The sequence below is a fragment of the Paenibacillus sp. FSL R7-0198 genome (assembly GCF_038000415.1).
Classification (GTDB): Bacteria; Bacillota; Bacilli; order Paenibacillales; family Paenibacillaceae; genus Paenibacillus.
This window is the reverse complement of sequence record NZ_JBBOCB010000001.1, coordinates 5,767,147-5,882,489: the sequence shown is the minus strand read 5'-3', so window position 1 is coordinate 5,882,489 and position 115,343 is coordinate 5,767,147. Positions and strand designations below refer to the sequence as shown.

The following is a 115,343-nucleotide window of genomic DNA, read 5'->3' as shown; positions in this document are numbered from 1 at the left end:
TAGAAACACAACAAAAATATATAGAAATTCCATAACGTCTCTTAAATCGCTCATGCAGAGTCCCCTTTATCTCAACGTAGTTTGAATGACAGATCAGATTTCGTAGTCCACTGCAATTGACTGTTCTCTGACTTCGTTCATGTACTTGATAACTTCCTGATGAAGCGGGTGTACCTGATACGCCTGGAGATCCTCCAGTGACGCAAACTCCGCCGTGAGTGAAATGTCGAACGATCTCTCCGAGCGAAGCACATCAATCCCGATTTCAAGTGAAACTAGGACATCAATTTTACCTTCCAGATTGCGAAGCACCTGGGCTGCAGCTTCAATACTTTCTGCTGAGCGATCTTTCATTTTGAACAGGACAATATGTTTTATCATCTGGGCAAGCACCTCATTTAATATAATAGTAGAAATGAATGAATTTTCATGTATCCAAAATATATCATAACGTTCTCTATTACGAAAGGATACTTGGAAACGTTCTCTTGATAAGAAAAACTAATCCGAACCGTTTCCTTTCGATTCGGATTTCTTTTGAGATCCATCCTCCGTCTGTTTTGCTGAGTCATCCTGCAAAGTTTGTCCTGTTTCAGCCTGCTGCTTAATGTTGTCTGGAGTTTGCTGCGGTTTGGCCCATTCACGATTCATCAGATACTCCTGATCTTCCTGTTTCTTCAATACTGCAATGGCCTGTCTGAGCTTTGCAGGCAATGGAAGACCGATTTTGGCATAATTCTCGGTAATTGAAATGAGTTCATTCACCAGATAGAAATAAATAGCTCCGCCTTTGATAAAATCGGTTCCCATGATCAGATCAATTCGATGAGCAAGCAAAACAACGGTCAGCATGAGCCCTTTGCGAGCAATCCCCCAAAATCCAATGTTGCTATTCAACCCGGTACCTGTTCTTACCGCCGCTGCCAAACCTGTTATATAATCCACAGCCATCGCGACCGCGAGCAGGCTAAGTAACTGATCCCATCCGCCAAAAGCAAACGTAACAAATGCTCCCGAGATGGCAGCAAAGGTATTCACAGATAGATTCACGTCCCTCACCTCTCCCTTACACTTGAGTATCATACAATATATGTAAAAGTAAGAGATTTGACAGGTCACATGTCATGCTGAACATGCGGATTTATCATTTCAGATTTGTGCACATCCTCTTCGCAACAGGAGAACGAAAATCACATGCTTTTGGGGAATTCAGGGAAATAAACCGCATCATATCAACAAAAAACAGATAAAAGTTCTTTAGACCTAATAATAAGTAATTAGAACTATATTATTTTTATTCCGGTTCAATTTCTCCCCTCATTTTTAGTGAAACATTGTAATCTAGGAATATACTAGGATGTGAATTGCGCATGGTCTAGTTCGTAGTTCCCTCTTTATCGTGAATTGACGCATTGACGCATTTGTAACCGGTAAACCCGGCACTTGAAAGTACCCCGTTGTTTATTGTAGTATTTGGTTAAAAAAAAATCGGAGGAAATATGCCTAATCAACCAGAACAACATTCCATCCAGGCGTGGTCTCTGATCAACCGTAAATACTTGGGAAAAGGCGTCCGTGTTAAACGATTCCGAAAACCGACACGCTGTCAAATCCGCAATCGGGTTCTTCTTGCCGTGCTGATGGCCAATGATATCAAATTGTCCCAGCTTGCTGAAGACCTCTCCATCTCTTCACGCAGTGTCAGTGCGTGGGTATATGAAGGACGGATACCCGGCAGTACCAATTTGGACAAGACTTGCCAATTACTCGGCTACCCGCGTCATATTCTCTTCAATGAAGAAGTTGTGCGTAATAGCCCTGTCATATGTCAACCCGAGTCATCTCGCTTCATGAAGCGTACGGTGACCCGTTCTCCGGTGAGTAACCGTATTTTGACAGGCTTGTGTATGGTCCATGATTTGTCGGTGACAGATGTCAGCCACTGGATCGGGGTTCATCCCGGCACTTTCCGCAAATGGCTGCATCAGGGAACACTGCCTTCTGCTGCGTTTCAGGAACAAGCGGAGCAATTTTTCCGTATTCCGAAAACTATTTTGTTCGCAGATGTCATCTTGAAAGATCGTCGCAACAACTAAATAAGCGAACAGCCAAAAGGCTCTGATCTCCCCATAGGGAGGCCAGAGCCTTTTTTAAAATAAAATGCATGCCTTCTCTCTCGGACTTGAAGCACTGTTCTGGCTATTCCATCAGAAATGTCAGATAACCTACCCTTTTTCGCCTTTTGTTCCCAAGGAGAGCCATCACAGCCCGCTACAAGCTAAGTTTATGCATTTCATCGAGACCATTCTCTCTAAAAGGTCATCCTAACCTTGTGTTTAACACTTCATTGATGTATCTCAACCCCGTATATCGAGGACGAAGTGTATGCGCTGTGTTGAATGCATGTTCCACCATCTCCGGGGTTACACCGAGTTGCTCAGTAGTCACAGGTCCACCTACTTGTTCCAACCATACGATGAGCTGAGAAGCCTCTGGCAATTGGTCATATATCCCAAACACCGGTTCACCCGATCTCTGTGCAAGTTCTTTATATTTCACCGTAAGCAATGCACAAGCTACGCCAACTTTGGCACCATGCAGAACCGGTCTTTCTCCCGCTTGCATCAGATCCATCTCCAGGATGTGGGACAGATGATGCTCACCTCCGGATGCCGGACGGGAATGGTCAATGATCAGCATGGAGATACCGGAAACAATTAATGCGTCCATTAATACAGCTACTCCCTCTGCTCGCCCCTCCGCAATCGCTTGTACATGATCTATGCAGGTATTCAGCGCTTCTTCTGTCATCCGATAAGCAACTGGACAGAACGGTTCTCCGCCCAGTTCACGGGAAACAATCCAGTCTGCAAGCGAAGTATATTTACCAAGCATATCTCCGAATCCGGCAGCCGTCATCACTTGCGGGGCTTGCTCCAGAATATCCAGATCGGCAAAGATAGCCTCCGGCGGAACAGCCTGAAATGTTTGTTTGACGCCGCTTACAATTAAGGGCGCACCCGCAGAGGTAAACCCATCCACTGAAGCCGCTGTAGGTATCGACAAAAAGGGCTTGTTCATTTTGGAACAAACAAATCTCACCAGATCATGAATGGTACCTGAACCCACCGCAATTACAGCCTGACTTTCGAGTCTCACACCCAACATAACCTGTACAATAGCTGCTTCGTCCGCAATGATATCACCCGTCAGATTCTCCGGTAGAGCGATCTCATCCGCATGCTTTCCCGCTTCGCGAATACTACTCAGCACATCAGATCCGGCCGCCTGAAACGTATGTCGATCATAAACAACCGTCACCTGACGATATCCTTGCTCAGACAAGTAACCCGGTAACCTCTGAATGGCCCCAGCTTCCAGATGAATCAGCATATCCACCACCCGGTGTTGATGACCGCAAGCACACTGCTGTGCTTCCTCATTCCATGCTGCAATTCGTTCGTTCATATTCATTCGCTCTTACCCTCCCATATGAGATATCATGCATAATTAACGGGTTAAAACCACAAGATAAAAAAGGAAATAAAATGTGATGATTTTCCTGATCACACTTTACTGCCTGTACCCAATATTTGCAAATCCATATCTCACATTTCCAAGTAGGTGAAACAATGAAATTAACGAAAGAATTAGGAATTTCGCTCGGATTTCTCGCTGGAACCACTTTCGGCAGTGGTATCGCTTTTTTGTTTCGTCTCCAGTCGGTTGAAGTGGTTGCCAGTGTTACGCTATTCGGTATTGCAGGAGCCATTGCCGGGATCATCACGGCAGTCATTCTGCGCCAGCGGCAACATTAGCATTAGCAAGCATGCCAGTAGCAAAATGTAGGCTCCACACAAATGATCCACAAAATAAAAAAAGGTTCGTGAATTGCCCTAGAGCAACTCACGAACCTTTTTTGTTAGATGCGGTCGAGAGGACTCGAACCTCCACGGGGGGTTAGCCCACACGGACCTGAACCGTGCGCGTCTGCCAATTCCGCCACGACCGCATAATATGTATCTCCTCATCCATCGATGAAAAGCGTTCCGGTGAAGCAATTCCTTGTTTTACCGTAATTCAGAGTATACATGCTCCAAAATAAAAATGCAACTTCTTTTTATTCATTTAAGAATAGGACATATGTCCTTTTTTCTCAACTTCAAACACCCTATCGTAGTATTAAACAAATATACCATCGAAACGAATGCAAAAATGAAGGAGAGATCCACTTTGAAAACAACCAATCTGTGCTTTATCGGTGCCGGGTTTCATGCATCCACGAATATTTACCCTTCTGTTATTGAAGCCGGAGCGCAGATCCAGGCCATTGCTACTCGCAGTATGAAACGCTCTGAAGCAGCTCTGCTGCGATTTGGCAGCAACGGAAAAGCGTATGATAACGCTGGACTTATGTTACAGCAGGAAACTTGTGACGGAGTCGTTGTGGTCGCCCAGCCTATAGATCAGACCGCTCTTGTTCTCGAATGTATTCGGGCTGGCAAGAATGTATACGTGGATAAGCCGCTCGGATGGAACGCAGCCGAAGCCGCCACAGTAGCAGAAGCTGCCGAGCAGGCTGGCGTCGTTGTCATGGTCGGTTTTATGAAACGTTATGCTCCGGTATATATGAAGCTCAAGGAACTCATTGATAGTAATTCGTTAGGTAAAGTGCGTTCATTCCAAATGAAATTCGCTGTAGACAGTACCCCATTTTGCAAGGATGAGGAACATTTCATGAAGCTCGCTGCCATTCATATGGTCGATCTGATGCGTTACTTATTCGGAGAAGCAATACGAGTTACAGGCACAGCCGTGAAAGATGGGGAACACATTAATCAAAGCATTTCCCTTGTATTTGAGAATAACGTAGTAGGCAGTGCTTATTTTACCGGCATGAGTGCTTGGTCACGGGAGAGTGAAAGTGTACTCGTCACCTTTGACAACGGATTTGCGTCAGCTGAAGAGATCAACACACTTACTGTTCATCAATCCCGAAGCTCGACCAGCCTTCCCTGGAAATCTCTCGAGGAACAAGATACCGTATATACACCTTCCGGCTCTCCCATGTCAGGAGCTTATCGCGACCTTTATCTACGCGGGTTTGTTGGTGAAATGTTGCACTTCATCAAGTGTTGCCAGAATCAGACCGTCCCATATTCCAGCGCCAAGGATAATATTGCAACGATGGCTCTATGTGACTCCATTCTATCGTCATTGAAGTAGCGTATATACGTTCATCATCATATTTTATACATCCAGAGAAGAGGAACTAATCTCATGTTGGACACAGGTCTACTTATCATTCGTCTCGTAATTGGTTTCATTATGATTGGACATGCATGTAAGAAACTGTTTGGCTGGTTTGGAGGCGAGGGTATATCAGGGACGGCTGAATTCTTCGGAGCGATTGGCCTGAAACCGGCTAGAGCCTTGGCAGTGTGTGCCGGACTTGCTGAACTGATCGGTGGATTCCTGTTTGGAGTCGGTCTATGGATTATCGTTGGTGCCGTTCTGCTCATTCTTCCGATGATTGTAGCCATAGCCAAGGTGCATGCCGATAAAGGTCTATGGAATCTGAACGGAGGATTCGAATATAACCTTGTGATGATCGGATCATTACTTGGTGTTGCTCTCGCTGGAGCCGGTGCATATTCCCTCGAAACCCTGATATAATGTACAAAATTCAATACATTGAGCCTCCATGTTTCGCAAGACGAAACCGGGGCTCTTTTTTTTCTTATAGACATCATCGCATCTGCCTGAGCCTAGAATTAGGGTTTATAATCTGCATAATAAGTGATATGCTCTTTCATGAACTATACGTACTTTATGTAATGTAACCACCCAAATAGATACTATAGAAATCACCGTAAAGTGGAGGTGCACTTATAATGAAAAAGGACGCAACCAAGCCATGTCCCACGCCATACGGCTGTTCCGTGGAAGTTACCCTAAGTGTAATCGGAGGCAAATGGAAAGGTGCCATTTTGTATCATTTATTCTCTGGTCCTTTGAGATTTAACGAGCTCCGAAAATTGTTTCCTGACATCACCCAGCGTATGCTCACACTGCAACTTCGAGAGTTGGAAGGCAGTGGAATTGTTCATCGTGAAATATACCCCCAGATCCCACCTAAAGTGGAGTATTCCCTCACACCTTTTGGTGAAACATTACGGCCGATCATCTTCAGCATGCGAGATTGGGGAGAAACGTATACAAATGAGGTTCTGGCCAGATCCTCACAAGAGGTATAAAACATAAAAGAAGCTGTCCCCTGTTTTTAGGGAACAGCTTCTTTGCTGCTTATTTAATAACCGTCTGGATCGTAACCGTACGGTTACGCCCCTCTTCTTTCGCTTGATACAATGCATTATCCGCCAAGTGAAACAGTTCTGTGGATGATGTGGAGTGCTTCGGATATTCAGCAATTCCAGCCGAGATGGTGACGGAACGTTCTATGGGCAATATACTTTCTTCGACCGTTATTCGGATACGTTCAGCAATCTCAAAAGCTACGTTAGACTCGGAATTTCTTAACAAGACTACAAATTCCTCTCCACCAAACCGGGCACAGACATCTTCTGGTCGAACAGACAATTGAATGATATTGGCAATGTGTTTCAGTACTTCATCCCCAGCATGATGCCCGAATGTATCATTAATGGATTTGAAGCGGTCAATATCCAGAACAATAATGGAGAATGGCACCTCATCCTGAATCCATTCCTGGATGACTTCTTCGAAGGTTCTGCGATTGTTCATGCCTGTTAAAACATCTGTTCTGGCATCATAGACAAGCTGGTTTGTCTGTTTCCTAAAGTTCGCCAATGCGCCAACAACCGCTCTTGTAAGAAGGTCTGCCTCTCTATTCCAGTGAGGCTTCATCACCGGCAGATCCACTTGACCCTTATCGACCTGATTCACCAGATCAGCCAACATAGCAAAAGGACTGGCCAGCTTGCGTGCAACCCGAACTACAATAAGGGTCAGGATCAGGAAAGGCACTGAGGTGTACAGCAACAACATACGGATATGATGATTCAACTGATCGTACACCGTTTGGGTTGGAGACACGATTACGATGCCCCAATCTGTTGATGGAACTTTGTAATATCCTGCAAGTGAATCCACACCTGCCAGGTTTTTGTATTGTTCTTTACCGTTCTCGTTTATTAGCAGCTTTTGCACCACTTCATTTTTACTGACATTTTCACCAATTCGGTTGGTGTTTGGGTGAAATAACAAAGTGCCCTTCTTATCCACAATAAAAAAGTAGGAACCATTACTTGTCTTGAGCTGACTGCCAAAAGACAGACTCAATATATTATTTTCCTGCAAAAAGATATTTCCACCGATTGTTCCTTGGTACTCCCCTGCCGAATCAAAGATCGGTTCACTGACAAATACAATTCTGCGTTTGGTTCTGGGTGTCTGGTACGCTTCGGAGATATACGAAGTCCTCAATTTAACCGCTTCTTTTGCTGCATTGGAACTAACATGGTGACCTACACTAGCCTGTGAGTAAGGTGAGGTAGACCTGATTACTCCCGCTTTATCTACCAAAGAAACGGAATTAAAAAAATTACTGCTATTGCGAACCAAATCCAATGTGGAATTCAACTCTTTTGTATTGGAGTGATCCATATCAGGGAAATATTTGGCTGCATATTTCAAGCTCTCCTGCATGGAATAAAAAAGCGAATCCAGCGTTTGGCTCATTTGCACAGCGCTTGCATAGTTTAGCGAAAGGGTGTTATCAATGAGTGACTGTTTCTGAGATGTATAAGATGAGATGACCATGAGGGTCAATGTCATTATAACTGAAATAGTGACCAACCCGCCGAGTAAAGCCGTGAGGCTGATCTTCTTGATGTTTTTTATTTTTCTTCGTAATCTAGATCTCTTGATCTGTGCAATCATCGTTTACTTCCCCCGGATTTTCATGAAAAGGCATATTCCTTCTATCTTATACGAAAGTTGTTAAGATCAAATAAAGAGTTTGAGAAATCTTAACAATTACATCGTAAGATTGACGATTTAATGACATTTTACTTTCCTGGAAGAATCACTGTTCAGGATCGCCCTAATCGACAATGATATATCCTTCTTCTGGCTCTTGTTCTACAAACCCTGCCATCTGACGAACCTGAAATACGATTGGGTGATGACTGCCCATTAAAATACGATTTTGAACTTCATCCGCTGTTTCTGTTGGCAATGCGAATGCACGTGTATAAGCAAACTGTGTCTGAAGTGTTGTGTAAATGGCATTTACAAGCCGGTCGTTGCCAGCACTCCCGAACACATTAAGGAGCACAGATCCATCCGAGTCCAGCTTGTCCTTGACCATGGCAAAAAAATCACTGGATATAAACTGCTCGGGTGTACCCGTTGCCGTAAAGGCATCAATAATAATATAATCATACGTCCCTGCAGGTTCCTGCCCTAATAATTCACGACCATCCCCAATGAGTACAGGACTTCCCTTATATCCAAAAAAGGTTTGGCTCAACTCCGCGACCTCTGCATCCAGTTCAGCCACCTTAACCTGACGATCAGACAAGTAGGTGGGCAATGTGCCAATACCATGTCCTACCACAAATACCTTATCAAATGCAGGATCATTCTGTTCCATTAGATGTACCATCGCTCTTGGATACTCCAACACCATCCGGGCAGGCTCATCCAGATCCATTGCGCCCTGCACAGCTGCGTTGGAGAACTCTAATACACGAAATCGCCCCTTCTCTCCATAAAGCTTTTTGGTATCATATACCGTCAGCTCATGCTGTTCACTTTTATTTCGATACAGAACTCTCACTAACCGTTCTCCCTTCGTGCTTTCACACCTATTCGACATATACCTTCATTCTATTACACGGGATGACAACATACCACCCTATACTTGAAAGATCGTAGTACAACAAAAAAACCGTTCCGATCATTCGGAAACGGCCTTTTGATGAACCATACAACACCACTAAGACCCTATAGCCTCATGCAGAGCCTGGACATATGCTACGCCCAGATTGGAGAGAGATGTACTCTTGTGGCTTATCCAGCCCACATTAATGGTTTCCTCACATTCCAGCGGTACAGGAATAATCTCGTTTCCGTTCAGATCAGCGCTAAGTACGCCCGTAGAGATCGTATAACCATTCAGACCAATCAACAGGTTAAACAATGTTGCACGGTCATTGACCTGTATGCTTTTGGGGTGAGATAACGTACTCAGGATCTCTTCGGAAAAATGAAAGGAATTGTACTCTCCCTGATCAAATGACAAGTATGGATAATCCTGCAGTTGCTCGATTGCAACCGACTCCTGCTTCGCCAGCGGGTTCTTCACACTGATAAAGATATGGGGCTTGGCTATGAACAAACTCGTGAAAACCAAACCTGCATCTTTTAACAATTTGTTAATTACCTTGGCATTGAACTCATTCAGATACAGGATGCCAATCTCACTGCGCAGGCTTTTCACGTCCTGAATAATCTCGTAGGTCTTTGTCTCCCGAAGCGCCAACTCGTATTCATCCTGACCATACTGCTGTACCAGACGAACAAAGGCATTCACCGCAAACGCATAATGCTGCGTCGATACGGAGAAGTGCTGCGGGGATGGCTTCGCGTTCAGATAACGATTCTCCAGCAGTTCAGCTTGCTCCACCACCTGACGTGCATAACTCAGAAACTCAACGCCTTCTTTAGACAGCGATATTCCCTTATTGGTACGTTCAAAAATGGTAATTCGCAACTCCTGCTCCAGATCCCGAATGGCATTCGAAAGGCTGGGTTGCGAGATAAACAACCTTTTGGCTGCTTCATTCATGGAACCGCGCGTGGCAACTTCGATCACATATTTTAGTTGTTGTAATGTCACTGCACTATTCCTCTTTTCGTATCAATTGAATCTATTATATACCAAAAGAGGATCCGAACTTAAGCCATGCTTGCTGTCGGTCTCACTACAATCTCATTTACGTCCACCTCTGTCGGCTGGCTAATGGCGAACAAGATACTTTGCGCAATCGCCGAGGCGGGAATGGATATGCGTCGATACTCTTTCATGAGATCACGTGCTTCTTCATCAGAGATCGTATCCGCGAGTTCTGATTCCGTCACGCCCGGTGATACAAGAGTTACACGGATATCTCCGCCTACTTCCTGTCGCAACCCCTCCGAGATGGCGCGGACCGCGTATTTGGTTGCACAATACACCGCTGCCGTTGGTGACACGGCATAGGCTCCAATAGAGGCGATATTAATAAACTGGCCGAAACCCTGCTTTTTCATGACGGGCAGTCCAGCCGCAATGCCATGCAGAACACCACGAATGTTAACATCGATCATGCGATTCCACTCATCTACTCTTAACGATTCAAGGGGAGATAGCGGCATGACTCCAGCGTTATTTAAAATAACATCGATACGTCCATAGCGAGTTTGAGCGAGGTCAACGATCGTTTGCATCTCTTCCAATCTGGTAACATCCAGCGAATGATACTCCACCGATCCGCCTTCCATACGAATCGAGGAGGCCAATGCCTCCAAACGTTCGATACGTCTAGCTCCAATAACTACATGTGCTCCATGCTGTGCAAGCAATCGAGCTGTTGACTCACCAATTCCACTACTCGCACCGGTAATGACAACCACTTTCCCTTTTACATTGGACATATTAAATCGCTCCTTATTTGGTTGTTATTGTACGTTTTCTCTATACAAAACCATGCCTGCATGATACAAAACGCCGCCCCTGAAGTCTCCATCCGCTGTAAATCCCGTATCATCCACGTATTCTATATGTTTCCCATGAACAACATAGCGACCCTGATATGCACTTTGCCGATCCCCTCTCGCTTCATCATATCTACCGCAAGGAAGAAGTTCGTGTCTGATATATCCATCCTTCGTGACCCACATCCCCACATACGGGTGTTTTGGTTCTTGTTGGTCGCCCATTGAATTACGTTCCATTGTTTCTCACTCCTCTCTGCTTCAAAAGATTCCGTTGCTTATCTCCATTATGTAGAGGATCAGTCGTTGTACGATAGAAAAATCCCACAGTATTCTTGCCTATTCCTCCAGAGCATTTTAAAATAATAGTAATAGTGGTTTACAAGGGGGGTTACCATTCATGCTTATCAAAACAAATGAAACGGATACGGGCATCACGGAGCAGCAGCAACAATTGGCTCAACTTATTGAGCATTTCACCCCAAATGATGGGATACATACAACAGAAATTCCATCGCTTTCCTTAATCCGTGCCTCCGAGATCTCACACCCCATACATTCCGTTCATCAGCCTGCCCTCTGCATTGTCGCCCAAGGTTCCAAATTAGTTATACTCGGCCGCGAGAGCTACACCTACGACTTGTCACAATACTTGGTAGCTTCCGTAAACTTGCCTATTTCAGGGCAGGTTGTAAAGGCTACAACCAAACATCCCTATCTATGTGTTCGACTGGATTTTGATTCAGGGCAGATTTTCGATCTGATTCAGGATACGCCTTCTGCACAACCCAAACCTGACCATTCAACACGAAGAGGACTGTTTGTTAGCTCAACCAAACCTTCCCTTCTTGAAGCTGTGATCCGATTGGTTCGGCTGCTGGATACACCTGAAGACATTCCCGTCCTTGCCCCTATGTTTATCCGCGAGATTCTATATCGTATTATTCAGGATGAACATGGACATTCCATCAAGCAGTTTGCGATTCAGGACAGTCATGCACAGCACATCGCCGAGGTGATCGAAGTCATCCAATCCGATTACGCCAAGCCACTTCGGATTGAGCAACTTGCTGCCATGATTAACATGAGTTCTTCCTCATTACATCATCATTTCAAAGCCATTACCGCCATGAGCCCTTTGCAATTCCAGAAACAAATTCGATTGCATGAAGCCCGGCGAATGCTGCTTGCAGGTTCAACCGATGCCGCCGACGCTGCGTTCCAGGTTGGCTATGAAAGTCCGTCTCAATTCAGCCGGGAGTATGCCCGCATGTATGGTCTACCTCCCAAAAGCGATATCAAACGACTTCGTCATACACTCGATATTAAAAACTAGAAACAACAAAAAGACCCGCGTCATCATGACGTGGGTTTTCAGATTTAAATAGGCAGCAGCGCCATCAAGAGAATATGTTGTGTTTTTCAAAAACAGACAACTGGTTCTCCCCGGTAATAGGACATTCATCAGGATACATACTTCGTTTCTCCAACTTCTCATCGATAAAATCAACGACTTGCTGTAGCGAAGCAATCTGTGCTTCAACTTTCTTTCGGTGATTCACCAGCATCTCCCGTTCATCCGGGAAATCTGCGAGATCGGAATCCATGGACATTTGTAAATAAGGCTTCATTTCCTCCAGAGACATTCCTGTTTTTTTCAGGCAAGTGATCAACTTCATCGTATGGATATCCTCCGAGCGATATACCCGATGGCGATTGGCTTTGCGTTCCGCTCGAGGAAGCAGCCCAATCTTCTCATAATAACGAATTGTATCTTCTGATAATCCGGCCTGTTCTGACGTTTCTTTAATGGAGAATACTTCTTTCTCGCTCATCATATGGGCCTCCTCCACATTCATTTCTCTACATATTACAACTTGGAGCTGACTCCAAGTCAAGCATGATCCATTCCATCCCAACACCTCTTGACTTGGAGTCGACTCCAAGTTATAGAATGAGCGCAGCATACAGATTCGTTCTGTAATCCCACTCTATCTGGAGGTATATATGAATATACAAAATCAGCTTCGCACCGCTCTCATCACAGGTTCAACGTCAGGCATTGGTCTTGAACTAACACGCAAGTTACTGGCTGAAGGATGGCAGGTAATCGGTCTCAACCGCTCTGCTTTCCCATCCGAGGATACCGATATTCAGAACGCATTACGTTCGGGTCAACTCCGTTGGGTTCAAGCTAACCTGACCAACTACGACAGTCTGAGAACTGCACTAGATCAGATTAAATCCGATACCGATTCGATCGATGTCTTGTTCAACAATGCCGGAGGCAGCGCTGCCGAACTTCGTTTCTCTGATCAGGGGCATGAACTACACTTTGAACTTCAGACGGTAGTCCCTTACATCATCTACATGGAATTAGTTGAGCTATTACTCAAAGGACAGATGAAAACAGTTATTAATACTTCCACCACCTCGTTCAATATGGTCAGACAATTTGATATGAACATCCTGGAACGTCCAGCCGAATTCAAAAAACTGTTTGGTCCTTATGCCACCTCGAAGCTCGGCTTATCTCTATGGACACGCGAGGTTGCCAAATCTGCCAGTGCGGATGGCATACAACTGCTAAGCGTAGATCCCGGTGGAAATAATACGCTAAGGGGCAACAAAACATCCGGCCTGCCCTTCTATATCAAACCCATTATGAAATGGTTCTTCCCTCATCCAAGTCACGGTGCTTCATTGCTCTACAGTGCGGCTTTATCACCCACCAGACATGAATCCGGTACATTTCTGGTGAAAAATAAAGCGGCAGTACTTCGTTTTACAGAGCAAGGCCCTGCCGTTTTAAAGCGGGTAAACGAGATTTATGAGCAGCGTTTTCGTACAACGCAGTCGGGAAAGCCTGCAACCAACCTATCTTAATCATGACGGATCGTGAGTAATAAAGATAACAAAAACACGCCAAAGCGGCGTGTTTTTAGGTTTATGGGCATTATGAGCTTTATTGGTATTTATGGGCATTTCTTCATTGTCACAAAGTCCACCTAACGTTTCTTTTCAGTTAGATAAATATACTCAACAATAACACCATGCCAAAGGCAGCAAATCCGAGAATGGTCTCCATGACCGTCCATGTTTTAAGTGTCTGCGGCACAGACAGATTCAAGTACTCTTTGACAATCCAGAACCCTGAATCATTCACATGGGACAAAATAATCGAACCCGCACCCGTTGCGAGTACCAGCAATTCAGGGCTTACCCCCGGCATCGTCATGGCGATTGGAGCCACAATACCCGCTGCTGTTGTCATCGCCACCGTAGCTGAGCCTACCGCTGCACGAATCAATCCGGCAATGACAAAGGCCAGTACGAGTGGCGACAGATGTGCACTTTGGGCAAATCCCGCTATCGCATCACCTACACCGCTGTCTGTCAGGATACGGTTGAATCCGCCGCCTGCACCGATCAGCAAGATGATGGAAGCAACTGGGCCCAGGCAATCATTCGTATATTTCAATATCTGCTGTTTGCTGAAACCACGTGCATATCCAAAAGAATAGAAGGAAAAGAGCAGGGCGAGCAGCAGGGCAATAATCGGACTACCGATGAAATCAACAACCTGACGGAACGCGTTCGTCTCTGGCAAAATCAGATCCACAATCGTAGCGAGCAACATCAGGATAACCGGAAGCAAAATCGTAAAGAGGGTGATACCGAAACCAGGCAGTTCCCGATCTTTGGTCTCGGTGAACTGTTCCATCAGTTCACTTGAGGTCTCAACTTTGATCCGCTTGGAAATCCATGTTCCATAGAGTGGACCTGCAATCGCTGCGGCTGGAAGGGATACAATCAGAGCCAGGAAGATCGTTTTACCAACATCGGCATTGAAGATTCCTACCGCGAGCATCGCCGCCGGATGAGGAGGAATCAGACTGTGCACCACAGCAAGACCTGCGACAAGTGAAAGTCCGATTTTGATCAGTGATGTCCCTGTATGCTTTGCAATAACAAATACCAGCGGGAACAGCAGTACGATCCCGACCTGGATAAATACCGGAATACCACAGATCAGCGCAACAACCATCATCGCCCAGTGTACGTTCTTCTCCCCGAAGACACGAACAAGTGTCTGGGCTATTCGTTCGGCCCCACCAGACTCGGCCATGAGTTTCCCGAGCATCGTTCCAAGTCCCAGAACAATCGCGATAAATCCGAGAACGCTTGCAACACCTTCCTGATAGGACTTCACGATATCCGTAAACGGCATACCCGAGATCAATCCCATAAAGATAGCGCCCACGATCAGGGCAACAAACGGGTTCATTTTAAATTTGGCAATCAACAGAATCAATCCAAGAATGGATATCAGTGCGTAGAGCAGCAGACTTGCATCATGACTAAGACCGAATACGGAATACATCCGAATAGCCTCCCCCAAGTTGTTATGTTGTGTCAGCACGCAGTATTACACTGGTCAAAAGACCTTAACACTGCGCGCCTTCGTAATAAGCTTAAGCTTCGATCTTCTCAACCGTTTCCAGAAGGGCTTTTTCCCCGCCAACATTTCCCGGAAACACGATATATGGGATACCATTGAATTTGGCTTCTTCCCCTGTCAACCATACCGGAATACCCGCAGCCACCTGACCAAGCACCCTTGCTTTGCGTATAGCCAGACCTTTTGTTGCCACATCACTGGATGTAATGCCACCTTTGGCAATAATGAACTTTGGCACGACTTCAAGGGATTGCACAATCTCGACCAAAGCTGACGATACCGTCTGACTGATCTTGAAATTACCCTCATGTCCTTCGACGGTGATGAGCTTACGGCTGCTGTATACAACAACATTGTTCCCCTGCGCAAGCTGCCTGTTCGCTTCCCCAATAACTCGTCCAATCTCCTCGGTATATCCATCCGGCGTTAATACACGCTCCACATCGATCTCCAGACTTATGATGCCTGGAAACGTAAGCAGTTGTTCCAGTTGACGTGTCGTCTTCTGTACATAGGAACCAACAACAACAATACCTCCATGCTGTTCCTGTCCGCTTGCGATCAGCTGTTCTTTTGGCAGAAATGCCTGATCCGAGATGCCTGCATACGATTTGACAAAGGAGGCCGCCGTCCGGAAAATAAAAGCTTTACCCTCATCCTCCGTTTGCAGCAAAGCCAGAGAAAGTACATCCATGTCTGCATAAGAGAGCGCATTCACAATGATCGGTACATTGCCTTCGGCTTTCAGCAAAATTGCTTTGACCATATCGACACCTTGACGAATCTCCTCCAGTGAAATGGTAAGGCAGCGACTAGCCTGAATACGGCCTGAAGTCTTCTCCTCGACCCATGATGGCAGATCTCCATGCTCATACCCGAATACTTTATCCTTGGCAAATTCCGTCTCATGAACTGGAATCAACTGTTCACCTTCGACCATATAATGCGTGTTGCCTATCGTAACCCGTCCTGCCTCAAAGAATGCTGGAATGATCAGTTGTCCGTCATATGCACGTCCGCTGACACGCGCCACTTCTTCGGCCAGTACATCCGTCTCCAGCGGATAATACCCACGCAGCATGGAGTCACTACGACTGACAAAGGTGAAGCTCGTTCCTTCCTCTGCTGCAACCTCTTGCACATTGCGGGCAATCTCCCGATTAATACGTTCCGCGGAATCTGCATCCAGCCCTCGTGTATTGGTCAAAATATAGAATAACGATTCAGAGGATCGAAATGCCTCCTGCAACAGTGGCTTGTCCCACTGCGTCAACACATCAATATCATGAACCGTCTGTACACCAGTTGGGTCATCATCCAGCACGATAATTTTGCGTGCCCTCGCATCCTGCAATTGTTTAATCTGTCCTCGCAATCCTTCAGAAGAGTTGTCCGTCCGAAGAGCTGCGGGGATATCCGATAACGTTTGATAGGTCATGTCTCTCCACCTCATATCTATATCTATTAAAATTATTTTTCTTTTTTAAATTTTTTATTGGGTGCGACTCACTTCTACACCTGCGAGTTTCTCAAAATATTGAACGATTCCGCCATGGTCATCTGCGGCTTTACCATCAATCTTCAGTGCATGGAAGATCTCCAGCAACTGACTGCTGAGCGGTAAAGGAACCCCGATATCATGTGCCGTTTCCATCACATTGGTCATGTCTTTGAGGTTAATATCAATCCGTCCTCCAGCGACAAAGTTACGATCCAGAATGAGTGGTACTTTTGCATCCAGTACCGCACTTCCAGCAAGCCCGCTGCGGATCGCCTGATACATCTTCTCCACATCGATACCAGCCTTCGCTGCAAATACAAGCGCTTCGGACATGGCGGCAATATTCAGGTTCACGATAATCTGATTCGCCAGCTTGGCGGTTGCACCGGAGCCATTATCCCCCACTCGTGTTACATCCTGTCCGACCACTTGCAGAACTTCTTTCACAGATTCAAAAATCATTTCATTACCACCCACCATGATGGCGAGTGTACCGTCTATTGCTTTGGGTTCTCCTCCACTTACAGGTGCATCCAACATATATAATCCCGATTGGGATACAAGCTGAGCCAGCTCTTTGGAAACAACCGGTGAGATGGAGCTCATATCGATAATGATACTTCCCTTATTGGCTCCTGCCAGCACACCTTGTTCACTTGTGATTACGCTGCGAACATGCTCTGAATTGGGCAGCATCGTGAAGATGACATCACTATGCTCAGCTACCTCTTTTGGAGATGCTGCGCCTCGCGCTCCCGCATCAGCCAATGACTTCACAGCCGTCTGATTAATATCGTATACGCTTACATCATATCCCGCCCGGATCAGGTTCAATGACATAGGACGTCCCATAATACCAAGTCCAATAAATCCAATTCGTTTCTTCATCTTGCAATCCCTCCAGCCTAAATTCTTCGCTTTTCACTCTTGTAATCGCTATCATTGCTGTTCACATTCGTTATTGTACACAACATTTTAATTTTTGTATACAATTTTATTATTTATGTATCCGAAATTTAAAATTTGGTTTTTTATCTTGTTGTTTATTGCCTTCATTTTCGCTAAAGTAAAGGTAGAGGTGAAATACAATGCAACCAAGTACGGACAAGTCCCGCCCAGCCTATCAGCAGGCCTATGAAGTGCTGCGGGACATGATTTTGCAAGGTACCCTTTCTCCGGGAACCAAACTTGTGGAAGAGAAGCTGGCGACCGATCTTAATGTCAGCCGGACTCCGATCCGAGAATCCATCCGCCGCCTGGAACAGGAAGGATTAGTCGTAAACAAACGGGTCGTCAAGCTAACCGAGACCGATCTGAGAAATACGTTTGAATTACGAAAATTACTGGAGGGACATGCGGCACAATGCGCTGCTGCCTTCTTATCTGCACAGGAAGTGACGGCTCTTGAGCATTGCGTGCACGTGGGACATACCGGAAGCAAAGAAGAGATTATGGAAGCCAATAAAGAGTTTCACGAAATCATTATGCGCGCGAGTAATAACGCATTGATGATTGATCTGTTCGACAAAATGCAATCCGTCATTTATCTATTCCGGCAGACGGTTGTATATTATCAGCGCCCCTTCCTCATTGAAGAGCATCATCAGATTTGCGAAGCGATCAAGGCACATGACGGCCAGACGGCTGAACGACTCATGAAAGAGCATTTACAATCCGATCTAGAATTCTGCCTTCATCTGATTCGATAACCGACCGGATTCAAGGATTGTTCGACTATCTCACATACGTATAAAGACGTGACCGCATGCGGTCGCGTCTTTTTTTGTCGTTTGTCCTTCATATTATCCAGGCCCTGATTCATAGGTGTAAACATAACGATACAATGTCGCGTGTGACATGTTACTGAATCTGGAGGGATTACTTAATGACCAAAGGACAACAACCAAACGAAAAACCAATGCTTATCCCGCAACCCATTCGTAGTGATGGCGCTGGAGGACCTGACCTGGGACCCAGAGACGTCATGAGAGATAGACAAAACCCCGATATGCTGGTACCTCCAGCAACCGATAATGGGCTATTGCCCAATCTGAGAATGTCTTTTTCCGATACACATATGCAATTGAACCATGGCGGTTGGTCACGTGAAATCACCGTACGGGATCTCCCTATTGCCACTACACTGGCTGGTGTAAACATGAGCCTGACACCCGGAGGTGTACGGGAATTGCACTGGCATCAACAATCCGAGTGGGCCTATATGATCTGGGGAACGGCAAGAATCACTTCGGTAGATCAGAACGGACGTAATTTTATTGCGGATGTCGGGCCTGGCGATCTCTGGTTTTTCCCCAAAGGTCTACCCCATTCCATTCAGGGGCTGGAGGATGGTTGTGAATTTCTGCTTGTGTTTGATGACGGGTCCTTCTCCGATCTGAATACGTTATCCATATCGGATTGGTTTGCCCATACCCCACCAGAGGTATTGTCTGTCAATTTCGGCGTGCCTGAATCCGCTTTTCAGTCAATGCCGAAGGAACAGGTGTACATTTTCCAAGATACTGTCCCGGGTTCCATCGAGAGCCAGGAAGTTCAGTCGCCATATGGCACCGTTCCTCTCACATTCAAACACCGATTGCTGGCCCAAGAACCGCTCATTACACCTGGCGGAAGTGTACGGATTGTCGACTCCACCAACTTCCCCATCTCAACTACCGTTGCAGCCGCCCTCGTTGAGATCCGACCTGGCGCCATGCGTGAACTGCACTGGCATCCTAATGCAGATGAATGGCAATACTATCTGACAGGACAAGGAAGAATGACCGTCTTTGGAGGCAATGGCATTGCTCGCACATTTGATTATCGGGCTGGAGATGTCGGATATGTTCCTGTCGCAATGGGACACTATATACAGAATACCGGTACAGACACTTTATGGTTTTTGGAGATATTCCGAAGTGATCGCTTTGAGGATGTCTCGCTGAATCAGTGGATGGCATTAACCCCTCGGGATTTGGTCCGTGACAATCTAAATGCACCGCCTGAGTTGCTCGATGCCTTGCGTAAAGTGAAATGGCCTGTCGTTTAATTTAGTATGTACCTATATCATTTGTGCTGAAATGGGGTAATTGTCAGAGAATCCCACTATATAAGGAGGAATATGAAGATGAGAGCTGTTACGTTTCAGGGAATCAAGGATATTCAAGTCAAAGAGGTTGAAGACCCCAAACTGCAACAGAAGGATGACATTATCGTTCGTATTACTTCCACGGCTATATGTGGATCAGATTTGCATATTTATCAGGGAGCTCTGCCAGCTGCCAAAGATTACGTTATCGGTCATGAACCGATGGGCATTGTAGAAGAAGTAGGTCCGGAAGTGACACGTGTGAAGAAGGGGGACCGCGTGGTCCTGCCTTTTAACATCGCTTGTGGTGAATGCTTCTATTGCAATCATGACATGGAGAGCCAGTGCGATAATTCCAATGGTAATCCGGATATTCATACAGGTGGTTATTTTGGGTTCACCGAACGCTACGGAAATCACCCCGGAGGTCAGGCAGAATTATTGCGTGTTCCCTACGGGAACTTTACTCCGTTTGTGATTCCGGAATCCTGTGAACTGGAAGATGAAGCCTTATTGTTCCTGTCCGATGTTCTTCCAACCGCATATTGGAGCGTGGAGAATGCCGGAGTTAAACCGGGAGATACAGTCACTGTACTCGGTAGTGGACCCATTGGGCTGATGACGCAGAAGTTCGCCTGGATGAAAGGTGCCAAACGCGTTATTGCTGTGGATCGCCTGCCCTATCGACTGGAAAGAGCCAAACGTTTGAATGATGCAGAGATCTTTAATTTCGAAGATTACGATGATATGGGTGAGCACATTCGTGAGATTACACAAGGCGGGACCGACGTTGTTATCGACTGTGTAGGTATGGATGGTAAAAAGAACATGCTGGAAGAAATCGGACAGAAACTGAAACTTCATGGCGGTTCACTAAGCGCGATCGAAATCGGCATGAAGGCCATTCGCAAATTCGGTACTCTTCAACTTACGGGTGTATATGGCTCTTCCTACAACATGTTCCCGTTAGGTAATCTGTTTGAACGCAATATCAATCTTAAAATGGGACAAGCTCCTGTTATACATTACATGCCTGAATTATTCCGCAAAATCACTGCTGGTGAATTTGATCCAACGGAGATCATCTCCCATCGGATTTCACTGGAGAATGCAAGCGATGCGTATCGCATTTTCAATGATCATGAAGACGAATGTACCAAAGTTATACTAAAACCCTGAACTGTCGCTCTGAATATAAATATGCAAAATAAAACAAGCAGATCTACCTGTTCAAGGTACTCTGCTTGTTTTATTTTATCGACACCTAATCAGGCATAAGTGGGTTTAATCGCTTGGATATACACACTTTCTCCTTCGAAGCTGTCGAGCTTCCCGTTCGTTGTCACTTCAAAATTAAAAAATTTCCGGATGATGGACGGTGCACTCAACATGCTTGCTTCAAGTTCCCCTCTCTCCCGTTCCGGCAGTGCTGCACGATTACACCATTCTTCAAATTTAAAACGCTTCTGGAAGGAAACCATCATTTCCATTCGGAAGCCCGCATACTCCAGCATATGAATCCATTCCGTCTTGCGCCATGCTCGAACATGGCTTGCATCCCGGCACTTCTCCACTTCATTGTAAAACTGGTCATTCTCATCACGTTCAGGTGCCACGTTGTCAATAAATAACAACCTTCCACCGGGCTTCATTACTCGTAATGCCTCATGAACAAACGAAGAAACGTCCGGAAAATGGTGAGCAGCGATTCGGCAGGTCACCAGGTCAAAGACATCATCATCGAATGGCAGCTTCTCTGCATCTCCCGCAACAAAATCTACATTATCGTGTCCATTCCCCTTAATAAATTGTTCAGCCACCTGAAGCATTTCTTCTGTTAGATCGAGAGCTGTCACCCGCTGAACAAGTGGAGCCAAAGCATTCGCAACATGCCCTCCCCCAGTGGCGATATCCAGCACGTTCATATCCGGAGTGGCTTGAGATGAAGCCACTAGCAACGCGAGATCCTCACCTTTGGCATGCCCCGCACTCGTCACGTATTTTCCTGCATTTTCCGCAAACTGCTTCTGCACCTGACTTTTGATTACATCAGACATTCCAATTCCTCCTGCACAAGTTTCATCAGACGAAACATAGTTTCAAAATATAATTATATTTATTTTACCACATATGAATGTAAAAGCTAAATAAGAATTTTACACAAATCCGGAGGCAACTTTCCACTACGCGACGAAAAAACTCAAATAAAAAAACATCCCCCGAGTGAATTTCACCCAGGAGATGTTACTTATATTTGTTACTTCACGAGCGTTGGTGACTTCTTCCACAGTCCCAGAATCAGACCGGAGATCACAGAACCAATCGCAACAGCGAGCAGGAACAATACTGCGTGGTTCGCCAGTGCTGCAACAAAGATCCCGCCATGCGGAGCTGGTACATTAATGTGCCACAGTTGTGTCAATCCGCCAGCAACAGCGGAACCCAGAATACAAGAAGTTAATACACGCAATGGATCAGCCGCAGCAAATGGAATTGCACCTTCTGTAATGAACGAGAATCCAAGTACATAGTTAGTCAGGCCTGATTTGCGTTCTTGCTCTGTAAATTTGGATTTGAAGAACGTTGTTGCAAGTGCAATCGCCAGAGGAGGCACCATACCACCTGCCATAACCGCTGCCATCCATGCACCGTCTGTGTTACCACTGGATGTGAATACGCCGATAGCGAACGTGTAAGCTGCTTTGTTGAACGGTCCACCCATATCGATGGACATCATACCGCCAAGCAGCAAGCCCAGCAATACCGCATTACCTGTTCCCAGATTACCAAGCGCATCTACAAGCCATGTGTTCAGGGAACCAAAGATTGGATCAAAGACATAGAAACTGATGGCACCCACGATCAGCAAACCAAATACCGGATACAGCAAGATTGGTTTCAAGCCATCAATTGCTTTTGGCAATCCTTTGAACAACTTACGAAGACCAATAACTACATAACCCGCCAGGAAACCGGCAGCCAAACCACCAAGGAAACCGGCGTTTGAGTTAACCGCCATCAATCCACCGACCATACCAGGCATCAGGGCTGGGCGATCACCAATACTCATCGCGATAAATCCGGCAAGTACGGGAATCAGGAAGTGGAATGCACCTGTTCCGCCACCAATCGTTTGAAGCAGCTGTACAATCGGATTTTCAGGACTAGCAATCTGCTCAAACAAGAAGGAGATTGCAAGCAGGATACCGCCACCTACAACAAATGGCAGCATATGTGAGATACCATTCATCAGATCTTTATAGATTTTGCTACCTACACTGATTTTACCAGCGCTTGCTCCCTCTTCCTTGGCATTTCCGCCTTGGCTGCGATAGATCGGTGCATCGCCGTTAACAGCTTTGCGAATCAGCTCTTCGGGTTTACGGATTCCATCACTCACCGGTCTTTGCAATACCGGTTTGCCATCGAAACGTGCCATCTCTACATTTTTGTCTGCGGCAACGATAACCCCTTTAGCACGAGCGATCTCATCAGCCGTCAGGACATTCTGTGCTCCTTCGGAACCGTTCGTCTCTACGCGAATATTGATGCCCATTTCCTGAGCTTTCTTTTTAAGTGCATCTTCAGCCATAAACGTATGCGCTATCCCTGTTGGACAGGCTGTCACCGCAACAACAAAATCTTCCGAATTGGCATTACCTACAATCACACCAGAAGTGTTTTGTTGCTGACCACTAGTAGAAGTGGATGCGGCATTTGCTTCTTTTTCAGCTTTTGCTTTTTCTTTCGCTGCTTCCTTCTCCGCTGCTTCCGCCTGTTTGGCATCAAACAATGCACTAACTTCCGCAGGTGTATCTGTACTCATCAATTGTGAGATGAAATCGCTATCAATCAACAACCTGGAAAGAGCTGCAAGCGTACGCAGATGGGTATTACCTGCGCCTTCTGGAGCCGCAATCATGAAGAACACATGAGCTGGCTGATCATCCAACGCTTCAAAATCAAGCCCTTTTCTACTCTTGGCAAATACAACCGTTGGTTCATTCACCGCTGTTGTTTTGGCATGCGGCATCGCAATTCCGCCACCGATACCCGTGCTGGATTCAGCTTCTCTTTTATAGATCATTTCCTTGAATAGGACCGGATCATTAATACGTCCGCTTCGGTTCAGGCTTGCAATTAGTTCATCAATAGCCTCATCTTTGGTTGTGGCTTGCAGGTCCATGATCATCGTTTCCTGGATCATCAAGTCTGTTATTCTCATCTTGGTACACTCCCTTAAGTTCAGTCGGCCTGCATGGGCAGGCCTCACTACATTACAATTACAATGAAAACCTTTTATATGACCGTTAGACTAGATCGTCGTAATGGTTACTTGATTGCGCAATTCGTCAATCAGTTCACGTGTTGCCAGGTCATCCGAGAACGCAGTCGCGCTTCCAGATGCAACCCCTGTGCGGAAAGCTTCCAGCAAATCTCCGCTCTGTACATAGGTACCTACGAATCCGCCAATCATGGAGTCACCGGCACCAACCGAGTTTTTCACAGTGCCTTTTGGCACATTTGCATGATGAACTTCCGCTTTGGTAATGAATAGTGCACCCTCTCCTGCCATGGAGATTAACACATGTTTAGCACCGGCTTCCAGCAACTTACGCCCGTATAACACCAGTTCCTCGCGAGTATCAATCGTTACACCGAACAGTTCAGCCAGTTCATGATGATTTGGCTTCACCAGCAATGGTGCATGTTCAAGAGCTTCCATTAACGCAGGGCCCGTTGTATCAATTACAAATTCGGCACCCGTATGCTTGCAGACTTTAATGAGACGATCATAAAAATCCGTTCCAAGTGAAGGCGGTACGCTTCCGGAGAGAATGACAATATCTCCTTTGTGCAATGAAGACAATTTGTGAAGCAGCTGTTCTGCCTCTTCTGCACTTATTGCAGGTCCAAGACCATTAATCTCTGTCTCTTCTCCATGCTTCAGCTTGATGTTAATGCGAGTATCGTCTGCAATCGTGACAAAGTCTGTCCGGATGTTATCTTCTTGCAACTTGTCATTAATGAAACGTCCTGTGAATCCACCAAGGAAACCAATGGCCGTGTTATCTGCTCCAAGTTGATTCAGTATGCGAGAGACATTAATGCCCTTGCCTCCAGGGAGCTTCAAATCCCGATTCATTCGATTCAATCCGCCAAGCTTCAGCTCATCCACTTCCACGATGTAATCAATGGACGGGTTAAGTGTTATCGTATATATCATCGTTATCCCTCAATTATTTTAGTTTTCTGGGCGATTCCAGGCCGCCAATGTTCTGGCATCTGCTCGGTAATCAAATCGGCCTCCTCCAAATCAAACAATTTGGCAAAAGTAATTTCCCCTATTTTGCTGGAATCAGCCAGCACATAAGATTTTCCCGACAATTGATGTGCACGCCTTTTAATCAAGGCTTCCTCCGGATCCGGTGTTGTATACCCCATTTCGGGATCAACTCCGTTGCTTCCAAGAAAACATTTATCAAAACGGAAATTATCCATGTTCTGTAATGCGATACTGCCAATGACTGCTTTCGTATGAATTTTCATCATACCTCCGAGCAAGTAACTGCGAATACGTTTGCTTACCAATGCCTCAACATGTGAAAGTCCGTTGGTAACCACCGTTACGTCTTTAGCTTCAATAAAAGGAATCATGGCTAACGTTGTCGTTCCTGCATCCAGATATATGCATTCGCCATTTTCGATCTCCTGTGCAGCCAAACGGGCAATCGTTATTTTCTGTTGAATGTTTTTGAACGTTTTTTCTTCCATGCCCGGTTCCAGCGTTTTTTCATTCACCAGGGCGGCACCGCCATGGATGCGTTTGAGCATCTGACGACTCTCCAGATCGATCAAGTCACGTCTAATCGTTGATTCAGAAGCACCTAACACATCAACAAGCTCTTGCAATTTCACAATTCCCTGTAAATGTAAGCGCTCTATAATTGCAGCATATCGTTCTTCAGTCAGCATCTTCATTCCTCCAACTGCTTCTATAGTATCATAAACTCCTCAAAAAACAACCACTTTCATTCAAAATAATTTAAAAACATTCAAAAACCCGCATCTTTCGACTTATTTCCTTGTCCAATCGTCCCTTTCTCTGACTCCTGAACACGCAACCTTTCGAATCTCCATTAAAAATCCTGCAGCCTCCAGCGCTTGATGCGCGGCGTTGCAGGATTTTGCTTTTCATGGGAATCTCATGACGTTTATGACTCTACAAGCATTACATCCGGTTTGGGTTTAAGCCATTTGCCATCCTCATTAATAAACGCCCCCTTGAAGCGGCCCATCTCCAATTGTTCAATCAGCCTCTCCTCATCCATGACCAGAATCTCAGCGAGCTGCCCAGAGGTGTAATAATGAGCGGGATTGTAATCGAGCAGCACAGGAACAGACGTATCATATAGTTCTTTGATCAGATTCTCAAAGGAATGCCGACCCAGGTTCTCCATGTCTCTATAAAACTGCAAATGTTGGGACACCATATTACGGAAAGATTTATTCTCCAGATGCATCCACAACGTATTGCAGGCCTGAACACTCATATGATTTTGTTCCACATCAAAATATTGCACTTCTTCAATCTTCATGTATTTCTCTTGAAATGCAACGATCTTAATCAAAGGTACATTTCGTTTACGTGACGCTTTCTTCAAATGGGCTCTAAATTGTTCATAGTTCATTTCATTCATCTATTATCCCTGCCTTTAACATGTTCCAACCGACATTTTACAACAAATTAAAGGCAAGTGTAACCTTCATCATGTGAAAAACAAAAAAACGTGCAGCATCAGATGCCACACGTTCACAATCTTATGGGGTGCGATTACTCCGCGAGGGCACCCGTTTTCACCCACGTAGCCGTAAATTCCTGTTCTTCATACGCATAGAATTGTTGTAAAATAACATCCCGATCATCGAGGAACAATTGATCCGCTATGGCAGTGACCAGTTTGGGCACCGCACTCTTGGTCCCAGATATGGCCGATGCCGACAGACCGCAGCTGGCAAGTGCAGAGTAGTTAAATACAAACAGTCCGTGCAACGATTTCTCACCCTGTTCACTTCTGCTGGTCATTGCAAACCCGGAACTCAGATACGGATGTGCATCCAGCAATGCATTGCGATGCTCTGGCGGAGCCTCATAACAGTCCTCCCAACGCGCGATGTATGGCTCAACGAGCCTCAGTTCAGGGCGGAGTGCCGGATCACTGAGAAGCCCTGTGCTAATAATTAGAAAATCAAACGTATATGCTCCCTGTGCCGTATGCACAATTGCGCCTTGGTCCGTCGCTTCTACACTCAGCCAAGGCGAGTTCAAATGCAGTTCGAATCCAGGCCAGGCTGCCGCACGATTAAACGTATCGTTGGTTGGCGGTTGATTGAATTTGAAGAAATGAGAGATCACTTCATATTTATCAGCAACCGGAAGAGCGTGGTATCGCTCGATCATACCGGATTGTTCCATCTGGCGAATAGGATTAACACTAGGCAGCTGTTCCCGCCGTACAAATACATGAGCTTCCGCCACACCAGTGGCAAGCGCATAACTGGCATTATCAAAAGCCGAAGCGCCGCCGCCAAGCACTGCAACCCGTTTACCTTTTAATTGATCAAAATCAATCGCTTCAGACGTATGGGCATACAGCTCCCGAGGTAATCTATCCGCAATCATGGAAGGTACATGCCACTCTCCACCACCTTGTATTCCCGTAGCAAACACTACTTTGCGAGCAAGTATCACATTCGTCTGAGCTCCTGCCTTATTCACATGAAGTCGATGTATACCGTCCTCTATTGGCTCAACCAGTGTCAATTTCACCTCATTAAGCACAGGTAGATTCAATACTTCCCGATACCAGCGTAAATAATTCATCCAGTCCCCACGCGGGATTTTATCTACCTCTTCCCAACCTTCGGGCCCAACCTGTGCTTCCCACCATGAGCGAAAGGTTAACGAGGGGATACCCAGATCGATGGAAGTCAGATGCTTGGGTGTACGCAGAGTAACCATACGCGCATAAGTCTCCCAAGGTCCTTCCAGCCCTGATGTATTCTCGTCAATGACGACAATATTGGAGATCCGTTCACGAAGAAGTCCAAATGCTGCCCCTAATCCACTTTGTCCCCCGCCCACAATGACTACATCATAGACATGACCATCTGCATGTTCTCTTGGACGTACCCAATTGGTGCCTCCAAATGACAAATAATCCAGATCATTTTTCACACGTTCATTCAAAGCTTCCAGGCTCATGATTCCTCAACCCTTTCGAGATACATATATGAACTAGTCTTTCTTTGATTATTTGATGTTATTTTGTTGTCAGTTATATTGAGAATAATGTACTTTTTCTTTGTGTTTTTGAAATATATTAGCGTTATTATATGAGTTATCGGGGATGTTTTGAAGTTCGCGGCAGCTTTATTGTCATCAAAACTAAAAATATCTGACATGCTTGTTAATTCGCACGAAATCCTAACTGGATTATTGATGCAGTTCCTGCTGAACGGATGATTTGCAGAAAATAAAAAAAAGACAGACCAAGATGTAACCTTGGTCTGTCTTCAAAAAGGGAATGCTATTGGCCGGTTTGTTCACGGCGCTGCAATTTTTCATTGGTTAATTTCTCAGGGGTCACATCATGACCCAGTGGGTCCACAACGGATACTGCCAGCATGGTAGTCAGCACCTGACCTCGAATAGCCTGCAAATATTGTTTTCTAAGCTCCTGCTGCTCGCTTTTTTCTGCTTTTGTCAAACCAACGCTGCTGCGTTGTTTTCGACTTAATTCGTTAATGCGTCCCAAAATAGGAATCATGAAATCCACCTCACTTGTTAGTCCACTTTCCAAAAGATATTTCGAATATCTTCAAACTAACTTATTACAACTTCACGAATTTGTCCATAGGCGCAATCCGTTAAGAATTTTTTAGGTGATCTCGTGCACAGACCACACGATGCCATTCGTAGCACCACTGCCCAGATTCAACGTAATCGTCAGCCCGTTTGCGGCATAGAACAGTCCAATTACATCTCCCGCATTCAATGCCACTTCTACCGCCAAAGTAACTGTACCGCTTCCCAGCACTGCCCGCAGTGTCAGTAGTGTAACGGCTATATTCAGTACGGGCAATAAACCACTAACCAGTGTTGTAACCGTAGGTGATGTCCTCTGGACAAGAAAAGCAGGGTTCACTCCAGCACCCAGTGATAAGGCGATCGCTGCGGTCGTTGCATAATTGATTGTGGCCACAATCGAATATCTTCCAGTTACCGGGACGGTATAGTTTCCTGTGGTTGCATTGAAGTTGGCATTACCGTAATAAGGAGCCGTGGTCGTCCAGTTGGTTAGCTGTGTGCTGGTTGCTGTCGAAAGTGTAGCTAGGAATGCCGAGAACCCTTGTGTTGCAAAATTGGGGCCGGTTGGTCCAGTGGCTCCGGTCAAGCCCGTGGCCCCGGTTGCACCTGTTGTTCCTGTGATTCCTGTTGCTCCAGTGGCTCCCGTAGCTCCGGTTGCACTCGTTACACCGGTTGCCCCAGTAGTTCCAGTAGCTCCGGTAACCCCAGTGACCCCAGTTGCACCTGTAGTTCCTGTGATTCCTGTTGCTCCCGTTATTCCTGTTTCTCCAGTTGCTCCAGTCGCGCCAGTTATACCTGTAACTCCTGCTGAACCAGTACTTCCGGTGGCTCCTGTTACACCTGTGAGCCCTGTAGCCCCAGCTGCTCCGGTCGCGCCAGTAATACCCGTGGTTCCTGTTGCTCCAGTCGTACCGGTTGTACCCGTAACGCCAGTTGTGCCGGTTATGCCAGTGGCACCAGTCGCGCCGGTTACGCCAGTAACTCCCGTCGTTCCCGTTGCTCCAGTAGCACCAGTGGGTCCCGTCACACCAGTCGTACCTGTGACCCCTGTTACACCCGTCTCTCCAGTTTGGCCAGTTGTGCCGGTGGCTCCTGTAATTCCAGTCACACCCGTAATGCCAGTTACCCCGGTCGTGCCGGTTATTCCTGTTTCACCAGTAATACCCGTTGGACCGGTTGCCCCAGTAATTCCAGTAGCACCAGTCGTACCTGTAACTCCGGTTATGCCAGTCGCACCAGTGGCTCCGGTTGTACCTGTCGTGCCGGTAACGCCTGTTGCACCCGTCTCTCCAGTCGAGCCGGTTACGCCAGTAACTCCCGTAGATCCGGTCGCGCCAGTCGTTCCTGCAACCCCTGTTATACCTGTTTCCCCTGTGGCTCCGGTCGCACCGGTTGGTCCTGCCGTGCCGGTTATGCCAGTGGCACCGGTTGGTCCCGTTACACCTGTCGTACCTGTGACCCCTGTTACACCCGTCTCTCCAGTTTGGCCAGTTATGCCGGTGGCTCCTGTAATTCCAGTAGCCCCAGTCACACCCGTAATGCCAGTTACCCCGGTCGTGCCGGTTATTCCTGTTTCACCAGTAATACCCGTTAGACCGGTTGCCCCAGTAATTCCAGTGGCACCAGTCGCACCTGTAATCCCGGTTAGACCCGTCTCCCCAGTTAATCCAGTAAGTCCAGTAACTCCGGTTGATCCTGTCACACCAGTTTGGCCAGTAATTCCAGTCGCACCAGTCGGCCCGGTTACGCCAGTTATTCCTGTGGACCCCGTACTCCCCGTTGCTCCTGTAACTCCAGTCGTACCTGTGACTCCGGTTATGCCAGTCGCACCAGTGGCTCCAGTTAATCCCGTAACACCAGTTGGACCAGTAATTCCTGTTAGACCTGTGATTCCAGTTGTGCCCGTTACACCAGTAGCTCCCGTAGTACCCGTACTTCCCGTTGCTCCAGTCGCACCGGTTGGTCCTGTTTCACCGGTGACCCCGGTTATGCCACTAACTCCGGTTGCACCTGTAACACCAGTTGTTCCCGTCGCACCCGTACTTCCAGTTATACCTGTTAATCCTGTCTCTCCTGTTGGGCCAGTCAAACCGGTAGATCCCGTTGCACCTGTAGCCCCGGTGGCACCAGTGACTCCTGTTAGCCCAGTTGCACCAGTTGTTCCGGTTGCGCCGGTTACTCCCGCGGCACCTGTACTTCCTGTTTCTCCAGTCGCACCAGTAGGACCTGTAATACCAATTGCACCAGTAGGACCTGTAATACCAATTGCACCAGTTGTGCCCGTCGGTCCTGTTTCACCAGTTGGGCCAGTCGAACCTGTAATTCCCGTTTCTCCAGTTGCACCGGTCGGTCCCGTCACACCAGTCGTACCTGTGACCCCTGTTGGACCTGTAGCTCCAGTAATTCCGGTTGCACCAGTAATTCCTGTGGCTCCTGTGCTCCCAGTTAGACCCGTCTCTCCAGTGACGCCTGTTGCTCCGGTCGCACCAATTGTGCCCGTAACACCAGTTAAGCCAGTCGTGCCGGTTGGCCCTGTTTCTCCGGTGACCCCGGTTATGCCCGTAGCTCCGGTAATACCAGTAATTCCTGTTGTGCCCGTACTTCCAGTTATACCTGTTAGTCCTATCTCTCCTGTTGGACCAGTCGAACCGGTAGAGCCTGTTACACCTGTGACTCCAGTTAGACCCGTCTCTCCAGTTATACCGGTTGCTCCAGTTACTCCCGTAATACCAGTTGTTCCCGTTATGCCAGTTAAACCAGTCGTGCCTGTTGGTCCTGTTTCACCAGTTGGGCCAATCGAACCGGTAGGGCCCGTTACACCTGTGTTCCCTGTTAGACCGGTCTCCCCAGTAACACCAGTGGCCCCGGTCGCTCCCGTCAGTCCTGTGAACCCTGTTTCTCCAGTCGTTCCGGTTACGCCAGTCACTCCCGAGATACCTGTAATTCCGGTTGCTCCTGTCGCCCCAGTCGGTCCCGTCGCGCCTGTGAATCCTGTTGGACCCGTTTCCCCAGTGACACCAGTCAGTCCCGTAGCTCCGGTCACGCCTGTGATACCCGTGGTTCCAGTAATTCCAGTTTCTCCAGTTGCACCGTTCAGTCCCGTCACACCAGTCGGACCTGTGACCCCGGTTAACCCCGTCTCTCCTGTAGGGCTAGTCGAACCGGTAGGGCCCGTTACACCTGTGGCCCCAGTGACTCCTGTTAGACCCGACTCTCCAGTGACACCTGTTGTTCCGGTTACTCCCGTGGCACCTGTACTTCCTGTTGCTCCAGTGGCACCTGTTGGGCCCGTTACACCAGCTGTACCCGTGGTTCCGGTAATACCAGTTAGTCCTGTCGCACCCGTAGCACCTGTAATACCAGTTGCACCTGTACCTCCTGTTAAACCCGTCTCTCCAGTGACACCTGTTGCTCCGGTTACTCCCGTAATACCAGTTGTGCCCGTCATGCCACTAGTGCCAGTAGTTCCGGTCACACCAGTAATTCCCGTTACGCCAGTTAAACCAGTCGTACCTGTGCCCCCTGTTGAACCTGTATCTCCAGTAGTTCCGATTGAGCCGGTTGCTCCAGTAGGTCCTGTGAACCCTGTTTCTCCAGTTACACCTGTCGTTCCGGTGTTTCCTGTAGCCCCCGTAGTTCCGGTTCCGGTAACTCCAGTATTTCCTGTTGCTCCGGTCACACCAATTGTACCCGTAACGCCAGTTAAGCCAGTCGTGCCGGTTGGTCCTGTTTCTCCGGTGACCCCCGTTATGCCCGTAGCTCCGGTATTACCAGTAGAACCAGAGAGTCCTGTCGCGCCTGTTACACCAGTAATTCCTGTTGTGCCACTACCTCCAGTTGCACCTGTAACACCAGTTGTTCCTATCGCGCCCGTACTTCCAGTAGTTCCAGTTATACCTGTTAGTCCTGTCTCTCCTGCTGGACCAGTCGAACCGGTAGAGCCTGTTACACCTGTGACTCCAGTTACACCGGTTGCTCCAGTTACTCCCATAATACCAGTTGTTCCCGTTATGCCAGTTAAACCAGTCGTGCCTGTTGGTCCTGTTTCACCAGTTGGGCCAATCGAACCGTTAGGGCCCGTTACACCTGTGTTCCCTGTTAGACCGGTCTCCCCAGTAACACCAGTGGTTCCGGTAATACCAGTTAGTCCAGTCGCACCTGTAATTCCCGTTGCCCCAGTTGCACCAGTTGATCCCGTCACACCAGTCGTACCTGTTACCCCTGTTGGACCTGTATCTCCAGTGGCACCCGTAGTGCCGGTAAATCCAGTAATTCCTGTTACACCAGTAGTGCCTGTCGGACCGGTTATTCCAGTCGTACCTGTGCTCCCAGTTAGACCCGTCTCTCCAGTGACGCCTGTTGCTCCGGTTGCACCAATTGTACCCGTAACGCCAGTTAAGCCAGTCGTGCCGGTTGCACCTGTAACACCAGTTGTTCCCGTCGCACCCGTACTTCCAGTAGCTCCAGTTAGACCCGTTTCCCCGGTGACACCTGTGACTCCTGTTAGCCCCGTCTCTCCAGTTGCACCAGTTGTTCCGGTTGCGCCGGTTACTCCAGTGGAACCTGTACTTCCTGTTTCTCCAGTCGCACCTGTTGGGCCAGTTACACCAGCTGTACCCGTGGTTCCTGTGATCCCAGTCGCACCATTGGCTCCCGTAATTCCCGTCGTTCCAGTTACGCCAGTCACTCCCGAGATACCTGTAATTCCGGTTGCTCCATTCGCCCCAGTCGGTCCCGTCGCTCCTGTCGTGCCTGTGAATCCTGTTAGTCCCGTTTCCCCAGTGACACCAGTCAGTCCGGTAGCTCCGGTCTCACCGGTGATTCCGGTTAACCCTGTTTCTCCAGTTACACCTGTCGTCCCCGTGTTTCCTGTAGCACCCGTAATTCCGGTAGCTCCGGTAATTCCTGTTGTGCCACTAACTCCGGTTGCACCTGAAATCCCCGTTTCTCCAGTTGCGCCAGTTGATCCCGTCACACCTGTCGTTCCTGTGACCCCTGTTTGACCTGTATCTCCAGTAATTCCTGTGGCTCCTGTTACACCAGTATTGCCGGTTATGCCTGTAACTCCCGTAGTACCGGTCGTACCTGTTATGCCAGTAACGCCGGTTGTACCTGTACTTCCCGTTGCCCCTATCGCCCCAGTAGATCCTGTAGCACCTGTAACTCCGGTGGTACCCGTTTCTCCAGTAGCCCCGGTCGGTCCTGTCACACCTGTCGTGCCGGTGTTCCCAGTTAGACCCGTCTCTCCAGTGGCACCAGTTGCTCCGGTAACACCAGTTACTCCTGTGGTACCGGTAGTTCCCGTTACTCCTGTATCCCCGGTGGGTCCTGACACACCAGTCGTACCTGTGACTCCAGTTGCTCCGATCGCACCTGTAATGCCTGTAAATCCAGTAATACCTGTTGCACCGGTTACTCCAGTCGTTCCTGTTGTGCCCGCAATTCCAGTAACGCCAGTTAATCCGGTTGTACCTGTTGGTCCTGTTTCACCAGTGACACCACTTATACCAGTGGCCCCAGTGAGTCCTGTCACACCAGTCGTACCTGTGATACCGGTAGTGCCAGTAGCACCAGTAATTCCCGTGAGGCCTGTAATTCCACTAGAACCGGTTACACCTGTGGTACCCGTAACGCCAGGTAATCCGGTCGTACCTGTAACTCCTGTTTCACCAGTATTACCTGTTATTCCAGTACTTCCTGTAGTTCCGGTTATTCCTGTTTCGCCAGTGACTCCGGTGGGCCCCGTTAGACCAGTCGTGCCTGTAACTCCTGTTAGCCCCGCCTCACCAGTACTTCCTGTCGCTCCGGTGAATCCTGTCAAACCAGTCGTGCCGGTTGCCCCCGTCACACCAGTTAATCCAGTTGCCCCCGTAGTTCCTGTTGTTCCAGAAGTACCAGTGCTTCCTGTAACTCCAGTCTCACCCGTAATACCTGTTAGACCCATCTCTCCAGTGACGCCAGTCGCTCCGGTCGTACCAGTACTTCCTGTCGTTCCTGTGTTGCCTGTTTCTCCACTAGTACCAGTTGCGCCAGTTAGTCCAGTCGTACCTGCTGTACCCGTAACGCCAGTAACTCCCGTAGACCCGATCCCCCCAGTGGGGCCTGTCGTACCAGTAAGTCCCGTTTCCCCAGTGGCACCAGTTGCGCCGATCGCACCTGTTATCCCTGTCGTGCCGGTTATGCCAGTATTTCCAGTTGGACCCGTACTTCCCGTTGCTCCTATTTCCCCAGTAAATCCTGTAGCGCCTGTAACTCCGGTGATACCTGTCTCACCAGTAGTTCCAGTCAAACCTGTCTCACCGGTTGAGCCGGTCGTACCTGTAATCCCAGTTTCTCCTGTAGTCCCTGTCGGTCCCGTTACACCAGTCGGTCCTGTTGAGCCCGTTGCTCCAGTAAATCCTGTTTCACCAGTAGATCCTGTTAGTCCCATCACACCAATTCCAGTTGAACCAGTTGCTCCAGTGAATCCGGTAGCCCCAGCTAATCCTGCAACTCCAGTTGGACCTGTAAAGCCGGTTATACCGGTATTTCCTGTAGCACCGGTCACGCCTGTAACACCAAATCCGGTAATTCCAGTTGCGCCAGTTGTTCCTGTAGCTCCTGTGCTTCCTGTAGATCCAGTTGCTCCCGCCTCACCCGTTGGACCGGTCGGACCTGTAAATCCTGTATTTCCAGTTACACCTGTGGTGCCCATCAGTCCGGTAGCTCCTGTTGCACCTGTGACTCCAGTAACTCCGGTACTTCCCGTGGTTCCAGTTACTCCGGTCCGTCCTGTTAAATAGGTTGCTCCCCATATGCCGGGATACCCAGGGTCTCCGGTTAACCCAGTCGCACCTGTTGCTCCAGTGAATCCTCTCATTCCCCGATAACCCCGTGGGCCGCGAAGGAAAGGAATCCTGTGGCTTTTCTTTTTTTTGCATTTACGTCTGCTTTTCTTACAAGACTTACTCTTCTTCTTTGGGATAGAGTGCTTTTTTAATTTTTTGGCTTTCCTTTTACCTGTACTGTTTGAGGAAATTTTGCGTTTCCTTTTGGACATACCGCTCACAAGAAAATCCCCCCTCCTTGTACACCACGTCAATCTCCGCATTTTACAATAGTACACTCTATGCCCGGGACTAGCTTTGTGCGCCCCCTATTCAATACACCTATGAAACCTTCATGGGTAGTTAGTGATCAATCAATTACTATTATCTAAAAAATATATTCCCTATCCCCCCCCTGCAACTCAACTCCTTAATCGTCAAAGCAATTCCTTCTTCAAAAGATGTTGCCACAACCGGGCCAATCCGTTCCTCATACTTCTGTCTACTCAAGATCAGGGGTTCCTCGGTCAGATATAACATTTCTACAATTTCTTTCATAACGGGTACACCTAGTCCAATCACCGACAATCCTACTTTTTCTAACGCCATCACAGGTTTGCTTCTTCCCGCAGCCTTCTGTGCCAATCGCACGATGTCATGACCCGAGATGATCCCCGATCCAGGAATGTTCCAGTTCTGTCCATACGTCGTCTCTCTGCTTGCCAGCTCCACTACCATGACTGCAGCATCCGGTAAATAGATGTACTCTCTCGGCACCTTCATATTTCCAATAAAAAAAGCCATCTTACCTTTTGCTATCGCTTCAAGGGTCGAACCCAGATAAGAAGCCTGATTAGCCGTTGGGCCATAATAATCTGGCAAGCGAACGATCATCACCTGAGCTCTGCTCCATCTTGTGCTGAATAACATTTGTTCATATGCAAGTCGTGTCTTGCCTTTGCGGGTATGCGGCTGCTTTGGATGTTCTTCTGTTACCTCGTTCATTTGTCTTCTGCCATAGGGGTATATTCCATCTATTACCACCACTATTTTCATCGTAGATCGACCTCTCTTAACCATTTAGTGATTGATCAATAACTAAAATTCAAGAAGGGACTTTACCTCCCTCTCTATCGTTCCTTCAGCTCCGGCATATCCAATGCATTAGATACATTACACAACATCCCGATTGCCAGAAAAATCATGGTTCTTTTCAGCGGTTCAGCAATTCCTGCAACGGTGAATGCTTCCAGTACCATACTTCGTACATCACTAATGCCTTTTTGCATCGCCTGACGAATGACTTCTTCCCGGATCGTTTGCGCCTGCATCTGAAGCAATATTTCGCTCTTGTGCGATTCCAGAATCGTATCATAGGCTTCAATTAGATCATTCTCCAACTGATCTGGCGTCGCCGTCTCCACCACAATTCGAAACGAATCAATCACCCGTGTCCAGGAGACCTCAATTGCAGTTAATAATAAAGCTTCCTTTGTTTTGAAAAAACGAAATATATACGGCTGTGAGATCTGTGCCCGTTCAGCCACCTGGGCTGTAGTCGCACGATAATAGCCAATTTCCGCGAATACGTCAATTGCTGCAGAGATAATATCATTTCGCCGGTTAACTGACGCTGCTGTTTCCTTAGCCATGATAATCCGTCCTCCAATAGTTAGTGATTAATTGATCAATAGCTTGAAGTATAACGAATACGATACCTCAATGCAAAGGTATTGTGACCCTGTGCAAAGCCAACAAACCCGCAGACGCTGACTCAAGCCGCTGCAGGTTGTGTAACTTGTCAATCATAGATTCTATCCACTGGAAACCGAAGAGAACATGGATTGTCTGAAACAGATTCATACCGTGCGGTACAAAAGTGTCTGTTCACTGCTGGAGAAGTTTGCGCAATCGGGATTCCGAATCCAGCTTCGGACAACTATTACAATATTCATGTGCGTGACTGCCGCTCCCAACCTGATATGCCAAACAACAATATCGGCGTATCAGGAACGGCGATCCCTGCCACCCGGAATGTTCGAAGCGCTGCAACTCATTGGCAAATGTACATGCATTATCGTTTTGTCGATCCAGCCAGAGGCTTTGATCTGCTTGAATCTTTGCAAGCCGTTCATCTGTCTTCCATATGCTCTGATCATTGATCATACGTGCATACAATTGTTGCACATTATGGGCAACCAGAGACCACATGACCTTATCGCTCGCGCCTGTAGCAACGGCTACCGCTCGCAGGACAGGTTCCAGATGTAGCAACACTCTCTTTTTGAGCAAGCCGCTCTCTGATCTGCGCTGAACAGGATCTCCACCCTCCAGAAAGGTTCTCTCCAGCAGAGTCTCATACCGCATGCCACCTGCTCCATTCAATTCAAACCGCACATCATCGTCTGCAATGCTAAGTATAGTATCATATAGACTGAATGCTGAGATTACGGACATAACGAACACTGAATAACGCTTAGCAAAAAGTGTACCAACGGCCACACTTCCTTTGCCACCCAGTTGAAGCCCTTGCTGCACAGCCTGTTCATGCAATATCGAGTTTCGTTTCTCATCATTCAGCAGATCCTTCACGCGGAAAGGATACTTGGAATCATCGCAGTCCACCCGGATCGTCGTCACAAAAAAATGCTGTAATGCTTCCGACATTTCTGAATAATCCTGTCTTGGATAACGTCCCATCTATTGAATCATATCTTCAACTTCGTTGATAATCTCGCTGCGCCCAATTGCTCCCCAGCCCTTAAACAACCAGAACGAGTCTGTCGTATAGACCTGATCTGCACCAACAGCCGGTACTCCCTTCCAGAGTGAGCTTGCATTGATATTGTTTAAATACTCATCGGCATTTGGGTCAATCTCCAGAACTACAAAATCAGCATCAACATCTGCAATTTTCTCCATGGACAGGTCCTCACGTTGTTCGGCAGGTGTCACAGTCGTTGGCACAAATCCAAGATCATGATACAAAAGTGTGTTGGTTGGATGTCCTTTTGCCGCGTATATTTGCAAGGTCTTCTCTCTTACACGCAGATAAGCCAACTTTTTTTGATCCAGTTGTTCGATCTTCGCTTTTAGTTGCTTCGCCTGCTGTTCTACCTCGGCTATCTTTTCTTTTGCCAGATCCACTTTGTTGTACATCCCGGCAATAGTCAACAGATCCTGTGTCCAATATGTTGAATCATCAACAAAATCCAGCCATTCAGTACCCAGTACAATCGTCGGAGCGATTTTCTCCAACTGATCATACGTACTCTCCGCAGTTCGACTCTCAATAACGATGACATCCGGATCAATCTGAAGGATAGCCTCCAGGTTAGGACTGTCTGCAGACCCTACCGTTGGAATGCCGAAAAGCTGATCTGCAAAGTAAGGCAAATAATCTCCTCCGTAACGAACTTCTACATTAACGCCTGCTGGTTTCTCACCAATCGTCAACATGTGATCGATGTAAGCAGCAGATAATACCACCATACGCTCTATCTTTTGCGGTACAACCGCTGTTCCTTTAAGATGTTTGATCGTTTGTGTACCACTCTCTTCCACAGTTGTATCCTGTTGCTGAGGTGCTGCTTCATTTACTTCCGCTGTCTTGCCACATGCCGCCAGTACGAGCACAAGCAGGGCCAACAGTATCATATTTGATGCTCTCTGTCTTACCATTTGTAGTGAATCCCCTCTACTATTTAATAATAATAATCATTATCACTATAGTAGGGAAAAGCATACAGGCTTACCATGGATTATTCCACTCTCTTCTCTTGCACAATATCACCGTAAGGTAACCCCAAGTTGCTCTGCCACATATCGCATGGCCCACATGCGTCCGGTGGGACCCAGCGTTTTGAAAAAAATATCTCCTGCATTATATACATGGCCTTCTTGAACAGCCTTTAATGCCAACCATTCACCGGATTGCTGTAATTGCCTCAGTTGAGCACGTGCCTCTTCTGTGGGATCGACCATTACAAACACATGATCCGCGTCGTATAACTGCAAATCGCAAACTTTACTCTCTACAGCCCACTGTTGTTCCGGAAAATCACGAGGCAAATAAAATCCCAGATCATCATACAACAGGGCCCCTGTCTGGTTGTTCAATCCATACATTCGGTAGAAATGAGAAGTCACCCGGATGAACATGGCACTCTGTTTCCCCCACCTCGTTTGAATGCGCCCTCGAAGAACCCGGCTCAGTTCAGCATGTTGTTCAATCCACTGTACAGCCTGTTCGGTGCGACCCATAATGTCCGCCATATACAGAAGCCTCTCGCCAAAATGGTTGGTGTGCTCCAGCATGGTGGTAGGCGCGATACGATTCAGGGAGTCATTTGGCTCCAAACGATCACTTGTAATGATGAGATCCGGTTGGACTCGCCTCAAATCATCATAGTTCTGATTGAAGCTATCCAGGATAAGTCCCTGATGACTGTGCGCTTGAAGCGCAGGTATGGCAACATGACGAGCTACCTTCTGACCATAGGATAAAGCGGATACTGGCCTCAAACCGAGCGTTATCACATAATCGTCCAACCCGTAATATAAGGTGGCAATGCGATTTACTTTATTTTTCATATACAACGTTGGGGCGATTCCTTCGTTTTTCTTGAAGACTCTGCTGAAATAGTGCTCGTCCTTATAACCCACTTGCTCCGCAATTTCCTTGATTTTATCTGAAGAAAATAACAGCTGCTTGGCCTTCGCCATACGTTGTTTCAGGATATATTCGATCGGGGTCATGTTTAATTGCCGTTTGAATGTTCTTATAAAATGATTCACACTAAGCCCTGCCATGCGGGCCATCTGATCAATTCGAATGTCTTCCATATATTGATGCGTCATATAATCAAGTGTCAAATCCATCCCCGCTACAGGGGGAGTTTCTTCTTTCACGTGCATCAATAACTGAATCAACAACTGATGCAAAAGATGTTTCCTGCGCGTCTTTTCCAGACTCGTAAACGAGTGTTTTCCACTCATCAGGGTATCCATCATCTCCTGAATATCACGTGTATTGGAAGGAACATTAAGTTTGCCCGTCACAGGGAGATCAAATGCCTCGGTATGCCAAGCATACTTACGCCGGGTAAGTGTAACACAGGAAAATAAAATGATCTGATATCGGACAGGTGCTTCCATATCCGTCTGAAACTCCACATGCATTCCTGGCTTCAACAAAAACCACTCGTCTTGAGATACCGTATGTACAATGTTATCCTTAGACAAAGATCCCTTGCCCGCGATGACCCTGCAAATGGCGAACCTTTTCCAGATCCGACGCTGTACAGCCCCCGGATTGCTAGAGTAATGGCAGACGTGGACAGCAGAGAAATGTAGTCGCTCCAGTTGTTTGATCCAATCCTTTTCCTCCATGCTCACGTTCCCTCCCTGTTCTGATCCGATTCTATGTGAACTGATTACACTCTATTTTTCAGCTCCCAATAGTAAATTCTTTATACTATCCAACTGCAATTCCAGTGAATAGGGATCTTCCATGACGAACTCATCCTCTGTACCATCCAAGGAACCGTAGGCGTAGACTTGTCCTTTCTGCACAGCAGGCAGACGTTTCCAAACCTCGCTGTTCAGGATCTCTTTGGCGTCCTCACTACCCGAACCATATAAGAAGATATGATCTCCCATATACTCAGGCAGTACTTCAAGGGAGATCGTCTCGAATCCATCCTTCATTTCGAGTGCTTGCTGCGTTGGAGGCAGTTTCAGCATCTCATAGATCGTGGAACTACCATAGTTCCCGCCTTCTGCACCAAGTACATACAACGCTTTGTACCCTATTTGTATGATGGATACGGTCTCGCCTTCTTTGATTACACCATCAATCTGCTTCTTAGTCTCTTCGATATTCTCTTCATATGTCGTGATCCATTGCTCTGCTTCCTTCTCTTTTCCAAAAACACCAGCAATCCGGCGCAGCTTTTCCAGTGGGCCGGAAGTTTTATCGCCTTCCCAATAAGGTAAAAAGACGGTCGTTGCAATTTTTTCGTAATCCTCAATATTTTTATCAATGGAACCGATGATGAGATCCGGCTCAAGTGACACTAACTTCTCCAGATTCATTGGGAACTCTCCTCCCAAATCCTCAATACCAGCTATAACATCAGCAGCAATGCCAGACTTTTCAATCCATCCTTCGTTCAGCATAAATGTTCTTACACCAACCGGTACAATGCCCAGTTTCAGCAGGTACCCCATATATTGATCTGAAGCAACACGCTGCGGATTGGCCGGGATTACCACATCTCCCCTCATTGTAGAGACGGTCCGCGTCTCCGGCTGTGCAGTCGATTTCCCTGCCTCCGTTGCCTGGTTACCGGATTGTGTAGTAGCTGCATTGGTCTCTGTTTGCGTACCACTTGCAGACGGTGCTGGACTGGAACAGGCCGTGAGCAATAGCGTGAAACACAACATCATGCTTAGTGCTGTCATTTTGAATTTTCCTTGCATTATTAATTCCCCTCCAACATTCTTTTGATATTGATAATCAATATCATTATATAGATGGGAATGTAGCGATTGAAGGGCATTTTCTTGCATTACACTGGGCAAATCTTGCTTGTTGTTCAATACCAATGGCTGTTTCGAGTTGTTTAACCGTTGGCTTACTCCTTTTTTGTAGCGAATTGGAGAAAGACCTTTTATTTTTTTGAAACTGCGGCTCAGTGAATGTGCATCCGGATAGCCGATCTGTTCTGCAATCTGTTGCAGCGTAGCACTGGTATGCACCAGAAGATGTGCGGCCCTCTCCATTCGAATCTGTCCAAGATACTGGATGGGACTGATGTTTAACTTTTGTTTGAACAGCCTCGACAAGTGCCCCACACTGCATTCCATTACTTCTGCCATTACATCAAGAGCTATGGGCTCATGGAGATGAGCATTCATATATTCAATAGCCTGTGTGACCGTATCCGGTTTATGTGGCTGAATGGATTGTTCGTGTAAGTCTGTCAATAAAAGATAAACCCATTGATGAAATAAGGTTTTGGCATGTAACTTTGCAAGCTTAGTAGACTGCTCCCACTCCTGCTTCAATTCCTCCATACACTGATACATGTGTAGCGGACGGGTTGGTATAAGTGCATATTGGTCCTGAAACGGACGTTCATGGTCCATCAGATACTGAATTTCCATCCCACAGGGCAAGGCTAGAATGGCTTTGTACAAAATCATATAATACGCCACGCCCGAATCCGTCTCCATGTTTAAATACGCCTGCTTGCCTCCATGAATGATGTGGAATCCCTCCACGATGTATCTGTGTTGATCCATTCGTATGCGTGCACTTCCGTCGGTGATATATAGATAGGTACTTGCTGGTAGTTGATAATTCTTCAACTTCTCCCCAGGATGCAAAGCGTTTTGGCGTACATCCAGTATTTTGACAAAAACATGATTCCACAACCTGATGTGATCATTCAAATTCATATCCGCTGTACTTTCCCTCCCGCCATATTACATCGACATACCTTCTTGCTCCTCTTATGAACTGCCTGTAATTTTCGCTCATTATGTATATTTCATTTCATTATAAATTAATTGATAACAATTCTCAATAAAATAAACAATCGATATAAACTCATACAGATGGACACCCTATACAGACTACGATGCTTATGTACCGGGATAATAACGCCAGCATCAGCAACATTTTCTAACCTGTTGCAAAATCATAAAAGGCATGATATATTAATTGAGCCATCAATGATTGACGCATCAAATATTGATACATCAATGATCGAGAGCATCCAAATAATCATTAGGCAATGGCATTGTATACTGCAACATTAATCATTGGTTAACATACGCCGTTGTTCATGATTCAGATTCACCCGGGAGGTCTAGTCATGACACGTATTGTTTCCAAAGAAGAACAAATCATCAATCTGTTGAACGTGTTGGGTAACAAACTCAGTCCCAAGTTCGAACGCTGTACAGGTATCAGTTCCTCTCGCTTTGAAATTCTGCATGAGCTGGATCAGGTAGATGAGATTAACCAATCCATGCTGCAGAAAATCATTAACATTGATAGTGCTGCGATTACACGCCACTTGAAACAGCTTGAGGCGGACCTGATGGTTACAAGACGTAAGAATCCTGATGATAATCGGGTAACTTTTGTTCGTTTGACGGACCATGGTCGGAAGCAGATTGAAGGCTACAAAGCTGAGAAGACCAATTTTATTAACCAGATTTTACAGGATTTCAGTGAAGACGAAGTTCAGTCACTCGCCGATTTTCTGGAACGTATGCAGAACAATTTCTAAACCCATATATAGAGGAGAGATCCATGCATGAGTACAATTCAAAGCAAATTCCAAAAAACCAATGATTTTAACGAGATTACCTACGGTCGCCGTTCTGTTAAACTTTACGATCCTGAAGTGAAAATCAGCCGTGAAGAAATGACTGAAATTCTGTCAGAAGCTTCCCGTGCACCATCTTCGATCAATTTGCAGCCTTGGCGTTTTCTGGTTGTTGATACGGCTGAAGGTAAAGAAAAGCTTGCTCCACTTGCAAGATTTAATCAAAACCAAGTGTTGACTTCCTCCGCAGTCATTGGCGTATTCATTGACATGAACAACGTTGAATACATGGACGAGATTTTTGGTAAAGCTGTAGAACTTGGTTACATGCCACAAGACATTAAGGATATGCAACTCAAAACCGTAATGCCTTATTACGAAAAGATGGCTACTTCCGATCTTCGCGACGTTAACCTGATCGATGCTGGCCTTGCTTCCATGCAATTGATGCTTGCTGCACGTGCTCATGGTTATGACACCAACCCGATTGGTGGTTATGAAAAAGATCAAATCGCAGAAGCATTTGGCATGGACAAAGAGCGTTATCAACCAGTTATGTTGATATCGATCGGTAAATCGGCCAAAGAAGGTCACCCTTCTTACCGTCTGCCTGTAGAAACAATCACAACTTGGGCATAATATCAGGGACGGTTTCCCTGTAAGTCACGATTATACTGGTCAATAAGCATACATTCTTAACACATTCCAAACAAACACAATATGGAGGTTTTACATTATGATTATCATTCACGCTCATCTGCAAGTTAAACCGGACCAAGAGCAAACATTCCTCGCAGCTGCGAAAGAACTGATTGCTGCTACACGTCAAGAAGAAGGTAACATCAGCTACGATTTGGCAAAAAGCACAGAACGCGAACAACAATACACGATGATCGAGCTTTGGAAAGATGAAGCTGCTACAGCTTCCCACAACACAAGCGCGCATTTCCAAGCTTTTGTTCAACAAGCAGCAGCATTCATGGCCGCTCCAATGAACGTTGAAGTATTTGCTGGAGAACAAGTTAAAGCTTAATAGCGCTTTAACTGCCATGCGTATTTAACATGTGAAGAAGCCGCTCTTGGTCATATGACCGAGGGCGGCTTTTTAGTTTTCTTTTGAAAATAAGTTCACTTCAACAAAAAACACGCCAATTAAGGCGTGTTTCTTCACTCATTGAAGAGGCATTGAACAAGTGAACATGGACTACACGATCCGAGCCGGCGTGATGCTTTGCGGATTGTTAAACACATTTTTCGGGTCATACTTGGCTTTGACTCTCCGCAGTCTGGCATAGTTGGCTCCATAGTACACTGGACCGGAATTCTTGATCCCTTGGTCTGGAACGTTGATATAGGAACCCACAATGTATGGTTGCAATTTCTTCCGAGTATTACGAGCGAGTGCGATATTTTTGGCGCCATGGGATGGTTTGAGCCACGTACTGGTCCATTCCACATAGAACTTCTCTTTACGCCAGAAGAAGGCGGTTGATCTAGGTGATTTGCGACTTACTGCTCCGCCCCAGTTGAGGAAATAGAAGCCGCCTGGCCCCTCTTCCAAGTTCTCCAAAAATGCGCGCATCGATTTGATGGCTTTGTCAGGGAATGGTTTCTGTCCAAAACCGGACGAGAACTGGTTGCTATACCGTTGAGTCTCGGTCGGATCAGGTTGTAATAAGAACTTCACAACTTCCGTGTAAGGTAACAAACGAACAACGGAGCTCGTCGGTTTGCCAACACTCGTAATTGGCTGTAATAAACGGAGAGCCTCTGTTTTAGAGCCTAAGAACAGCCCTTCCATTAGGACGTTGCCACCCTTTTTCGGTCCGATGGACAACTCGCTGCCCAATCTCGTATCAACTGAGGGAGCCCACCTCTGCCATACTTTAAGTACCTCTTCGAATTGAGACCATGGCCAGGTGATTTTAAATACAGTAGCCTTCGCTGGAGCACGGCGCACTTTGAATTTGTAACGAGTGTATACTCCGAAGTTACCACCGCCGCCTCCCCGCGAGGCCCAAAAGAGATCTGAATTACGATTTTTATTGGCCCGAATCACTTTTCCTTTGGCGTCCACCATCTCTACCTCAAGCAGGTTATCACTGATAAGACCGATGGTACGCTGGAGAGGCCCAATTCCCCCACCTAATGTAATTCCACCGATCCCGACAGTAGGGCTGTCACCAAAAGGAGCTATGAATCCTTGTTTCGCAAGGGTGTTTGCAATTCTTCCCACTCGGTTTCCTGTTCCAACAACAACCGTTCCATTTTTTTTATCAAGTTTGATGGAATTCAGATCACTCACATCAATCACGATACCGCCATTCACTTGGGAAAGATTCACTTCCAGCGCATGTCTGCCACTCCGCGGACGAATCGGAACATTATTCTCACGAGCCCATCGGATCGCGTTGGATACATCCTTCGTCCGTTGGGCAAAAACAAAAACTTTGGGAAATCTGTCCGTATGCGGGTCCCAGTTCTTACGCGCCGCTTCATATCCTGGATCACCTTTGTAAATAACCCGTCCGGTAAGCTTGGTTGATGATTTCACACATCCCACTCCCTGCTGAATAATTGTCCTACAGCCTCTGCTGCATCAAGCACTTTATACTGTATGACGGACATTCGCGGAGGGAATGGGCTGGTGCCTTAATTTCAAGGTTAGTGTCTCAGAGCAAGCAAAAAGGAATTTCCCTTTCAGGCCACAGACAGCCTTGAGGAAAATCCCTTTCATGTTGTTGAACTAGTCTTTGCTCAAATCAGAATCAATTCTGATTAACTTGCGCGCTTCCTGTTCTTTTTCACCATACCAGACGAGCACATCGGCAAACAAATCCATGATGCGAATAAAATTCTGCTTGTCCACATCCGAAATCTGATCTGCATACTTGAAAATCTCATCAAAGCAAAGCTCCCTTACAAATTCGGTGTACTTCGCATATACCTCTCGACCTTTTGCCGAAGGTTTGACGTATATGTCTTTGCGGTTGCCGCTTAAATGAAATTTTTCGAGCAGACCTTTTTCCGTTAGATTCTTCACATTTTTGGAAAATGTACTCCGGCTTACGCCCAGGCGTGCGGCCATTTCCGACATCTTCTCTTCCTTGTCCTCGGCTTCCAGAATGTATTCCAGGGTCTGAATCTGTGAAGCCGAGAACATCATATCTGTACCATAACTTCGCTGCAGCTTATAGGTGTTTGAGTACGCATTACCGTATTTGATAATTTTCTCAATCAGTGCCCGATGGTCGCCCATCCAATCTAATTTCATGCGTAATCCCTTTCATATTCAGATTCTCTCTCTTACTCTACTGAAATCAGATCCGTTTTTCAATCCATGTAATGGCTTCTTCAATCACATCATCACGAGTCGGTTCATTAAATATCTCATGCATCAGATGAGCATATATTTTGAGTGTTTTATCCGTTGAAGCGATATCCCCGTAAAAGTCACGAGAATCCTTTTCGCTGACCAGTCCATCATTGGCTCCATGCAGTACAAGCACGGGATCTGTAAACTGTCTGGCGTTCTCCTTGAGCCATGTTATGCCATTTCCCAGACTGTTAAATAAATCTACAGAGATCTGCTTTTCCACCAGTGGGTCATTTGCGTAAGCGGATACAACTTCAGGATCGCTGCATACACCGCTGCCCAGTTCATTCGGGAAATACGTGCCTGTAGGAAGATCCATCGGCAGTTCTCCGGCAACTTTTGTATTGTAACGAGTGAGCGCTCCGGATAGCACGATGCCTTTAACCTTGCCAGGATATTTCGTTCCAAAGGATGAGGTTGCAAACCCCCCCATACTATGCCCGATCACAAACAGTGGAAGATCACCGCTCTCTTGCAATGCCGCCTCAACAATGACATGAACATCTTCAATAAGATGATCAAATTCTTTATAGAACGTTCGCTGTCCTTCCGATCTGGCATGACCGCGATGGTCAAAGCGATATACGTTAAACCCGCGCTGGCTCAGCTTCTCTGTCACATAATCGTAGCGCCCTGCATGCTCAGCTAGTCCGTGTACAATAACAACAGCGGCTTTTGCATTTTCTACTGTATCCTTGCTGAAATAAAGCTGTGTACCGTCAAAGGATTGAATGCTTTTCTCAATTTTAGTCATCGTTTCCCCGTCCTTTTTGTGATGTCCAAGCTTAAGCACCGAGAGATCATATCCTCCGCCCTACCATGGACACGCTTATTATTATTTCAATCAAAAATAATATTGTTTCTTACAGAAACAATATATCATCCGACATGGCTGTTGTCCACAGTAAATTTAAAGCGTTCTCAAATAAATAAGTATCACTGCTATGAATCATAAAAAAACCACTAAACACTCGAGAATCCTTGTGTTTAGTGGGAGGCATTTAGCATTTAGTTCATCTCATCAACAGCAGTCTTACCAGCGATTCGCCCAAAAGTAAAGATATCCGTCAAGGCATTACCGCCTAAACGGTTGCCTGCATGTATACCTCCTGCAACTTCCCCAGCGGCATACAGATGTGCAATCGGCTGACCGTTTTCATCCAATACGCGAGTTTGGGTGTCGATCCGGATACCACCCATTGTATGATGAACCGCCGGTTTTCTAGGCGTAGCATAGAATGGAGACTTCTCGACTTTTAAGCTAAACGTATCCTTATGGAACTCCGGATCAAAGCCCGCATCCACATATGAGTTATACTTATCAATCGTATTTCTAAGAACTTCAGGTTCCATATTGATTTTCACTGCCAGTTCTTCTATGGTATCGGCTCTGAACAAGGTACCTGCTTCGACCTGACGGTCTATCTTTTCCTGGCTTGTATTCGCTGCGGTTTTCTTAATCTCGTCATCCGCAATCAGGTAAAATAAACTTCCCTGCTCGATAGCCGCTTTTGTTAAGACATCTCGTCCAGAGAATTCATTAACAAATCGTTCTCCCTTTTTGTTCACAATGACAAAGTTTTCAGGCGGTACTTGTAGTCCACTGAAGAGTTCGCCCGTTTCCGGATCGGCTACCGGCATCATTTGAGTGAAGCCCATGCCTGTCAGTGCTGCTCCTGCACTCTTACCAAGCGATATTCCATCACCCGTCATCGCATAGGAATTTGTTGTTTTGATATCATCGTCAATATGGCTCCAGTACGTGTTATATTCCTTGAGCATCTGTGTATTTGCACCAAAACCACCACTAGCAAGAACAACCGCTTTTGCATGAATGGTAATTTTCTGTCCGTTAACTCCGGTTGCGATGACACCTGTTATTTTTCCATCTTCGATGATCAGTTGTTTGACCGGGCTATCTGTAATAATTTTTCCTGAATGCTCTTCTACATATTTGCTAAGTGCAATGATAAAGGCAGAGCCATAACTTTTGACAGGTTTATGACCACGGCGCCAAAGGGCACCCACTGGAGCAAACACGATGCTCTTATCGTATTCAACACCGATATCCTCAAGCCATTGCACACTTTCCAAGGCATGGTCTGTAAGTACTTTAACCAGATCGTACTGTCCATAGATCGTGTTTCCATTCAGGTCCGTTCGTTTGCCCCCGAAATACGTTTGCATTCTGTGAAGCAGCGGGGAATCAAATAAATAAGCCTTTTCTGTACCGAACTGTTCCTGATACGCAGTAAACTCTTCTTTGAGTGCATGAAAATCATCGATATATTCCGGATGGATCAAGCTCTCATCGGTACTTAATAAATTCTCAATCGTCTGTCTTTCCCCTGGATTCTCAGTGAACTGTTGTTGCCATACAGGATCTGCAGCATTAACAGGACCACCTGAGCGGATCGTGTTTCCCCCAACAGCAGGATATTTCTCAAGCACAATCGCACTTGCTCCATACTGTAAAGCTGTAGCAGCCGCACTGAGTCCAGCGCCGCCTCCTCCTACAACGACTACATCACAAATATATTCCTCATCATTCTTCATCTGACTGCTGGCAGGTTTTGGACGTCTTTTCAGAATATCCGGGTTAACTCCGGCAAGTTTAACCGCTTTGGATACACCGTTAATCACAGCGTTACTCGTTTCAGAAGCACCGGAGAGAGCATCCACATTCAGCGTCTGTCCCTCGATAATTTTATTCGGGATTCTTACAAAAACAACATCCGCGATACCTTCGGTTTCTCCCGTGGAATCAATATCGATGCTTTCGATCCGATTTTCACTAAAGGATACCTTCATCGGCAGATTGCCACTATGACCTATGGCATTGACCTCATACACACCGGGATGATAAGTGAATTCTTCTTCTTCGTTCAACTGATTTGAAATTTTGGCAAACCGAAGGAACCGCAGGAAACATGTTTCCAGGAAATCGATCGTTCCTTCATTGTTCAGGTTACCTGATTCGTCAAATGCTTTATGTGCGCTGCCAAGCAAAAATTCATACCCTGGCATCACGTTAGCTTCGACACCTGGTGCATCCAGGATTTGACGAAGATGCAACTGTGCACGCGAGGAACCTTGTGTTCCCTGTGACGCACCAATGATCATCACGGGTTTGCCAGCTAGCGGATGGATTTCAAAGCTCAACCATTCCAGCAGGCTTTTAAGGGATGAAGGGATGGAATGGTTATATTCTGGAGTCGCAATAATGACACCATCACTTGCCATAATTTTTTCATTAAACGATTGTATAATTGCACTGTTTGTTTGGTTATCGGACTGATTAAACATCGGAACATCTGTAATATCGAGGATTTCAATGGCTGCTCTGGACTCAAAATGCTTTTGCATGAATTGAAGCAGCTTGCGATTATACGATTTCTTTGCATTTGTGCCAACGATCGCTATGATTTTCATTGTGATTAGCCCCCTACTCTTGCCAGGAAAATTTTTTCGTTTTTTTCTTCAACGTTCGTTTTGACAGCAGTTCCGTAGTGATCTCCGTAAACAAAACAAACTCCCTGAAGATTTCGTCAAGCTCCGCTACTTTGTCAGCGTCAATGAGATTACCACTACTATCAAATGCACTCTGTGATTTTCCCAAAAGAAACTCGCTGCTAGGCATCATTCTCGCACCAAGCTCAGGCGAATCCAGGATTTGTCTAAGGTGCGCTTGTGCCCTGGAAGAACCGAGTGCACCATGTGAAGCACCCACAATCAGAACCGGCTTGTCTTTCAAGGTTTGAGTGGTATAACTGATCCATTCCAGCGCACTTTTCAGAACGGCAGGAATCGCATGGTCATACTCAGGAGTAGCGATAATGACACCTTCCGCTTTAGAGATTTGATCTAATAAGTCTTGTACCTTCACAGGAATATCAACTTCAGCATCCTCTAATTCATCTTTTTCAATAAAAGCAGGCAAATCCTTAATTTCAAACAAGTCAATCTGGGCTTCACTAGCAAAATGCTTTTGCATAAATTGAAGTAGCGTCCGGTTGGTTGACACATCCGAATTTGTGCCCACGATAGCTAAATAGTTCATCATAATCCCCTCTCTGTCATTCGAGATGATGTTCGTAAATGTCAGACTCGTTCTTTCGGCATAACTCTAACATTCAAAGCTCAAATGATCTAATAGTTATTCATTGCAGTTTGATAACTAATTTGTTATAATCACCTCAAATTCAAAGTTTGTTACTTTTTTCACAAAGGGTGAGGAACATGTCTAAGTTAGAATCTCAAGATATCTTGTGTTACATTGACAGCCTATTGAAATACAGTAACTATAGCAGAGCTGCCCAATCCCTTTACATATCTCAGCCCTACCTCACTAAGGTTATCAAGAAAATCGAAAGTGAGTTGGGCTGTGAGCTAATCACTCGCAACAAACTTCCGTACCGATTAACCGAGCAGGGGAAAATATATTATCAATACCTAACGTCACTCGAACATAGCTACGCCAAGCTTATAAGGGAAATCTCATATGTATCGGATATTGACAATAAAGTGTTACGGATCGGCATTCTTCCGAGCCTCGGTGCGTACTTAACGCCCCTTTTTTTACCAGATTTTCTGGAGCTTCATCCTGCTTATAAAATTAATCTTGTCGAGGATTTACCTGAAAAAAATGAGAAACGTCTCCAAAATAATGAGTTGGACTTCTGGATTGGGCAAAATTCAAGTAGTATCTCCCCTAACTTGAACTCGTTTAACTGGGGCAGGCACAGTTACCAGGCCATCATTCCGCGTTGCTGCGAATTATATCAAGAGAATGTTGCAGTCATCCAGGAGGGCACGATTGAGATCAGCACCATTTTGAATCAACAGCTTATTCTAACGTCCAAGGGTTCGGCAATCCGAAAACAAATTGATCAATTGCTCAGTGTTTACAAGATACAGCCTAATATCGTGATGGAGAGCAAAGAAATCTATACGGTACTGAAGCTGGCAAAGCATAATTTAGGTCTGACCTTTGTGCCTGAAAGCATTCATATCAAGGAGTGCCCTTCGGAATACAACATCTATCCTATCCCTGTAGAGAAGATGAGTCTGGATTATTTTATAGCCCATCATGGAGAAAAAAAGTTGAATAGCGTGGATCATGACCTCATCCATACTTTTCTCAATCACGGACAACAATGTGCAATATAGGAGGCTATCATGAAAACTTTTACGAGAACGATACCGCTCATGGGAACGAACATATCTCTCTATATCGAGGGGACAGATGCTGAAGAGCTTGCCGAGGAAGCAGTGAATATGCTCATCCGTTATGAACAAGTATTTAGTGCCAACAGTGAGTACTCGCAGCTTGCCATGTTAAAAAAAGAAGCCGCATCACATCCGCTTAGAGTAGACAAGGAATTGTATGATCTTATAAAGATAGGCAAAGAACACAGCCTGAATAAAGATTCATTTTTAAATATTGCGATAGGGCCTTTGATCAAATTGTGGAGAATTGGTTTCCGCGAGGCACATGTGCCGGAGGATACAGAGATTAAAGCGGCGCTGGAGCTCTTGAATCCGGAGCATATACAGCTTGACGATGAGCAGCAAACGGTTCATTTATTCAAAAAGGGCATGGAAATCGACCTTGGAGCGATTGCTAAAGGTTATTTTGCCGATCAAGTTATGTCATTTTTCAAAAAAAACGGAGCTGCATCAGCTATGGTCGATATGGGCGGCAATGTTCTGGTTCATGGCGATTCTCCCACCGGGTCCAGTTACTGGAAGGTTGGAATCCAAAATCCCTTTTTACCTAGAGGAAATGCAGCAGCACTCGTTAGTATACGCGAGCAATCCGTTGTTACATCAGGAATATACGAGAGAGTTTTAGAAAAGGAAGGGAGTCAGTACCATCATATATTTAACAGCAGAACAGGTTATCCCATCGAAAGTAATATCGCTTCTTTAACAATTATTGCGGATCGATCGCTCGACTGTGATATATATACTACAGAATTATTTGGGTTAGATGCGGTCTCGATTATTCATCAAGTAAATCAAATGAAACATATCGAAGCTGCCGTAATTACGACGGATGGAAATCTGGCCTATACAGATAATCTTAGAGGGAGAATTGAGCCCGTATTAAGGTAAAGTGAACAGACCTATGACATAGTTGATAGCATTTTTCATCCCACTCACTGATTAAACAAATAATAAAGTGGACGGAAAAAGTTCTTCCGCCCAACTTTATTATCAGAGTGAATCAATAGCAACTGCCCTTTACTTCACGTGTCTACATCAAACCCAACATATTATAGATCATCACTGCTGCTTCTGCACGGCTAGCATTCTTCTTCGGTGCAAACTCATCGTTGCCTACACCGATTATTATGCCCGCACCCTGAATTGCCTCTACCGCTTGCTTCGCATAACTTGCGATGTTTGCTTCATCCTTGAAGGCTGTAGCTTCACCACTTGCTAACGCTAGTTGCTTCATTTGGATCGCCTTGTATACCATAACCGCCATATCTTCTCGTGTAATGTTCTCATGAACTCCGAATCGTCCATCTGGTTTCCCGTTCACAATCCCCAGCTTCTGCGCGGTTGCGATATGTCCATGGTACCATTCTCCTTGCTTCACATCATTAAAACTTGTCGTTGCGCTCTCATCCAATAGTTCAAACAACTTCATCAGCATGGTGATGAATTCTGCTCTTGTCACTTGACCATTCGGATTAAACTCGCCGTCGCCTACACCCTTCACTATACCTCTTGCTCCCAATGCTGAGATTGCATCCTTCGCCCAGTCTTGGGTCACATCCTTAAAGCTCGTTGCAACATATGCTACCGTATACTTGCTTAGATACGTTGGCTTGAACTCTACTTTTCCTGTCGCTGCATTGTATTTACCATTCGTCACGACTCTTAGCTCTCCGTTGTCCTTCACATCGTATACGACGACGTTGTTGGGATTTTCGGTAGCCTTTAATGTGTATGGCAATGCAATCACGAGATCATCTCTACCATCAAACTCCGTAAGTTTCTTACCATCCATCGTTAGCTCGATATCGTATACGACTTCACCGTTCAGCTGAGCTTGTGCGCCAGCTGGCAATTGATTAGCTGTTATTTTCTTAATCGACAATCCTAACGTTTTCCCGGCATTTGTTCCTGTTCCAAGCAGTTCGGTTGCCAAGGTTACAACTGCAGAGCCTGTGTTGATCTCGATGCGATCTACCGTAGAAGATCCACTTGTTAAACGCGGATCTACGGCTAGCTCAATCGTTAGCCCGTTCAAGCTTGCATCAGCTTCAACTCGCATGTGTAACTTACCGCCTGTCGTTTGATCAAGCGCACGCTTCATTGTATCCGTACTTAACTTCACTTCAGAAGTACCGCTCTCATTTACAACTGGTTTAATGTTTATTTGTCCGTTGTCCATGACCACTGGCTCATTTCCACCTGGAGCTGTTGGTACTGTAGGTGCAGGGATGTTACCGTCACCGCCACCATTTCCATTACCACTGCCTGGTGCTTGTGGTGTTCCATCAACCAATGGTGTTACCGTTACCGTAGCGCTGGATGATAAACCACCATCCACTGTAGTTACTGTAATGCTTGCTGTTCCTGGTGCCACTGCTGTTACTTGACCTGTCGCACTTACAGTAGCAACAGCTGTATTGCTTGAGCTCCATGTTACTGCTTTTTTCGTTGCATTAGCTGGTACTACCGTAGCTGTCAATTGCCCTGATTGACCTGCTACAATTGACAACGTCGTTTTGTCCAAGCTAATTCCGCTAACGGGTACGTTCTTCCCGTTGAGTGCATCATACTCACGTTGTGTAATTGGAATTACCGTTCCGTGTCGCGGACTAGCTGGTAAATTGTAGTTAGAAGATAATGTCCAGACACCTGATGCAAGATTGGTTGTCTCGAATGGAACATAACCTCTTCCACCAAACTCATCTACGAATAAATACCATTTTTCATCTGTATTCGATTTGAAGATCGTTGGACCCTCGACCCATTTGATGTTACCAACGCCTTGATTAATCATCTTGAAGGTTGGATCTAAGATCGAGTCACCCACCTCTTGGAAGATCATCTTACCAAATGGAGCAGAAGCTCCGTTGTCTTGCTCATCCTTCGTAAAGCGATACACTTTTCCTTCATGCTCAATCATCGTTGTGTCAATGATGGAATATCCATAATCCAAATATACTTGCGGTTCCGTAAACGTATAGAAATCTCTTGTCTTGCTATACATCATTTTTTGATAAGCACTGCCTGTATGGGATGCGTCATCAAACATTCTGGATGCCCAAAATACGATATATTCACCCGTTGTCTTGTCGTACATAATTTCTGGTGCCCATGTATTACCCGCTTCTTCCGGTGCAACCTCTACCATGCGTTGATCTGTCCAGTTGACTAGATCATTCGATTCCCACACCATAATGGAACGACTGCCCCATGTCTGTGCTCTGCCCCAGTTACCATTGCCGTTAATTTTCAGATCGGTAGCGATCATGTAGAACTTGTCACCTTCAGGCGAACGAATAATGAACGGATCACGTACCCCTTTCTCCCCTAATGTAGAGGTCAATACGGGTTTACCATCATTCAATTCTCGCCAGTTCAATGGATCATTGCCGTTACTTAGTGCAAAGTAAACTTGCTCGCCTGTTGCAGTACCTTCTCCAGTGAAATATGTGAAAAAGTATCCCGCATATTTTTCATCAGCAGGCAGTTCCTTCACCTTTGCAATGAATTCCTTCGTAGTGGATGCTGAATTCAACTTAATCGTAGCTGTAAGCTTCACGTCTACATTTCCACTACCGTGTGCCGGACGTTTTACTTCTCCAGTAACTGAAACGACGTTTGGTTGTGCAGAAGCCCAAGTAATTGTTGTTCCATATAGTCCAGATGCTGGTAGTGTTATATGACCTCTTACATCATTAATGTTATGAACGACTAGTGCTGCTTTTGCTTCATCTACAGAATTGACATCGTTTGGCAATGCCTTAACCGTCAACTGAAAAGTTTTGTTAACTGTCTCTGTACCATCTGTAAATACTGCTGTTAACGTTACAACTTGATCACCTTTTGCGTTAGCTGGTCTGGTTACGGCACCTGTAGTTGAGATGACATTCCCCTTATCTGAAGTCCAGCTTATTGTTGTGCCATAAGCGCCTGATGTTGGCAATGTGACATTGCTTGTAATCGTATCTTTTGATGCATTAGCAGCAAGAAGATCATGAATCGTTAATTTCTCCGTCGCAGCCGATACAAGCATACCCTCCATTAAAGCAATCTTCTGATCTGCATGAGCCTTAAGTGATGTAATATCTGCCGCAGTCATAGCACCATCATAGATTTGGAAGTCTGCAATCATACCACCGAAGTATGGATCAGCTGGATAAAATGACTTACCGATGGTTCCACTACTGCCTGAAGTATTTTTTATTTGTTCTAGTGTCAGTCCATTCGTTGAGCCTGATGCAACTGCAACACCATCAATATAAAGCGTAAGTGTACCATCCGTGCCTGAAACAACAGTCGTAACTACTTTCCATTCATTATTCTTTAAGCCCGTGGTAGAAGTTGATGACTCATTATTCCAAGCATTCGTCGCGATACCAAGGCGAGCTAGACCGTTAGCGTTATAACGTGGTGTGAAATACGTATAGTGCGTATTATTGTTTGGTCTTCCTAATGCATATAACCACTCCGCAGCGTTTTTACCGCTCCAGTTCACAATGGATGAAACGGTCATATCCGTTAATCCATCGAGAACTCCTTGTGGTAGTTCTACATAAGAGTTAGTTGTGCCACCAGTAAAGCTTAGTACACCAGCATCTTGTGTACGAATCCATTCTGCTTTTGACGGATTCATCCATTTTCCGTTGAAGTTTCCTGTTTGGTCAATAACCGTTGCACCATCGATATCATTCATATCGTAGTGAAGAATGAGCTCTGCCTCAGATGGCTGCTCTACTGGAGGAGTAACGTCTTCATCAGCTAATGTTGCAATCTCTTCAACGGATAATGCACGATTATAAATACGGAAATCATCAAATTTACCATCAAATAGACTATGAGAGCCGTTTCTCGATTTGCCAATATAATTCATCGTTGTTTCCAGTAACATTCTCGGCTCAACGTTAAATGTTGAGCTACGTTTAACCTCTTGACCATTCACATACAATACTGCATCAAATTCATCCATTGTAATGGCAACATGCTGCCAAGTCTTCGTTGGTAATAGTCCAGCATTTCTAACCGCATATTTATAATCTGATCCAAGTTTCGTGCTGTCACTGCTAAATTTCTCTGTAAAAGGTGTTACGACAGCAAACTCCAGACTACCTGTATCACCTTGTGTGCTCAAGTACATGGTATTGCGGTTAACCTGTCTGCCTGTCTCGGAAGCAAAATCAAATATTCTTTGATTTGCTTGATTTCTGTCCATTTGAACCCATGTAGAGAACGTAGCCTTCTCAAGATTCAAGGATTGAATCAAGTTATCTGGCAGCTTCACATATCCTGTTGATCCATTAAGCTCTAGTGCACCACCCGTTTTACCGATACGATCCTCTTCATTAATCGTTGCTCCACCTGCTAGTGTTGCGTGATGACCATTACCAGAAATGTCATTCAACGTTGTACCATTCACTGTATTTGCATCGAATGAGTAATGTACAACCGGGTCTGTTGCTGGTGCTGGACCTTTCCATGCATACTTCTCTTGCAAAGCATCATACTCTGCACGTGAGATTGGAATTACCGTTCCGTGTCGTGGTCCTGGCGGAAGTGCATATTGATCACTACTTAATACATTGTTCATATATTGCGTGCTACTATCCAGATCTGTTGTATACCGGACATGATATGGCCATGAATCAAGGAACAGATACCATTTGTCTTTATTATTATCCTTAAAAATCGTTTGCCCTTCGTTGTTTCCATTATTTCCGATCAAGCCAAGTTTATTGTCACGTGTACCAGGAACAGCGTCGTATTGAAGGCCGTTTGCTGCAATACCGTCCTTGTCATAGTAAAAAGTTGGTGCTTTCTCCACATACACTTTGGTATTCACTTCTGACTTGGTGAATCGGTACAACATATCATTATGCTCAATAAACGTCGTATCAATGGTTGGAAGTGACTCATCAATCATGACCTTTGGCTCAGAGAAGTTATAGAAGTCTCTTGTTGTTGCGTAATACATCACATTGTACTGACCTGCAGGTCTTCCGTTATAATCACCATATGTCTCTGTGTTTTTCATCGATGATGCCCAAAATACGATATACTCTCCAGTTACTGGATCATAGATTGCTTCTGGTGCCCAGGTATTCCCTCCAGTCTTAGGGGCAACTTCTATCATCCGCTGCTCGCTCCAGTTAACGAGATCCTCCGACTCCCATATCATCATGTAATGACTACCCGTAATTTGAGCTTGATCAAAATTTGTACTTTCACCCATCTTCAAATCGGTTGCCAGCATATAGAATTTATCACCTTCTGGTGACCGAATAACAAATGGATCACGAAGTCCTTTTTCACCCATATCAGATTGAAGGATCGACTTACCATTATTCAACCCTTTCCAGAACAATGGATCTTCAGCTGTAGCGAAGGATATCTCTTCACCACCCTCATATTCACCTGTAAAGTACGCAAAGAAGTAAGCATCAAGCTGAACTGGCGCAATTGCTTGTTTAATCGTAACGTTAAACGTGAGCTCTTTAGAAGCTGCACCATTCGTAATTGTAGCTATTAGCGTAACGGGCGTATCCGTAGCTTGACGGCTTACCCAACCTAGCTGTGTAGCGTTACCAGCCGCTTCAGCCGTTCCTTTCACAACTGCCGGTCTGCTAGATATCCATGTAATTGTGGAGCCTTGTTCACCTGTAGTGACAAGACGTAAGTTGCCTTTAACGTTGTCAGCATTGTAGATCTCTATTTGTTCAGCGTCCAGATCAACCTTCTGCTGATCATCGAATTGCTTCAAGATCGTGACAGGGAATACAGCTGTAGTTGATACTCCTTGATACGTTAAAGTGGCCGTAAGCTTTGCTTGAATATTACCTTCCTGAACAGCTGGACGTTGTACAGTGCCACTGTTAGAAATGACATCAGGATGACTAGAACTCCAAGTAATGCTCACGCCGTTTTTACCGCTTGTCGGTAATGTAACGTTTCTTGTTATCATATCAGCGCTCTTATCGCCTTCACCTAAGTAACGACTGATGTCAAGTTGATTCGCGGCATCATCAACAGTGAGCTGACGTATTTTTGAGATGTGAGTTGCTCCCTCTTGTTGATATAACTCGCCTACTTCTTGCTCCGTCAACGCGCGATCATATACTCGAAAATCAGCTACGCTACCTTGAAGATACGGATCGTTTGAGAAGATTGACTTACCGATAAAACCAGAGAACGGAGCATCCGAGTTAATAATTTCTGACAGCTTTAGTCCCTTCGCATTACCTGAAGCAACCTTAACTCCATCCACGAATAACGTTATCCTATTGCTAGCTTTGGACAAGGACACCGTTACATGCTTCCACTGCCCACCGATCAGGTTTGAGTTTGCGCTACCTGTAACTAATGCTTCGTTTGGCCAGCCATTTTTGGAGATACCTGTCGCAATCATATTACCTGATCCGCTACCGTGACGTGGTGTTACGAAGAAATATTTGTTCGTTTCTGGTGTTAATACAGTACCCAAACCGAAGATCCAGCGATTCGTCCCATCATTCGTCCAGTTCACGATTGAAGATACAGTAATCTCATTCAGACCGTGTAGTAGATCTAGTCCATTTGAGCCCTTAGGAATCTCAACATGCCCACTATTAGATGTAGAGCTTCCTCCATTGAAGGAAACAAAGCCAACCTCACTGTTTGAAATGAATTGTCCATTGTTTGGATTTCTAAATATTCCGTCAAATGTAACTGCCTTGTTGGCAACATCCTTCAGTACGAGTTGACCATCTACTTCTTCAGTCGTTTTCATGTTGTAATGAAGAATAAGATCATCTTTTAGCGAGCTTCCCTTAACGGTAACGGCTGATGTGGCTGTAAACTCTCCATCTTCAGTCTGTACCGTCATTGTGGCTGTACCTCCACTAACAGCTGTAACTTTACCCGTTGAATTGACAATCGCTACACTGGAGTCACTAGATGTCCAGATAACTCTTTTATTTGTTGCATTTGAAGGTGAAATCGAAGCCACTAATGTCTTGCTGTCCCCCACTGATAAAATAAATGTAGGTTCATTAAGCAAGACATTCTTAACGGCAATCTGCTCAACAGAGTCATCCTTAGGTAGTAAGGTAACAATGAACTCCTTCGTTGCCTGGCTTCCATCTAAAGAAATGGTTGCAGTTAACGTCACTTGTTGCTCCATTTCTCGTAAGAACACTTCACCAGTTGGACTAACCGCACTCTCATCACTAGAAGTCCATGAGATCATTGCGCCATTCTTATCTTCAGTAGGTAGTTCAAGAGATTCTGTAACTGCCGATATATCACCTAAAGTTAGCTCTATTTTGCCTTGTTGTACTTGCTTTTCATTAAACGATTGTTCATATACTACAGCGATATCTTCATTATTTAGTGCCTCTCCGTAAATTCTTAAATCTTGAAAGCTGCCCGCAAAAGTAGCATCCCCTAAATAATTGGAGCGACCGATGTAAGCATGCAAATCCATACCAAAACTTGCTGTTGTTTTCTCTTTGGCGGTCGTGCCTATACTTACGCCGTTAATGTAACCTGTAATAGAGCTTTCTGTAATAACCGTTGTATAGTGAACCCATTGACCTTTGTACTGTGACGTAGAAATGCCTGATACCCCTACCTCAGTCGTCCAAGGCTGGTCAACATTATTGTTATTCGTAAATACTGACTTAAAATCACCACTTGGATTCGATGGATTCAACATCCAGTAATTTGTTGGCAAGTTATTGCCAGCTGCTGGCGTACCGTAGAATAATGCGGAGTAGTTCCCACTCCCCGTGTTGCTCTTGATCCATACAGAAATCGTTGTATTTTCTTGATGATCAAACAAACCCGTAGGAAGCTGAACGTAGTTCGTATTACTATCTGTTCCCCCGGGTAGAGTGAGACCTTCGGTGTACGTAATGTTTCCTACGGCCGTTCCATGCTTTTCATTACCTGATATATCCTGTACATCCTCAAGCAATGGATAATGTGCCAACATCGTTGGAGTTATTGTGTCCGCTGAAGCTTGATTGGTAAATGGCAGAACAAGACTACAACAGCTACTAAAGGTCAAAAGAAAAGCTAACATTATGATTGATATTCGCTTCCGCATAGCATTCTCCCCTTCGGTTAATATTCAGAAGCATACAACCCCTTCTCACCTTTAAAACTAGACCACCTCGCTCAAGGAAATAGAGAAGCGCCTTAAAAAGAATGCGCTTACATTTCTTCTCATATTACGTATTCAAGACTTTCAATTCAATGTACTATCTTGTTAATAATGTGGATTTTTTTATTGCAATTTGAAATTGATGCAGACTGCAACACTATCTCCATACTTCGAAGTAATCGTTTTCATTTTTAAATATACGCTAGGTTTAAATTAAAGGATTGAAGCCCTGATAAACATAATATATATAGTTGGGCGCTTGTAAAACGCTTCCAAATATGGTGCAGGTGAAACCATGAGCGCACCGGATCAAAAAATAAGGAGGATTTTCATTTATGCCAAAACGATTTAGTAGAATGCTCGCGTTCCTCTGTTGCTTCATAATGGCAGCCTCGCTAATGCCTACGAGCTATGCTGCCGACAATGAAGACATCGAGATCGCAGCAGTAACGAATGAAACACCCACCGCCATTTTTGGAACTCCCGAACTCGGGTCAAACGACCCACTCTGGAGCCAAACAATGGAGCATCACATCAACAAAAGCACTGTGCCCACCGACCCAAGACCCCATGCCACGGGCACAGCCAGAATCCTTTGGGATCATGACTATCTGTATGCCCGCGTAGTTGTACAAGACAGTAATCTATATCAGGGAGCTGGTGGAGATCACCGATACGACAGTCTGGAGTTTTATGTTGGCACCGGAACCGGAGGCTCAAACCAATGGCGCGTCAGCGCGACGGGTGTGTTTTCAGGGCAGGCCGCTCCAGGCAGAGCTGCATGGACCCAGATCACGGAAACCGGATATATCGTGGAGATGAGAATACCCAAAAGAACCTTGACCTTGGAGGAAGGCAAGCTTACCTTTGAGGTTTACATTAATAACTCAACGGAAAAGGGCGGTGACCGCTATGAAGTCGTTTCCAGTTTCGGAGATCCGGACGCGGCTTATACCAGCTCTGTTTCATTTACAGACAGCCTACAGCTCACCTTAGCCAATGAAGTGGATAACAGATTATCAATCACCGCAACTGCAGGTCCGGGGGGCAGAATAACGTTGAACCCACCCGGCGATGTTCTGAGAATAGATCGAGGCTCTAACAAAGAAATTACGTTTACCCCCGATTACGGCAAAGTTGTGGATACTGTAACGGTAGACGGCGAGACCGTGACTCTCTCTGCTGGCACGTATACCTTTTCGAATATTGAGGCTAACCATACCATTCATGTGACATTCAAAAATGATCCGGACGCGGGGATACTTCCCTTTATCGTGTGGAATGACAACTTCGCCAGTGGCGAGTACACAACGGCTGTTATCATTGATTTAGGCGAGGGGAAGTCGGCGTTAGGCTCCGCGCTTAATCCGGACTTGTTTGCCTTATCGGCTAGGAACACGACCCTGAACGGCGAAGCAGTGACCTTTGAAGGACCACGCAAAATCACAAGGGTATACGCTAATGACGAGCCAAAGGTACGCGGCTATGTGGGGCAGGTTAGCAATTCACCAGATTATCAGGACGGACTGGCGAGTGGTCGTTACATCGTTGTTGAGTCCGAGTTTTATTCAGAGAGCGGCGGCAACACAACGCTGGATGGCAGCAGTAACTCGACAAAGCAGGTTTACACCATTGTCCAAAAAGGCGAAATCATACTGACAGAAGGAAATCCGCTTCACAACGTGGTTTTTGAACAGGAAAAGGTTGTTAATCCAATCCTCGATAAGTTCTCAACTTTCACGGACAATTCGGTCAATCGCTCGCTCTACCTTCACAAGGGTGAAGACGGTAACGTGATGAAAGGATTGCCGCTCTATGTTTATACTCACGGTATGTCACGCGGCGGCACAAACGCTGCGACAGACCAAAAAGCGGCCATGAAATCAGCCAACGGCTCAGTCGCTCTAATGAAAAAGATGGAGCAAAATCCCGATAAGTACGCCAGCCATGTACTGAATATTTCTTATAATGGCGTATCTGTTCCCTCAACAGAAAATGTTAAGAAGGTCATAGACGCCCTGATTGCCAGCGGTGAAGTAGATCCTAATCGTGTTTACGCGGCGGGCTTCTCATGGGGCGGCCAGTATACAAACAACTTAGTTAACAGCCATCCTGGCTTCTTCGCTGCCGCCGCACCTATGGCCCCAGTAAGCGGTTCACCGAACGCAAAGGACAATGACGCTCACAACAACCTGGCCTATTGGATGTTTTTAAATGCTCATAATGTTGGAGGCTACCAGACTAACCTCAATAACTTCATTAATAACAATATGCCGAAAATGATCAACGCAAGGGCTTCACGCTTTGAGAGTAATGAGGCTCTTACGTGGCCCTACAATCAATTTGATCAGCCGAATCTGAGGCCTAATCCTGCAAATACACCTGTTCTGGCTGATTATATAGCGCATGAAGTTGAAGCGGCGGTTCTTTATAACCAGATCACTATGGGAACTTGGAGTATAGCTCCTACGGCGCAGTCCTCTAACTTGCCGGCTTGGAACAATGACTACACAGATGTCTTTGATTGGATGTTCGCGCAGAGAAAACCGGTCGTACCCGGTGCTCCGAGCGGCTTCAAGGCGACAGCCGTTGACGGACAGGTCACATTGAGCTGGACCGCCCCTGCTGACAACGGTGGCAGTGCCATCTTGGGCTACAAGGTATGGTATGGCAACGTGACGCCGGTCACACTGGATGCGACGGAGACCCAATATACCTTTAAGAACCTGACAAACGGCCAAGACTACAACTTCACCATCATCGCAGTGAACGCGAAGGGCGACGGCGCGGAGATCAGTGTGACGGCCATGCCGACGAAGACGACGACTCCTACCGTACCTGGTTCTGGTGGTACTACGGGCAACAACGGTAATACAAGCAACAGTGGTAATACACACAACACCAACAATACGAACACCGGGACAGACGCTGGAATGTCGAAATCGACCTACACATTGAATACACCGAAGGATAAACCCGCTATCACAGACAAAAATGGCAACACCACCCTGCCCGGCGGCGGCACGATTACGACCAAGGGAGGGACGGAGATCAAGGTGCCCGAAGGCACATCGATAGACTCATACGGTAAGGTGATCATTCCGGCGGACAAGAGCGCCCAAGTGACCCTCCCTAGCAGCAACAGCACAGTGACCATTCCGGGCGGCTCGACCATCGCGAGCGACGGTACGATCACAGTAGGCGGCAAAGACGCGCATGTGAACCTGCCAAACGGCAACCAGGTGCATATCCACGGCGGATCGAAGATACGGAGCGGCGGAACGGTTGTGGTAGGATCAAGCGGCGCAAGAGTTGGCTTAGACAACGGCATGTCGCTGAACATCCGTGAGGCTACGGAGCTGGCGTTTGATGACGCCACCCCACTGGGCTTCCTTGTGATATCGGGCAATCCTTTCAGGGATGCCAATATGGACGACTGGTTCTACAACGATATAAATTTCGCCTACACATACGATCTTTTCAACGGCACGACGTCCACAACGTTCTCACCGGGCAACGCAATGACGCGTGCAATGTTCGTGCAGGTACTGGCCAATCTTGAGAACGTAAACCTCTCCAGCTACACGAGTTCCCGCTTTAGCGACGTGACGGACGGACAGTGGTACACGGCGGCAGCCGAGTGGGCAGCCGAAAAAGGCATAGTCAACGGTACAAACGCAGACCTGTTTGACCCCAATTCACCGATGACGCGCGAGCAGATGCTGGTGATACTTTACAACTACATGAAGTACAAAGGCTATGAGTTACCTGAAAGCCACTCTAAGTCCTTTGCAGACGAGAGTGAGATCAGCTCCTGGGCGTTGGAGGCCGTTCAGGCGCTGCGGGGCACCGGCATTGTATTAGGCAAGCCGGACAACTTTTTTGCTCCCAAAGCCACCGCCACCCGCGCCGAAGTAGCCACGATCTTTGTAAGGTTCGTTGAATATCCGGCTAAGTGAGAGCGTATACAGAAAAATACAGACCCTTCCGGTTGGACAGTATCCAGCCGGAAGGGTCTCCTGTTTTCAAACTGCACTGTTTTTGACATCTAGAATATTCGTCCCCAAGCTCGTCCCCAAGTCCAAAAATTCTAATTAATGCATGTTCTGATTTATATGACAATCATGACCACCCGTCCAACGGGTGGTTCGCTCTTGGGGTATAACCCCCTGTTGCCAAACTGTGCCTAAAGACGCTAGCCTGACAGCACGGCTGTTCAGACTCAGTGTTATTTGTCACTTTCACTTACCAGTTAAACTGGTCTTACTTCTTTTTGCTCCGATTACTGCTAAATGGATCTTAATATTCTTTTACACTCAGTTTATCTATCGCTTGATCGTGAGCTTCTTGTTCACGAATATACTTTCTTACCGTTGCTTCATTTAGACCCACTGTACTCACATAGTACCCTTCTTCCCAAAACTTTCGATTGCCGTATTTATACTTGAGCTAGGCATGCTGCTCGAATATCATTAGCGAACTCTTTCCCTTTAGATATCCCATAAACGTGGAGACAGCTATTTTCGGTGGAATCGCTACCAACATGTGAACATGATCGGGCATCATATGACCTTCTATAATTTCTACTCCCTTGTACTTACATAGACGTCTAAAAATTTCGATTAAGTATTTTCTCACTTGATTATAGATTTCTTTCCGTCTATACTTCGGGGTGAATACAATGTGGTATTTGCACATCCACTTTGTGTGAGCTAGGCTATAGCTCTTGTTTGCCATTGAAGACCATTCCTTTCACCCAGCCTGAACATCTCAATTTTATCGGGATGGTCTTGGTGGTCAGACCCTCAATTCCTCCACCCGCATAGCGGGCGGTTTTCGTATTATCAGGTAGTAAGGGACGTTGGCTGACGTCCCGCGCACTGCATAGCGATCCAAGCTGGCGTTTAGCGCCACCAACTCAGTACAGTACGTTTCATGGCGTGCGTCTTCTCCCCATTAGGCATTCCCGCGCTATTAGGTTCATCGAAGATGTTCAAGCTTGAGGTTGATATCGCTGCGTTCCTTTGTCCAAAGCATTATATCGAGCAAGAACTGCAGACCGTTTATCTGCGTTAACTCCGTGATAATTGTTTCTATAAGAATGCGGGTGTCCATATCTTCGACTTCGTTGGCGATAATCAGCCCGCCGGATTCTCCGTCAATATACAAGTGCTCCATGTGCGGGGCCTTATGTACCTGGCGCAACCAAAGATCGCCCGCGTCCATAATGAAAATGTGGCGTTCGTTCACTACATAGCCTTCGTAAAGCTCATACTGGTGCTCCTCATCAAATGGACCGAGAATCATGGAAGCAAGTTCGAGTTCAAATTTCGCGCTCATTATGCGATCACTTCCTTCACAATCACTACAAGCGCGTACACGAACTTGAGCATGCGGATGAAGTTACGTTTATATGAAGTGTTTGATTCCTGATTGTTACGCATAGTTGGCATATTGGTAGTTGCAATCATTGTTGTTTCCTCCTTCGATAATGAATCCGACTTCGGCGAGCTTAGCGGCTGTTAACGTAACTATTCCGGATACTGCACGGTTACTTACTCCGGTGATCCGACGAAATGCTCCCGGCAGGCAAACGATTTGCTGTCCGAACATGATGTGTGTAACGACGTAGTTACATCCGTGCCGTTCGCTCAATTCGTATGTAATCAGCGAAGATAGCGGTTCTGATAAGTCTGAGATGATGCTAAGTGCTTCGAGTTCGGCCACCGACGCTTCTAAGCTGGCTGTGCGGTTACGGCGGTTGATGCGCGGGAATACTGCGAGAAACAAGTTGTGAGGTACATGGCGTTCGATACCGTTGAGAGTGAAGATGAAGTTTGCGGCAATGCGGTCGCAAGTGTACGTAATTTCGTAAGTTGGAACGATTCTCATATTATTGCGCCTCCTTATGGGGGATAAGTTTTTGAGGTAGTTCAATCGCGCTCATATCGTGAATGTTACCGATGAAGCTGACGTCAGTTATCGGGAGGTCGAATACTACAGGCTTACTATCGTGACGTACTCGGCTCCGTCAAAGCTGACGCGTTCCATAACTGCGAGATTAAACTCGGTGTCAACGTAAATCGCGTGGTGTTCATCTATAAGCGTGCCGGCGTATTCGATGCGGAACGGTTCGTCGCCGTCTACGCCTTTGGTTACGATAGTAATTGACATAATTGCGTACCTCCTTGCGTGAGTGGTGCGGACTAGTACGATGTTGCTTGATAATGATGAAACGCTTTGTTACGATATACGTATAAGATGTTAACAGGTTATCTTGTCAACTAGTTTACTTGATTACAACTATACATCCACGTAGTTTTCTTGTCAACTAGTTTACTAATCTATTTTTGGAGGAATTTTCGTGGCTATCCGGTTCTCACTCGATAAGATAATGAAGGAACGCGGACTTGAACAGAAAGACGTTGTTCAAATTACCGGCATAAATCGCAATACTGTAAAGGCGCTCGCGTTGAATGCCAACGCGCGGATAGATTTCCCAACGCTTAATACCTTGTGCGAAAAGTTGGACGTGCTTCCTGGCGACTTAATTGAATACATACCTAAAGCTGAATAAAATACTGATTAAACGCAAAAACACCGCTATCCCTGCGTACAGGATAGCGGTGTTTTATTATTTCAACAATTTAAATTATGAGCCACGTATTAAAATAACTAATTCAGTATTATTTTATTGTAATAAGGTACATTTGGGGGTAAAATTGAATTACCACTGTAAATCATAATTTACAGAGGACAAGAGCGGTACATCTTCGGAGAAATAACCGCAGTCTTTGGTAGAGAGGGCGGTTATTTCTGCTTAGTACGTATAATTAACACTATTAATGTAGCGAACGAAATCATAAGGATAAGTGTCTCATAGGTGGACATGCTACCACCTCCCCTCATATGAAGGTAGGTAAAGCCCGCTCTTGTCCACTTTCCAGTATACACGCGTAATTAAAATTATGGAATATTAAATATCGAGACACCATCGGGTCGTTAACCATACGGCTCTTTTTCACGTGTATTTGCCGTAGATTCAGCGCGTTAGGGCTTCGGTGAGGGAAACGTACCTGGACGGGCTGGACGCGCTATATGTACGGGGATAACGAGAAAGAACCGCTAACCCTACGGACAGGCTGCGGTTCCCTCACAAGTCTGCTCGGGTTGATTTAGTCAAGGACACACGACTTAATAAAATTTTGACCCAACATAGTAAATGCCCAAGAGCACTTCTTTAGCGTAACTACTGAGGAGGGGTACTTTGGAAGAAGTTTCGCTTTATGATACATTACTATATCATCGAGAACGTCAAGAGAGTCATACATATCTTGTTTAATAAATTCTTCATTATAAAACTCTATCAATCCTAACCTGATAAGATTATCAATAGATGACAAATAGGCACTCATATTTACCGGATTTATATCACTGAACGGGAATAAGTACTTAGCTTGATTGTACCCATGCCCCTCGCCATAACTCATATGTAAAATAGCACACCCTACAGAAATTCGATTTTCCGCAAGAAAGTTAACACACATAGCATCAAAGGGCGATAATTGTTTAATAATCTCAACGAAAGATGGGTGCACTTCTCCGACTTTGTCCACATTTGAAGCTGAGGAGATTAATCTTACAAACAGAGTTCTTAAGTTATCATCCTCGATGTGATACTTACTACCTTCTATTGCAGGCCCTACGATGTTTAAAGCAGGCTCAACTAGTTTGTTTGTTGGGATAACACTAATACTATTTTCAAGCTCCGCTCTCATCTTCTTAACACTGTGCTCTACTTTAACTCTTGATTTCAAAATAGGACCAAAAATTACGTATATTAAGTTGCTAAGACCCTCACCGATTTCTTGAGACGGTTTACGAACAAGATCATTTTTAACATCTTCAGGCAGGTTTTTGACAATGTCTCCCGTTCCGCTTATGACTTCCGTCAAAAAATTAGGCTCACTCATACCTATCATCCTCTCATCCCGCATATTTAAACGTGCAGACTCCGCGCATATACATCTCGCCCTTCACCGCAACCTCGATCACACCGCTGCCAACGAGTTCCGGGACAATAAACATAACAATAGACGTTCGGTTCATCCGCGCGGTATAAAGTTGGATATCAGAAGTTAGCGGACGCATTAGGCGTTGTCCTTTCGTTGTGGGTTGCGTATATACTTCGACAAATTGGCGCAAATTCCCTGCTACTACTCGGCGTCAAAATCGAAGGAGTGAACGCGTGATCAGACGAATATTCGATAACCTGTACGTTCAGCACGTCTATTCGGACTCGTATTCGCGACGGTATTATGCGTGTGGTTTCCGTTTCCGCCTAACGCGTTTTGGATGATCGTAATAGCGTGGCCGCTTATCATAGCGTTATGGATTTACGCGTTCATCAACGGGACAATTCTCGGAATGAATTTGTAAGATAACGAGAGCATTCGAGCATAATACAAAGTTGGAATTTATTATCCATTTTCAATAAAACAGCACTTAAGTTAACATAACAAATCTTTCAGATACATTATGATAACTGATTCTACTAGTTATTTACTTTTTAGTTGTTGGTCATTTTTGCTAATTCGGAGAATATGGCGTTTTACCAAAATACGATAGTCCACTTATACTACGGAGGTGTCAACGAGATGACAACGAAAATAGGGCTCATAAATCTATGTGTGATTGAAAAAACATTTAAGAATATTTTAAAAATAAATCGAAAAAATTTCTATAATTATTTCATCCACAGAGTTTGTGAAGATGTATATTTGAGTAAGACAAGCCTATGGAGATAAATACCTTGCAGTCCGCTTTATCATAATATCGATTTCCTGTCAACAAAAATCACCCCCTTACTAAAAGTGATAGGAGATTATTGAATATGGAGTTAAACTTACATTTATGAGAAAGGTGGTGATGAAATGAGCACATATGAGGCACTAGACGTTATGCTTAACTTCGGTATTTTAATCTTCACAATGTTGGCCTTTATTACGTCAGTTATTTTCTTTATAAACGCAAAAAAGCGATAGCCTCCCCGCCAAGAGTAGCTACCGCAATCATCTTTATGTAACAATCATAAACCTTACCGCCAACACACGCAAGACCCGGGCGCAGTCTATTCCAAAGCTGCGTCTTTTCGTTGTCTACTCCGGAGATACCGTCACAAACGGCCGCCTTCCCTCATTCAGCCCCAGATACTTCCGCATAACTACGCTCGCGTCCGCAGCCATCATCGTCCACCTTATCCGCATTTGCGACTCGTATCCGCGGCATTTATAGCGCGCCGTTACTCCGTCATTATCCGAGACCTCTTCGTAGACCTTGATGCCGCGCTGACGGAATCCTTTGCGGATCTCGTATAGGTCTGCGGTGAGTTTGCGTTGGGCCTCCGCTATTACGTCGACATACGGGCCCGGCGTCTTTAATGTAGCGTTGATGAGCGCGATATCCCGTTCGAATGCGGTGAGGACGCGCGGCAGTATGACATGCGATTTGATTAGCGCGTGGTCTTCCGAGGTGATATCGATCATTTTCGTTTCAACTCCGTTCGGTAGCGTTAGGGAACATTTGTTCTTAGTATAGCGCGGGAGTGGCGGATTATACAAGCGGGAGAGACCAGAAGGGACGACGTCGTCCCGTAAACGACAAAAAGCCTGCGAACGGAAACGATATCCGCTGCAGGCGAGTGTGTAGTTTATGTATCTCATAGTCAAATTTGATTCTTACAGTGCTCGAGAAAGAACAACCACGCCTGCCAATTGAACTAGTACATCTCTATTTATTTTCCCGATAAATTCTCGATACTCATCATTATGAGACAAAATTATGGTCGCACTATAATAAGGAAATACAAGATCCCCTTTGATTCTCCACTCTCTCTCATGTGTCCAATCAACAATGTTATCATTACTATTTAAATTAAAATTAACAATTCTCCACCATTCTTCTGGAGGCAAAAACTTCTTAGCTACATCTTTTTGTTCATATATACAAGGACGCCCACCACATCGGTATATATCCAGTTTATTAAAACTCAATCCTGTTGGTGAGTATCTAACCTTCGAACCCAATTCATCTCTGTACACGCTCTCGTGATAAATATTTTGTGAAATACCATATAATGGCGTGTCTTGAAAACATACAACTGGTGTTTCTCCCACAATATACCCTTTCGTACTACCCTTAATACACATTTCGTTCAAAATTTTTATTAAGACATCTACAGCACTCATACTTCCTGACATTTTCGTTAAATGAGTGAGACTGTCTGTCATATCCGACCTATTATAAATACGCTTTCTCCATTGATTATGATCGTACCCCATAGATTACCTCGCTATGTATTATGATAACACGCCTTTTCCACATGAGTTAAAAATCTAACCACCACTTCCTCCTTTTATAAAAAATAGTACCACCGTTCAGTCTGATAATAAATAAAAATTTATTTATAGCGTTGCTTCAGAAAACGTAAGCGTTTAGTCAAGAGTACTAAATTAAATTGACCGTAGCCCTATGACTACGAATGATCTCAAGCTCTCATCCGACCTCCCCACGCTAACCGCCGAAATCAACGCATATAAGCGCGTGGCTGGTGAAGCGATATTCGAAATAGGGGTTCGTTTAAAAGAAGTACGGGATACGCCGCAACGTTACGGCCTGGAGGGGTACCGCGACTGGGAGCGTTGGTGCGAAGATGAGTGTGATATTACCCGGCAACACGCAAATCGGTTCATTAAAGTTGCGGATGAATTGGGAACCTCGGGGTTCCGAGATGCAGCGTTAGGAATCCGCGCACTCTACGAAATCGCAACGCTTACGCCCGAAGAACGAACGCGAGGCCATACGCTAAGCTCAGGCGCAACTAAAACGCCCGACGAAATGACCGTCCGAGAGCTGCGCGAAGTTAAATATGTATAATAGTGCAAAATAACATTACCAATTATGGCCGCCGCGCAATTAATTCATCACACCCTATTGACTTTTCCTCCGCCGTGTGTAAAATATAAGATCTTTTAAAGACTTTAAAGATTTAAGATCTTTTACTCAGTTATTCACTACGTTCATAACTTCGTACGCCCCGATAACAAGTGATCGTGACGGATAGATGGGCATCACACATAGAATTGCGCGGCAGAACTAAAGAAAAAGACAATACGTTACGCCTCGCCGCCCCTCACACCGAACCCTCCGAATCGCCGCCCTGAAATCTCCGTAAAATATCCGTTGATTTAGCCGTTCAAATAGCGCGTGAGGGTATTCGTTAGGGTCAACATTTAAATACGCTAATTTCACGTGAATTTTACGAGAAGTTCAAAGAGGCGCAAATTCTGACGCGTAGAGTAGCCGCTGGAAATAACGAAATATAAACGTATGTATAATAGTGCAAATACGAAGAAAAACCGGACGGCTACGGTGAGCTATCCGGTGAGTTTGCAATATCTTTGCATGAGAACTGCATTGCTGAGAGATGAGTTTAGGAGTTCGTATTATCGTTTTATTTTACGCGGCTTCTCCAACTTACCAATAACCGCGTTTAATGGAGAGAACTCATCATGATTCTTTTTCACGTTCTTGTCCGACAGGTGAGTATAGTGCGCAGTCATCCGGCCATCAGCGTGCCCGAGAATAACCTGCAGATGACGCTGTGACCCGCCCTCCTCCAGAAACAACGTCGCCCCAGAGTGCCTCAACAAATGTGGATATACACGCTTCTCAATTCCTGCCCGATCTGCATATTTCTTTAATTGGTGACGGAAGTGATTCGGAACCAACCGTTCCCCGTAATTATTAAGGAATATATATTCACTTCCAAACTCCGTTGATTCGCGGATTAACTCTTGCATCAGCTTAGCAGTTCGTTTTGTGATCGGCACAATTCGAGGCTTACGCGTCTTGGTCACTTCGCGTCGTAAAGTTGCACAGCATGCAGTGAAGTCTACGTCAGTCTTACGTAATGTTAACGCCTCATCTACGCGTAACATCCCATCTATCAAGAGATTTATTACAACGAAATCACGGAAATCACTGTACTTACGCTGGTTTGGCGCTTTGAGGAGGTCGCTCATCTCCTCCGCGGTAAGTACCTCAATATCCTTCCCAATATCCTGTACGTTCTTTAAGTACGTAAACGGGTCCGCCTCAATTACTTCCTCTTCTTTTAAAAACTTAAACATAGTCTTCATATTCTTAATGCGCGTGTTAATTGACTTTGGTAGTAGGCCGACCGTTCGGGCAGATTCCGGAACGTTACAGTTATCGCTGAACCTTCGTTTTTCATCACGTAACCAAATTATGTAATCACGCCCTACTTCAACGTTGATATTCCGGATGTCACGAATGATCTTACGCTCATCCAAAAATTCACAAAAGTAATTGTAATTCTGTACGTATGTCTTTAACGTATTCTCCGCGCGCCCTTCTGACTTCTTCGCCTGGTAGTAATAATCGAACAAATAGTCTAACGAATGTTGTAAGCGCGTCGATGTGCGCTCGCTCTTAATTGTTCTTCCTTTTCGTTTATCCATTCTATACCGTCTCCTTCGATAATAATTACGGTAAGAAAACGAGGGATTAGGCGCGTATATCTGCGATGCGTGGAGCGCATATCTGCGAGGTGTCCACGGTAACAGTCAACGTCTAGACAAACGAAAAAACCCGCTATATTAGCGGATTCTCTACGAGTATGGAGCCTAGGGGGATCGAACCCCTGACCTCATCGCTGCCAGCGATGCGCTCTCCCAGCTGAGCTAAGGCCCCAGGATATGAAATAGATAACTTGTCCAGCGCTGCTACGTTCCACAGGCGACTCCTATATCATATAAAATCCAGCTTTCGCTGTCAATCACTTTCTCAAGATCCAAAGTGATTGGAGAAGAACAACCGATTTCTCTGGTACACACGGACTGGAACTCCAGACTGCTCTTCTCCCTTTCCCCACTTCACTAATCCTCCAGATTGTCTTTGGACAACAGGGATTTCAGTTCTTTCATGAACATATTGATATCTTTGAACTGGCGGTATACCGACGCAAAACGGACATACGCCACTTCATCGACTGGAAACAACTGTTCCATCAATAACTCACCAATCTGGCGACTCTCCACTTCAGCATCAGCTGTATTACGCAGAGATTTCTCCACTTCAGATACCATCATCTCCAGGGTCTCTACGGAGACTGGACGTTTCTCACAGGCACGAATAAGCCCGCGGAGAATCTTGTCCCGGCTGAACTCTTCCCGGCTGCCATCTTTCTTAATAACAATCAGTGGAGTCTCTTCAATCATCTCAAACGTTGTAAATCTTCGGGCACACTGCTCACACTCACGGCGACGACGAATGGATTTTGCCTCGTTGGCCGGACGCGAATCAAGCACTTTGGTACCCATATAACCGCAATAAGGACACTTCAAAACAGATCACTTCCCACGTTTTACTTTTTACCACATATTCCCTGTACTGATTTTGTAATGAAAAACGCATTGCCGACACATAATACTTTTACCAACCCGCGAGGAGGTGAACAGCAATGGCACAAAGCAATGGTAACTCCAACAACCTGGTGGTAACTAAAGCTTCCGCAGCACTCGAGCAAATGAAATATGAAGTTGCTCAAGAACTCGGAATCAGCATCCCACAAGACGGATACCAAGGTAACATGACTTCTTACGAGAACGGTTCGATCGGTGGATACATCACGAAGCGTCTGGTAACAATTGCAGAACAGCAATTGGCAGGTCAATACCAATAATATCTGCATCGTAATACGCTACACAGAGGAGCATGGAGCGGCCGGTGAATAACCGGCCTGCTCTGTGCTTCTACTTATATACTTAGAACGTATTATAGATCTTTACATACTGATTATAATAGTAAATGACTCTTTGTACATAGTGACGCGTCTCACCAAACGGAATATCTTTCACTGTATCGAACGAGCCATCCCATACACCATCTCTAAGCCAACTGTTTACTTTGCCTGGTCCCGCATTATAGGCAGCGATCATAACTGCTTCATTGCCATCGAATTGATCGGACAGATTCCGCAGATACCATGTGCCTAACTGAATATTTCGTTCAGGCTCGTGCTTCAATTCCTCCAGCGAAGTGTCGGGAATTTTGGCTTGTTCCAGTATCCAGTTGGCCGTATCCGGCATCAGTTGCATGAGCCCAATGGCACCTCGTTTGGATTCCTTGCTTGTCTTGAAATTGGTCTCCACTTTGATAATGGAAGCAATCAGAAACGGATCAACCTCATAACTCTGAGATTGGGCACGAATCTCTTCCTTATAATGAATGGGATAGAACCATGCCATCCAGTTTGTATTCAGAAATAACACCAGTACAAAGGAAACAAACATCAACAGCAGTACACGTTTCTTACGCAATATTCTCATAACAAGCCCTTACGCTGTAGATATGAGTCAATTTGCTGCTCCGTCGCAGACCATAAGCCGCTGTTATCGATGACAATGTCTGCCAGCTGTTTTTTGCGCTCAATATCCATCTGTACATCCATTCGAGCCTCAGCCTGTGCTGCAGTCATTCCATCCCGACTCATCAAGCGATCTCGTTGCACCGATCTCGGGACATATACGACCATAACTTCCTCGAAACCGTCCTCCAGACCTGATTCGTAGAGCAAAGGAATATCAGACACCACAAGTTTATCCGGATGTTGCAATTCGTATGCAGCAGCCCGTTCGCGCATCTCTCTTCGGATCGCCGGATGTGTAATAGCCTCCAATGCCTTTCGTTCCTCAGGTTGTTGAAAAACAATGCTTCCGAGCTTTTTTCGATCCAGTGTTCCATCTTCGTTCAGTATGGCTTGTCCAAACCGCTTAACAGCGGCGGCCAACACGGGATGCCCGGGCATCATAACTTCCCGGGCAATAACGTCTGCATCGATGAGCAACGCTCCCTTACTGGCGAGATAGGCGGAAACACTGCTTTTGCCTGTCGCGATCCCGCCGGTTAAGCCTATATTCATCGTTTCACCTCATAACAACTTCATTATTCCCATAATCATTAACAATAGCGCTGGCAATACAGACAGTCTTCGCATCCAGCGCAGAGCTGAGAATCGTAGGCCAACCTTCATGCCGAGTGACAGAAACGCCCCACTAAACAGTGCAATAATGAGTGCTGTCCATAGTGTAGGGAATCCCAGAAGTGCCGCTCCCAATCCTGCTCCAAACGCATCCAGAGACAGGGCAATACCTAGCCACATCGCTTCTTGAGCAGATATACTCCCCGAGTTATCCATATCCGCCTTGGAGGGACTGCGAAGAATCTGAATGACAACGCCCAGCTTGCGCAGCTCCAGTGTAAATACCATTCGTTCCAGTGATCCATTTGAAGCCGACTGCTCCAAATCCAGTGCAAGCACCTGATTTCTGCCCTTTGAATCCGACAGTCTCTCTTGTGCTTCTCCCACTCCAGTTACCGTTGCTTCTGCTGCCTCACCCATTCCAGTGTCTGTTTCCAGCTGTTCTTTGCCTTGCTTTCGAATAAGTTGCAACAGTGACCATGCACCAATACCTATCAATATAACGGCTCCCACGATCGAAGCGATATCCGGTGACACCACATGGGACAACAGCACACCTACTTGCATCGACAAGGCAATAACCAATCCCGAACAGATCGAAATAACAGCGATAGATAACAGGGGAATCTTAGTCCTCCGTAACCCATATGTAATCCCGACTCCAAAACCATCTAAACTAAGCGCCAAAGCAAGCGCCAGCAATGAAATAAAATGATGCAGCACCCCGGACTCCTCCTCTGTGCGGTACTCGTGCCAACTGAAGATGCCAGTATGGGTATACGCCCGCTTATTTCTGCCATATCAGTATATGGAGGGAGGAATCCAAGGGTGCTATGATTTCATCATTTCGTTCATTCAGTTCATGTTACAGCAGCTGACAGTTCGGACAAAAATGCGTACCACGGCCACCAACCACCGTTTTTTCGATTAACGTACCACAAGTTGTACAAGGTTCTGATTTGCGTCCATAGATTTTCAGTTGATGCTGGAACATCCCCATCTCACCCTGTCCATTCACATAGGACTTGATGGAAGATCCACCTGCATTCACTGCATCTTGTAACGTAGCCACGATGGCTTCATGAAGCACCGTTAACTGAGCTTCGGTCAGTGTCTTGGCGATGGTCTCGGGATGGATACCTGCGCGAAATAGAGCCTCGTCCACATAAATATTCCCGATACCAACCACATATGCCTGATTTAAAAGTACAGCCTTGATTTTGGTTGTACGCTTGCCAACCGCCTCGCGGAATGCAGTTACCGTAAAGGCGGGATCAAGCGGCTCCAGTCCCAGCTTCAGCAAAGGTTTGGACACCAGTTCCTCACCTGCATTAAACAGATGCATCGTACCGAACTGACGCACATCCTTATAACGCAATTCCGTACCATCATTAAAATGGAAGATCACATGTGTATGTTTCTCCACATCTTCATGCTGCTCGTACACACCGTACCTTCCTTCCATCCGCAGATGGGAGACAAGCACCAGCCCGTCCAGCAAAATACGCAAAAACTTGCCTCGACGCTCCACGCCAATGACGGTATGTCCCGCGAGTTCCATTGCAAATGCATCTATGTCGTCCGGCCGCTGAATAATCCGCGGCAAGCTAACGGTAACATGATCAATCGTTTTGCCTACAATAAGTTGATTCAATGTTCTTCTGACTGTTTCGACTTCCGGTAATTCCGGCATGATGTTCTCACCTCCCCTATATTATAACGGAAGATGGCGCTCAGCGGGACCCTTTTCTTATATCTCAAACATGGAAAGGCCTTTTGTAAAATACCGGAAATACCGCGCGGCGCTTGATTTATTTCGCTTCGTACCAGTTATCACCAAAGCTGACTTCTGCTTTCAGCGGAACCGACAGTTCCAATGCTTTTTCCATAACTGAAGGGACTAACTCTTTCATCAGTTCCAATTCATCCGCAGGCACTTCGAATACAAGTTCATCGTGCACCTGAAGCAACATACGGCTCTTCAACTTGCGTTCCCGCAGCGCTTCATCCATCTGTACCATGGCCAGCTTGATGATATCAGCCGCAGTTCCCTGAATCGGTGTATTCATCGCGGTACGCTCTGCGAAGGAACGCAGATTGAAGTTACTGGCGTTAATCTCTGGCAGGTAGCGGCGTCGTTCCAACAGCGTTTTGACGTAACCATCCTGGCGAGCTTCCTTCACAATGTCATCCATATATCGGCGGACACCCTGGAATACTTCAAAATACTGGTCAATAAACTGCGCGGCCTCTTTACGCGTAATATGCAGGTTCTGGGACAAACCATAATCACTTATTCCATAAACGATACCAAAGTTAACTGCCTTGGCGGAACGACGCATATCTCCATCCACATCCTCAGGCTTCACGCCAAATACATCCGAAGCGGTCTTTGTATGAATATCCATATCGTTGACAAATGCTTCCTTCAAGCGCTCATCGTCCGAAATGTGGGCCAGTACACGCAGTTCAATCTGGGAATAGTCTGCTGCCAAAATGGACCATCCAGGTTCGGAAGGAACAAATACCTTCCGGATTTTGCGACCTTCTTCCATCCGAATCGGAATGTTCTGCAAGTTCGGGAATTGACTGCTAAGTCGTCCGGTAGCGGCGATGGTCTGACGATAATACGTATGTACCTTTCCATCCCGATTGGATATCTCTTTGAGCAATCCTTCCACATAAGTGGATTGCAGCTTGGCAAGCTGACGATATTGCAGAATATGCTTGACCACATCATTATAAGGAGCCAATTTCTCCAATACTTCAGCATCTGTGGAATAACCCGTTTTTGTTTTCTTCACCACTGGCAAGCCCAGTCTATCAAATAAAATCTCACCCAGTTGCTTCGGTGAATTCAGATTAAATTCCGTTCCTGACAGCTTGTAGATCTCAGCCATCAACTTGCTGATCTGTTCTTCAAACTCACTGCCCAAAGCCTGTAGATCGGCTGTATTGGCCTTGATGCCCTGTTTCTCCATGTCCGCCAATATACGTGACAACGGCATCTCCAGTTCATGGAACAGCGAATTCATCTCATCGGTTTCCAGCACCTGCTCCTGAAGTGGAATAATGGCTGCTACTGCCGCAGCCTTTCGACATAGGAAATCGCCCAAGATCTCCACTTCCGGCACCTTGTACTTGGCCCCTTTGCCCATAACCGTGTCATCCTCCACAAGTGACGGCAGACCATACTTGGTCGTGAGTCCACTAATCGTCTGATTGGATTCCGTTGGATCAAGCAAATAAGCTGCCAGTTGTACATCAAATGACGCACCAGCGAATTCAATGCCATGCGCATGCAGGGCCAGATCTACACGATGAAGATCATACCCGCGCTTGGGCTGCTCTGAATTACCAAGCCATGCCCGCACTGGAGCCGCAGCATCGGAATGAAGCAATTCGGGAGATATGAACGTATACGTTCCAGCGGAACCTAGAGCTAGTCCAACCAATTTCGCTTGGTGCGGGTTATCCCCATGTGTCTCCACGTGGAGGACATCAATGGAATCCAGTGAACTGAACAGCTCACTGATGTTGTCCTCTGTTGCAATGGAGGATTCAACTTCGGCAGCAGGGACCGCTTCCTGTTCAGAACCGATGCTGCCACTGAACGACAGGCGTTCGAGCAAGGATTTGAATTCCAGCTTCGCCAATGCAGGGCCAGCATGTTCTTCTTTTAATCCAGCGAATTGCATATCCTCCCAGGTCTGCTCCAGCGGAACTTCCCGGTGAATCGTCGCGAGTTGTTTGCTCATCCGGGCATCTTCGGCATGGGCCTCGATCTTTTCTTTCATCTTGCCTTTCAGCTCACCTGTGCCGTTCAGCACATCCTCTACCGATCCGAACTGGTGCAGCAGCTTTAACGCTGTCTTCTCTCCAACCCCGGGAATCCCTGGAATGTTATCGGACGCATCACCCATCAGACCCTTGAGATCAATGATTTGCAGCGGCGTCAGACCATAACGCTCCTTAATCTGAGCAGGATCATACAGTTCAATATCGGTTACCCCTTTGCGCGTCAGCCCGATATGTACATGTTCGGAGGCGAGCTGCAGCATATCTTTGTCACCCGATACAACGAGCACCTGTCTGCCCGCTTCATCCGCGCGTTTGGTTAACGTTCCGATGATGTCATCCGCTTCGAATCCAGCCAGCTCAAACTGAGCGATGCCAAGTCCTTTCAGCAGTTCTTTGAGCAACGGGAATTGCTCTGACAACTCTGGTGGTGTTTTCTCCCGTCCACCCTTGTATTCCTGATACCCTTCGTGGCGGAACGTGATTTTGCCTGCATCAAATGCAACCATGACATGTGTAGGCTTATGCTCTTCAAGCAGTCTCAGCAGCATCGTGGTGAAGCCATATACCGCATTGGTATGCAGACCTTTCGAGTTGGTCAGAGGCGGCATTGCAAAAAACGCCCTGTAAATAATGCTATTTCCATCTATGAGAATAAACTTGTCCATTCCAGCACCTCGCGTATTATATGGTCAACCTCTTCAAATTACATCTACTCTCATGATACCATACCCACCTGTCACATCAAAAAGAATAGCCTCTTTCACTTCACATTTAATCGCAAAAAAGAACCTTCTCCACAGACAGCTGTACACAGCCTACCTGAGAGAAAGTCCTTTTCCATTCATATGATTGCATTACTTAATCAGTACTGATTCCCCAATTCCAAATCAATACTCTTCTATTGATTCAGATCTGGACGTTTACCTGTCACCAGGTATACCGTGCTCTCACCAATGTTGGTTGCATGATCGCCAATCCGTTCAATGTAACGTCCAACCATCATTAACAGCATAGCCTGAGAAGCCTGATTCGGGTGCTCTGTCATTAACGTGTAGAGATCACTGATCATGTGGCTATACAGTTGATCGACCTGATCGTCAGTTTGAGCCATTTTATAGGCCAGATCTGTGTTTTCTTTCAGGAAAGATTCGATGGATTCATCGATCATGGATTTCACGATTTCTGCCATTTGCGGGATATCCACCAGAGGTTTAATCAGTTTCTGTCCATCCATCCGGAGTGTCACTTTCGCCACGTCGAGCGCAAGATCTCCCATACGCTCCAGATCACTGGAGATTTTGAATGCCACGATAATTCGTCTGAGATCCTTCGCCACCGGCTGTTGTGTGATGATCAGTTTGGAGCCAAGTTCCATAATTTTGTCTTCAAGGGCATTCAGATTCGCATCATTCTTGATGATGACCTGAGCTTTCTCCGCGTTCATCGTTTGTAAACTCTCAATAGCACCATCCAATGCTGCTCCTACATGTTCACCCATTTGTTTGAGCAAGGTACGCAGCTCTTCAAGCTCCTGATCAAATTCTTTTCTGCGAATCATAGATTTCATGTCCTCCTTATCCATCATCTCCGGGTATGCCGGGATCATTCCAACTCAGCTCGCTTAACCGAACCTTCCGGAGATATAATCCTCGGTTCGGGAATCTTGCGGTGTGGAGAATAACGTCTCCGTATCAGCTGCCTCCACCACTTCACCATTCAGGAAAAACACTGTACGTCCGGATACCCGTGCCGCCTGATGCATATTGTGGGTAACCATAACGATCGTGTACTTGTGATGCAATTCCTTCACTAACTCCTCAATCTTCAAAGTAGAGATCGGGTCGAGTGCGGACGTTGCTTCATCCATCAGCAGAACGTCAGGCTGTACAGCCAGCGCCCGCGCAATACAGAGACGCTGTTGTTGTCCGCCGGACAAACTAAGTGCCGACTTTTTCAATACATCCTTCACTTCATCCCACAGGGCAGCATGGACAAGACTTTGTTCCACCAACTGGTCCAGTTCAGCCTTTTGGGTTACCCCGTGCAAGCGCGGCCCATAAGCGACGTTATCGTATATGGATTTTGGAAAAGGATTCGGTTGTTGGAACACCATGCCCACTCGTTTGCGCAGTGTCTCCACTTCAATCTCATTACTGTAAATGTCAGAGCCATTCAGCATAACCTGTCCTTCCACACGAACACCCGGAATCATGTCATTCATCCGGTTTAACGTGCGAAGCAATGTCGATTTACCACAACCTGACGGCCCGATGAACGCAGTAACGGTTTTTTCCGGCAGATCCATCGATATATTTTTAAGCGCGTGATGCGTATCATAGTATAAATTAAGATTTTCAATGTGAATGAGGTCCTTCATGGATGTTCACTTCTCCTTCGCTGCAGGGACACGGAAACTCCCTTTACGTTGAGACCGATACTGATAATCTTTCATCGCTGCTCGGCCATCTTTAATATCCTACCCTTTCATTGTAAAAACAGTATCACTTTCATGTTAACGGAATGTAAAAAAGACATCCTTAACCTTCATGATCTGCTTGGTGGATCAATCTGATTCCTGATGTCTGCCTTATTGACTACTTTATATTACTCACTATTCGAAACCATCTCATCCAGCTTCGTACGAATGTGCTCTGCCACTTCTCCAGCTTTCCCGCCTTCCATGGCGATCTCCTCTGCTATACGAGACAAATCTCTCACCGCACTGTTCAGTTGTCGGAACGTTGCTCCCCCTGCGGTGACATGTACCGAACTGTCGTCAATCTCCGCTCCGCTTGCCTTAACCAGTTCAACAGTCTGAAGGGTCAACCCACCAATATTCTCTAGCAATGAAGACATGTTCCCCGCAACCTCACGGGTCTGTTTTGCGAGCGCTCGAATCTCGCCTGCAACAATCTGAAAACCTCGTCCATATTCACCGGCATGAGCTGCTTCGATGGAAGCATTCAGGGCGAGGAGACCACTTTGATCTGCCAGGGAGCGAATGGAATGTGCCATGCCTGAACCTGTTTTGATCGAATTCAGCATGTGATCCGCATGTTGTCCTTGACTCTCCATATGCTGATGTACCCGGTTATAGGAAGCATCAACGTGTTTCAAACTCTCTTCACCCTGCTTGGACAATGCCATGATCTCACGGGCCTCATGAACGGTCTGATTCGCTGCATGTACCAGCTTGGTGACTGCATCATTGATTCTTGATATCTCCTGTCTGCTCTCGGATACCGTACGAACCCGTTCTGCTGAAGAAGCCTGTTGCAATCTGCGAGAGAGGGACATCACATCACGCATCGTCAGCACACCAAGCAGTCTGCCTTGGTCCGTAACCAGCAGACAATCGTAAAAATGCTGTTCATTCCGTCCAAGTGCGATATCAATAATCGTTGAGGCTTCCATATGAATATCTGCTATAACGGGAGATGTATTCACTACTTGTATGACTGGCTTACGGTAGAATATATCTGCGGCAAAACGGCCATTTAACATGCGATATAACGTCTCTCGCATTAACAATCCAGTAGGTTTCATCTGCTCATCACACAGTACAATACATGGGTGCTCCTGATCTTGATTCATCATCGTCGCAGCTTCTCCACAGGTCGTATGGACCCCCGCGACAGGTACCTGACGATAATAGTCTTGCAAATGGATTACTGGTTCTTCAGCAACAACCGTTACTTCACTATGCTTCATTTCGGATGTTATTAATTCTTCACTATGTAAAACAACATGAGGCTGGTCAGGTTTCACTTCGAGCAACATGGGCATAAATGCGTAATCTCCTTTACGTATTAGCTCCGTCTTGAGATAGATTATGTAGGTATAAAGTATCACCCAGATAAGTCCATGCTACTCCCTCTACGTAAAGTAAAATCCTCCTTTATGTTAAACGAACGTAAAATAAAACTCCCCGATCATTGCTAACTTGAATGATGGGGAGTTTTTCTTTTGACAACCAATTTATAACCTACACCACGAATGGAATCAATGTGAACCGATTCCGGGTCCAGCTCCAGCTTTTTACGTAATGAGCTGACGTGTACGTCCACCGTTCGTTGACCTCCAATATAATCGAAGCCCCACACAGCGTTCATCAGATCATCCCTTGTTAGTACCACACCCGGCTTTTTGGCCAAATATAGAAGTACTTCGAACTCTTTTGGACGAAGGCTGATGGATTGTCCGCCCAGTGTCACTTCATATTTCAAAGGATAGATCTCCAGCTCTCCCAGAATAATTCGTGAGCCATCTTTGTCCTCAAGCTGTGGTAAATCTTCGCCATTGGAATAACGTCTTAATACCGCATCCACTCGGGCTAATAACTCAGATACACCAAATGGTTTGGTAATATAATCATCGGCACCCGATTTCAGTCCCTGTACAACCTCGGCTTCACCGTTCTTGGCCGTCAGAATGATAACCGGTGTACTGACACCCTGTATTCTTAACTTGTTCAGAATGTCCAGACCATTCATGCCCGGAAGCATCAAATCCAGCAAAATGAGATCAAATTCCTGGGACAAGGCCCGATCATATCCTGCAGATCCATGATCCTCTGCCGTAACGTCGTAACCTTCCTGTGTCAGGTTATACGTGAGTAATCTTGATAATGTAGGTTCATCTTCAATAACTAACAAACGCTGTGCCATGATACCCCTTCTCTCTTCATAGGTTGTCTGTTGCCACAACACTTTTTCTATCATAGCACTAATTTGTTAACGCGGTGTAAAACAATACACACTTTTTACATTTTGATACTAGACGCCTACATCTCTTCGTCTTGAATGAATGGAAGGATCACACGGAACGTTGTCCCCATGCCCAGCTCACTCTCTACAGATAATTTGCCATGATGCAGTTCCACCAGATGTTTAACGATGGAAAGTCCAAGACCTGTGCCCCCTGAATTACGGGATCTGCCTTTATCAACACGATAGAACCGTTCGAAGATTCGCGGCAAATCTTTTTTCGGTATGCCAATTCCGGTATCTGACACCGCAAAGACCACTTCATCATCGTTATCCATCGTCACCTGTAACTTCACTCGTCCACCATCCGGGGTATAGTTGATACCATTGGATAACAGATTGATGAATATCTGCTTCATCTTGTCCTCATCCGCTTCAATGTACAGTTCCTCCGGAACATGCATTTCCAGACGTATTTGCTTTTTCTCCGCCACCTTGGACAAGGTGCCCAGCACCATTTCAAAGAAAGAGTGTACATGAACAGGTGAGCATTGCAGCGGCGCGCGTTTCGATTCAATTTTGGATAACTCCAGAATATCCCCGATTAATCGGTTCAGTCGATCTCCTTCATCGTAGATGATTTTCAGGAATGATCGCTCTGTCTCCTTATCCTGTACCCCGCCACTGAGCAACGTTTCGGCAAAGCCTTTGACCGCAGCAACTGGTGTCTTGAGCTCATGAGAGACATTTGCAACAAACTCACTGCGCATTGACTCCAATCGGCGAATCGCCGTCACGTCCTGCAACAGGAACAACATGCCTCGATATCCACCATCATCTTCGGACATCGGTACTCCATCAAGACGGATCAGTTTTTCCTCCGGGTTAAACACACTCACTTCTTCGTGCATCCGTTCTTTCAGTGCAACACTCTCTTCAATGGTACGAGTTAATTCGTAGTGTCTTTTCAATTCAGTATAAGGCTTACTCGTAACCTTTCCTGCCTGAATACCAAGCATACGCTCCGCTTCGCGATTGACCAGTGCAATGGATTGCCCTGCGTCGATCATGACAATTCCTCCGGTCATGTTCGCGAGGACACTCTGTAACAACGCTTCATTGTCACGAATCGTCTTCAGTTGGGACTGCAAGCTGTCTGCCATTCCGTTTATCGCAAGCCCCAGCTGTCCGATCTCATCTCTTCGCGTTACATCAACTCTCGCATCGTATTCCAGCTTGGTGATCCGATGGGCAACTTTTGTAATATGCTCAATCGGGGAGGTTAATCCGCGTGCAACCCGATAACTGACAAATGCGACAATTAAGAACAATAGCCCAAGTGCAGCAAACATAATCATCCAACCACGTTGAAGACCCTGATCAACCGCATGCAGACTCATCGAAAGGCGAATGTAGCCATCAAATTTGCCGCTAGGTATTTCAATCATGTCACTTTGATCCGAATTCACAGGTAGTGCTACATACAGCATGTCCTGTCCCAATGTCTCACTGTAACGTATGGATTGCCCGTATCCATCACCGACGGCACCCTTAATCTCCTCACGGTTCAAGTGATTATCCATCGATGCCGGATCACTCTCGGAATCTCCAATGACCATGCCGTCTTTATTGATGAAGGTTACCCGGGAATCCGTCAGACGATCCAGTTCGAGCGCCCGATCGGAATAATACTTTCGTGTGGCTTCCGAAGTTGGATCACTTGCATCATGGAATGGAAAAGTTGCTTTGAGCAAATTAATCTCGCGCACCATGGTTTGCTCCAATGCGGCTATATGCGTAGTCTTAAACACTCTGCCCATCGTATATCCAGCCACAATGACGGATACGCCGATCAGCACCATCATAATGATGGCAAGGCGAATTCGGAACGGTCTCATCTATCTCTTCCTTTATGATCAGATTAATATTTAATGAATTGCTCTACTTTGAATCCAGTTCAATTCGGTCCCCACGGGTACCCGGATTGGAGATTACGAGAAACTCCACTTCTTCGTCGCTCCGATTCATCATCTGATGCGGCATTCCGGGTGCAATCTCTATTCCTTCATGAGTTTCCAGCACAAACGTCTCTCCATTAAGTTCCATACATGCTTCACCGCTGAGGATGAAAAAAAACTGACGGCTTACCGAATGATAATGTCGTATTTCAGCCGTTCCTGCGGGCATTCGCTCATGAATAATGCTGAGTGTTTCATTTTGAACGAGATGCCAACCGTCGCACTGTGCACCCCATATATAATGTGCTGCATTCTGTTTGCTCATTTTCATATGACTTGTCCCTCCGAGTATAATTGCTCGATCTATCATATCACAGATTAGGGAGTTTCCAGTCAGACATGGCTATTAATAAATTATCATAATTGTATCAACAGAGATGCCGACTTTTGTAAACAGGTGCTAACCGCATCTTTGACATACATATTCACCTGATATAAAAAAGACGCACCGCTCAGCCATGCTGAAAGCGATACGTCTCTCTATATAATCAATCTTATCCTGAATCTAAACGTTCTTAACGTATTATCCGTTCACCACTTCGCCACCATTCACATGCATCACCTGTCCGCTCACATACGAAGAGTCATCCGAAGCAAGGTATACGTAAGCGGGAGCCAGTTCATCCGGTTGTCCTGGCCGCTTCATTGGCTGCGTTGCGCCGAACTCACTTACTTTTTTCTCATCAAATGTGGATGGAATGAGTGGTGTCCAGATCGGCCCTGGTGCAACGGCATTAACACGAATTCCCTTCTCAATCACATTCATCGATAACGAACGAGTGAACGAAGTGATTGCTCCTTTGGTAGATGAATAGTCAAGCAGGGTTGGGCTTCCGCGATAGGCTGTGATGGAGGTTGTATTAATAATCGTACTGCCCTTCTTCAGATGTGGCAGGGCTGCCTGCGTCACATAGAACATACCAAAGATATTGGTACGGAATGTACGCTCCAGTTGTTCTGGCGTAATATCCTCCAGATTCTGCTGCGGATGCTGTTCTGCTGCGTTATTCACGACAATGTCCAGTTTGCCCAGTTCATCTACTGTCTGCTGAACCGATTTCTTCGCAAAGGCATCATCACCAATGTCACCTGCAATCAAGATGCACTTGCGTCCTTCTTGTTCGACCTGACGCTTCGTTTCCTTGGCATCTTCGTGCTCACTCAGGTATACAATCGCGACATCCGCGCCTTCCTTGGCATACGTAACAGCAACAGCACGTCCAATTCCGCTGTCACCCCCTGTAATAAGCGCCACCTTACCCGTCAGTTTACCTGCTGCCTTGTATTCAGGCTTCTCAAATTCCGGTCTGGGATGCATCTCCGATTCAATACCGGGGCGTTGATCCTGATGCTGTGCTGGCATTGTTTTTTGATTTTGTTGTGTATTGGTTGACATCTAACATTCTCCTCTCAAAATGTGAACATGTTTGGATTACAGAAGACATGGACTCTAACTGCAATCTTCCTTGTCTTTCGTTCTCTGAAAAAAGTCTCATTCTGTAGGATGGCATGAACAGTTCAGATTATTCTTCTGCGATGAACAGCAACTTAAGCCTCAGCGCGCCGTCTCTAATCGTTATTTACCACTCTCTTTGGATATCAAACAATCGATTTGCTTCAATGCCTGGTTTGCCAAAATTCGAAATTTATTCGAAATTAGACTGTTTCATGATACAAAGTGTATTCCTATGCTGCTTGGGCTGATGTACAATGTACAGTATACTGATGTGCTTTAACTCTCATTTTTATTGGTTTAATCATTCTAACCTAACATGGAGACCTGACAATGGAATCGCATATTAATACATATATAACACTCGTAGCTACTTCAGCCGTGCTGAATGTCTTTTTGTGTTTATATACCTATTTCAGAAGATCCGAGATCCCCAGTTCCAAAATATTCATTCTCTACACAGCTGCACTCTCCATATACACTTTTGGTTATGCGATTGAGCTGGCCAGCAACACGCTGGAACAGATGAAGTTTTGGACCACCGTGGAGTATATAGGCATGCCCTTCTCCGCATCTCTTGGCCTCATGTTGATGATAAAGTACACAGGAAAAACGTTATCCAAAAAGGTAACTGCCTCTTTGTTTGTAATCCCTTCCATTACACTAGGTATGGTTGCAACCAATGACTTTCATCATCTATTTTATAAAAAAGTATGGCTGAGAGAAGATAGTCCCGTTCCTCTGATGGATATCGCAGTGGGTCAATGGTATGTTGTACACGGTGCATTCACCTTCTCCTGTCTGTTATGTGCCTGCCTCATTCTGATTGGACAATGGAGACACACCAAGAAGATGTATCGTCGTCAATTACTTACTCTCATTACTTCACAGATTATTCCTATGGTCGCAGCTTTTCTGTATTTGCTTGGTTTGACTCCCGGCGGGATGGACCCCGTACCCGTACTCATGTGTATCACATCTGCCATGTATATCTGGGCGATTCTATCCTCACGTCTACTGACCATCGTCCCCATCGCCAAAGACAGTATTTTTGAGAGCATGCGTGAAGGTGTTATTGTACTGGATAGTTTCAATCGACTGGTCGATTACAACAGATCTCTGCGTGACATGTTGCCAGAGCTTAATACAACCATGATTGGCCAACCCTTGGATGATATCTGGCTTAATCTTGCTGGAAAGACGTTTCCCGTTGAATACGGAAGAGAAGGATTGCAAACCGATCTGTACTGGCAGTTAAATGGAGAGACCGTCTGTTATCAGGTCAGGACATCTTACGTGTATAATAAGGATGCACAGACTGTGGGCAGTCTAATTATGTTAATCGATATAACGGAACAACGCTTCTTGCAAGAACAGCTGAAACAACTGGCTTATTTCGATGGTCTGACCAAAATCTATAATCGCACTCAATTTTTGCATAGAGGACGGGAGATTTTGAGTGAAGCTCAGCTTAAAACGCAACCTGTATCATTTATTTTATTTGATATTGATCACTTTAAACGCATCAACGATACCTACGGGCATGATGTTGGCGATCAGGCCATCATTCATGTGGTCTCTGTTTGTAATCGATATTTAAGCCCTGAGATGTTGTTTGCTCGTTATGGAGGAGAAGAGTTTGTCATCGCTCTTCCGAATACCTCGCTTCAAGAAGCAGAGAAACTTGCCGAACAACTTAGAGTTGCCTTGTTGAATGACCCCCTGGATGTTAAGGGAGTACCTATTACGCTGACCTCAAGCTTTGGTATCGCCCAGTACAATGGAGGGTCGGATTCGCTGGAGTCCTTGTTACGCGACGCTGATACTGCCTTGTACGATTCCAAGCGCAATGGTCGAAATGCAGTGCGTGCATTTAGTGTGAGTACAACCTAATCAGTGTAGACCGTGTCTGATGGAATATGCATGATGATATGTATGGTAGTGATCCCTATACTTCCAGTTCAAATAACCCGAGGACTGTTGATTTCATCTCGGCAATAACAAAAATAGACAGCCAATGAGGCTGTCTATTTTTCATTTGTTTCAACGAAACACCATCTTACATATCATCCGGCTTGTCCTAATTCCGTCTGCAAACGCTTAACCAACGACTAACAATACATCTTCGTAAGGTGGATTAACCGTCCACAACGCACTTAGATCACCTGATTATTTACCATGAGGTACACCATGATTAGCAAGAATACAGCCAGAAGTGTACTGAACATACGGATCTTGCTTTGCTCAGGACCCACATCACGTTTGTTCTTCACACCTTCTGCAGCGAGTCGCAGCGGTTTACCCATAATTCCTCCAATAGCCGCAATAGCCAAGAGCAGAACAACAACGACAGCCATCCAGACATGAGAATACTCGCCTTTGGTCATCAGGTAACCACCAGTAAGAAGTTGGATTACAAGTCCATACTGCGCAACTTTGTTCAAAGAACGAAGCGATGCAAAGGCTCCCTCTTGTGCTGCAGCATTCAAGGTACGGATTTTACCGACCACGAATGGCAGAATCAAATAGAATCCCATCGCCAGTGCTCCAACAATATGGAGCAGATACATAATCATTGTCAAAATTTTCATCCTCCTCAACATTTTCGGTGTGCTATACATCACATCCCATTATACTGGGGAACTTATCCAAAGAAAAGAAAACCTCCGGGTTTACCGGAGGTTTTCTTTTAGCTTCTGTTCAAAAAGTTTTCAAACTTACAGGTTTACTACCGAAATGACGTTGCGAACCGAATCAGCAGATTTGTCCAATCCTGCTTTTTCTTCCGCAGTCAGGTCAAGTTCGAATATTTTCTCAATGCCGTTACCACCCAGAATGGTTGGTACACCGAGGAACAGATCATTATAGCCATATTCACCTTCAAGATAAGCGATCACTGGAATGATACGTTTCTTGTCCTTCAAAATCGCTTCGGTCATCTGAACAAGTGAAGCCGCCGGTGCGTAATATGCACTGCCGTTACCAAGCAGATTCACAATCTCACCACCGCCAACACGTGTACGCTGAACGATGGATTCGATCCGGTCAGCCGGAATCAGCGTATCGATCGGAATGCCTCCCACGCTCGAATAACGAACGAGGGGCACCATATCGTCTCCGTGACCACCAAGAACGAATCCACGAACATCTTCAACAGATACGTTCAACTCTTGCGCAATGAAGGTACAATAACGTGCTGTATCCAGAACACCTGACTGACCGATAACACGGTTTTTAGGAAAACCAAGGGTCTGATAAGCTGCATAAGTCATCGCATCAACCGGGTTGCTTAGAATAATGACGATGGAATCAGGGCAATATTTTTTCACATTTTCACAAACGGACTTCACGATACCCGCATTCGTATTGACCAGATCGTCGCGGCTCATACCCGGTTTACGGGCGATACCAGCGGTGATGATTACAATCTCAGAACCTGCAGTATCTTCGTAGTTGGAAGTACCGACGATATGACTGTCAAATCCTTGTACAGGACTTGCTTCCATCATATCGAGTGCTTTCCCCTTCGTCGGGTTCTCCAGTTGAGGAATATCAACCAGCACAACATCCCCGAGTTCTTTTTGGGCAAGCATTAATGCGGTCGTAGCACCGGTAAAACCAGCGCCGACTACTGTGATTTTTTTGCGCTGAATAGTCAAGATTCACATCTCCCCTTACAGGTTTTTAATGATTTGATCCGCGAATTCAGAACATTTCACTTCAGTAGCGCCGTCCATCAGACGTGCAAAGTCATACGTTACTGTTTTATTGTTAATGGATGTTTCCATACCTTTGTAGATCAGGTTAGCTGCTTCTTGCCATCCCAAGTGCTCAAGCAACATTACTCCGGACAGAATAACGGAACCAGGGTTCACGACATCTTTGTCCGCGTATTTAGGTGCAGTACCGTGAGTTGCTTCGAAGATGGCATGTCCTGTTACATAGTTGATGTTTGCTCCAGGAGCGATACCAATTCCGCCCACTTGCGCTGCAAGTGCATCGGACAGATAGTCACCGTTCAGGTTCAATGTTGCGATAACATCAAATTCGCCTGGACGAGTCAATACTTGTTGCAGAGCGATATCGGCAATTGCATCTTTTACGATGATTTTACCAGCATCTTCAGCGGCTTTTTGTGCTGCATTCGCTGCATCTGTACCTTCGTTATCTTTGATGATATCATATTGTGCCCAAGTGAATACTTTGTCAGCGAACTCTTCTTCAGCCACTTCGTATCCCCAGTTTTTGAAGGCACCTTCGGTAAATTTCATGATATTACCTTTGTGTACCAATGTAACACTCTTACGGTTATGATCAATTGCGTATTGAATTGCTGCACGTACCAAACGTTTCGAACCTTCGGAAGATACTGGTTTGATACCAATACCGGAAGTCTCAGGGAAACGGATTTTGTTAGCACCCATCTCCTGTTGCAGGAACTGGATCACTTTTTTCACTTCTTCAGAACCTTCAGCATACTCGATTCCTGCATAGATATCTTCCGTATTCTCACGGAAAATGACCATGTCTACCAACTCAGGACGTTTAACCGGAGAAGGTACACCGTCGAAATAACGAACAGGACGCAAGCAAGTGTACAGGTCAAGCTCTTGACGCAGGGCAACGTTCAGGGAACGGATACCGCCACCGATTGGCGTAGTCAATGGTCCTTTGATCGCTACGATATACTCACGAATGGCTTCCAGTGTATCATTCGGCAACCACTCACCGTATGTATCGAATGCTTTTTGTCCAGCAAACACTTCATACCATGCGATTTTTTTGTTGCCATCATAAGCTTTTTCAACAGCTGCATCCAATACACGTTTGGAAGCTTTCCAGATATCACGGCCTGTACCGTCACCTTCGATAAATGGAATGATCGGATTACTAGGTACTTGAAGTGTACCGTTATCAATTTGGATTTTTTCGCCTTCAGTTGGGTGAGCAAATTTTTCTAATTTCATAGTTAAAATTCCTCCTAGGTTTCGTATATGCAGTATTCATCATACCACTAGTCTTGTTGAGAGAAGGGTCCTGAGAGCTTAAGCCAGTAAAGCCTCTGCTTTCCAACCCTTCACCTCGTCCATATTATTATACTGTTTTTGCGGCTATTAGCGAAGTTCAATAGAAACGTATTTCTGTTCTGTAGGGCCAGTGTACTCCGCACGTGGACGAATGATGCGATTGTCCGCAAGCTGTTCCAAAATATGCGCTGTCCATCCAGACACCCGGCTGATGGCAAAGATCGGAGTGAACAATTCCTGTTCGATCTCCAGTTGGGTGTATACAGAAGCAGAATAGAAGTCTACGTTAGGCTTCAGTCCTTTTTGTCCTGTTACCAGTTCCTCGATCTTCACAGACATATCATACAAACGCGTATCATTGTTCATCTCGCCAAGTTCCTTGGACATCTTCTGTAGATGTTTGGCGCGTGGATCACCGTTTTTGTACACCCGATGTCCAAAGCCCATGATCTTTTCACGATTATTCAGTTTTTCCTGAATTGCCGCTTCAAGACGATCAGGCGTACCGATCTCATTCAACATTTTCATAACGGCTTCATTAGCACCGCCATGCAGTGGTCCCTTCAGTGCGCCAATGGCGGAAGTTACACCGGAATAGATATCTGACAGCGTAGCAACCGTTACACGGGCTGCAAATGTTGACGCGTTCAACTCATGATCCGCATGCAGGACAAGAGCTTGATCCAATGCTTTCACTGCGGTCTCGGATGGTTCTTCACCAGTCATCATATATAAAAAGTTCTCTGCGATGGAAGCGCCTTCTTTTGGAGCCACAGGTTCTTTGCCCTGACGGATACGGGCGATGGCTGCCACAATCGTTGGCAACTGTGCTTGCAACTTAACCGCTTTGTTCTCATTTGCTTCCGTTGTCATCTCATCAGCTTGCTCGTCGTACAGTGCAAGTGCAGAGACAGCGGAACGAAGTGCTGCCATGGTACTGACGTTTTTCGGATACAATTGGATTTGTGCAATCAACTCGCTCGGAATCGGCGCGTAATCGCTCAGGCTTTTACGAAGGGATTTCAGTTCATCCGTTGTTGGCAATTTACCAAACCACAACAAATAGGCAACTTCTTCAAAGCTGGCATGTTCAGCCAAATCGTCGATATCGTAACCACGGTATGTGAGCACACCGTCTACAATAGAACTGATCGAAGAGGTTGTCGCAACGATGCCTTCCAGACCTTTGGTAGCTGTCATATTACATCTCTCCTTTAATAAGCGAAATCAGGAACCATTCCAGAGTGTCATATAAGTGCCAAAATGCACCTATTCTCTTTTTGTAAACATTTTCATTTTAAAATTAACAAATATTTCAAACTACGGTTTTCCTATCTGTCAATCGGTATTTACTTATAACATCATACTGGATTTTGTCGTTTATGTGAACATGATGAGAGTTCATTCGCACATCAAACTTCTTTATCGGACCGATAAAGCATTTTTGAAAGCCTTTACAAAAACAAGGTTGACATTTAATGTTTTTTAACCAATCCTGTCGTATGAAGAACTTTCTATTGCTATATTCTGTAATACTAAGGCATACTCTAGGCAAAAGAAAGAATCCCCGTAGATCTTGTTCAAAAGTCCGCTCTTGAACAAGATCTGGTAACATCCCGGCGTTTCAAAACCTTGTAAATGCTCTATATTAATTAAGATAGCCATCTATTTCTAATACTGCTTCATGGATCATACATAGGTCGGCTTAATTGAACTAAGGAGAGTTGATGCTTGGATAGAATAATAATGAAACGCCTGCTCCGTGGCTTATGGGTTATCATTGCGGCCGTTCTGATCGCCGTTGCCATATACTTGCTGTTCCCGCTTTTGTACCCTTTTGCGATTGCCTGGATTATCGCCTATGCCATGAATCCATTAGTGAAACTGCTTCAGCATCGAGCACGATTCCCCCGCTGGCTGGCTGTGACTCTTTCATTGATCCTTTATTTTGGAGCCATTGCAGTGGTGTTGTCTGCGGCGATTACCCGCATGGTAAAAGAGGTCATTTCACTGACGACAAGTTTTGATCTTCATGTTGATGAGATCAAGGACACGTTTGTGCGCTGGACCCAGAATGACACCATTCAGAGTTTGACTGCGCAGATCAATGAATTTTACAAGGAGAATCCCAACTACCAGGAAACCATCAACAGCAATATCAGTAAAACGACCGAAACGGTGGGTACAGCCGTGACCGATCTGGTCACCGGATTTTTCAACATGATTCTGAGTCTGCTGACTTCCCTGCCGAACATGGGCGCGGTATTAATCGTTGTTCTGTTGTCTACATTCTTTATTAGCAAAAGCTGGACCAGGCACAACATCACCGTATCGGGATGGGTACCCTCTTCCATTCGCAAGCCGATCTCCGACATATGGACCGACCTTAAGAAGGCACTGTTTGGATACGCAAGAGCACAATTGATCATGATCTCGATTACAGCACTATTCGTCATGATTGGACTGCTTATATTGCAAGTCAATTCAGCCTTCACCATCGCTCTGATGATTGGTTTGGTCGATCTGCTTCCTTATCTGGGTGTTGGTCTGGTCATGGTGCCTTGGGCAGCATACCTCTTTATGAACGGAGATCTGTATTTAGGGATTGGGATTAGTGTTATTTATCTTATTTTGCTGATCGCCCGTCAGATTATTGAACCGAAGGTGCTCGCAAGCAGTGTAGGGCTCGACCCACTCGCCACGCTGGTTGGCATGTTTGTGGGTTTGAAGTTGTTCGGTGTGCTGGGCTTAATTATTGGCCCTGTAAGTCTCGTGATTCTCGATGCGTTCAATCGGGCTAACGTATTACGCGACCTTAGAACGTATATCATCAACGGACGTGTCCGATGAGGCATCGTCTTATGAGCACACAGGTAAAATAGAAAAAGGCTTCGTTCAACAGAAATCATCTGCTGAGCGGAGCCTTTTCCATTATGCATAACAACTGGTGTTTCATTTCGGACGGCGATAAAACGTAATTTTGCCACTTTTCATTTTTTTCTCCAGCCACCCCAGGAAGAACAGACGGTACACCGGACGTGTTAATGGAAATACCAGTGTAAACCCGATCAGATCCGTTACAAAACCTGGAATCAAAAGCAGGAAACCACCGACAAAAATAAAAAGACCATCGACCATTTTTCTTCCAGGTACCTTGCCACGCTCCATCTCGGATTTGGCATCCACAAGTACTTTTCGCCCTTCAAACTGCAACATTGCTATACCAATCAAGGACGTGAGAATCATGAGAAGCAATGTCTTTCCGGCTCCGATCCAGTCACTCATCAGAATAAAACCAAATAATTCAATCACCGGAATGATTAAGAGTAAAGCCCACATCCATTTTCGCATTGACGTATTACCCCTTTCCCGAAAGCCACACCTTTTCAAGCGCGCTGTATAACTCAGAGGCTGCCTTATCCAGCCGAACTGGTTTCCAGTCCCCATTCACCCATACATGCTGGGTAGAACCTGTAACTAGCCGTTCACCGGGGAGTGATTCATCAGTGGACCATACCCGTTCTCCAATCGCCATGTGCTCATCAGGTTCTTCAGACATGCGTCTTACGTCATACTCATAGTTCAGTCGCAGACCACTAAATGCAGCAATACGGGTGAAAATGATAATCTCATCATCATATCGGGCAGGCTTGTGATACTTCACATCCAGTCCGGTTACGGGAAGCAGTAACCCCTGTTCCTCCATTTTACGATATGTATACCCCATTTGGCGAATCATCTCAGTTCGACCGATTTCAAACCAATTCAAATAGTTCGCGTGGTAGACCACGCCCATCTGGTCACTTTCTTGATAGCGTACACGAAGACGTGCCGCATACCAGCTACCGTTGATCTGTTCTCGCACGTTATCGGCCTCCTTCGCTCTAACATTCATACGTGGCACATCGCTGTAAAGTGTCAATAAGATGGAAAAAAAGCAACGGGACAATAAAGCCCCATTGCTTCTTTCCTGTTGCTTCTCCATCCAAGACGCTATTAAGCGTTGTTTGGAATTTGGCTTACTTTAATCAGGTTGGTAGAACCGGAACGACCCAAAGGTACACCTGCTGTGATCACAACCAGGTCTCCTTCTTTAACAAGTCCGGATTTTACGCCGCCTTCAATTGCATTTTCGAACAAAGCATCCGTGGAATCAACCAGTCTTCCTTTGACAGGAGTTACACCCCAAGCCAGAGCCAAACGACGGGAAGTTCTGTCTTCCGTTGTCACAGCGATGATTGGAGATTCTGGACGATACTTGGAAATCATGCGTGCAGTATGTCCTGATTCAGTCGAAGTAATGATCGCTTTTGCGTTCAAATCTTGAGCTTGAAGAGCAACCGATTGGCTGATTGCTTCTGTAACTGTTGTTTGTTGAGCAACACGTTGTTTCAGGTACAATTCTTGGTAAGGCAGAGCAGATTCTGCTTTTTCAGCAATACGGGACATAGTCAGAACAGATTCAACTGGGTATTTACCCGCAGCTGTCTCACCGGACAACATGATTGCGTCCGTACCGTCGAAGATCGCATTCGCCACGTCACTTGCTTCTGCACGTGTTGGACGCGGGTTACGTTGCATGGAATCCAGCATTTGAGTAGCTGTGATAACCGGTTTACCTGCAACGTTACATTTTTGGATCATGCGTTTTTGTACCAATGGTACTTCTTCCGCAGGAATCTCAACACCCAGGTCTCCACGAGCAACCATCAGGCCGTCAGACACTTCAAGGATTTCGTCGAGGTTATCGACACCTTGTTGGTTTTCGATTTTGGAGATGATTTGAATATGTCCAGCATTGTGTTTTTCAAGCAATTCACGAATCTCAAGTACGTCACTTGCTTTACGTACAAAAGAAGCCGCGATGAAATCGACACCTTGTTCGATACCAAATACGATATCGTTAGCGTCTTTTTCGGTGATACCCGGCAGAGAAATGGCAACGCCCGGAACGTTAACACCTTTTTTGCTTTTGATCGATCCGCCGTTAACGATACGGCATTTGATCTCGGTGCCTTGCACTTCCACCACAGTCAGTCCGATCAGACCGTCGTCGATCAGAATTGTAGATCCCGGTTCAACATCATTCGGAAGATCTGTATACGTAATGGAAAGACGTTCTTTGGTGCCCAGAATTTCTTCTGTTGTCAAAGTGATGTACTCGTCTTGAACCAATTCGATCGGTTCAACTTCGAGTTTACCTGTCCGAATTTCCGGTCCTTTGGTGTCCAGCAGGATCGCTACTGTTTTGTTCAACTCTTCGCATGCTTGGCGAATCGCAATGATCCGTCCGCCGTGCTCATCGAAATCACCGTGGGAGAAGTTCAGACGGGCCACATTCATACCGGCCATAATCAATTTTTTGGTGTTCTCCAGAGATTCACTGGATGGACCAATGGTACATACAATTTTCGTTTTGCGCATTTTGGGTTTCCTCCGATTTTAAAGGTATTACTCTTTATCTATTTTTCTTTTTCCAACTATTAAATTTACTATACTTTTACTCATTTGTATAGGAAATTCGTCACATTATTCAGCATTTCCCGACAAATTACTCGCTACATCGACTTCTACAAGCTCTTGAGGAGCTTCAATGGATGCTTGAGGTTCAAACGTGACCGATCCAATTTTACGGAATTTCTCATAACGATCTTGCTTCAGCTGATCCCCGCTCCAACCCTTCATCTCGTCGAGATGACGGACCAAAGCTTCACTGATGAAAGCAGCAGACGCTTCATAATCCCGATGAGCACCGCCGCGTGGCTCAGGGACGATCTCTTCAATGACTTCCATCTCCAGCAGATCTTTGGCTGTTATTTTCATCGCTTCAGCCGCCTGATCTGCCTTGGATGCATCCTTCCAGAGAATCGAAGCAGCGCCGTTCGGAGAGATTGCCGAATAGATCGCATGTTCCAGCATCAACACACGATTACCCACAGCCATAGCGAGGGCACCGCCGCTTCCACCTTCGCCGATGACCACAACAATAACAGGAACCGATAGCTTCGCCATTTCCATCAGGTTGCGAGCAATCGCTTCCGATTGACCTCTCTCTTCTGCAGTATTACCCGGATACGCCCCTTTAGTATCAATAAACGTAATAATAGGACGGCCAAATTTGTTCGCTTGTTTCATCAGACGAAGTCCTTTTCGGAAACCTTCTGGATGAGCGCTGCCGAAAAAGCGGGCGATATTATCCTTCGTGTCTTTCCCCCGCTGTTGTCCGATTACCGTTACTGTCTTTCCATTCAACTTGGCAAGTCCCCCAACAACCGCAAGATCGTCTCCGAACATGCGGTCACCATGCAGCTCAATGAAGTCTGTAAAGATCAGCTGGATCAGGTCCAGCGCTGTTGGGCGCTGCTGATGACGCGCCAGATGCATCTTCTGAGCTGCTGTTATGCCAGTGTAGATCTCTTCTTCAAGTCTATGGTAACGTTCTTCCAGGCGGGCAATCTCGTCCGTGAAGTCGATGCCTTTTTCCTGTCCAAACTGTACGAGTTCATCAATCTTTTTGCGCATCTCAACCAGAGGCGCTTCATATGGCAACTCACCCGCCATTTAGACCCCTCCTTTTTCACTATGCATATCCAAAAGCTTGCCAAGAGTGGCCCGAAGTTCTTTCCGGTGCACAACCATGTCCAACTGACCATGCTGCATATTAAATTCAGCCGTCTGGAAATCATCAGGTAACTTCTGACGGATCGTCTGTTCGATAACGATTCTGCCGGCAAAACCAAATACAGCGCCAGGTTCGGCAATATTAATATCGCCCAGACTCGCAAAACTTGCCGAGACTCCACCTGTCGTTGGGTCCGTAATGACCGAAATGTACAGCCCGCCCTGTTCATCCAAACGGGATAAAGCTGCGCTTGTTTTGGCCATTTGCATGAGGCTGAGAATACTCTCCTGCATCCGGGCACCACCTGATGTGGAGAAAATAATCATTGGCAAGCGCTTCTCTGTTGCATGCTCAATGGCACGGGTAATTTTCTCCCCTACAACAGAACCCATGCTGCCTGTGAAGAAATCAAAGCTCATGACAGCCACAACTACAGGCAGGCCCTCAATGGTTCCTTCCCCTGTAATTACCGCTTCCTTAAGGCCCGATTTCAGACGTTGTTGCTCCAATTTGTTGCTATATCCAGGAAAGCCAAGTGGATCAACCGATATCATATCAGCGTCAAACTCAACAAATCCTTGATCATCAAGTACCATAGCAATGCGTTCCATAGCGTTAAGACGCATATGGTAACCGCAGGCAGGACATACTTTCAGATTTTTCTCCAATTCCTTGCTATATTGAATGGTGCCGCATTTGCTGCACTTGTTCATAAGCCCTTCAGGTATTTCACGTTTTGGGCGTTCTAGGACTTCCTGGCCTTCGCCGGGAAGTGCACGCTCGGAAGGTATGGTAGCGTACTTCCGTTTCTTCTGGAATATATCTTTGAACACAACTACACCTCTCCAGCCGTTGATTTGATGGCCGCAACCTGCAGAGCGCTGCTTGTGGCAGCTTCATCCGCGTGCTACGGTAAACCGCTTACGACCCACACGCTGCCATGGGCCTTGTCCAGCATTCACAACAAAAAAATCCGCCGGTACAGGGCAAGGATCAGCGGCTTCTGTCAGCACGATTGATGTTACCTGCAAAACCGAAAGATTGTTGCGCCGATGTTTGAATCTATCTTGGTAGGGTCTCCGGGAGCAACCAGATCGGTCCTTGTCCTAACAAAAAAAGAAGGAAGGACAGCAGCATACAATACATGCAAGTCGATTCCTCTCTCCGCTTACGCGATTAGTCCCTTATGTACCGATGGTACTTCTTCATCTGCCAAGGCACGTTGATGTCGAACGAATCAGGAATGCAGAATGGAATTCAGCACTTCCTGAACCTCTTCCAATTCCCCAGAAGGGACGCGAATCTCAAATTGCTGCTTGGATAAACTGATGGGACGGGTCTGTACCAGAAAACCTTCTTCCGAAAGCTTGGTCTTGATCTTGTCCGCAACCTTTGCTGTCGGCGCAATGTAAATCACCGTCCACATGCCTTGTCCGCCCCCTAAGCTAATGTTCAGAGCCCGTATATTGGACTAATGATAACATACCTCACTTTTTTTCTGCAAGAAAGGGTTCGGGACCTTTGGGGAGAATTCGGGATCATGAGGGACGTTTGTCCCCCACGAATAACTCATATGGTTGACGAAATCTTCTTGTTGATACCCATCGATAAGCAGCATCAAGCCTATCAGGGCAGCCTTGGCCGCCCTTGATGACTTCATACGAGCCATTGGAGTGACAACAGCATATAAGCATGGAAATACAGGGGGTTACAGGTCTGAGGGGTATTTTTTGGCTTTAATATTTTTGTGTGCAATCCGGGCAGATGCGGCAGCCGCCACCCCTGCGACCAGATCATCCAAAAAGACATGAATGGCTGTTGTGTGTTCGTTCAAATCATGAATTACACCTATTTTTTCTTTATCCAGATAACCAAAGCTGGTTAAACCGATCATACCATACACATGAGTAATGCCGAGGGCCAGAGTCTCGTCCACTCCATACAGGGATTCATCCGCTTCCATAATAGCCTGTAACGGTTGGGGCAAGAGTTTTTTCTCCGCAAGTTCGTCGAGAGCAATACCGGTATAGAGCGTATATTGCACCTCTCGTTTCTGTAGAACGGATTTCACGCTGGTTACACAGTCGTCCAAGGTCAGTTCGGGGTGGTACCCTTTTTGCAGACGGTATACAATTGCTGCGATTGCATCAATCCGTACACCCCGCCGGGCCAGCATGGCTTCTACGATTTCATATGACATATCTCGACCTCCCGCATCAATCCCCCGAGGACCGCTAGGTCCTTCGGTGTTCTCAAGTGTATGCAGCAACCTGTTAAAATGTTCATAAAATGTGCGGATGGTTGAGACCATTTCACACCATGGACATGTTGCAGGATTGTACATTCAGCGCTGAACTGTAGCTGGCCTATAACAAGTCTGCAATTCGTTTGTTTAAACCCTGTCGTCAGGAAACCGCGCTAAAATAATCACCAAAAAACCTGTTCAGCATTTAGCCAAACAGGTTTTATATTATGCATAAGAGCTATCACTTGCGGGACAGCCTCTTATTTAATTTTGACCGTGCCTTCACCCAGCATTTTCTCCATCTCGGAGAACAAGGTTGGTGATGGCTTAATCCGGTAGGTATCACTCAGCGCAAGCAACTTCTGCTGCTGCTCATAGAAGAGCACTGTCGCCACAGGTCCGGGATGCTCCTGAAGCAGCTGCTTCAGACGTGCCAGAAGCTCAGGCTTCTCCGCATGCGGGGCAATCTTCACGAACACCCGCTGCTCCACGGCCCGCGGTTCGCGGCTCTGCGCCGGGCTGCCAGCCGCCTCAGCGGCACCGCCAGGCCGGGAAGCCGCCGCCGTGGCTGCGCCCGTACCCGCCGCATCGCTGCGCGTCGCTGCCGAGCCTTGGCTCCCGCTGCTACGCGCACCGGAAGCATCCCCGCCTGCGCTGCTGCGCTGCGCTTCGGCTCCTGCGCCCGCTGGCCGCCGCGGCGAAGCCGCCGGCGCCGGGCGCGAAGAGCTGCCGCTGCCGGGCTTGCCGCGCCGGTCACGGCTGCGCAGCTGCTGCTCCAGTGCCGCCTGTGACAACGGCAGCACTTCCTCAGCCAGCAGCTTAAACCCTTCGTCCTGCTGCTGCACTTTGGCACGCACGACGAGCAGTTCACCTTTCCCGACATGCTGCTGGCTACGCCGCCATACCTCGGGAAAGAGAACCACTTCACAGCGTTCGATCTGGTCTTCCAGCTCCATGAACGCCATAGCCTTGCCCTGTTTCGTCGTAATCGACTTCACAGACACAACCATACCCGCGGCGACGGTCATCGTGTCGTCTGCCGCCTCGGTCAGCTCCATGATCCGGTCAGCCCCACTCGATTCCAGCACATCTTCATAGTCATCCAGCGGATGCCCGGAGAGATACAAGCCTAACAACTCACGCTCCAGCTCCAGTTGCTGCCCTGAGGAATAAGGAGGAATTTCCGGGTATTCAATCTCCCAGTTTGGCGTCTCAACAAAGTCGAACAATTGAATCTGCAGATCCTCACGTTCCTTGCGCCATTTCAACGCCGCCTCAACAGTTTCATCCAGCATCGCCAGCAATTGGGCCCGGTGACCAGGTAATGTATCAAAAGCTCCGGCCTGGATCAGCGATTCAATCACCCGTTTGTTGCATACACGCAGATCCACACGACGACAAAAATCGAGCAGACTGTCGAACGGTCTCTCCTGCCTTACGATCATAATGCTTTCCATTGCCTGGGTACCGACATTTTTCACAGCGGCCAGACCAAATCGTATTGCACCCGTTAATTTTTCCTCATCCGGACTATCATTAGACACTGCAACGTTCTTCTCCGCAGAGGACTGTTCACCTTGCTCCACGCGCGAGGAAGACGCCTCTTGTCCTTCAAATTTTCCATTTTCCATTGAAGAAGCCATCACCAATCCCGGTTCCTTCCGGTTGTCAGATGCCTCAGGCATCGATGTCGCTGCTTGCCACTCATATCCGCCATTGTCCTCTTCCGGTTCAGGACCAGGATCATCCGGCAGAGGTGCTTCACCATATTCAGCTTGTCCCGAATCCCCATCTTGCTCATGAACGCGATCTTCCCTGAAGGAACTCCCGTTACCGTTCGCGGCATGTTCTTCGGCCGGGCTTCCGGCGTCACTCTCTGCATCTGCTCCCGCATTCTGCTGCGATACCTTGCTCTGATCCCCAGTTCCTGCGCGGCCGGACGGCACAAATACAGGTGTAAACAGAATACCGCTCTCATTCACATCCGGAGGAAGCACCTCCATATCCATACGCCGACATTCCACCACGTACTCTGCCACTTTACGATGACTACCCATTACGGCTGTTAACATGGATGCCATAAAATGAACTGGATAATGTGCCTTCAGATACGCCGTCTGGAACGCAAGCACACCATATGCCGCGGCATGAGCACGCGGGAAGCCATAGTTGGCAAACTTGACGATCATATCATAGACCAGGTCTGCCTCTTCCTCGCTATACCCTTGTTTCAGACTGCCTTGTACAAAGTGTCCACGCTCCAGATCCAGCACTTCCCGTTTCTTCTTGGAGACCGCTCTGCGGAGCAAATCTGCCTCACCCAGCGAGAAACCCGCCATCCGGGAGGCAATCTGCATGATTTGTTCCTGATACACGATGATCCCGTACGTATCTTTCAGGATAGGCTCCAGATCCACATGGGGGTAATCCACTTCAATCTGTCCATGCTTGCCCTGAATGTATTTGGATATGAACTCCATCGGACCCGGACGGTACAAGGCAAGTACCGAGATTACATCTTCAAAACTACTTGGCTTCATCTCTTTCAGCACACGGCGTACCCCGGCAGATTCCAGTTGGAATATGCCCATCGTGTCCCCTTTCCCAAGCATCTCGTACGTTAACGGATCATCATCGGGAATAAGGCGGAAATCCGGAATTTCTCCATGTTCCCCAATCCAGCGTACACACCGCTCAATAATTGAGAGGGTACGCAAACCAAGAAAGTCCATCTTAAGCAGCCCAATAGACTCCAGGTTTTCCATGGAATACTGGGTTAACGCTGTTCCTTCACTGCCCTCCTGAAGTGGCACCGCATCAGTCAGCGGGTCACGGGAGATGACCACTCCCGCCGCATGTGTTGAAGCATGACGTGGCATACCTTCGACCTTCATCGCCATATCCAGCAGTTCACGCGTTTTGGGTTTGGTTTCATACAGCGCCTTCAGCTCAGGTGTAGCTTCCATGGCTCGCTCGATGTTAATGCCGAGCTGTGCCGGAATCAGCTTTGCAGCCTTGTCCACTTCGCCATAAGGCACATTCAGTGCCCGTCCAACATCACGCACGGCTGCACGGGCAGCCATCGTTCCAAACGTAATAATCTGGGCAACATGGGCTTTGCCATATTTATGCGCGACATAATCAATGACCTCATCCCGCCGCTCATCGCTGAAGTCAATATCTATATCCGGCATGGAGATCCGCTCGGGATTCAGGAATCGTTCGAAGAGCAGATTATATTTCATCGGGTCAACATCGGTAATGTGCAACGTGTACGCTACCAGACTACCTGCCGAGGAGCCCCGGCCCGGTCCAGTAACAATGCCTTGTTTATGCGCATAGGCGATAAAATCCCAAACAATCAGGAAATAATCCGAGAACCCCATGCTGTCGATTACACCGAGTTCATACGCCAGTCGTTGTTCAAGTTCAGCTCGAAGCTCCGCGTCTGTCCAACGTGTGGACTGCGCGTAACGCTCCTCCATTCCTTCTTCGCACAGCTGACGCAGATACGTCGAAGGACTGAGTCCATCGGGAAGCGGTCTGTATTCCGGCAAAATCGATTTGCCGAATTCCAGCTTCAACTCACAGGAATCCGCAATGCGGACGGTGTTCGCCAGAGCTTCCGGTACATGCGGAAACAAACGAGCCATCTCTTCTTCACTTTTCAGATAGAGCTGATTCGTTCCAATTCGGAGCCGATTCTCATCATCCACGGTCTTGCCCGTTCCGATACAGATCAATACATCCTGAAGCTCCGCGTCCTCTTCCGACAGGTAATGCGCATCATTGGTCGCTACAAGCGGAATCTCAAGCTCAGCCGCCAGTTTGATCAACTGCGGATTCACCCTTTTTTGCTCGGAAAGCCCATGATCCTGAAGTTCCAGATAGAAGTCGGCACCAAAGATATGTTTGTAGCGTAACGCCGCACGTCTTGCCTCTTCTTCTCTCCCATGCAGCAGATGCTGTGGTACTTCACCACCCAGACACGCACTTAGACAGATAATGCCCTCGTGATGGGCAGCCAGACTTTCCATATCTACACGGGGTTTGTAATGAAAGCCCTCGAGATGTCCAATCGAGCACAATTTCATCAGATTACGGTAACCCGTCATGTTTTTGGCCAGCAAAATCAAATGATGAATCGGTTGATCCTTGCGGCTTCCCCGCTCTTTGCGGGACCCTGCTGTCATGTATGCCTCGCAACCTATAATCGGCTTGATGCCTCGCTCCATACATGCTTTATAAAAAGGAATTGCACCATACATCACGCCATGGTCGGTCAGCGCAAGTGTCGTCATTCCGAGATCTGCAGCCTTATTCACGAGATCCGGAATACGCGCAGCGCCGTCCAGCAAACTGTATTCGCTGTGAACGTGCAAATGCACAAAAGAACTCATGTTTTTTTCTTCCTTTCGCCGCAGATAGTCGCAGCATCGATCTTCTGATCCCACTGCTAGCCTATCTATCTCATATATATGAATTAAATAAATAAAAAATGGAATCCCCATATTAGAATTTGTAACAACCTCTTAAAAGGAGACTTTATTATTCTATTTTATCATAACGTTCGGGGGCACGCCCATACAATAGAAGTACAAGCCGCTCCCCCTGTGACAGACCGAAGACAGGAGGTGTGCTGCTAGGTCTGAAAGGGGTGTTGCCAGTGAGCACATTTTTGTCCAAAGCCATTCTTGATTTCTTTATTGCGTTTGGAATCGTGCTGGGCGGCGCGATGATCGGAGGTATTGGAGCCGTGATCTCTCTTCAGCCTCCGACACAGACGATGCTCGATATTTCTGGGAAAATAAAGATATGGGCACTCGCAGCCGCTGTCGGCGGCACAATAGACCCCATGCGTGTCATCGAGAGCAATTTCTTAGATGGTAACTTGTCTCCGGCGGTCAAACAAATCCTGTATTTGATCTCTGCTTTTATGGGCGCGCATATGGGAACCGAGCTGGTGAAATGGGTGTGCGGCGGAGGCCGGAGCTAATATGAGACAGGAACAGCGTTCATGAGAGTTCCGCCATTTTCTCGTTACCGCCCGCTGATGCGAATGACCGCTGTGTTTGTTCTGGGAATGATCGCTGGATGTGTCGTCTACAACGGCGTATTTCACCTGAGTTACAATGCGTTGTGGCTGAACAATCAGGAGCTGCAGCTTCAGCTGCATCAGAATGAGGAGGATATCAAAACGCTGAAAAAATACAGTAAACGCCAAACCGTTATCAAGGAAATCAAGGTCCGTGCAGAAGAATCGGATAAGGGGCCAGACGAGGCTTCTCTGAAAGTGATGTTACAGAAGCTCGGAGACGAACTTGAGGTACTTCGGGGCAGAGATGTATTCAACATCGATGAGTATAGCAAAATGACGCGAATCATGCTGAATCAGAAAGTGTACTCGGTCAGGGAAAAGGAGTACACCGTTCAGGTCAAAACGATGCTGGTTATGGAAGGCGTACTGCAAGTTTGGGTACAGATTCGCATGCACGTTCCTGCGTAACACAAGGATAATAGCAAAAAACTGCCCTTGTCTGCATCTCTGCATGGTACAATAAGGGCAGTAAATGCTTTCCAGAAAAGGAGCTGCGTCTTTGTGTTCATTGATGTACTCAAATATGCTCTAATCGCCATCTTTGCTGTTGCCATGGTTTTTGCAGCGTTGAACAGTATTCGTTCACACAGAAGCTCGGATGCTGCCAGCGCCGGTCTGTACCGTTCGTGGACAAATATCTGGATGGGTGGCATGCTTGTTGTTCTTGCCCTGATCCTGATGTTTGTATTCACGGGTTCCACTTTATCTGTAATTGTGGAAGCGCTATTTCTAATTATGGGTGCGTATAATGTATTTGCCGGAATACGTAATCGCAGTTATTATGCACGGCTTCAACAACGGTCCAATAATGGATCAGGTAAAACCTCTGGACAATCTGCATAATTCGTTGAAGTGTTATTGTTGTGTCTGCAAAAAGAGAGTACTTCCCTTCATTAAGCGAAGCCAGAACCGCGCGACAGCGCAACCCGGCAGAGCTTCTCGATCAGGGAGTACTCTCTTTGTATATGCCCGAGGCAACGTACCCTATTAGGCATGGTCAATCGACTGCAATGTCATTACCGCTTTGCATACCACACTGCCTTCACGGGTAACCACAATGTCCATTTTGCACGTTCGACGGCTGGTTTCCAGAATTAACGGTCGAACCAGGATCTGATCCTCAATCTGTACCGGTCGAACAAAATAAGTCGTTACATTATCCAGCACATGGTCGTTCCCTGTAACATCCCACGCTGCCCGCCGGCCAGCCTGGGTCATCACATTCAACAGAACACCTTCGGAAATCGTACCCAGATCCGTTGCCATCTGGGGTATGATGAATCCGTGAAATAACAATTCGTTCTGTTCACCACGCTCCTCGGCAAACCCGTTCCAGATCAGATGATCAAACGTCTCTCCCAGTTGTGGCTGCTTCTGTGCATCCCGCATCGCCTGAAGCACTTCCTTGCGTGTGACGGACGCAATCAGTTTGCGATTCCGATCCACAATGGGCAGAAAATCGATGCCTTCCCAGGTCATAATCTGGGCAGCAGAAGCAAGAGATGTCTGCAATGAGGCCGTAATCGGGCGGCGTATCACGCATTTCTCAATACTTTGATCTTCTTTCAGCTCACTGACATCCTTCAGACTCACAATCCCGATGACCCGGTTCCATTCATCCACCACCGGGAAGCGATGTTCGCCCGTCTCCGATACCAACATATGAAAATCTGCAGCTGAACTGGTGACTTTCAACACCTGCAAACGAGGTTTCTGACCAATGATATCCTCAACAAGCATAATTTTTTTCTTAATCAGCCGGTCGAAGATCGCACGGTTAATCATCGAAGCCACCGTGAATGTATCATGTCTGGATGAAATAATCGGTAGCCCAAGCTCGTCAGCCATAATTCTTACTTCACGACTTGTCCCAAAACCACCCGTAATCAACACGCCCGCTCCCTGTTCGAGGGCAAGCGAGTGAGCATCTTCACGGTTACCCACAATCAGCAGACTCCCAGCGTCAATATAACGGGCCATTGCCTGTTCTTTCATCGCGCCAATCACATACTTATGCAGCGGTTTGGCAAGACCTTCGTTACCCCCCAGCACATGACCCTCCACAATGGTCACAACATCAGCAAAGGTCAACTGTTCCGACATGCCCCGAGGTCTCTTCTCGATCCGCACCGTTCCAATTCGTTCCTTGGTCACGACCAGCCCGAAGTTCTCCGCCTCTTTCACCGCACGATACGCTGTCCCTTCACTTACACCCAGCTCCCGCGCAAGTCCACGTACTGATATTTTGCTGCCAACCTTCAGTTGTTCAATATGTTGAAGTAACTGTTCATGCTTCGTTACGTTCTCTTCCTGTCCGTCCAACTGTACCACCCCCGAAGATGCATCTGTACTATACTGTATCTATTATAACACGGCTTTAGGAAAATAACCCCACCCCTACCCCATTCTCATTGGCAAGTTCGCCATCTGAATTTAATCATCCGATTAACCTCTAATTCGGTATGAACCAAAAAAGACCGGGCCCCTTGTGTCAAGGGATTCCGGTCTTCCATGTTGGATCTCATACTGTACCTTATACAGATTCGCTCCGCTCCTGCTTGTCCAGCAGTTTCATCTCCCACTGCCGCAGCTTCGCCCGGCGAACGGCTTCCAGCGCACGCTTCTTCTCTTCATCCACACCGAGAATAAAATGCAGATGTGCACCAACGATTAATAAGGAGAACAGCACCCATACGATGCCAAAAATATTAACCCAGTCCATTCCTCCAGCAAAGGAAATCCGCGGCAGTGCAATGACCAGCATCGACAACGCAATAAGCAGATAGATCACATGTTTTGCTTTTTTCAACCTTTTCACCATTCACAGCTCCTTCGTTCTTGATCGACTCTATATGTCTAGTCTATGAACGATAAGGAGCTAATATGAAAGGTTCAGGTAAAAAAACAAGACAAGCGTTTACGCTTCAGCGCCACCGTACAGATGACCCAGGCTATCAGCAATAATTTTATTCACGTCTTCAATGATGACACTGAGGCGACGCTCCGCATCAAACAAACGACGGATGTTCAGATTCAAACTCAGTACTTCAAACAGTTTCTCCATTTTCTCCATCTCATCCGGAGCTGGCATATCCCCGCTCATCATACGTTGTTGCAATTCCATTTGTTGATCACGGAAGTTATCCAGCATTGCTTTTGCATCCGGATCAGCTTCAATCAGCTTCATCGCGGAAGTAATCTCTTCCACCTCGCTGCTTTCTCTCAGTGCTTTGGCCAAATCATTGGCTTTGTCATAAATGTTCACTATTATTCCTCCTCAGATTGGTTTGTTCATCCGTGTTAATACACGCTTTTCTCTCCTGCCAAACAAGGGCGATCTGAAACAGGCCATCAATAACCTGCCTCGAAATCAAATGCATTTAATCCATATGGGTCAATCACCAAGGGTTATATGTCCTCATATGATGAAGCACATGCCATGTTCAGATGCCGTTCAACTTCGAGATCAGACATCAAGTTGCCGCCCGGAAGGAGATCCGTGATGTCCACTAAAAAAGTAACGATTCAGGTTACCGGCTCGGGCATCCTGCAGGACGACGTCATCATGCTGGGCGAAGGGGTGCTTAAGGCGCTTAAAATCCCTTCAGGAAGGCCGCTTCAGCTGCAATTTGGCTCTTTCCGCCGCGAAGTCACTGTTATTCCGGTACCAAGGTATGACGGGCTGCGCATCAATCAGACAGTTGCCAGCAAGACCGGTCTCGTTCCACGTTCGGTCCTGAGGGTATCCTATCGTTCAGCCAGCCGTACGCTTCGCCTTGGACCCTACATCAGTGTACTGGTTAGCCAGGATTATCCCGATCAGCCCGATCGGCCCTTTGGCTCCATCACGATGTTCTGTCAAGAACTGGTGAACGCCTGCCGTAAGCAAGGCGCCTATGTATCCTTTTTCACACCGGAGGATATTGGAGCGGTAACGGGTTATATGAAAGGCTGGGTGTATGATGACGGCTGGAAAAAGACTGTTCTGCCTGTAGCAGACGTCGTCAATAACCGGCTAACGTCCCGCAAGCTTGAGAACAAACCTAGCGTACAGCATTTTATGAAAGAAGTAAAATCGCTCTACGGCACGCAAACCTTCAATGAAAAGTTTCTGGACAAAAACGAAGTGTTTGACGCACTCAAGTCCATTTCAACGCTTAAACGAGTTCTTCCCGAGTCTCATTTGCTCAAGACGTCCGCCATGCTCAAGACGATGTGCAACCGACATCCGGTTGTATTTCTGAAGCCCGTACGCGGTTCTTTGGGTAAAGGGATCATCCGGGTCTCACGTCAGACTGACGGAAGCTTCCTGACTCTGGCGACTGGCGTCGGGGGTACCCGGAAACAAACGTATACTTCTCTGGATAAACTGTATGCCAGTATGTCTGGGAAAATGAAAACAACGCGTTATCAGATCCAACAAGGGCTGACTCTCATTGACAACAGTGGCAGACCCGTGGATTTCCGTGCGCTCGTGCAAAAAAACCGTACAGGTAAATGGAGTGTAACCTCCATCGTCGCCCGGATTGCGGGCGGGAGTCACTACGTATCCAATCTGGCACGGGGTGGAAGTCTCAGCACCGTCAAGGATGCTGTTGCCAAAACACAGTTGTCTGGATCAGCCAAAGCTTCCGCGTATGCAGGATTGCACACCGCAGCACTGGATATCGCAAAAGGGATCGAGAGTGCCATCCCTGCTCATTTTGGTGAACTTGGTATTGATCTGGCTCTGGACACCACTGGGCGCGTATGGCTGCTGGAAGTCAACTCCAAACCATCCAAGAATGATAATACACCACTGAGTGAGAGCAAGATCCGCCCTTCCGTCAAAGCCATGCTTGAATACTCTACGTACCTGGCGGGTTTTTGAAAAGTTATTTCATAGAGGAGAGGTGCAGCGTAATGTTTCCATCATCTCAGACCAAGACACTGGCCATTCTGGTACGTGCAACCGAAGGCTCACCTCCCTTTACAGATGAACTTTTCTGCCGTCGTCTCAGTTTGGGGAGCATGCGATACGCCCTTCAGATTATTGTGATCCCGATATCGAATGATGCAGTCCATCTCCCTCTTCAATGGGGATATGCCTATCATCAAGGGAAGTGGAATTCGGCACCTGTTCCTGCAGTCGATCTCATTATGGATCGTTGTCTTCGCCCTATCTCCAGGTACGTCAGACAACAGCTTAAGGAATGGATACCAACCAACGGCACAGATCAACACCGTTATTGGTCTGCTTCCCTTCCAGGAAAATGGGAGGTACATCGTGTGTTGTCCCGAAATCCTGAATTGAGGTCACAACTTGCTCCCACAACCCGGATAGGATCGCATATTCCTTGGGAAACATGGCTGGACCGTTGGCCCAGAGGACTGTTCTTCAAACCGGTATCCGGGACTCATGGCAAAAATACCTTTCGCCTGTCTCAGGGAGCGACTCCATCAACATGGGTCGTGGAGGGGCGTAACGAGGACAATGAACCCTTTCTTCTTACACTCAACCATACCCAGGCTGTATCTTCCTGGCTAGCATTACATCAGGCTGAGCGTAAGATGATCGTGCAGCCATATCTGGAGCTTAGCCATCATGGAAGAGCATTCGACATACGGGCTCTAATGCAAAAGAATGGGCAAGGTCGCTGGACGCTTACCGGATGTATGGTACGGGAAGGACCCGAAGGTTCACTCACGTCCAATCTTCACGGTGGGGGTAAAGCATATCCTGCCCACGCATATCTGCTCCAGCGATATGGAACAATCCGCACGGAAACTCTGCTGAAGAGCATCCGGCAGACTGCTGCTCTTATCCCCACCCTGCTGGAAAGCCGTTTCGGCAGGTTAGCCGAATTGGGGCTTGATTTCGGAGCAGATGCAGAGGGCCAACTCTGGCTAATTGAAGTCAACTCCAAACCAGGCCGCACCTCATTCGCAGAAGCGGGCGACCGACGCATGCATACCCTGACTTATACCCGGCCGCTTGCCTATGCCCGTTATCTGTTGCAACAACATGTTCTCACGGACGTCTTTCGTCCAATGAAATTGCCGAATACATCCAGCAAAGCTGGCCTGAAACCCATCCCGATTCACGGCGGCTGAGGCCCGCAGCGCCCGCTTGCCATGGAGCCCAAGGATCTTTTCAGGATAGGAGGATAAATCATGAGTTTGACCTTTTGCAATCTGCATTTCACCAAGCAACCGGATAAAGTGGTTTATGTATCCAACGCTTTAATGAAGAGCCTCAACCTGTCCGGCAAAAAAACGGTGCACCTTCGCTTCGGGCGTGACCGGGTACCTGCAACGATCAAACCAATCAAAAAAGCAGGTAAACATCTGTATCTCGCTTCAGGTATCCGTAATATGATGAACGTTCCCAAACGGGGCAGCATTTATCTCCGGAATTTGCAAAATGATGAGGTCCAGTTAGGTCCACTGATCGGCGTACTCTCTGATGGGCCTGCGACGAGCACGAATCCATTCGGTTCCCGTACTGGTTTCATCAAACAGTTACTCCGTGAAGGCAGCCGAAAATCTTATATTTATGCCTTTACTCCCCGGGATATCAATTGGCAGAATGAGACGGTATCCGGTTTTTTTCTGAATGAAAACGGAAGCTTCACCCGTAGAACGGTACCTCTGCCCGATGTCGTCTACAACCGGTTACCCAGCCGTCGTTCAGATTTCTCACCAGCCATCAACCAACTGCGGGAACGATTTGTTCGCAGAAAAATTCCGTTCTTCAACTGGAGCTTCTTCAACAAATCGGATATCTATACGTTGCTGGAGAACGAGCCGGCAGCAGGACGGTATATCCCGGAATCCATTACCAATCCGTCCGTTGAACAGATGAAGGAAATGTTGGAACGCCATCAGTTCGTCTACTATAAGCCTACTGCAGGAAGTCTGGGGAACGGGATCTACCGCCTGACTTATTCGCCGAAACGCGGATATTTCGCACGTTATCGCAAAAAAGGCGGTAATGCACTCCTGCGTTTTGGTTCCTTCAACAGTCTGATGCGCATGCTTCAGGGTAGACATGGCAAACAGCTACGAGGATATGTAGTTCAGCAGGGAATACGTCTAATTGAGATTGATGAATGTCCAATTGATTTCCGTTTTCACATGCACAAAAACGGTAACAATCAATGGGTTGTTGTCGGGATTGGAGCCAAAAAGGCAGGACGTGGCAGCGTCACAACACACATCAAAAATGGCGGCTCCCTAATGACTCCTGAGCAGGCGCTCAGTCGCAACTTCGGCGATCGTGCGGGAGAAGTTCTTCAGCAGGCCAAATCCGTCGCTATTACACTGGCCCAGGCGATTGAAACCCAGCACCAGCATCTGATTGGTGAGATTGGCTTTGATCTGGGCATTGATCAGGAGGAACATGTATGGATGTTCGAAGCGAACGCCAAACCCGGGCGCTCCATTTTCCGTCACCCTTCACTCCGGGTGGAGGGCAAATCGTCGGTGGAGCACATCTTGGAACACTGCCTGTATTTGAGCAAGTTCCGGAAGAAGGAAGAGATTTGATGACCCTCCATGATGATTTTAAACCTGTCATTGCTGTTTTGACCATGCATGATAAACAGCGCATGTTCAGGGGAAATCATCAAAATTTTCAGGATATCTTACAGACAGGCGAGAGCATGGGATACGTGGTGTACATTGTAACTGTACGGGATCTGAACGTGAGTGGTCCCACCGTGAAAGGATACACGTACAACAAGGGGAGTGGAAAGTGGGTTTCACAACCTTTC

Annotated in this window: 97 protein-coding genes, 2 tRNA genes and 3 pseudogenes (1 of these 102 running past the window's edge); 29 read left to right on the top strand and 73 right to left on the bottom strand. The window is 46.4% G+C overall.

All coding sequences use genetic code 11. The annotated features are described in order from the left end of the window. Window positions 1-93: 93 nt before the first annotated feature. Both MKY87_RS25810 and MKY87_RS25805 read right to left on the bottom strand, forming a co-directional pair. A complete protein-coding gene (locus MKY87_RS25810) occupies window positions 94-381 on the bottom strand; it encodes a Dabb family protein (protein ID WP_017689429.1) in 288 nt (95 codons plus the stop codon). A gap of 285 nt (window positions 382-666) precedes the next feature. Continuing rightward, window positions 667-1,083 (bottom strand): annotated as a pseudogene (locus tag MKY87_RS25805) (phage holin family protein); the annotation flags it as partial. Between the two features lie 416 nt (window positions 1,084-1,499). On the opposite strand from MKY87_RS25805, the gene MKY87_RS25800 reads away from it, so the two are divergent. Continuing rightward, window positions 1,500-2,096: a helix-turn-helix domain-containing protein gene (locus MKY87_RS25800; RefSeq protein WP_017689431.1), complete on the top strand. Its 597-nt coding sequence runs from the start codon at window positions 1,500-1,502 to the stop codon at window positions 2,094-2,096. A gap of 223 nt (window positions 2,097-2,319) precedes the next feature. Here the strand turns inward: MKY87_RS25800 and MKY87_RS25795 are convergent, their stop codons facing one another. Further along, window positions 2,320-3,474: a sn-glycerol-1-phosphate dehydrogenase gene (locus MKY87_RS25795; RefSeq protein ID WP_340966778.1), complete on the bottom strand. Its 1,155-nt coding sequence runs from the start codon at window positions 3,472-3,474 to the stop codon at window positions 2,320-2,322. A gap of 158 nt (window positions 3,475-3,632) precedes the next feature. On the opposite strand from MKY87_RS25795, the gene MKY87_RS25790 reads away from it, so the two are divergent. Beyond that, a complete protein-coding gene (locus MKY87_RS25790) occupies window positions 3,633-3,818 on the top strand; it encodes a hypothetical protein (protein WP_036609735.1) in 186 nt (61 codons plus the stop codon). A gap of 109 nt (window positions 3,819-3,927) precedes the next feature. Here the strand turns inward: MKY87_RS25790 and MKY87_RS25785 are convergent. Next, a tRNA-Leu gene (locus MKY87_RS25785) sits at window positions 3,928-4,012 on the bottom strand. 221 nt (window positions 4,013-4,233) lie between these two features. On the opposite strand from MKY87_RS25785, the gene MKY87_RS25780 reads away from it, so the two are divergent. The 3 genes from MKY87_RS25780 (at window position 4,234) to MKY87_RS25770 (ending at window position 6,257) form a co-directional block, all read left to right on the top strand. Then, window positions 4,234-5,226, top strand: a complete 993-nt coding sequence (locus MKY87_RS25780) for a Gfo/Idh/MocA family protein (protein WP_340966777.1) — start codon at window positions 4,234-4,236, stop codon at window positions 5,224-5,226. Between the two features lie 54 nt (window positions 5,227-5,280). Next, on the top strand, window positions 5,281-5,676 hold the full coding sequence (locus MKY87_RS25775; protein WP_340966774.1) for a DoxX family protein: 396 nt from the start codon (window positions 5,281-5,283) through the stop codon (window positions 5,674-5,676). Window positions 5,677-5,894: 218 nt separating this feature from the next. Then, the gene (locus tag MKY87_RS25770; RefSeq protein ID WP_339784780.1) at window positions 5,895-6,257 is read left to right on the top strand and encodes a winged helix-turn-helix transcriptional regulator; all 363 of its coding nucleotides are present in this window, start codon (window positions 5,895-5,897) and stop codon (window positions 6,255-6,257) included. A 49-nt stretch (window positions 6,258-6,306) separates the two neighbouring features. Here MKY87_RS25770 and MKY87_RS25765 read toward each other — a convergent pair whose 3' ends face one another. The 5 genes from MKY87_RS25765 to MKY87_RS25745 all read right to left on the bottom strand — a co-directional run bounded on the left by MKY87_RS25765 (window position 6,307) and on the right by MKY87_RS25745 (window position 10,983). Next, window positions 6,307-7,818 carry a sensor domain-containing diguanylate cyclase gene (locus MKY87_RS25765; RefSeq protein WP_339784782.1) on the bottom strand — a complete coding sequence of 504 codons (1,512 nt, stop codon included), beginning with the start codon at window positions 7,816-7,818 and terminating at the stop codon, window positions 6,307-6,309. Between the two features lie 268 nt (window positions 7,819-8,086). Further along, a complete protein-coding gene (locus tag MKY87_RS25760) occupies window positions 8,087-8,824 on the bottom strand; it encodes a spermidine synthase (RefSeq protein ID WP_340966773.1) in 738 nt (245 codons plus the stop codon). 159 nt (window positions 8,825-8,983) lie between these two features. Further along, window positions 8,984-9,886: a LysR family transcriptional regulator gene (locus MKY87_RS25755; protein WP_074094418.1), complete on the bottom strand. Its 903-nt coding sequence runs from the start codon at window positions 9,884-9,886 to the stop codon at window positions 8,984-8,986. A 59-nt stretch (window positions 9,887-9,945) separates the two neighbouring features. Next, window positions 9,946-10,683: an SDR family oxidoreductase gene (locus MKY87_RS25750; RefSeq protein WP_340966771.1), complete on the bottom strand. Its 738-nt coding sequence runs from the start codon at window positions 10,681-10,683 to the stop codon at window positions 9,946-9,948. A 24-nt stretch (window positions 10,684-10,707) separates the two neighbouring features. Beyond that, a complete protein-coding gene (locus MKY87_RS25745) occupies window positions 10,708-10,983 on the bottom strand; it encodes an Atu4866 domain-containing protein (RefSeq protein WP_340966769.1) in 276 nt (91 codons plus the stop codon). Between the two features lie 160 nt (window positions 10,984-11,143). Between MKY87_RS25745 and MKY87_RS25740 the strand changes: the two genes are divergently transcribed. Then, window positions 11,144-12,079, top strand: a complete 936-nt coding sequence (locus MKY87_RS25740) for an AraC family transcriptional regulator (protein WP_340966768.1) — start codon at window positions 11,144-11,146, stop codon at window positions 12,077-12,079. A 64-nt stretch (window positions 12,080-12,143) separates the two neighbouring features. Here MKY87_RS25740 and MKY87_RS25735 read toward each other — a convergent pair whose 3' ends face one another. Then, window positions 12,144-12,581, bottom strand: a complete 438-nt coding sequence (locus tag MKY87_RS25735) for a MerR family transcriptional regulator (RefSeq protein ID WP_445669436.1) — start codon at window positions 12,579-12,581, stop codon at window positions 12,144-12,146. Window positions 12,582-12,750: 169 nt separating this feature from the next. On the opposite strand from MKY87_RS25735, the gene MKY87_RS25730 reads away from it, so the two are divergent. Continuing rightward, window positions 12,751-13,629: an SDR family NAD(P)-dependent oxidoreductase gene (locus tag MKY87_RS25730; RefSeq protein WP_340966767.1), complete on the top strand. Its 879-nt coding sequence runs from the start codon at window positions 12,751-12,753 to the stop codon at window positions 13,627-13,629. Window positions 13,630-13,768: 139 nt separating this feature from the next. On the opposite strand, the gene MKY87_RS25725 is transcribed toward MKY87_RS25730, so the two are convergent. The 3 genes from MKY87_RS25725 to garR all read right to left on the bottom strand — a co-directional run bounded on the left by MKY87_RS25725 (window position 13,769) and on the right by garR (window position 17,594). After that, window positions 13,769-15,127: a GntP family permease gene (locus MKY87_RS25725; RefSeq protein WP_340966765.1), complete on the bottom strand. Its 1,359-nt coding sequence runs from the start codon at window positions 15,125-15,127 to the stop codon at window positions 13,769-13,771. A 91-nt stretch (window positions 15,128-15,218) separates the two neighbouring features. Further along, the gene (locus MKY87_RS25720; RefSeq protein ID WP_340966763.1) at window positions 15,219-16,643 is read right to left on the bottom strand and encodes a four-carbon acid sugar kinase family protein; all 1,425 of its coding nucleotides are present in this window, start codon (window positions 16,641-16,643) and stop codon (window positions 15,219-15,221) included. Window positions 16,644-16,697: 54 nt separating this feature from the next. Next, the gene (garR, locus tag MKY87_RS25715; protein ID WP_338593454.1) at window positions 16,698-17,594 is read right to left on the bottom strand and encodes a 2-hydroxy-3-oxopropionate reductase; all 897 of its coding nucleotides are present in this window, start codon (window positions 17,592-17,594) and stop codon (window positions 16,698-16,700) included. A gap of 200 nt (window positions 17,595-17,794) precedes the next feature. On the opposite strand from garR, the gene MKY87_RS25710 reads away from it, so the two are divergent. The 3 genes from MKY87_RS25710 to MKY87_RS25700 all read left to right on the top strand — a co-directional run bounded on the left by MKY87_RS25710 (window position 17,795) and on the right by MKY87_RS25700 (window position 20,973). Next, window positions 17,795-18,415 (top strand): GntR family transcriptional regulator, encoded by a 621-nt coding sequence (locus tag MKY87_RS25710; protein ID WP_338593451.1) that lies wholly within the window; start codon window positions 17,795-17,797, stop codon window positions 18,413-18,415. A 176-nt stretch (window positions 18,416-18,591) separates the two neighbouring features. Continuing rightward, window positions 18,592-19,755: an oxalate decarboxylase family bicupin gene (locus MKY87_RS25705; RefSeq protein WP_091032333.1), complete on the top strand. Its 1,164-nt coding sequence runs from the start codon at window positions 18,592-18,594 to the stop codon at window positions 19,753-19,755. Window positions 19,756-19,833: 78 nt separating this feature from the next. After that, a complete protein-coding gene (locus MKY87_RS25700) occupies window positions 19,834-20,973 on the top strand; it encodes a zinc-dependent alcohol dehydrogenase (protein WP_340966758.1) in 1,140 nt (379 codons plus the stop codon). Between the two features lie 89 nt (window positions 20,974-21,062). Here the strand turns inward: MKY87_RS25700 and MKY87_RS25695 are convergent, their stop codons facing one another. The 14 genes and pseudogenes from MKY87_RS25695 to MKY87_RS25630 all read right to left on the bottom strand — a co-directional run bounded on the left by MKY87_RS25695 (window position 21,063) and on the right by MKY87_RS25630 (window position 42,936). Next, the gene (locus MKY87_RS25695; RefSeq protein WP_340966756.1) at window positions 21,063-21,851 is read right to left on the bottom strand and encodes a class I SAM-dependent methyltransferase; all 789 of its coding nucleotides are present in this window, start codon (window positions 21,849-21,851) and stop codon (window positions 21,063-21,065) included. A gap of 200 nt (window positions 21,852-22,051) precedes the next feature. Then, a complete protein-coding gene (locus MKY87_RS25690; protein WP_074094412.1) occupies window positions 22,052-24,019 on the bottom strand; it encodes a PTS fructose transporter subunit IIABC in 1,968 nt (655 codons plus the stop codon). Window positions 24,020-24,109: 90 nt separating this feature from the next. Next, window positions 24,110-25,021 (bottom strand): 1-phosphofructokinase, encoded by a 912-nt coding sequence (gene pfkB, locus MKY87_RS25685; protein WP_074094411.1) that lies wholly within the window; start codon window positions 25,019-25,021, stop codon window positions 24,110-24,112. A 2-nt stretch (window positions 25,022-25,023) separates the two neighbouring features. Further along, a complete protein-coding gene (locus tag MKY87_RS25680; protein ID WP_145319465.1) occupies window positions 25,024-25,770 on the bottom strand; it encodes a DeoR/GlpR family DNA-binding transcription regulator in 747 nt (248 codons plus the stop codon). Between the two features lie 239 nt (window positions 25,771-26,009). Continuing rightward, window positions 26,010-26,486: a hypothetical protein gene (locus tag MKY87_RS25675; RefSeq protein WP_340966754.1), complete on the bottom strand. Its 477-nt coding sequence runs from the start codon at window positions 26,484-26,486 to the stop codon at window positions 26,010-26,012. A 143-nt stretch (window positions 26,487-26,629) separates the two neighbouring features. Next, the gene (locus tag MKY87_RS25670; RefSeq protein ID WP_340966752.1) at window positions 26,630-28,060 is read right to left on the bottom strand and encodes an NAD(P)-binding domain-containing protein; all 1,431 of its coding nucleotides are present in this window, start codon (window positions 28,058-28,060) and stop codon (window positions 26,630-26,632) included. Window positions 28,061-28,385: 325 nt separating this feature from the next. Further along, the gene (locus MKY87_RS25665; protein WP_338593434.1) at window positions 28,386-28,625 is read right to left on the bottom strand and encodes a DUF896 domain-containing protein; all 240 of its coding nucleotides are present in this window, start codon (window positions 28,623-28,625) and stop codon (window positions 28,386-28,388) included. A gap of 111 nt (window positions 28,626-28,736) precedes the next feature. Then, complete coding sequence (locus MKY87_RS25660) at window positions 28,737-35,525, bottom strand: beta strand repeat-containing protein (protein ID WP_340966750.1); 6,789 nt, start codon at window positions 35,523-35,525, stop codon at window positions 28,737-28,739. A gap of 331 nt (window positions 35,526-35,856) precedes the next feature. Then, a pseudogene (locus MKY87_RS25655) lies at window positions 35,857-36,519 on the bottom strand (NAD-dependent epimerase/dehydratase family protein); the annotation flags it as partial. Window positions 36,520-36,602: 83 nt separating this feature from the next. After that, on the bottom strand, window positions 36,603-37,124 hold the full coding sequence (locus MKY87_RS25650) for a TetR/AcrR family transcriptional regulator (RefSeq protein ID WP_339784810.1): 522 nt from the start codon (window positions 37,122-37,124) through the stop codon (window positions 36,603-36,605). Window positions 37,125-37,359: 235 nt separating this feature from the next. Then, a complete protein-coding gene (locus MKY87_RS25645) occupies window positions 37,360-38,139 on the bottom strand; it encodes a hypothetical protein (RefSeq protein ID WP_339784812.1) in 780 nt (259 codons plus the stop codon). Between the two features lie 33 nt (window positions 38,140-38,172). Next, entirely contained in the window at window positions 38,173-39,153 is a 981-nt protein-coding gene (locus MKY87_RS25640) for an ABC transporter substrate-binding protein (protein WP_339784813.1), read from the bottom strand. A gap of 108 nt (window positions 39,154-39,261) precedes the next feature. After that, window positions 39,262-40,863, bottom strand: coding sequence for an AraC family transcriptional regulator (locus tag MKY87_RS25635; protein WP_340966747.1), 1,602 nt, complete (start codon window positions 40,861-40,863; stop codon window positions 39,262-39,264). A gap of 51 nt (window positions 40,864-40,914) precedes the next feature. After that, window positions 40,915-42,936 (bottom strand): AraC family transcriptional regulator, encoded by a 2,022-nt coding sequence (locus MKY87_RS25630; protein ID WP_340966745.1) that lies wholly within the window; start codon window positions 42,934-42,936, stop codon window positions 40,915-40,917. A 419-nt stretch (window positions 42,937-43,355) separates the two neighbouring features. Between MKY87_RS25630 and MKY87_RS25625 the strand changes: the two genes are divergently transcribed. From MKY87_RS25625 to MKY87_RS25615, 3 genes are all read left to right on the top strand, one after another. Beyond that, complete coding sequence (locus MKY87_RS25625; protein ID WP_036609779.1) at window positions 43,356-43,775, top strand: MarR family winged helix-turn-helix transcriptional regulator; 420 nt, start codon at window positions 43,356-43,358, stop codon at window positions 43,773-43,775. Window positions 43,776-43,802: 27 nt separating this feature from the next. Continuing rightward, window positions 43,803-44,453 (top strand): nitroreductase family protein, encoded by a 651-nt coding sequence (locus MKY87_RS25620; protein ID WP_339784818.1) that lies wholly within the window; start codon window positions 43,803-43,805, stop codon window positions 44,451-44,453. 97 nt (window positions 44,454-44,550) lie between these two features. Continuing rightward, window positions 44,551-44,847 (top strand): putative quinol monooxygenase, encoded by a 297-nt coding sequence (locus MKY87_RS25615; protein WP_074094400.1) that lies wholly within the window; start codon window positions 44,551-44,553, stop codon window positions 44,845-44,847. Between the two features lie 171 nt (window positions 44,848-45,018). Here the strand turns inward: MKY87_RS25615 and MKY87_RS25610 are convergent, their stop codons facing one another. From MKY87_RS25610 to MKY87_RS25590, 5 genes are all read right to left on the bottom strand, one after another. After that, a complete protein-coding gene (locus MKY87_RS25610) occupies window positions 45,019-46,368 on the bottom strand; it encodes an FAD-binding oxidoreductase (protein WP_340966741.1) in 1,350 nt (449 codons plus the stop codon). A gap of 192 nt (window positions 46,369-46,560) precedes the next feature. Further along, a complete protein-coding gene (locus tag MKY87_RS25605; RefSeq protein WP_340966739.1) occupies window positions 46,561-47,088 on the bottom strand; it encodes a MarR family winged helix-turn-helix transcriptional regulator in 528 nt (175 codons plus the stop codon). Between the two features lie 46 nt (window positions 47,089-47,134). After that, the gene (locus MKY87_RS25600) at window positions 47,135-47,944 is read right to left on the bottom strand and encodes an alpha/beta hydrolase (RefSeq protein WP_339784824.1); all 810 of its coding nucleotides are present in this window, start codon (window positions 47,942-47,944) and stop codon (window positions 47,135-47,137) included. Window positions 47,945-48,198: 254 nt separating this feature from the next. Then, the gene (locus MKY87_RS25595) at window positions 48,199-50,622 is read right to left on the bottom strand and encodes a flavocytochrome c (protein ID WP_340966738.1); all 2,424 of its coding nucleotides are present in this window, start codon (window positions 50,620-50,622) and stop codon (window positions 48,199-48,201) included. 13 nt (window positions 50,623-50,635) lie between these two features. After that, a complete protein-coding gene (locus tag MKY87_RS25590; protein ID WP_340966736.1) occupies window positions 50,636-51,253 on the bottom strand; it encodes an NADPH-dependent FMN reductase in 618 nt (205 codons plus the stop codon). Window positions 51,254-51,429: 176 nt separating this feature from the next. Here MKY87_RS25590 and MKY87_RS25585 point away from each other — a divergent pair, with 176 nt between their 5' ends. Next, window positions 51,430-52,359 (top strand): LysR family transcriptional regulator, encoded by a 930-nt coding sequence (locus tag MKY87_RS25585; RefSeq protein WP_340966735.1) that lies wholly within the window; start codon window positions 51,430-51,432, stop codon window positions 52,357-52,359. Between the two features lie 9 nt (window positions 52,360-52,368). Next, window positions 52,369-53,307, top strand: coding sequence for an FAD:protein FMN transferase (locus MKY87_RS25580; protein ID WP_340966733.1), 939 nt, complete (start codon window positions 52,369-52,371; stop codon window positions 53,305-53,307). Between the two features lie 142 nt (window positions 53,308-53,449). On the opposite strand, the gene MKY87_RS25575 is transcribed toward MKY87_RS25580, so the two are convergent. Next, on the bottom strand, window positions 53,450-61,474 hold the full coding sequence (locus MKY87_RS25575; protein WP_340966732.1) for an immunoglobulin-like domain-containing protein: 8,025 nt from the start codon (window positions 61,472-61,474) through the stop codon (window positions 53,450-53,452). 416 nt (window positions 61,475-61,890) lie between these two features. On the opposite strand from MKY87_RS25575, the gene MKY87_RS25570 reads away from it, so the two are divergent. Beyond that, entirely contained in the window at window positions 61,891-65,514 is a 3,624-nt protein-coding gene (locus tag MKY87_RS25570; protein ID WP_340966731.1) for an S-layer homology domain-containing protein, read from the top strand. Between the two features lie 340 nt (window positions 65,515-65,854). Here MKY87_RS25570 and tnpA read toward each other — a convergent pair. The 4 genes and pseudogenes from tnpA to MKY87_RS25550 form a co-directional block, all read right to left on the bottom strand. Beyond that, window positions 65,855-66,292 (bottom strand): annotated as a pseudogene (tnpA, locus tag MKY87_RS25565) (IS200/IS605 family transposase). A 243-nt stretch (window positions 66,293-66,535) separates the two neighbouring features. Next, window positions 66,536-66,895 carry a hypothetical protein gene (locus MKY87_RS25560; protein ID WP_340966729.1) on the bottom strand — a complete coding sequence of 120 codons (360 nt, stop codon included), beginning with the start codon at window positions 66,893-66,895 and terminating at the stop codon, window positions 66,536-66,538. A gap of 96 nt (window positions 66,896-66,991) precedes the next feature. Beyond that, window positions 66,992-67,447 (bottom strand): hypothetical protein, encoded by a 456-nt coding sequence (locus MKY87_RS25555; protein WP_340966727.1) that lies wholly within the window; start codon window positions 67,445-67,447, stop codon window positions 66,992-66,994. 105 nt (window positions 67,448-67,552) lie between these two features. After that, window positions 67,553-67,729 (bottom strand): hypothetical protein, encoded by a 177-nt coding sequence (locus MKY87_RS25550; protein ID WP_340966725.1) that lies wholly within the window; start codon window positions 67,727-67,729, stop codon window positions 67,553-67,555. Between the two features lie 190 nt (window positions 67,730-67,919). Here MKY87_RS25550 and MKY87_RS25545 point away from each other — a divergent pair, with 190 nt between their 5' ends. Continuing rightward, window positions 67,920-68,132, top strand: coding sequence for a helix-turn-helix domain-containing protein (locus MKY87_RS25545; RefSeq protein WP_340966723.1), 213 nt, complete (start codon window positions 67,920-67,922; stop codon window positions 68,130-68,132). Window positions 68,133-68,365: 233 nt separating this feature from the next. Here MKY87_RS25545 and MKY87_RS30790 read toward each other — a convergent pair whose 3' ends face one another. The 3 genes from MKY87_RS30790 to MKY87_RS25535 form a co-directional block, all read right to left on the bottom strand. After that, window positions 68,366-68,446 carry a putative holin-like toxin gene (locus tag MKY87_RS30790; protein WP_415841443.1) on the bottom strand — a complete coding sequence of 27 codons (81 nt, stop codon included), beginning with the start codon at window positions 68,444-68,446 and terminating at the stop codon, window positions 68,366-68,368. A gap of 284 nt (window positions 68,447-68,730) precedes the next feature. Beyond that, the gene (locus MKY87_RS25540) at window positions 68,731-69,528 is read right to left on the bottom strand and encodes a DUF4393 domain-containing protein (protein WP_340966722.1); all 798 of its coding nucleotides are present in this window, start codon (window positions 69,526-69,528) and stop codon (window positions 68,731-68,733) included. Window positions 69,529-69,541: 13 nt separating this feature from the next. After that, entirely contained in the window at window positions 69,542-69,706 is a 165-nt protein-coding gene (locus MKY87_RS25535) for a hypothetical protein (RefSeq protein WP_340966721.1), read from the bottom strand. Window positions 69,707-70,488: 782 nt separating this feature from the next. Here MKY87_RS25535 and MKY87_RS30785 point away from each other — a divergent pair. After that, window positions 70,489-70,599, top strand: a complete 111-nt coding sequence (locus MKY87_RS30785) for a putative holin-like toxin (protein WP_445669435.1) — start codon at window positions 70,489-70,491, stop codon at window positions 70,597-70,599. Between the two features lie 114 nt (window positions 70,600-70,713). Here MKY87_RS30785 and MKY87_RS25530 read toward each other — a convergent pair whose 3' ends face one another. Together MKY87_RS25530 and MKY87_RS25525 are read right to left on the bottom strand one after the other, a co-directional pair. Next, window positions 70,714-71,100 (bottom strand): hypothetical protein, encoded by a 387-nt coding sequence (locus MKY87_RS25530; RefSeq protein ID WP_340966720.1) that lies wholly within the window; start codon window positions 71,098-71,100, stop codon window positions 70,714-70,716. Between the two features lie 192 nt (window positions 71,101-71,292). Continuing rightward, window positions 71,293-71,814: a DUF2971 domain-containing protein gene (locus MKY87_RS25525; RefSeq protein WP_340966719.1), complete on the bottom strand. Its 522-nt coding sequence runs from the start codon at window positions 71,812-71,814 to the stop codon at window positions 71,293-71,295. A 271-nt stretch (window positions 71,815-72,085) separates the two neighbouring features. Here MKY87_RS25525 and MKY87_RS25520 point away from each other — a divergent pair, with 271 nt between their 5' ends. After that, window positions 72,086-72,490, top strand: a complete 405-nt coding sequence (locus MKY87_RS25520; RefSeq protein ID WP_340966718.1) for a DUF3102 domain-containing protein — start codon at window positions 72,086-72,088, stop codon at window positions 72,488-72,490. A gap of 569 nt (window positions 72,491-73,059) precedes the next feature. Here the strand turns inward: MKY87_RS25520 and MKY87_RS25515 are convergent. The 3 genes from MKY87_RS25515 to nrdR form a co-directional block, all read right to left on the bottom strand. Continuing rightward, window positions 73,060-74,097, bottom strand: coding sequence for a tyrosine-type recombinase/integrase (locus MKY87_RS25515; RefSeq protein ID WP_340966716.1), 1,038 nt, complete (start codon window positions 74,095-74,097; stop codon window positions 73,060-73,062). Window positions 74,098-74,256: 159 nt separating this feature from the next. Further along, a tRNA-Ala gene (locus MKY87_RS25510) sits at window positions 74,257-74,329 on the bottom strand. Window positions 74,330-74,514: 185 nt separating this feature from the next. Then, complete coding sequence (gene nrdR, locus MKY87_RS25505) at window positions 74,515-74,982, bottom strand: transcriptional regulator NrdR (RefSeq protein ID WP_026081166.1); 468 nt, start codon at window positions 74,980-74,982, stop codon at window positions 74,515-74,517. A 116-nt stretch (window positions 74,983-75,098) separates the two neighbouring features. Between nrdR and MKY87_RS25500 the strand changes: the two genes are divergently transcribed. Beyond that, window positions 75,099-75,320, top strand: coding sequence for an alpha/beta-type small acid-soluble spore protein (locus tag MKY87_RS25500; RefSeq protein ID WP_017689472.1), 222 nt, complete (start codon window positions 75,099-75,101; stop codon window positions 75,318-75,320). Between the two features lie 82 nt (window positions 75,321-75,402). On the opposite strand, the gene MKY87_RS25495 is transcribed toward MKY87_RS25500, so the two are convergent. From MKY87_RS25495 to MKY87_RS25440, 12 genes are all read right to left on the bottom strand, one after another. Further along, a complete protein-coding gene (locus MKY87_RS25495) occupies window positions 75,403-75,966 on the bottom strand; it encodes a lytic transglycosylase domain-containing protein (protein ID WP_036609809.1) in 564 nt (187 codons plus the stop codon). Beyond that, the gene (coaE, locus tag MKY87_RS25490) at window positions 75,963-76,559 is read right to left on the bottom strand and encodes a dephospho-CoA kinase (RefSeq protein WP_036670004.1); all 597 of its coding nucleotides are present in this window, start codon (window positions 76,557-76,559) and stop codon (window positions 75,963-75,965) included. The genes MKY87_RS25495 and coaE overlap by 4 nt, the downstream gene beginning before the upstream one ends. Before the next feature lie 9 nt (window positions 76,560-76,568). After that, window positions 76,569-77,342 (bottom strand): manganese efflux pump, encoded by a 774-nt coding sequence (locus MKY87_RS25485; protein ID WP_244898316.1) that lies wholly within the window; start codon window positions 77,340-77,342, stop codon window positions 76,569-76,571. 142 nt (window positions 77,343-77,484) lie between these two features. Further along, a complete protein-coding gene (gene mutM, locus MKY87_RS25480; RefSeq protein WP_036669994.1) occupies window positions 77,485-78,312 on the bottom strand; it encodes a DNA-formamidopyrimidine glycosylase in 828 nt (275 codons plus the stop codon). A gap of 118 nt (window positions 78,313-78,430) precedes the next feature. Continuing rightward, a complete protein-coding gene (gene polA / locus MKY87_RS25475) occupies window positions 78,431-81,085 on the bottom strand; it encodes a DNA polymerase I (RefSeq protein ID WP_340966714.1) in 2,655 nt (884 codons plus the stop codon). Between the two features lie 233 nt (window positions 81,086-81,318). After that, on the bottom strand, window positions 81,319-81,978 hold the full coding sequence (gene phoU, locus MKY87_RS25470; RefSeq protein ID WP_017689478.1) for a phosphate signaling complex protein PhoU: 660 nt from the start codon (window positions 81,976-81,978) through the stop codon (window positions 81,319-81,321). Between the two features lie 63 nt (window positions 81,979-82,041). Further along, window positions 82,042-82,797, bottom strand: coding sequence for a phosphate ABC transporter ATP-binding protein PstB (gene pstB, locus MKY87_RS25465; protein WP_036609821.1), 756 nt, complete (start codon window positions 82,795-82,797; stop codon window positions 82,042-82,044). 227 nt (window positions 82,798-83,024) lie between these two features. Beyond that, window positions 83,025-84,206, bottom strand: coding sequence for a methyl-accepting chemotaxis protein (locus tag MKY87_RS25460; RefSeq protein ID WP_340966713.1), 1,182 nt, complete (start codon window positions 84,204-84,206; stop codon window positions 83,025-83,027). Between the two features lie 152 nt (window positions 84,207-84,358). After that, window positions 84,359-85,087, bottom strand: a complete 729-nt coding sequence (locus MKY87_RS25455) for a response regulator transcription factor (RefSeq protein ID WP_091032528.1) — start codon at window positions 85,085-85,087, stop codon at window positions 84,359-84,361. Between the two features lie 116 nt (window positions 85,088-85,203). Continuing rightward, window positions 85,204-87,024: a two-component system histidine kinase PnpS gene (gene pnpS / locus MKY87_RS25450; protein ID WP_340966712.1), complete on the bottom strand. Its 1,821-nt coding sequence runs from the start codon at window positions 87,022-87,024 to the stop codon at window positions 85,204-85,206. 43 nt (window positions 87,025-87,067) lie between these two features. Then, complete coding sequence (locus MKY87_RS25445; RefSeq protein WP_339784845.1) at window positions 87,068-87,415, bottom strand: cupin domain-containing protein; 348 nt, start codon at window positions 87,413-87,415, stop codon at window positions 87,068-87,070. Window positions 87,416-87,667: 252 nt separating this feature from the next. After that, complete coding sequence (locus tag MKY87_RS25440; protein ID WP_047842322.1) at window positions 87,668-88,540, bottom strand: SDR family oxidoreductase; 873 nt, start codon at window positions 88,538-88,540, stop codon at window positions 87,668-87,670. Between the two features lie 390 nt (window positions 88,541-88,930). Here MKY87_RS25440 and MKY87_RS25435 point away from each other — a divergent pair, with 390 nt between their 5' ends. Then, complete coding sequence (locus MKY87_RS25435) at window positions 88,931-90,490, top strand: histidine kinase N-terminal 7TM domain-containing diguanylate cyclase (protein WP_340966711.1); 1,560 nt, start codon at window positions 88,931-88,933, stop codon at window positions 90,488-90,490. Window positions 90,491-90,753: 263 nt separating this feature from the next. Here MKY87_RS25435 and MKY87_RS25430 read toward each other — a convergent pair whose 3' ends face one another. The 4 genes from MKY87_RS25430 to citZ all read right to left on the bottom strand — a co-directional run bounded on the left by MKY87_RS25430 (window position 90,754) and on the right by citZ (window position 94,824). After that, window positions 90,754-91,179: a hypothetical protein gene (locus MKY87_RS25430; RefSeq protein ID WP_017689485.1), complete on the bottom strand. Its 426-nt coding sequence runs from the start codon at window positions 91,177-91,179 to the stop codon at window positions 90,754-90,756. Between the two features lie 135 nt (window positions 91,180-91,314). Continuing rightward, entirely contained in the window at window positions 91,315-92,256 is a 942-nt protein-coding gene (gene mdh / locus MKY87_RS25425) for a malate dehydrogenase (RefSeq protein WP_036609827.1), read from the bottom strand. A gap of 15 nt (window positions 92,257-92,271) precedes the next feature. Further along, window positions 92,272-93,564, bottom strand: coding sequence for an NADP-dependent isocitrate dehydrogenase (gene icd / locus MKY87_RS25420; RefSeq protein WP_076330335.1), 1,293 nt, complete (start codon window positions 93,562-93,564; stop codon window positions 92,272-92,274). Window positions 93,565-93,711: 147 nt separating this feature from the next. Next, window positions 93,712-94,824 (bottom strand): citrate synthase, encoded by a 1,113-nt coding sequence (gene citZ, locus MKY87_RS25415; protein WP_017689488.1) that lies wholly within the window; start codon window positions 94,822-94,824, stop codon window positions 93,712-93,714. 531 nt (window positions 94,825-95,355) lie between these two features. Here citZ and ytvI point away from each other — a divergent pair. Next, complete coding sequence (gene ytvI / locus MKY87_RS25410) at window positions 95,356-96,474, top strand: sporulation integral membrane protein YtvI (protein ID WP_339784849.1); 1,119 nt, start codon at window positions 95,356-95,358, stop codon at window positions 96,472-96,474. Between the two features lie 102 nt (window positions 96,475-96,576). Here the strand turns inward: ytvI and MKY87_RS25405 are convergent, their stop codons facing one another. The 9 genes from MKY87_RS25405 to MKY87_RS25365 all read right to left on the bottom strand — a co-directional run bounded on the left by MKY87_RS25405 (window position 96,577) and on the right by MKY87_RS25365 (window position 106,891). Next, a complete protein-coding gene (locus MKY87_RS25405) occupies window positions 96,577-96,975 on the bottom strand; it encodes an FxsA family protein (protein WP_036609835.1) in 399 nt (132 codons plus the stop codon). Window positions 96,976-96,982: 7 nt separating this feature from the next. Then, window positions 96,983-97,519 (bottom strand): acyl-CoA thioesterase, encoded by a 537-nt coding sequence (locus tag MKY87_RS25400; protein WP_338593352.1) that lies wholly within the window; start codon window positions 97,517-97,519, stop codon window positions 96,983-96,985. A 101-nt stretch (window positions 97,520-97,620) separates the two neighbouring features. Further along, window positions 97,621-99,048: a pyruvate kinase gene (pyk, locus tag MKY87_RS25395; RefSeq protein WP_017689492.1), complete on the bottom strand. Its 1,428-nt coding sequence runs from the start codon at window positions 99,046-99,048 to the stop codon at window positions 97,621-97,623. A gap of 105 nt (window positions 99,049-99,153) precedes the next feature. Then, complete coding sequence (locus tag MKY87_RS25390) at window positions 99,154-100,185, bottom strand: acetyl-CoA carboxylase carboxyltransferase subunit alpha (RefSeq protein ID WP_315936561.1); 1,032 nt, start codon at window positions 100,183-100,185, stop codon at window positions 99,154-99,156. Beyond that, window positions 100,186-101,079, bottom strand: coding sequence for an acetyl-CoA carboxylase, carboxyltransferase subunit beta (gene accD / locus MKY87_RS25385; protein ID WP_339240998.1), 894 nt, complete (start codon window positions 101,077-101,079; stop codon window positions 100,186-100,188). Between the two features lie 63 nt (window positions 101,080-101,142). Then, window positions 101,143-101,277 carry a hypothetical protein gene (locus tag MKY87_RS25380; protein WP_268801799.1) on the bottom strand — a complete coding sequence of 45 codons (135 nt, stop codon included), beginning with the start codon at window positions 101,275-101,277 and terminating at the stop codon, window positions 101,143-101,145. Window positions 101,278-101,483: 206 nt separating this feature from the next. Next, window positions 101,484-101,672 (bottom strand): hypothetical protein, encoded by a 189-nt coding sequence (locus tag MKY87_RS25375; protein WP_017689496.1) that lies wholly within the window; start codon window positions 101,670-101,672, stop codon window positions 101,484-101,486. A 282-nt stretch (window positions 101,673-101,954) separates the two neighbouring features. Then, on the bottom strand, window positions 101,955-102,446 hold the full coding sequence (locus MKY87_RS25370; RefSeq protein ID WP_036609851.1) for a phosphatidylglycerophosphatase A family protein: 492 nt from the start codon (window positions 102,444-102,446) through the stop codon (window positions 101,955-101,957). Window positions 102,447-102,751: 305 nt separating this feature from the next. Next, window positions 102,752-106,891 carry a DNA polymerase III subunit alpha gene (locus tag MKY87_RS25365; RefSeq protein WP_340966710.1) on the bottom strand — a complete coding sequence of 1,380 codons (4,140 nt, stop codon included), beginning with the start codon at window positions 106,889-106,891 and terminating at the stop codon, window positions 102,752-102,754. Between the two features lie 266 nt (window positions 106,892-107,157). On the opposite strand from MKY87_RS25365, the gene MKY87_RS25360 reads away from it, so the two are divergent. The 3 genes from MKY87_RS25360 (at window position 107,158) to MKY87_RS25350 (ending at window position 108,432) form a co-directional block, all read left to right on the top strand. Then, window positions 107,158-107,487 (top strand): YtrH family sporulation protein, encoded by a 330-nt coding sequence (locus MKY87_RS25360; RefSeq protein ID WP_026081169.1) that lies wholly within the window; start codon window positions 107,158-107,160, stop codon window positions 107,485-107,487. Between the two features lie 21 nt (window positions 107,488-107,508). Beyond that, a complete protein-coding gene (locus MKY87_RS25355; protein WP_036609856.1) occupies window positions 107,509-107,997 on the top strand; it encodes a hypothetical protein in 489 nt (162 codons plus the stop codon). Window positions 107,998-108,090: 93 nt separating this feature from the next. Continuing rightward, window positions 108,091-108,432, top strand: coding sequence for a YtpI family protein (locus MKY87_RS25350; protein ID WP_338593339.1), 342 nt, complete (start codon window positions 108,091-108,093; stop codon window positions 108,430-108,432). A 144-nt stretch (window positions 108,433-108,576) separates the two neighbouring features. Here MKY87_RS25350 and MKY87_RS25345 read toward each other — a convergent pair whose 3' ends face one another. The 3 genes from MKY87_RS25345 to MKY87_RS25335 form a co-directional block, all read right to left on the bottom strand. Then, window positions 108,577-109,911, bottom strand: a complete 1,335-nt coding sequence (locus MKY87_RS25345) for a DRTGG domain-containing protein (protein ID WP_339784856.1) — start codon at window positions 109,909-109,911, stop codon at window positions 108,577-108,579. A 211-nt stretch (window positions 109,912-110,122) separates the two neighbouring features. Continuing rightward, window positions 110,123-110,407, bottom strand: a complete 285-nt coding sequence (locus MKY87_RS25340) for a hypothetical protein (protein ID WP_085981456.1) — start codon at window positions 110,405-110,407, stop codon at window positions 110,123-110,125. A 99-nt stretch (window positions 110,408-110,506) separates the two neighbouring features. Then, complete coding sequence (locus MKY87_RS25335; protein ID WP_036609862.1) at window positions 110,507-110,854, bottom strand: YlbF family regulator; 348 nt, start codon at window positions 110,852-110,854, stop codon at window positions 110,507-110,509. A 237-nt stretch (window positions 110,855-111,091) separates the two neighbouring features. On the opposite strand from MKY87_RS25335, the gene MKY87_RS25330 reads away from it, so the two are divergent. The 4 genes in view from MKY87_RS25330 to MKY87_RS25315 are tightly spaced (at most 60 nt apart) and all read left to right on the top strand, a layout consistent with a single transcriptional unit that may run on beyond the window. Further along, window positions 111,092-112,459, top strand: coding sequence for a YheC/YheD family endospore coat-associated protein (locus MKY87_RS25330; protein ID WP_074094376.1), 1,368 nt, complete (start codon window positions 111,092-111,094; stop codon window positions 112,457-112,459). A gap of 32 nt (window positions 112,460-112,491) precedes the next feature. Then, entirely contained in the window at window positions 112,492-113,682 is a 1,191-nt protein-coding gene (locus MKY87_RS25325; protein WP_340966708.1) for a YheC/YheD family endospore coat-associated protein, read from the top strand. A 60-nt stretch (window positions 113,683-113,742) separates the two neighbouring features. Beyond that, window positions 113,743-115,116, top strand: coding sequence for a YheC/YheD family endospore coat-associated protein (locus tag MKY87_RS25320; protein WP_338593327.1), 1,374 nt, complete (start codon window positions 113,743-113,745; stop codon window positions 115,114-115,116). Further along, window positions 115,116-115,343: the 5' portion of a YheC/YheD family endospore coat-associated protein gene (locus MKY87_RS25315; RefSeq protein WP_338593324.1), read on the top strand. 879 nt of this gene lie beyond the right edge of the window; only the first 228 of its 1,107 coding nucleotides appear in the window; its start codon is at window positions 115,116-115,118; its stop codon lies off the right edge, out of view. Before MKY87_RS25320 ends, MKY87_RS25315 begins: the two co-directional genes overlap by 1 nt.

What these genes read in the sequence shown, in the direction of transcription:
- MKY87_RS25810 (WP_017689429.1), bottom strand. Translation starts at nt 381, where the DNA reads ATGATAAAACATATTGTCCTGTTCAAAATGAAAGATCGCTCAGCAGAA.
- MKY87_RS25800 (WP_017689431.1), top strand. Translation starts at nt 1,500, where the DNA reads ATGCCTAATCAACCAGAACAACATTCCATCCAGGCGTGGTCTCTGATC.
- MKY87_RS25795 (WP_340966778.1), bottom strand. Translation starts at nt 3,474, where the DNA reads ATGAATATGAACGAACGAATTGCAGCATGGAATGAGGAAGCACAGCAG.
- MKY87_RS25790 (WP_036609735.1), top strand. Translation starts at nt 3,633, where the DNA reads ATGAAATTAACGAAAGAATTAGGAATTTCGCTCGGATTTCTCGCTGGA.
- MKY87_RS25775 (WP_340966774.1), top strand. Translation starts at nt 5,281, where the DNA reads ATGTTGGACACAGGTCTACTTATCATTCGTCTCGTAATTGGTTTCATT.
- MKY87_RS25770 (WP_339784780.1), top strand. Translation starts at nt 5,895, where the DNA reads ATGAAAAAGGACGCAACCAAGCCATGTCCCACGCCATACGGCTGTTCC.
- MKY87_RS25765 (WP_339784782.1), bottom strand. Translation starts at nt 7,818, where the DNA reads ATGACATTGACCCTCATGGTCATCTCATCTTATACATCTCAGAAACAG.
- MKY87_RS25750 (WP_340966771.1), bottom strand. Translation starts at nt 10,683, where the DNA reads ATGTCCAATGTAAAAGGGAAAGTGGTTGTCATTACCGGTGCGAGTAGT.
- MKY87_RS25745 (WP_340966769.1), bottom strand. Translation starts at nt 10,983, where the DNA reads ATGGAACGTAATTCAATGGGCGACCAACAAGAACCAAAACACCCGTAT.
- MKY87_RS25740 (WP_340966768.1), top strand. Translation starts at nt 11,144, where the DNA reads ATGCTTATCAAAACAAATGAAACGGATACGGGCATCACGGAGCAGCAG.
- MKY87_RS25735 (WP_445669436.1), bottom strand. Translation starts at nt 12,581, where the DNA reads ATGATGAGCGAGAAAGAAGTATTCTCCATTAAAGAAACGTCAGAACAG.
- MKY87_RS25730 (WP_340966767.1), top strand. Translation starts at nt 12,751, where the DNA reads ATGAATATACAAAATCAGCTTCGCACCGCTCTCATCACAGGTTCAACG.
- MKY87_RS25725 (WP_340966765.1), bottom strand. Translation starts at nt 15,127, where the DNA reads ATGTATTCCGTATTCGGTCTTAGTCATGATGCAAGTCTGCTGCTCTAC.
- MKY87_RS25720 (WP_340966763.1), bottom strand. Translation starts at nt 16,643, where the DNA reads ATGACCTATCAAACGTTATCGGATATCCCCGCAGCTCTTCGGACGGAC.
- garR (WP_338593454.1), bottom strand. Translation starts at nt 17,594, where the DNA reads ATGAAGAAACGAATTGGATTTATTGGACTTGGTATTATGGGACGTCCT.
- MKY87_RS25710 (WP_338593451.1), top strand. Translation starts at nt 17,795, where the DNA reads ATGCAACCAAGTACGGACAAGTCCCGCCCAGCCTATCAGCAGGCCTAT.
- MKY87_RS25705 (WP_091032333.1), top strand. Translation starts at nt 18,592, where the DNA reads ATGACCAAAGGACAACAACCAAACGAAAAACCAATGCTTATCCCGCAA.
- MKY87_RS25700 (WP_340966758.1), top strand. Translation starts at nt 19,834, where the DNA reads ATGAGAGCTGTTACGTTTCAGGGAATCAAGGATATTCAAGTCAAAGAG.
- MKY87_RS25695 (WP_340966756.1), bottom strand. Translation starts at nt 21,851, where the DNA reads ATGTCTGATGTAATCAAAAGTCAGGTGCAGAAGCAGTTTGCGGAAAAT.
- MKY87_RS25690 (WP_074094412.1), bottom strand. Translation starts at nt 24,019, where the DNA reads ATGAGAATAACAGACTTGATGATCCAGGAAACGATGATCATGGACCTG.
- pfkB (WP_074094411.1), bottom strand. Translation starts at nt 25,021, where the DNA reads ATGATATATACGATAACACTTAACCCGTCCATTGATTACATCGTGGAA.
- MKY87_RS25680 (WP_145319465.1), bottom strand. Translation starts at nt 25,770, where the DNA reads ATGCTGACTGAAGAACGATATGCTGCAATTATAGAGCGCTTACATTTA.
- MKY87_RS25675 (WP_340966754.1), bottom strand. Translation starts at nt 26,486, where the DNA reads ATGAACTATGAACAATTTAGAGCCCATTTGAAGAAAGCGTCACGTAAA.
- MKY87_RS25670 (WP_340966752.1), bottom strand. Translation starts at nt 28,060, where the DNA reads ATGAGCCTGGAAGCTTTGAATGAACGTGTGAAAAATGATCTGGATTAT.
- MKY87_RS25665 (WP_338593434.1), bottom strand. Translation starts at nt 28,625, where the DNA reads ATGATTCCTATTTTGGGACGCATTAACGAATTAAGTCGAAAACAACGC.
- MKY87_RS25660 (WP_340966750.1), bottom strand. Translation starts at nt 35,525, where the DNA reads ATGAGAGGATTCACTGGAGCAACAGGTGCGACTGGGTTAACCGGAGAC.
- MKY87_RS25650 (WP_339784810.1), bottom strand. Translation starts at nt 37,124, where the DNA reads ATGGCTAAGGAAACAGCAGCGTCAGTTAACCGGCGAAATGATATTATC.
- MKY87_RS25645 (WP_339784812.1), bottom strand. Translation starts at nt 38,139, where the DNA reads ATGTCGGAAGCATTACAGCATTTTTTTGTGACGACGATCCGGGTGGAC.
- MKY87_RS25640 (WP_339784813.1), bottom strand. Translation starts at nt 39,153, where the DNA reads ATGGTAAGACAGAGAGCATCAAATATGATACTGTTGGCCCTGCTTGTG.
- MKY87_RS25635 (WP_340966747.1), bottom strand. Translation starts at nt 40,863, where the DNA reads ATGGAGGAAAAGGATTGGATCAAACAACTGGAGCGACTACATTTCTCT.
- MKY87_RS25630 (WP_340966745.1), bottom strand. Translation starts at nt 42,936, where the DNA reads ATGAATTTGAATGATCACATCAGGTTGTGGAATCATGTTTTTGTCAAA.
- MKY87_RS25625 (WP_036609779.1), top strand. Translation starts at nt 43,356, where the DNA reads ATGACACGTATTGTTTCCAAAGAAGAACAAATCATCAATCTGTTGAAC.
- MKY87_RS25620 (WP_339784818.1), top strand. Translation starts at nt 43,803, where the DNA reads ATGAGTACAATTCAAAGCAAATTCCAAAAAACCAATGATTTTAACGAG.
- MKY87_RS25615 (WP_074094400.1), top strand. Translation starts at nt 44,551, where the DNA reads ATGATTATCATTCACGCTCATCTGCAAGTTAAACCGGACCAAGAGCAA.
- MKY87_RS25605 (WP_340966739.1), bottom strand. Translation starts at nt 47,088, where the DNA reads ATGAAATTAGATTGGATGGGCGACCATCGGGCACTGATTGAGAAAATT.
- MKY87_RS25600 (WP_339784824.1), bottom strand. Translation starts at nt 47,944, where the DNA reads ATGACTAAAATTGAGAAAAGCATTCAATCCTTTGACGGTACACAGCTT.
- MKY87_RS25595 (WP_340966738.1), bottom strand. Translation starts at nt 50,622, where the DNA reads ATGAAAATCATAGCGATCGTTGGCACAAATGCAAAGAAATCGTATAAT.
- MKY87_RS25590 (WP_340966736.1), bottom strand. Translation starts at nt 51,253, where the DNA reads ATGATGAACTATTTAGCTATCGTGGGCACAAATTCGGATGTGTCAACC.
- MKY87_RS25585 (WP_340966735.1), top strand. Translation starts at nt 51,430, where the DNA reads ATGTCTAAGTTAGAATCTCAAGATATCTTGTGTTACATTGACAGCCTA.
- MKY87_RS25580 (WP_340966733.1), top strand. Translation starts at nt 52,369, where the DNA reads ATGAAAACTTTTACGAGAACGATACCGCTCATGGGAACGAACATATCT.
- MKY87_RS25575 (WP_340966732.1), bottom strand. Translation starts at nt 61,474, where the DNA reads ATGTTAGCTTTTCTTTTGACCTTTAGTAGCTGTTGTAGTCTTGTTCTG.
- MKY87_RS25570 (WP_340966731.1), top strand. Translation starts at nt 61,891, where the DNA reads ATGCCAAAACGATTTAGTAGAATGCTCGCGTTCCTCTGTTGCTTCATA.
- MKY87_RS25560 (WP_340966729.1), bottom strand. Translation starts at nt 66,895, where the DNA reads ATGAGCGCGAAATTTGAACTCGAACTTGCTTCCATGATTCTCGGTCCA.
- MKY87_RS25555 (WP_340966727.1), bottom strand. Translation starts at nt 67,447, where the DNA reads ATGAGAATCGTTCCAACTTACGAAATTACGTACACTTGCGACCGCATT.
- MKY87_RS25550 (WP_340966725.1), bottom strand. Translation starts at nt 67,729, where the DNA reads ATGTCAATTACTATCGTAACCAAAGGCGTAGACGGCGACGAACCGTTC.
- MKY87_RS30790 (WP_415841443.1), bottom strand. Translation starts at nt 68,446, where the DNA reads ATGTCCACCTATGAGACACTTATCCTTATGATTTCGTTCGCTACATTA.
- MKY87_RS25540 (WP_340966722.1), bottom strand. Translation starts at nt 69,528, where the DNA reads ATGAGTGAGCCTAATTTTTTGACGGAAGTCATAAGCGGAACGGGAGAC.
- MKY87_RS25535 (WP_340966721.1), bottom strand. Translation starts at nt 69,706, where the DNA reads ATGCGTCCGCTAACTTCTGATATCCAACTTTATACCGCGCGGATGAAC.
- MKY87_RS30785 (WP_445669435.1), top strand. Translation starts at nt 70,489, where the DNA reads ATGAGCACATATGAGGCACTAGACGTTATGCTTAACTTCGGTATTTTA.
- MKY87_RS25530 (WP_340966720.1), bottom strand. Translation starts at nt 71,100, where the DNA reads ATGATCGATATCACCTCGGAAGACCACGCGCTAATCAAATCGCATGTC.
- MKY87_RS25525 (WP_340966719.1), bottom strand. Translation starts at nt 71,814, where the DNA reads ATGTCAGGAAGTATGAGTGCTGTAGATGTCTTAATAAAAATTTTGAAC.
- MKY87_RS25520 (WP_340966718.1), top strand. Translation starts at nt 72,086, where the DNA reads ATGACTACGAATGATCTCAAGCTCTCATCCGACCTCCCCACGCTAACC.
- MKY87_RS25515 (WP_340966716.1), bottom strand. Translation starts at nt 74,097, where the DNA reads ATGGATAAACGAAAAGGAAGAACAATTAAGAGCGAGCGCACATCGACG.
- MKY87_RS25500 (WP_017689472.1), top strand. Translation starts at nt 75,099, where the DNA reads ATGGCACAAAGCAATGGTAACTCCAACAACCTGGTGGTAACTAAAGCT.
- MKY87_RS25495 (WP_036609809.1), bottom strand. Translation starts at nt 75,966, where the DNA reads ATGAGAATATTGCGTAAGAAACGTGTACTGCTGTTGATGTTTGTTTCC.
- coaE (WP_036670004.1), bottom strand. Translation starts at nt 76,559, where the DNA reads ATGAATATAGGCTTAACCGGCGGGATCGCGACAGGCAAAAGCAGTGTT.
- mutM (WP_036669994.1), bottom strand. Translation starts at nt 78,312, where the DNA reads ATGCCGGAATTACCGGAAGTCGAAACAGTCAGAAGAACATTGAATCAA.
- polA (WP_340966714.1), bottom strand. Translation starts at nt 81,085, where the DNA reads ATGGACAAGTTTATTCTCATAGATGGAAATAGCATTATTTACAGGGCG.
- phoU (WP_017689478.1), bottom strand. Translation starts at nt 81,978, where the DNA reads ATGATTCGCAGAAAAGAATTTGATCAGGAGCTTGAAGAGCTGCGTACC.
- pstB (WP_036609821.1), bottom strand. Translation starts at nt 82,797, where the DNA reads ATGAAGGACCTCATTCACATTGAAAATCTTAATTTATACTATGATACG.
- MKY87_RS25460 (WP_340966713.1), bottom strand. Translation starts at nt 84,206, where the DNA reads ATGCCCATGTTGCTCGAAGTGAAACCTGACCAGCCTCATGTTGTTTTA.
- MKY87_RS25455 (WP_091032528.1), bottom strand. Translation starts at nt 85,087, where the DNA reads ATGGCACAGCGTTTGTTAGTTATTGAAGATGAACCTACATTATCAAGA.
- pnpS (WP_340966712.1), bottom strand. Translation starts at nt 87,024, where the DNA reads ATGAGACCGTTCCGAATTCGCCTTGCCATCATTATGATGGTGCTGATC.
- MKY87_RS25445 (WP_339784845.1), bottom strand. Translation starts at nt 87,415, where the DNA reads ATGAAAATGAGCAAACAGAATGCAGCACATTATATATGGGGTGCACAG.
- MKY87_RS25440 (WP_047842322.1), bottom strand. Translation starts at nt 88,540, where the DNA reads ATGTCAACCAATACACAACAAAATCAAAAAACAATGCCAGCACAGCAT.
- MKY87_RS25435 (WP_340966711.1), top strand. Translation starts at nt 88,931, where the DNA reads ATGGAATCGCATATTAATACATATATAACACTCGTAGCTACTTCAGCC.
- icd (WP_076330335.1), bottom strand. Translation starts at nt 93,564, where the DNA reads ATGAAATTAGAAAAATTTGCTCACCCAACTGAAGGCGAAAAAATCCAA.
- citZ (WP_017689488.1), bottom strand. Translation starts at nt 94,824, where the DNA reads ATGACAGCTACCAAAGGTCTGGAAGGCATCGTTGCGACAACCTCTTCG.
- MKY87_RS25405 (WP_036609835.1), bottom strand. Translation starts at nt 96,975, where the DNA reads ATGCGAAAATGGATGTGGGCTTTACTCTTAATCATTCCGGTGATTGAA.
- MKY87_RS25400 (WP_338593352.1), bottom strand. Translation starts at nt 97,519, where the DNA reads ATGAATGTTAGAGCGAAGGAGGCCGATAACGTGCGAGAACAGATCAAC.
- pyk (WP_017689492.1), bottom strand. Translation starts at nt 99,048, where the DNA reads ATGCGCAAAACGAAAATTGTATGTACCATTGGTCCATCCAGTGAATCT.
- MKY87_RS25390 (WP_315936561.1), bottom strand. Translation starts at nt 100,185, where the DNA reads ATGGCGGGTGAGTTGCCATATGAAGCGCCTCTGGTTGAGATGCGCAAA.
- MKY87_RS25375 (WP_017689496.1), bottom strand. Translation starts at nt 101,672, where the DNA reads ATGTGGACGGTGATTTACATTGCGCCGACAGCAAAGGTTGCGGACAAG.
- MKY87_RS25370 (WP_036609851.1), bottom strand. Translation starts at nt 102,446, where the DNA reads ATGTCATATGAAATCGTAGAAGCCATGCTGGCCCGGCGGGGTGTACGG.
- MKY87_RS25365 (WP_340966710.1), bottom strand. Translation starts at nt 106,891, where the DNA reads ATGAGTTCTTTTGTGCATTTGCACGTTCACAGCGAATACAGTTTGCTG.
- MKY87_RS25355 (WP_036609856.1), top strand. Translation starts at nt 107,509, where the DNA reads ATGAGAGTTCCGCCATTTTCTCGTTACCGCCCGCTGATGCGAATGACC.
- MKY87_RS25330 (WP_074094376.1), top strand. Translation starts at nt 111,092, where the DNA reads ATGTCCACTAAAAAAGTAACGATTCAGGTTACCGGCTCGGGCATCCTG.
- MKY87_RS25325 (WP_340966708.1), top strand. Translation starts at nt 112,492, where the DNA reads ATGTTTCCATCATCTCAGACCAAGACACTGGCCATTCTGGTACGTGCA.
- MKY87_RS25320 (WP_338593327.1), top strand. Translation starts at nt 113,743, where the DNA reads ATGAGTTTGACCTTTTGCAATCTGCATTTCACCAAGCAACCGGATAAA.